The organism is Microcoleus sp. FACHB-672, assembly GCF_014695725.1.
In the GTDB taxonomy this organism is placed as follows: Bacteria; Cyanobacteriota; Cyanobacteriia; order Cyanobacteriales; family Oscillatoriaceae; genus FACHB-68.
Window position 1 is genome coordinate 1 of the sequence record NZ_JACJOU010000012.1, and the last position, 115,343, is coordinate 115,343.

At 45.4% G+C, this 115,343-nt stretch carries 97 protein-coding genes and 4 pseudogenes (1 of these 101 running past the window's edge); 49 read left to right on the forward strand and 52 right to left on the reverse strand.

Translation table 11 applies throughout. The features are described from left to right. Positions 1-113: 113 nt before the first annotated feature. A pseudogene (locus H6F56_RS06660) lies at positions 114-848 on the reverse strand (IS630 family transposase); the annotation flags it as partial. Between the two features lie 279 nt (positions 849-1,127). Between H6F56_RS06660 and H6F56_RS06665 the strand changes: the two are divergent. Both H6F56_RS06665 and H6F56_RS06670 read left to right on the forward strand, forming a co-directional pair. Continuing rightward, positions 1,128-1,664 carry a type IV pilin-like G/H family protein gene (locus tag H6F56_RS06665; RefSeq protein ID WP_190666103.1) on the forward strand — a complete coding sequence of 179 codons (537 nt, stop codon included), beginning with the start codon at positions 1,128-1,130 and terminating at the stop codon, positions 1,662-1,664. Positions 1,665-1,798: 134 nt separating this feature from the next. Continuing rightward, a complete protein-coding gene (locus tag H6F56_RS06670; protein WP_190666105.1) occupies positions 1,799-4,036 on the forward strand; it encodes an O-linked N-acetylglucosamine transferase, SPINDLY family protein in 2,238 nt (745 codons plus the stop codon). A 161-nt stretch (positions 4,037-4,197) separates the two neighbouring features. Here the strand turns inward: H6F56_RS06670 and H6F56_RS06675 are convergent, their stop codons facing one another. From H6F56_RS06675 to H6F56_RS06720, 10 genes are all read right to left on the reverse strand, one after another. Then, positions 4,198-6,942 (reverse strand): glycosyltransferase, encoded by a 2,745-nt coding sequence (locus H6F56_RS06675; RefSeq protein WP_242031894.1) that lies wholly within the window; start codon positions 6,940-6,942, stop codon positions 4,198-4,200. 36 nt (positions 6,943-6,978) lie between these two features. Beyond that, positions 6,979-7,746, reverse strand: coding sequence for a cephalosporin hydroxylase family protein (locus H6F56_RS06680; protein WP_190666107.1), 768 nt, complete (start codon positions 7,744-7,746; stop codon positions 6,979-6,981). Continuing rightward, the gene (locus H6F56_RS06685; RefSeq protein WP_190666109.1) at positions 7,743-8,930 is read right to left on the reverse strand and encodes a class I SAM-dependent methyltransferase; all 1,188 of its coding nucleotides are present in this window, start codon (positions 8,928-8,930) and stop codon (positions 7,743-7,745) included. Before H6F56_RS06685 ends, H6F56_RS06680 begins: the two co-directional genes overlap by 4 nt. Then, a complete protein-coding gene (locus H6F56_RS06690) occupies positions 8,899-9,828 on the reverse strand; it encodes an NAD-dependent epimerase/dehydratase family protein (protein WP_190666111.1) in 930 nt (309 codons plus the stop codon). Before H6F56_RS06690 ends, H6F56_RS06685 begins: the two co-directional genes overlap by 32 nt. Continuing rightward, entirely contained in the window at positions 9,825-10,355 is a 531-nt protein-coding gene (gene rfbC, locus H6F56_RS06695; RefSeq protein ID WP_190666113.1) for a dTDP-4-dehydrorhamnose 3,5-epimerase, read from the reverse strand. Before rfbC ends, H6F56_RS06690 begins: the two co-directional genes overlap by 4 nt. A 24-nt stretch (positions 10,356-10,379) precedes the next feature. Further along, positions 10,380-11,600, reverse strand: a complete 1,221-nt coding sequence (locus H6F56_RS06700; RefSeq protein WP_190666115.1) for a class I SAM-dependent methyltransferase — start codon at positions 11,598-11,600, stop codon at positions 10,380-10,382. After that, positions 11,597-12,583: a GDP-mannose 4,6-dehydratase gene (locus H6F56_RS06705; protein WP_190666117.1), complete on the reverse strand. Its 987-nt coding sequence runs from the start codon at positions 12,581-12,583 to the stop codon at positions 11,597-11,599. Before H6F56_RS06705 ends, H6F56_RS06700 begins: the two co-directional genes overlap by 4 nt. A gap of 5 nt (positions 12,584-12,588) precedes the next feature. Next, a complete protein-coding gene (gene rfbF / locus H6F56_RS06710) occupies positions 12,589-13,359 on the reverse strand; it encodes a glucose-1-phosphate cytidylyltransferase (protein WP_190666119.1) in 771 nt (256 codons plus the stop codon). A 16-nt stretch (positions 13,360-13,375) separates the two neighbouring features. Next, positions 13,376-13,774: a tetratricopeptide repeat protein gene (locus H6F56_RS06715; RefSeq protein ID WP_190666121.1), complete on the reverse strand. Its 399-nt coding sequence runs from the start codon at positions 13,772-13,774 to the stop codon at positions 13,376-13,378. 532 nt (positions 13,775-14,306) lie between these two features. Then, on the reverse strand, positions 14,307-15,464 hold the full coding sequence (locus H6F56_RS06720; RefSeq protein ID WP_190666123.1) for a glycosyltransferase: 1,158 nt from the start codon (positions 15,462-15,464) through the stop codon (positions 14,307-14,309). Positions 15,465-15,547: 83 nt separating this feature from the next. Here H6F56_RS06720 and H6F56_RS06725 point away from each other — a divergent pair, with 83 nt between their 5' ends. Next, positions 15,548-16,342 carry an aminotransferase class IV gene (locus H6F56_RS06725; protein ID WP_190666124.1) on the forward strand — a complete coding sequence of 265 codons (795 nt, stop codon included), beginning with the start codon at positions 15,548-15,550 and terminating at the stop codon, positions 16,340-16,342. Positions 16,343-16,529: 187 nt separating this feature from the next. Beyond that, positions 16,530-16,793: a hypothetical protein gene (locus tag H6F56_RS06730; protein WP_190666126.1), complete on the forward strand. Its 264-nt coding sequence runs from the start codon at positions 16,530-16,532 to the stop codon at positions 16,791-16,793. A 376-nt stretch (positions 16,794-17,169) separates the two neighbouring features. On the opposite strand, the gene H6F56_RS06735 is transcribed toward H6F56_RS06730, so the two are convergent. Continuing rightward, entirely contained in the window at positions 17,170-18,927 is a 1,758-nt protein-coding gene (locus tag H6F56_RS06735; protein WP_190666128.1) for an Rqc2 family fibronectin-binding protein, read from the reverse strand. 205 nt (positions 18,928-19,132) lie between these two features. Here H6F56_RS06735 and remA point away from each other — a divergent pair, with 205 nt between their 5' ends. Next, positions 19,133-19,396, forward strand: coding sequence for an extracellular matrix/biofilm regulator RemA (gene remA, locus H6F56_RS06740; protein ID WP_190666130.1), 264 nt, complete (start codon positions 19,133-19,135; stop codon positions 19,394-19,396). Positions 19,397-19,570: 174 nt separating this feature from the next. Then, positions 19,571-20,128 carry a guanylate kinase gene (gene gmk / locus H6F56_RS06745; RefSeq protein WP_190666132.1) on the forward strand — a complete coding sequence of 186 codons (558 nt, stop codon included), beginning with the start codon at positions 19,571-19,573 and terminating at the stop codon, positions 20,126-20,128. A gap of 694 nt (positions 20,129-20,822) precedes the next feature. On the opposite strand, the gene H6F56_RS06750 is transcribed toward gmk, so the two are convergent. Then, positions 20,823-23,792, reverse strand: coding sequence for a pre-peptidase C-terminal domain-containing protein (locus H6F56_RS06750; RefSeq protein WP_190666134.1), 2,970 nt, complete (start codon positions 23,790-23,792; stop codon positions 20,823-20,825). A 588-nt stretch (positions 23,793-24,380) separates the two neighbouring features. Between H6F56_RS06750 and H6F56_RS25755 the strand changes: the two genes are divergently transcribed. Together H6F56_RS25755 and H6F56_RS06760 are read left to right on the forward strand one after the other, a co-directional pair. Then, positions 24,381-24,587: a transposase gene (locus tag H6F56_RS25755; RefSeq protein ID WP_199312623.1), complete on the forward strand. Its 207-nt coding sequence runs from the start codon at positions 24,381-24,383 to the stop codon at positions 24,585-24,587. Between the two features lie 69 nt (positions 24,588-24,656). Then, positions 24,657-25,469: pseudogene (locus H6F56_RS06760) on the forward strand (IS5 family transposase); the annotation flags it as partial. A gap of 712 nt (positions 25,470-26,181) precedes the next feature. Here H6F56_RS06760 and H6F56_RS06765 read toward each other — a convergent pair. Then, on the reverse strand, positions 26,182-26,397 hold the full coding sequence (locus H6F56_RS06765; RefSeq protein ID WP_190666136.1) for a hypothetical protein: 216 nt from the start codon (positions 26,395-26,397) through the stop codon (positions 26,182-26,184). Between the two features lie 113 nt (positions 26,398-26,510). Beyond that, positions 26,511-26,741, reverse strand: coding sequence for a hypothetical protein (locus H6F56_RS06770; RefSeq protein ID WP_309236461.1), 231 nt, complete (start codon positions 26,739-26,741; stop codon positions 26,511-26,513). 786 nt (positions 26,742-27,527) lie between these two features. Here H6F56_RS06770 and H6F56_RS06775 point away from each other — a divergent pair. After that, positions 27,528-29,150, forward strand: coding sequence for a hypothetical protein (locus tag H6F56_RS06775; protein WP_190666140.1), 1,623 nt, complete (start codon positions 27,528-27,530; stop codon positions 29,148-29,150). Between the two features lie 207 nt (positions 29,151-29,357). Here H6F56_RS06775 and H6F56_RS06780 read toward each other — a convergent pair whose 3' ends face one another. The 4 genes from H6F56_RS06780 to H6F56_RS26775 all read right to left on the reverse strand — a co-directional run bounded on the left by H6F56_RS06780 (position 29,358) and on the right by H6F56_RS26775 (position 33,680). After that, positions 29,358-30,215, reverse strand: a complete 858-nt coding sequence (locus H6F56_RS06780) for a cytochrome c biogenesis CcdA family protein (protein WP_190666142.1) — start codon at positions 30,213-30,215, stop codon at positions 29,358-29,360. 130 nt (positions 30,216-30,345) lie between these two features. Continuing rightward, complete coding sequence (locus H6F56_RS06785; protein WP_190666144.1) at positions 30,346-31,098, reverse strand: hypothetical protein; 753 nt, start codon at positions 31,096-31,098, stop codon at positions 30,346-30,348. A gap of 171 nt (positions 31,099-31,269) precedes the next feature. Continuing rightward, positions 31,270-33,222 carry a tetratricopeptide repeat protein gene (locus tag H6F56_RS06790; protein ID WP_190666147.1) on the reverse strand — a complete coding sequence of 651 codons (1,953 nt, stop codon included), beginning with the start codon at positions 33,220-33,222 and terminating at the stop codon, positions 31,270-31,272. 257 nt (positions 33,223-33,479) lie between these two features. After that, entirely contained in the window at positions 33,480-33,680 is a 201-nt protein-coding gene (locus tag H6F56_RS26775; RefSeq protein ID WP_199312624.1) for an XRE family transcriptional regulator, read from the reverse strand. A gap of 31 nt (positions 33,681-33,711) precedes the next feature. Here H6F56_RS26775 and bchH point away from each other — a divergent pair, with 31 nt between their 5' ends. From bchH to H6F56_RS06820, 5 genes are all read left to right on the forward strand, one after another. After that, positions 33,712-37,494, forward strand: a complete 3,783-nt coding sequence (gene bchH, locus H6F56_RS06800) for a magnesium chelatase subunit H (protein WP_190666148.1) — start codon at positions 33,712-33,714, stop codon at positions 37,492-37,494. Positions 37,495-37,722: 228 nt separating this feature from the next. Continuing rightward, positions 37,723-38,085: a rhodanese-like domain-containing protein gene (locus H6F56_RS06805; protein ID WP_190666150.1), complete on the forward strand. Its 363-nt coding sequence runs from the start codon at positions 37,723-37,725 to the stop codon at positions 38,083-38,085. A gap of 297 nt (positions 38,086-38,382) precedes the next feature. After that, positions 38,383-39,465, forward strand: coding sequence for a heat-inducible transcriptional repressor HrcA (gene hrcA / locus H6F56_RS06810; RefSeq protein WP_309236467.1), 1,083 nt, complete (start codon positions 38,383-38,385; stop codon positions 39,463-39,465). Positions 39,466-39,639: 174 nt separating this feature from the next. Next, on the forward strand, positions 39,640-40,320 hold the full coding sequence (locus H6F56_RS06815; RefSeq protein ID WP_190666154.1) for a DUF2834 domain-containing protein: 681 nt from the start codon (positions 39,640-39,642) through the stop codon (positions 40,318-40,320). A 106-nt stretch (positions 40,321-40,426) separates the two neighbouring features. After that, positions 40,427-41,116 carry a DUF2834 domain-containing protein gene (locus H6F56_RS06820; protein ID WP_309236462.1) on the forward strand — a complete coding sequence of 230 codons (690 nt, stop codon included), beginning with the start codon at positions 40,427-40,429 and terminating at the stop codon, positions 41,114-41,116. Here H6F56_RS06820 and H6F56_RS06825 read toward each other — a convergent pair. Continuing rightward, the gene (locus tag H6F56_RS06825) at positions 41,106-43,475 is read right to left on the reverse strand and encodes a VIT domain-containing protein (RefSeq protein WP_190666156.1); all 2,370 of its coding nucleotides are present in this window, start codon (positions 43,473-43,475) and stop codon (positions 41,106-41,108) included. The genes H6F56_RS06820 and H6F56_RS06825 overlap by 11 nt on opposite strands. A gap of 273 nt (positions 43,476-43,748) precedes the next feature. Between H6F56_RS06825 and H6F56_RS06830 the strand changes: the two genes are divergently transcribed. From H6F56_RS06830 to H6F56_RS06845, 4 genes are all read left to right on the forward strand, one after another. Then, on the forward strand, positions 43,749-44,309 hold the full coding sequence (locus H6F56_RS06830) for a sugar O-acetyltransferase (RefSeq protein WP_190666158.1): 561 nt from the start codon (positions 43,749-43,751) through the stop codon (positions 44,307-44,309). Positions 44,310-45,338: 1,029 nt separating this feature from the next. Continuing rightward, positions 45,339-49,268, forward strand: coding sequence for a DUF4347 domain-containing protein (locus tag H6F56_RS06835; protein WP_190666160.1), 3,930 nt, complete (start codon positions 45,339-45,341; stop codon positions 49,266-49,268). Positions 49,269-49,426: 158 nt separating this feature from the next. Continuing rightward, the gene (locus H6F56_RS06840) at positions 49,427-50,788 is read left to right on the forward strand and encodes a histidine phosphatase family protein (protein WP_190666599.1); all 1,362 of its coding nucleotides are present in this window, start codon (positions 49,427-49,429) and stop codon (positions 50,786-50,788) included. Between the two features lie 61 nt (positions 50,789-50,849). After that, a complete protein-coding gene (locus H6F56_RS06845) occupies positions 50,850-52,118 on the forward strand; it encodes a dihydroorotase (RefSeq protein ID WP_190666162.1) in 1,269 nt (422 codons plus the stop codon). Positions 52,119-52,154: 36 nt separating this feature from the next. On the opposite strand, the gene lepB is transcribed toward H6F56_RS06845, so the two are convergent. Continuing rightward, positions 52,155-52,793 (reverse strand): signal peptidase I, encoded by a 639-nt coding sequence (lepB, locus tag H6F56_RS06850; protein WP_190666164.1) that lies wholly within the window; start codon positions 52,791-52,793, stop codon positions 52,155-52,157. A 312-nt stretch (positions 52,794-53,105) separates the two neighbouring features. Between lepB and H6F56_RS06855 the strand changes: the two are divergent. Beyond that, positions 53,106-54,440 (forward strand): annotated as a pseudogene (locus H6F56_RS06855) (dihydroorotase). 87 nt (positions 54,441-54,527) lie between these two features. Here the strand turns inward: H6F56_RS06855 and tsaE are convergent. Continuing rightward, positions 54,528-55,007, reverse strand: a complete 480-nt coding sequence (gene tsaE, locus H6F56_RS06860) for a tRNA (adenosine(37)-N6)-threonylcarbamoyltransferase complex ATPase subunit type 1 TsaE (protein ID WP_190666601.1) — start codon at positions 55,005-55,007, stop codon at positions 54,528-54,530. Between the two features lie 209 nt (positions 55,008-55,216). Further along, complete coding sequence (locus tag H6F56_RS06865; RefSeq protein WP_190666166.1) at positions 55,217-56,584, reverse strand: gluconeogenesis factor YvcK family protein; 1,368 nt, start codon at positions 56,582-56,584, stop codon at positions 55,217-55,219. A 253-nt stretch (positions 56,585-56,837) separates the two neighbouring features. On the opposite strand from H6F56_RS06865, the gene H6F56_RS06870 reads away from it, so the two are divergent. After that, complete coding sequence (locus H6F56_RS06870) at positions 56,838-57,626, forward strand: ABC transporter ATP-binding protein (protein ID WP_190666168.1); 789 nt, start codon at positions 56,838-56,840, stop codon at positions 57,624-57,626. Between the two features lie 133 nt (positions 57,627-57,759). After that, a complete protein-coding gene (locus H6F56_RS06875) occupies positions 57,760-59,244 on the forward strand; it encodes an MlaD family protein (RefSeq protein WP_190666170.1) in 1,485 nt (494 codons plus the stop codon). Between the two features lie 23 nt (positions 59,245-59,267). Here the strand turns inward: H6F56_RS06875 and H6F56_RS06880 are convergent, their stop codons facing one another. After that, complete coding sequence (locus H6F56_RS06880) at positions 59,268-59,567, reverse strand: DUF3288 family protein (protein ID WP_190666173.1); 300 nt, start codon at positions 59,565-59,567, stop codon at positions 59,268-59,270. Positions 59,568-59,743: 176 nt separating this feature from the next. Here H6F56_RS06880 and rpiA point away from each other — a divergent pair, with 176 nt between their 5' ends. The 5 genes from rpiA (at position 59,744) to H6F56_RS06905 (ending at position 64,386) form a co-directional block, all read left to right on the forward strand. Next, the gene (rpiA, locus tag H6F56_RS06885; RefSeq protein WP_190666175.1) at positions 59,744-60,454 is read left to right on the forward strand and encodes a ribose-5-phosphate isomerase RpiA; all 711 of its coding nucleotides are present in this window, start codon (positions 59,744-59,746) and stop codon (positions 60,452-60,454) included. 158 nt (positions 60,455-60,612) lie between these two features. Next, positions 60,613-61,794 (forward strand): aldo/keto reductase, encoded by a 1,182-nt coding sequence (locus H6F56_RS06890; protein WP_190666603.1) that lies wholly within the window; start codon positions 60,613-60,615, stop codon positions 61,792-61,794. Positions 61,795-61,796: 2 nt separating this feature from the next. Then, positions 61,797-62,753 carry a sialate O-acetylesterase gene (locus tag H6F56_RS06895; protein ID WP_190666177.1) on the forward strand — a complete coding sequence of 319 codons (957 nt, stop codon included), beginning with the start codon at positions 61,797-61,799 and terminating at the stop codon, positions 62,751-62,753. Then, the gene (locus tag H6F56_RS06900) at positions 62,750-63,385 is read left to right on the forward strand and encodes a hypothetical protein (protein WP_190666180.1); all 636 of its coding nucleotides are present in this window, start codon (positions 62,750-62,752) and stop codon (positions 63,383-63,385) included. The genes H6F56_RS06895 and H6F56_RS06900 overlap by 4 nt, the downstream gene beginning before the upstream one ends. Positions 63,386-63,603: 218 nt before the next feature. Continuing rightward, positions 63,604-64,386 (forward strand): superoxide dismutase, encoded by a 783-nt coding sequence (locus H6F56_RS06905; RefSeq protein WP_190666182.1) that lies wholly within the window; start codon positions 63,604-63,606, stop codon positions 64,384-64,386. 124 nt (positions 64,387-64,510) lie between these two features. Here the strand turns inward: H6F56_RS06905 and rsmG are convergent, their stop codons facing one another. Beyond that, complete coding sequence (gene rsmG, locus H6F56_RS06910; RefSeq protein WP_242031898.1) at positions 64,511-65,248, reverse strand: 16S rRNA (guanine(527)-N(7))-methyltransferase RsmG; 738 nt, start codon at positions 65,246-65,248, stop codon at positions 64,511-64,513. Between the two features lie 102 nt (positions 65,249-65,350). Continuing rightward, positions 65,351-66,043 carry an ABC transporter ATP-binding protein gene (locus H6F56_RS06915; RefSeq protein ID WP_190666184.1) on the reverse strand — a complete coding sequence of 231 codons (693 nt, stop codon included), beginning with the start codon at positions 66,041-66,043 and terminating at the stop codon, positions 65,351-65,353. A gap of 420 nt (positions 66,044-66,463) precedes the next feature. Between H6F56_RS06915 and H6F56_RS06920 the strand changes: the two genes are divergently transcribed. The 6 genes from H6F56_RS06920 (at position 66,464) to H6F56_RS06945 (ending at position 74,819) form a co-directional block, all read left to right on the forward strand. Continuing rightward, positions 66,464-67,459: a Sll0314/Alr1548 family TPR repeat-containing protein gene (locus tag H6F56_RS06920; protein WP_190666186.1), complete on the forward strand. Its 996-nt coding sequence runs from the start codon at positions 66,464-66,466 to the stop codon at positions 67,457-67,459. A gap of 13 nt (positions 67,460-67,472) precedes the next feature. Next, positions 67,473-67,925, forward strand: a complete 453-nt coding sequence (locus H6F56_RS06925; RefSeq protein WP_190666187.1) for a DUF3531 family protein — start codon at positions 67,473-67,475, stop codon at positions 67,923-67,925. Between the two features lie 177 nt (positions 67,926-68,102). Next, positions 68,103-68,666, forward strand: a complete 564-nt coding sequence (locus tag H6F56_RS06930) for a Uma2 family endonuclease (RefSeq protein WP_190666189.1) — start codon at positions 68,103-68,105, stop codon at positions 68,664-68,666. A gap of 301 nt (positions 68,667-68,967) precedes the next feature. Next, on the forward strand, positions 68,968-69,408 hold the full coding sequence (locus H6F56_RS06935; protein ID WP_190666191.1) for an NUDIX hydrolase: 441 nt from the start codon (positions 68,968-68,970) through the stop codon (positions 69,406-69,408). A gap of 146 nt (positions 69,409-69,554) precedes the next feature. Beyond that, positions 69,555-71,897 carry a tetratricopeptide repeat protein gene (locus tag H6F56_RS06940; protein WP_309236463.1) on the forward strand — a complete coding sequence of 781 codons (2,343 nt, stop codon included), beginning with the start codon at positions 69,555-69,557 and terminating at the stop codon, positions 71,895-71,897. 237 nt (positions 71,898-72,134) lie between these two features. After that, entirely contained in the window at positions 72,135-74,819 is a 2,685-nt protein-coding gene (locus H6F56_RS06945) for a DEAD/DEAH box helicase (RefSeq protein WP_323797779.1), read from the forward strand. A gap of 97 nt (positions 74,820-74,916) precedes the next feature. Here the strand turns inward: H6F56_RS06945 and cysE are convergent, their stop codons facing one another. The 3 genes from cysE to H6F56_RS06960 form a co-directional block, all read right to left on the reverse strand. Next, complete coding sequence (cysE, locus tag H6F56_RS06950) at positions 74,917-75,708, reverse strand: serine O-acetyltransferase (protein ID WP_190666193.1); 792 nt, start codon at positions 75,706-75,708, stop codon at positions 74,917-74,919. 34 nt (positions 75,709-75,742) lie between these two features. Continuing rightward, positions 75,743-75,895 carry a hypothetical protein gene (locus H6F56_RS06955; RefSeq protein WP_190666195.1) on the reverse strand — a complete coding sequence of 51 codons (153 nt, stop codon included), beginning with the start codon at positions 75,893-75,895 and terminating at the stop codon, positions 75,743-75,745. 127 nt (positions 75,896-76,022) lie between these two features. Then, positions 76,023-76,508 carry a hypothetical protein gene (locus H6F56_RS06960; RefSeq protein WP_190666197.1) on the reverse strand — a complete coding sequence of 162 codons (486 nt, stop codon included), beginning with the start codon at positions 76,506-76,508 and terminating at the stop codon, positions 76,023-76,025. Between the two features lie 181 nt (positions 76,509-76,689). On the opposite strand from H6F56_RS06960, the gene H6F56_RS06965 reads away from it, so the two are divergent. Further along, positions 76,690-76,848: a hypothetical protein gene (locus tag H6F56_RS06965; protein WP_190666199.1), complete on the forward strand. Its 159-nt coding sequence runs from the start codon at positions 76,690-76,692 to the stop codon at positions 76,846-76,848. 124 nt (positions 76,849-76,972) lie between these two features. Here H6F56_RS06965 and H6F56_RS26780 read toward each other — a convergent pair whose 3' ends face one another. Then, positions 76,973-77,101, reverse strand: coding sequence for a hypothetical protein (locus H6F56_RS26780; protein WP_255513691.1), 129 nt, complete (start codon positions 77,099-77,101; stop codon positions 76,973-76,975). A gap of 190 nt (positions 77,102-77,291) precedes the next feature. Then, positions 77,292-77,744: an ATP-binding protein gene (locus H6F56_RS06970; RefSeq protein ID WP_190666201.1), complete on the reverse strand. Its 453-nt coding sequence runs from the start codon at positions 77,742-77,744 to the stop codon at positions 77,292-77,294. A 472-nt stretch (positions 77,745-78,216) separates the two neighbouring features. Between H6F56_RS06970 and H6F56_RS06975 the strand changes: the two genes are divergently transcribed. Then, complete coding sequence (locus H6F56_RS06975; protein WP_190666203.1) at positions 78,217-79,368, forward strand: PP2C family protein-serine/threonine phosphatase; 1,152 nt, start codon at positions 78,217-78,219, stop codon at positions 79,366-79,368. A 60-nt stretch (positions 79,369-79,428) separates the two neighbouring features. On the opposite strand, the gene H6F56_RS06980 is transcribed toward H6F56_RS06975, so the two are convergent. Both H6F56_RS06980 and H6F56_RS06985 read right to left on the reverse strand, forming a co-directional pair. Further along, the gene (locus H6F56_RS06980; protein ID WP_190666205.1) at positions 79,429-79,755 is read right to left on the reverse strand and encodes an STAS domain-containing protein; all 327 of its coding nucleotides are present in this window, start codon (positions 79,753-79,755) and stop codon (positions 79,429-79,431) included. A gap of 80 nt (positions 79,756-79,835) precedes the next feature. Further along, positions 79,836-80,111 (reverse strand): hypothetical protein, encoded by a 276-nt coding sequence (locus H6F56_RS06985; RefSeq protein ID WP_190666207.1) that lies wholly within the window; start codon positions 80,109-80,111, stop codon positions 79,836-79,838. A 595-nt stretch (positions 80,112-80,706) separates the two neighbouring features. On the opposite strand from H6F56_RS06985, the gene H6F56_RS06990 reads away from it, so the two are divergent. The 7 genes from H6F56_RS06990 (at position 80,707) to H6F56_RS07020 (ending at position 85,885) form a co-directional block, all read left to right on the forward strand. Continuing rightward, positions 80,707-80,961 (forward strand): SemiSWEET transporter, encoded by a 255-nt coding sequence (locus H6F56_RS06990; RefSeq protein ID WP_190666209.1) that lies wholly within the window; start codon positions 80,707-80,709, stop codon positions 80,959-80,961. Positions 80,962-80,991: 30 nt separating this feature from the next. Beyond that, complete coding sequence (locus H6F56_RS06995; RefSeq protein WP_190666211.1) at positions 80,992-82,623, forward strand: B12-binding domain-containing radical SAM protein; 1,632 nt, start codon at positions 80,992-80,994, stop codon at positions 82,621-82,623. Positions 82,624-82,782: 159 nt separating this feature from the next. Then, on the forward strand, positions 82,783-83,289 hold the full coding sequence (locus H6F56_RS07000) for a hypothetical protein (RefSeq protein ID WP_190666213.1): 507 nt from the start codon (positions 82,783-82,785) through the stop codon (positions 83,287-83,289). Between the two features lie 132 nt (positions 83,290-83,421). After that, a complete protein-coding gene (locus tag H6F56_RS07005) occupies positions 83,422-83,610 on the forward strand; it encodes a CPXCG motif-containing cysteine-rich protein (protein WP_190666215.1) in 189 nt (62 codons plus the stop codon). Between the two features lie 65 nt (positions 83,611-83,675). Then, positions 83,676-84,128, forward strand: coding sequence for an SRPBCC family protein (locus H6F56_RS07010; RefSeq protein ID WP_190666217.1), 453 nt, complete (start codon positions 83,676-83,678; stop codon positions 84,126-84,128). An 802-nt stretch (positions 84,129-84,930) separates the two neighbouring features. Continuing rightward, complete coding sequence (locus tag H6F56_RS07015) at positions 84,931-85,212, forward strand: antibiotic biosynthesis monooxygenase (RefSeq protein ID WP_190666219.1); 282 nt, start codon at positions 84,931-84,933, stop codon at positions 85,210-85,212. 127 nt (positions 85,213-85,339) lie between these two features. Next, the gene (locus H6F56_RS07020) at positions 85,340-85,885 is read left to right on the forward strand and encodes a GNAT family N-acetyltransferase (protein WP_190666221.1); all 546 of its coding nucleotides are present in this window, start codon (positions 85,340-85,342) and stop codon (positions 85,883-85,885) included. Positions 85,886-85,916: 31 nt separating this feature from the next. Here the strand turns inward: H6F56_RS07020 and H6F56_RS07025 are convergent, their stop codons facing one another. Next, positions 85,917-86,966, reverse strand: a complete 1,050-nt coding sequence (locus H6F56_RS07025; RefSeq protein ID WP_190666611.1) for an isochorismatase — start codon at positions 86,964-86,966, stop codon at positions 85,917-85,919. Between the two features lie 147 nt (positions 86,967-87,113). Between H6F56_RS07025 and H6F56_RS07030 the strand changes: the two genes are divergently transcribed. Together H6F56_RS07030 and H6F56_RS07035 are read left to right on the forward strand one after the other, a co-directional pair. After that, on the forward strand, positions 87,114-87,806 hold the full coding sequence (locus H6F56_RS07030; protein ID WP_190666223.1) for an NUDIX hydrolase: 693 nt from the start codon (positions 87,114-87,116) through the stop codon (positions 87,804-87,806). 317 nt (positions 87,807-88,123) lie between these two features. Next, positions 88,124-89,062, forward strand: a complete 939-nt coding sequence (locus tag H6F56_RS07035) for an exopolyphosphatase (RefSeq protein WP_190666225.1) — start codon at positions 88,124-88,126, stop codon at positions 89,060-89,062. A 60-nt stretch (positions 89,063-89,122) separates the two neighbouring features. On the opposite strand, the gene H6F56_RS07040 is transcribed toward H6F56_RS07035, so the two are convergent. From H6F56_RS07040 to H6F56_RS07075, 8 genes are all read right to left on the reverse strand, one after another. Then, positions 89,123-89,335 carry a hypothetical protein gene (locus tag H6F56_RS07040; RefSeq protein WP_190666227.1) on the reverse strand — a complete coding sequence of 71 codons (213 nt, stop codon included), beginning with the start codon at positions 89,333-89,335 and terminating at the stop codon, positions 89,123-89,125. 223 nt (positions 89,336-89,558) lie between these two features. Beyond that, positions 89,559-90,347 carry a glutathione S-transferase family protein gene (locus H6F56_RS07045; protein WP_190666229.1) on the reverse strand — a complete coding sequence of 263 codons (789 nt, stop codon included), beginning with the start codon at positions 90,345-90,347 and terminating at the stop codon, positions 89,559-89,561. A gap of 311 nt (positions 90,348-90,658) precedes the next feature. Beyond that, complete coding sequence (locus tag H6F56_RS07050) at positions 90,659-91,033, reverse strand: aspartyl protease (RefSeq protein WP_190666231.1); 375 nt, start codon at positions 91,031-91,033, stop codon at positions 90,659-90,661. Further along, positions 91,030-91,347: a hypothetical protein gene (locus tag H6F56_RS07055; RefSeq protein WP_190666233.1), complete on the reverse strand. Its 318-nt coding sequence runs from the start codon at positions 91,345-91,347 to the stop codon at positions 91,030-91,032. The genes H6F56_RS07050 and H6F56_RS07055 overlap by 4 nt, the downstream gene beginning before the upstream one ends. A 265-nt stretch (positions 91,348-91,612) precedes the next feature. Beyond that, positions 91,613-93,520: a 1-deoxy-D-xylulose-5-phosphate synthase gene (dxs, locus tag H6F56_RS07060; protein ID WP_190666235.1), complete on the reverse strand. Its 1,908-nt coding sequence runs from the start codon at positions 93,518-93,520 to the stop codon at positions 91,613-91,615. Between the two features lie 279 nt (positions 93,521-93,799). Continuing rightward, on the reverse strand, positions 93,800-94,744 hold the full coding sequence (locus H6F56_RS07065) for an ABC transporter permease (RefSeq protein WP_190666237.1): 945 nt from the start codon (positions 94,742-94,744) through the stop codon (positions 93,800-93,802). Positions 94,745-94,870: 126 nt separating this feature from the next. Further along, positions 94,871-95,929 (reverse strand): ABC transporter permease, encoded by a 1,059-nt coding sequence (locus tag H6F56_RS07070; protein WP_190666239.1) that lies wholly within the window; start codon positions 95,927-95,929, stop codon positions 94,871-94,873. A 148-nt stretch (positions 95,930-96,077) separates the two neighbouring features. Next, positions 96,078-96,281 (reverse strand): hypothetical protein, encoded by a 204-nt coding sequence (locus tag H6F56_RS07075; protein WP_190666639.1) that lies wholly within the window; start codon positions 96,279-96,281, stop codon positions 96,078-96,080. A 288-nt stretch (positions 96,282-96,569) separates the two neighbouring features. Between H6F56_RS07075 and H6F56_RS07080 the strand changes: the two genes are divergently transcribed. Next, a complete protein-coding gene (locus tag H6F56_RS07080) occupies positions 96,570-96,776 on the forward strand; it encodes a hypothetical protein (protein WP_190666240.1) in 207 nt (68 codons plus the stop codon). Positions 96,777-97,034: 258 nt separating this feature from the next. On the opposite strand, the gene H6F56_RS07085 is transcribed toward H6F56_RS07080, so the two are convergent. The 8 genes and pseudogenes from H6F56_RS07085 to H6F56_RS07120 form a co-directional block, all read right to left on the reverse strand. Then, the gene (locus H6F56_RS07085) at positions 97,035-98,549 is read right to left on the reverse strand and encodes an ABC transporter ATP-binding protein (RefSeq protein ID WP_190666242.1); all 1,515 of its coding nucleotides are present in this window, start codon (positions 98,547-98,549) and stop codon (positions 97,035-97,037) included. Between the two features lie 40 nt (positions 98,550-98,589). Continuing rightward, positions 98,590-99,081: a hypothetical protein gene (locus tag H6F56_RS07090; protein ID WP_190666244.1), complete on the reverse strand. Its 492-nt coding sequence runs from the start codon at positions 99,079-99,081 to the stop codon at positions 98,590-98,592. Positions 99,082-99,097: 16 nt separating this feature from the next. Then, on the reverse strand, positions 99,098-100,147 hold the full coding sequence (locus tag H6F56_RS07095) for a BMP family protein (protein WP_190666246.1): 1,050 nt from the start codon (positions 100,145-100,147) through the stop codon (positions 99,098-99,100). Positions 100,148-100,212: 65 nt separating this feature from the next. Beyond that, complete coding sequence (locus H6F56_RS07100; protein WP_242031900.1) at positions 100,213-101,253, reverse strand: adenosine deaminase family protein; 1,041 nt, start codon at positions 101,251-101,253, stop codon at positions 100,213-100,215. Between the two features lie 26 nt (positions 101,254-101,279). After that, the gene (locus tag H6F56_RS07105; RefSeq protein WP_190666248.1) at positions 101,280-102,413 is read right to left on the reverse strand and encodes a hypothetical protein; all 1,134 of its coding nucleotides are present in this window, start codon (positions 102,411-102,413) and stop codon (positions 101,280-101,282) included. Between the two features lie 91 nt (positions 102,414-102,504). Further along, a pseudogene (locus H6F56_RS07110) lies at positions 102,505-104,127 on the reverse strand (cyclic peptide export ABC transporter); the annotation flags it as partial. Between the two features lie 123 nt (positions 104,128-104,250). Beyond that, a complete protein-coding gene (locus H6F56_RS07115) occupies positions 104,251-105,537 on the reverse strand; it encodes an aminotransferase class I/II-fold pyridoxal phosphate-dependent enzyme (protein ID WP_190666252.1) in 1,287 nt (428 codons plus the stop codon). 63 nt (positions 105,538-105,600) lie between these two features. Then, positions 105,601-106,755 carry an aromatic ring-hydroxylating oxygenase subunit alpha gene (locus H6F56_RS07120; protein WP_190666254.1) on the reverse strand — a complete coding sequence of 385 codons (1,155 nt, stop codon included), beginning with the start codon at positions 106,753-106,755 and terminating at the stop codon, positions 105,601-105,603. Between the two features lie 146 nt (positions 106,756-106,901). Between H6F56_RS07120 and H6F56_RS07125 the strand changes: the two genes are divergently transcribed. Beyond that, positions 106,902-108,110 carry an MFS transporter gene (locus H6F56_RS07125; protein WP_309236464.1) on the forward strand — a complete coding sequence of 403 codons (1,209 nt, stop codon included), beginning with the start codon at positions 106,902-106,904 and terminating at the stop codon, positions 108,108-108,110. Positions 108,111-108,126: 16 nt separating this feature from the next. Here the strand turns inward: H6F56_RS07125 and H6F56_RS07130 are convergent, their stop codons facing one another. Both H6F56_RS07130 and H6F56_RS07135 read right to left on the reverse strand, forming a co-directional pair. Then, a complete protein-coding gene (locus H6F56_RS07130) occupies positions 108,127-109,809 on the reverse strand; it encodes a GH3 auxin-responsive promoter family protein (protein ID WP_190666256.1) in 1,683 nt (560 codons plus the stop codon). Positions 109,810-110,506: 697 nt separating this feature from the next. Continuing rightward, entirely contained in the window at positions 110,507-111,097 is a 591-nt protein-coding gene (locus H6F56_RS07135) for a hypothetical protein (RefSeq protein WP_190666258.1), read from the reverse strand. A 249-nt stretch (positions 111,098-111,346) separates the two neighbouring features. On the opposite strand from H6F56_RS07135, the gene H6F56_RS07140 reads away from it, so the two are divergent. The 4 genes from H6F56_RS07140 to H6F56_RS07155 all read left to right on the forward strand — a co-directional run. Beyond that, on the forward strand, positions 111,347-111,829 hold the full coding sequence (locus H6F56_RS07140; RefSeq protein ID WP_190666260.1) for a sterol desaturase family protein: 483 nt from the start codon (positions 111,347-111,349) through the stop codon (positions 111,827-111,829). Between the two features lie 211 nt (positions 111,830-112,040). After that, the gene (locus H6F56_RS07145; protein ID WP_190666262.1) at positions 112,041-112,361 is read left to right on the forward strand and encodes an Mpo1-like protein; all 321 of its coding nucleotides are present in this window, start codon (positions 112,041-112,043) and stop codon (positions 112,359-112,361) included. Between the two features lie 134 nt (positions 112,362-112,495). Continuing rightward, positions 112,496-113,878, forward strand: a complete 1,383-nt coding sequence (locus H6F56_RS07150) for an amidohydrolase family protein (RefSeq protein WP_190666263.1) — start codon at positions 112,496-112,498, stop codon at positions 113,876-113,878. A gap of 126 nt (positions 113,879-114,004) precedes the next feature. After that, a protein-coding gene (locus tag H6F56_RS07155; protein WP_190666265.1) for a B12-binding domain-containing radical SAM protein crosses the window boundary here: on the forward strand, positions 114,005-115,343 show its 5' portion. The gene runs 245 nt beyond the window's last position; only the first 1,339 of its 1,584 coding nucleotides appear in the window; the start codon lies at positions 114,005-114,007; the stop codon falls past the right edge of the window.

A 115,343-nucleotide genomic window follows, 5' to 3' on the forward strand; every position in this document is an offset into this window, starting at 1 on the left:
TGTACTCAATCGCATGATTCGTGTGGCTAAACCCGATAGCTACAAGGTTGAAGCTTAGTCTCCTGCTCTCAAAAGGTAACTTCTGTCTCTTTCTCTAGTTATGCAACAAAGCCCAACTGACAGCCAGCTTCCTGAATTAGTTGTTCAATGCGACCCCCTTTATGAAACGTGGCATTATCCATGAGCACTACCTGCCCTGGTTTGAGCAAAGGAATTAGGCAGCTTTCCACCAAATCTCAAAAACAACCCGATTACAGGAACCTTCGATGGGTATTGCGGAGCCATCAGTTTCTGCTGACAAAGAGCCGCAATCATATTCACTCGCCCCTGCCGTCGTCCTGACTTTAAGGCATGAAACCTTTGCCCTCTTAAGTTCCAGCCAAAACCGTAGTCTTCTCGGTTGTCCATGCCCGCTTCATCCACATAAACAATCGTTTCATCCGCCTCGTTAGCCAACTGCTCTATGAAAGTTTGCCGTTTCGATTCATCCCGTTCTCGGTAGCAGTAGGTTTTTTTTTTCGAGTCAACCCAATTTTCTTCAACGCTCTTGAGATTGTACGAGCGCTGATGTCGCCCTCCCACAGTTGAGCCATCTCCACCTGAGTTTTATCGCCATTAGCCGTGGCAAACGCCCGAAACTGCTCCCAGTCTGTAATTTTATGATTGTTACCGCCTTAGCGGTTGGGCAATGCCATTACATCTCCCGTTTTGGCTTTGCGCTGCAACCACAGGTTGAGCGTGTTGCGGCTGATGTTGAACAGTTTACTCGCTTCGCTTTTCTTAAGTGCATCTAACTCGACAGCTTGAATCAGTTTCTGACGCAAGTCGTAACTGTAGGGTTTAGCCATAGCAGAACACACCAGAGCCGCTCACGATAACATCTTTGGTCTACGTCCTAACTGCACTGGCTGTTGCTATATTTTGCAGAATAAAAAAATTAGCTGAGAGTGATATCAAAGTCAATGAAATTGGGTATCTTAATAAATTTATGAATACACTTGATAGAAATCTATCATCGGCTGTTAGAAAAAATTTTGATTGAGGGTGATATCAAACTGACGAAACGTGGGTAAGTTAATATCAGCAGATAAGAAACAAGCATCCCACCCCTCAAGGAGAAGCCTCTCATGAAGACAGAATTTAAAGCCAAGTTCCTGCAACACCTCAACCAAAAGAAACAGAACGAAGGTTTTACCCTAATTGAACTACTCGTTGTCGTTATCATCATCGGTATTCTAGCTGCTATCGCGTTGCCCTCACTGCTAAGCCAAACCAACAAAGCCAAGCAGGCTGAAGCAAGACAAAACATTGGTGCAATGAACCGCTCTCAGCAAGCCTTTTACCTGGAGAAACAGTTATTTGCCACAAATATGGCTGATCTGGGTGTTGGGATTAAGAGCCAAACCGAAAACTTTATCTACTCGATCCCGGCAGCCCAAGCTACATCTAGTTCTGTTCAAAATCAGGCCTATGCAGCAGGTAAGGCCAACCTAAAAGCCTATACAGGCGTTGTGTATACGACAATAACAGCTGCAGGCGGTGGCGGAACAACTGAGGCTCTGACGCAAGCGCTGCTGTGTGAGTCTAATGGACCACAAGTGGCTCCATACACCGCTCCAACTCCAGCGGGAGGTTGCGTCGGCGGCAAAGACTTAGGTAAGTAATTGTCGAATTTTCCTAATCAAGGTTGGTGCCATTACAAGCATAGCCTGTGGTTGCAAAGGGTAGCGTAAATTTACGCTACCCTTTATATTTATACCCTCAGACTCAGTGAAGTTAGTATATAAAGTTTTTATCTATGACCTTTGCCGCATCCTCCAATACAGAGCTGTTAACCCGGCAGCAGCAAATCCAGCAATGTCTCATTGAAGGAAATTACAATCAGGCTGCTAGCTTTTGCGAGCAGGCAATTGAGGCTGAACCTGAGGTCAAATCCCATTACTGGAATTTGGGGTTAATGTTGCTTTTGCAAGGCAAAGAAGATGAGGCTAGTACCACTTGGCTGTTGGGAATGGTAGAGGGTGACCCAAACCAAGTCGATCAGTGGACGGCGGAACTGATGCAGGTGCTGCAAGCGGAAGCAGAACGGCGGGAAAAACTAGAAGATTATTCCATAGCATGGCTGATGCGAGGACATATTCGAGAAATTCAGCCATCAGATATTAATAACTTATTGCATTTAATTCAGCTATCTATCCAGCAGGAAAAGTTTAGCGGCGAGGAGTTGAAAGAGTGGGGAGTCATTGAGCTACTACAGACAGAACCGCCTATAGCACTTGACCCTGATTTGTTGCTACAGGTGCTGAGGAGTGTTTTAAAGGCTGCTTTTTTGCACCCTTCATCGCTGGAATTAGTGGAAGCTGCGCTAAGCTACGTCCAAGAGTCCCAACGTTGGATGGATATATTAGTGCCAGCAGCGATGGAAATTGCTTACTCATGGCGGCGACCTGGCATTGCGGCCCGATTGGGAGAATTTTATCGACGGATCGATGGTGATAACGTAGAACTTTTGCGGCATTTAGCTGCGTTTTATCAAAATGCTGGTGAATATCAGCAAGGGATAGAGACAGCTAAATTGTGCTATTCCCTCTTAGAAGAATTGCCAGATAAGGTGTTTGCCAATAACTTAATTCTTAGGGGAACGATCACTCCGGGGGGATATTGGGAAGAAGCTTGTGCGCTCTCGCAGCATCAGGAATCATTGTTAGTATCGCTAGTAGAAGCCCAACCGAAATCGCTCTCTCAACTTCAAGTTTCAAGACTCTTCAATTCGGCCAACTTTTTTGCACCCTATATTAAAGATGAACCCCATAAAATCAGGACTCTTAGAAATCAAGTTCTTCAGCTTGGCCACGCTAACGTTGAAATTTATGCTCAGGAACGCATTGAACGATACCGACAACGGCATTTACAGCGACAATTAGAGCCTCTTACTAAACCTTTAAAAATTGGATACCTCTCTTCTTGTCTAAGAGAACATTCGGTTGGCTGGTTAGCTCGATGGGTTTTTCAGTATCATGATCGTGATCGCTTTCAAATTAATACTTATTTTGTTAACTACCAACGAAATTACGATCCCTTGCATGAATGGTATATCAGTAAGTCTGATAAAATTCATTACTCGATCAATAGTTGGGAAATAGCAGACCAAATTCATCACGATGGAATTGATATTTTGGTTGATCTTGACAGCTTGACTGTAGATATTAGCTGTGAAGTTATGATGCTAAAATCGGCACCCGTTCAGGTGACTTGGTTGGGCTGGGATGCTTCGGGAGTTCCAACGGTGGATTACTTTATTGCCGATCCCTATGTTTTACCGGAATCTGCCCAAAATTACTACACAGAAAAAATCTGGCGCTTGCCCGAAACTTATTTAGCAATCGATGGATTTGAGGTTGGAGTACCCACGATCCGGCGCGATCAGCTTAATATTCCTAGCGATGCGGTGGTCTACTACTGCGGTCAGAGAGGCTTCAAGCGACACCCTGATACGGCACGACTGCAAATGCAAATTCTCAAAGAGGTTCCGAATAGCTACTTGTTGATTAAAGGGATAGGGGATGAAGACTCGCTCAAAAGCTTTTTTACTCAACTGGCGGAAGAAGAAGGTGTGGATGGTGATAGACTGCGATTTCTGCCGATAGTGCCTTTAGAAGCCGTTCATCGAGCTAACCTAGGCATCGCTGATGTCGTGCTGGATACTTATCCCTATAATGGGGCTACCACAACGATGGAAACTCTGTGGATGGGAATTCCTATGGTTACACGAGTGGGCGAGCAATTTGCGGCTCGTAACAGCTATACGATGATGATCAATGCTGGGATTAAAGAAGGGATTGCTTGGACTAATGAAGAATATATTGAGTGGGGGATACTTTTAGGGAAAGATCAAGCTCTGAGGCAACAAATTTCTTGGAAACTTCGAGCATCAAGGCAAACTGCACCATTATGGAATGCTGAAAAATTTACTTACGAGATGGAACAGGCCTACGAACAGATGTGGAGAAATTATCTGCAAGGCAGTTCCAGTTAAGTCGAATCCTTAAGCAACTGAAACACTTTCCAACCTTGCGGGAGGCGATGGAGTATTTCCTGAGATTAGTGTTCTAACCAAACTGGTGATCATTATAAATATTCCTGATCGAATATAGGATGATAACTCTATATGATAACTAAATCAGGAAAGACATGATTTTAATCCTTGAAGCGTTGACTGGCAAAACTTTCTATTTGAACGGCTGGAAGATTCACAGATTCTACCTTTGCCGCAGTCTGTTTATTTTCGTTCTTTAAAATAATTCGAGAATGGAGGACAGGCAGGAGTGCTTGCCACTGAATTTCAGCTAGATTTTTAATTAGAGAAATTTGTGGCTCATCTGTACCATCTAAATCTTCTTGCATGAGTAAATTCATGGTAACACTAGATAAAATCATGATTGCTTCTTCTTCAGCAATACTGCTAATATCTATCAATAGGGTCATGCGATTTCTATCAGGGTGAGTCATGGCCGCCCTAATTGCTTCCTCTAATTCCATACCCAAAGATTCTTCTGCTTGAGACCAATCCGGAAAAAGGATGAGGTTGATATTTTTTAGATTTAAAGGAATGAGGGTCGCTTCAATCAAAGCTGAACTCACCGTTCTGCCCATTGTTGACCACGAAAACTTTTGTGCTTGCTCAAAGCCGGCAGCTATCATTAAGTTACGAATATCAGACTTTTGTACATCACATAGGGCATTAGCCATCGCATTAACATCTTCATCATTCACATATAAGGCTGCTTCACCTGCCACTTCTGGAATCGAAGCATTCGGACAAGTAATGACTGGGCATCCGCAGGACATTGCCTCAACCACCGGCAGCCCAAATCCTTCATACTTGGACGGATACACTAATGCTACGGCACCAGAATAAGCGGCTTTAAGTTCATCATCGCTAAGTTGCAGCATATGGACAACATTGCCCGAAGTATAAGTTCTGAACTCAGCTTCCAATTTAAATCCGCTGCCGGTTAAAACAATCTCAAAACCCTGCCGGCTGCAAAGGGTAGAAAGTGCTTTTAAGAAGAGAATAGTATTTTTATAACCCCCACCTCCGCCAACAGAAAGAAAATAGGGTTTTGAAATTCCATATTTAATTCTAAAATAATTAATTTCTTCGCTACTTGCTGGAGTATAAAAGCTTTTTACTCCACAGTGAGCCACAGTTATAGATTTTAGCTCAATATCTGGAAAAAACTTTGCTAAGTCACGAGCCGTGTTTTCCGAAATGGAAATATAGGCAGAAGCATGACGAATAGCATAATGCTTTTCTCTCCACATTGGCTCGTTAAAATCAGCCCCCAAAACTTCTGGAATCATGTCATAAGCCATGAACACAGACGGCGTTGATAGGGGCGTTGTATAGTAAGTAGAAATAAATATATCTGCTCCATGTTCATCGCAAATCTGCTGCAACATTTCGCGGTCTGTATCTGTATTGTTGTAATCGTATGGTTCTATAGTTAGATACCTTAAGCCTGGAATTTTTGGAGCGGTGCCAGCCCGATCTAAAATCAGCAGATGCTGGGAAAAATCTGTGCCAGCCCATTCTTCCAGCACTGAACGCCACACACGGGCAATGCCTGTGTTATACAGTTGAAAAAATACTCCATCAAGTAAAATTAACGGGTTAAGTATTTTGAAGTTTCTTTCTCTATTCTGCTGCTGTTCAAATTTTTGACTGACGCTATTTATTTTAATATTTTCTATTCGGGGTAAAATGCCTTGAGCTAGCTGAACAGCTTGAGCAACATTATCTATTCCAACTTGTTGACAGTTAATAATGAGTTGGTTGGTTAAACCATTAGAATTAAAAATAGGACCTTGGTAAGGTTCAGCTTCCTCTCGAGTAAGTTTAGCTGGAATTGTTAAGGTTGAAAAAGGAATATTATACTTTTGGGCTAGAGCGTATATATATTTCAGCGTGTTGTCATAACTTCCTGGATCTACACTGAGGCTAGATGTGAGAGAAACGATAACATTGTTAATATTAACTTCATAATTATTGTCTCCTGAAAAGAGTAATTCTTTTGCTAGGAGTTTTACATTAGCAATAGCTACTTCTGGTTTAATAGCTATTTCAGGAATTAAGGATGAAAGCTGACTAAATGAAGGGACTAAACTAGGATGTATTTCAGATGTAATATCCTTTTTTTCATCTTTTAGAAAATCATTTATAGGTTTTGCATTTAAACTGGGGCACAATGATGATGCTCCCGTACTATGTCCTGAACTGCCTGTTACTGATAGAGCGCGAAAAGAATATAAGTAGACTTCACTAAAATAACTATTAACAATTCCCGAATAAACATCAGGTATAGAAGTTTGGAAATATTTATTGTGGGCTGCTTTTATTTTCAAAATCAAACTTTTGTGAATAAAAGAATTATAGATTGTTGGAAGATTTTCATGAGAAATTTGTCCTTTATAAAATTGTTGTAACTTTTCTTTGGACTCCCATATCTCCGCTACTTGGACTAAATTCAGGTGCAATCTATTACGAATCCAAGGCGCAATTGCATTTGGCCAACCATAGGCATATCGCAGCCAAGATACAATATGAATATTGTATTCATTTATGAGATTGAAAGCTAGTTCTAGTCCATCTGGCATTAAAGCATCGTCATCTCCTAAAACAAATAAATAGTCTCCTGTAGCCTGCGATAAACCAAGTTCCCAATTATCTGACATTGAGAGCCTCTCAGGTGCCCGGAAGTATTTGATCCTAGGATCATTAAACAAGGCAACTGTTTCAGCAGTTTCTGGGCTGCTGAAATTATCCATAATTATTAGCTCAAAGTTATCTTTAGTTTGGTTTAAAACACTCTGAATAGAGTGTTTGAGAGTGTCATGTCTTTGGCGGGTAGGAATAATAATTGAAAAAAAATTGTTTGACATGAGTAACACGAAATAGAATGTTTTTTGTGGGGGGGGTTATGACTGTTTCTTTAACCAGGCTCCTGGCCAGTGAGTAATATTTTCGCTTAACTCACTTTCATTGAAAGGCCTACTGGGCTGCTCTAATATAAATTCTGGGTGTTGTTCTGCGAACTCATGTGCTGCTGCTGTTGGGTGATCCCACATCCATTCTGGATTTCCGCGTGGGACGTCGTGGAGTTCTTTCATAATCCCATCTGTTGCCACAATATAGGAACCGACTGTTACTAAATCGTGATAAGCATTCAACTCATCCAGAACGTGCTGCTTGTTGTGGCAGGAATCTAAAATTACCAAAACAGCTTCTCCCCGTTTAACGAGGGATTTCACATAGCTTATTATATTCGGTGCTGTTGAACTTCCTTCGACTAACGTAATGAAAGGAAACAATTCATGAGTTTGGATTGCTTGTCGGTTATGCGGTCGGATTTCAATATCAATTCCAATCACCCGGCCTTTTTGCATCGCTTTACACAAACTGGCATAGTAAATTAACGATCCGCCATGTGCAATGCCGGTTTCAATGATGACATCGGGTTTAACTCCATACATAACCTCCTGTAAGCGAATCATATCTTCAGGTAGCTGGATAATTGGTCTTCCCATCCAGCTAAACGTGTAAGCATATTTTTGATTCCAGCCAACTTTTATCCACTGCTGAGAGATCAATTCAAAAGCTTCTTTTGTATAAAGATCATAAATTATTTTTTCTCCTTTAATTTCCTGAATTAAAAGATTATTTTCTGTATCAATGAGCAATTTCATGATTCAAACTTCTCCTTGAAATCAATTAATTGAATATTTAAATTAGCTTGATTAATAAAAACAATATTTTCTTCTCGATAATTAGGATTCATCACAATAGCGAAGTCAATTTCGTGTTTTTTTAAATCTTGAATTCCGATAATTGGATGACCTGTTCCAGGTAGGTAATGCCCCTGTTTGCTTGGATTGATATCAATTATACAAGCAATCCATTTATTTTGAGGATCAACTAAATTAGCAAAGGTCACTCCTTTTGCACCAGCTCCCCAAAGTGCAACCTTTCCTTGAGCAGCCAAATTTTTAATTTTGCTTTCCCACAGAAGCTTTAGCTGGCTCTCATTTTTGGCAAACTGAGTTGCCAAATGCGGCGTTAGTCCCGAATTTTTAGTCACTATGAGTTTTTCATTTGAAAGGGTTGCTTCAATCCACAAATACTGACCTCCAAAAACGTGCTTGACTGTTTCAACACTAAATCCTGAAGCTTCAAATACAGTTGTTAACGACTCAGTGGTAAAATACGAACAATGCTCGTAGAAAAAATCGCAAATTACCTGATTTTGCAAAATCCATTGGACACAGGGGGTTTCAAAAAAAACCTTTGCTTTAGGGGAATTGACCAAGGCTTTTCTAACTGCTTCCAATAAATCTAGAGGTTCGGGAATGTGTTCAATCACATGACGACAAACAACCACATCAGCTGCAATTTCCGCACAGTCCGCTCCATAGTAGCGCTTGGCGAATTGAAGTCGGCCCTCTAAATCAATTTCCGAACCAATATAGCTGGGATCAAATCCATAACCACTATTCCCAAATTCTTCAGGTTCAACTAACTTTCTTAAGAATAAACCTTTACCACATCCTATTTCCACAACTCGGCAGTTTCGGACAGCTTTCTCTACAATTAAATAGGTAGCTAAATTGTCAAGATATTCATTAAAGGAGGGTGAGCAATCTTGCGTGTTATCGTAATCTTTTCCATAACTAAGATTTTTAACCTCGAAAGCTTTATTAAAAATAAACCCGCATTCCTGGCATATCATCAGGTTGAGTTCACCAGTAGCTATATCTATAGCTGCTTCCCGATTCGCTATTACCAAATTTTGATGAACAGGAACCTGTTCACGGTTTAAAAATTTGGTAGTCAAGCCAGATTTACATACTGGACATTGAGGTTTTTGTATCATAATTTTTTTTCCACCATTTAATCGTTTGTTCTAATCCTCTACTTGAATTGTATTTTAGTCGCCAATTAACCTCGTCCTTTAAACGCTCCACATTAGCAACTAGGAAAGGTGGATCGTTTGACGAAGAAGGAATAGCTCCTAACTGAATTAGCTCTGTACGATTGAATTGAGTTGCAACTTTATAAATTATATCCTTTAAAGCAACGGGTTCTCCTGACGCAATATTGAGGGCACCAGCAACATCACTTTCTAATAATGCAACAAACGCATCTGCCACGTCTTCAACGTACAAAAAATCTCGAATTTGATTGCCATGAGAGCAAAGCGCCGGCTCACCTTTGATTAAAGAATGGATAACCGAGGAAACTAATCTGCTAGGATGTTCATGTGGCCCGTAAACAAAGAAAATTCGCCCCCAAGCCGCACTGAGTCGAGTTTGTTGAACAAAAGCATCTAGCATCATTTGAAGAGAATGCTTGCAAGTGCCATAAACAGTTGCCGGGGAAAGTGGTGTCACTGCCTCAGAACAATATCCATAATTCCAATTATACTCCGCGCAGGTGCCGGCCATTACAACCCGCTTTCCTCCATGCTGAACAAATGCCGACAGTAAATCTAAACTTCCTTGAACCCAGCGAAAATTTTCTAAAGAAGTCCAATATTTTCCGGGTACAGCATACCAAGCGAAATGTAAGAGATGACTGGGCTGCACTTTAGCCATCAATTCATAAACTTGAGAGGATTTTAACAAATTGGCTTGGTGCCAATTTCCCTCTGATAGAATTTTGTCTACTTGTTTTGAAGAAACTGCGTGGACTTCATAACCCTTTTCTAAAAGCAAGGGCAGACAATGTCCGCCAATAAATCCTGTTGCGCCAGTCAGTAACACCTTTTTCATAAAGCAAAGTCCGCGTACTGGCAATCCTTTGTTGAAATTATTTTATCATCAGCCGGCCACTCAATTCTAAGCCTCGGATCATTCCACTTAATTCCTCTAGCACATTCTGGATGATAAAATTCAGACATTTGATAAAAAACTTCTGTATTATCTTCCAGTGTTTGAAACCCATGAGCAAAGCCTTCAGGAATATAGAGCATCTGATAATTGTCAGATATTAATTCTATCCCTAGCCATTGCTTAAAAGTGGAAGAATTAGGCCGTAAGTCTACAATCACATCATAAATAGCCCCTTTATGACAGCGCACTAACTTGGCTTCTTCATGGGGGGCTACTTGGTAGTGCATTCCCCGTAAAGTGCCTTTTTTTTTATTGAATGAGATATTACACTGAACTAAATTAGAATTTAGCCCACGCAAAGCAAATTCTTGTTGACAAAAACTTCTGGCAAAAAATCCCCGTTCATCTTCCAAACGCTCAGTTTCAATGATAAATGCACTCTTGAGTTTGGTCTCAGTAAAAATCATGAATTCAGAAAAAAGAAAATGTAGTTAAACAATTTTTAATTCAGGAATTGGAATAATAAAATGCCCTCCATGTGCTCGATACTCAGCTTGCTGGGTTAATATTTCCTCGGCAAAATTCCAGGTCAACAATAAGACGTAATCGGGTAGAGTTTCTAATAACTTGCTGGGGTCGTAAATAGATAAGTGAGTCCCAGGCGTGTAGTAGCCTTGTTTGATTGTACTGCGATCTACTACAAAATCTAGTGTTTCTTTGCCTAAACCGAAATAGTTAAGCAATGTACTACCTTTAGCCGAGGCACCGTAGACAGCAATTCGCTTATTTTTTGCTTTTAATTCCCGCAGCAAAGTCAGCAAGTTGCCGCGCAAGTGTTCAACTTTGGAACCAAAACTCTGGTAAAATAGTAAATCGTCTACACCCCATTCTGCTTCATATTGAAGCATTGTCTGAACTGTAGATGAACTATTTCCTGATTTTCCTGCGAAAATACGCAATGAACCGCCGTGAATCGGGAGGCGCTCAACTTCAGTAATGAGCAAACCGTGGCGTTGAAATAACCGATTTAGAGCTGTCAGAGAAAAGTAGCATAAATGCTCGTGGTAGATCGTGTCAAATTCTACTCCATCAATCAAATCTTTTACATAGGGCACCTCGATTACTGCTATCCCATCTTCTTTGAGCAGCAGGCTTATTCCTGCTACAAAGCCATTCAAATCAGCCACATGAGCTAGTACATTGTTGGCGTGGATGATATCAGCCGACTCACTGTCTTCTCGCAACTGCTCGGCTAATTTTTTACCAAAAAACTCGCTAATCGTGCGAATTCCCCGTTTTTCCTGAGCGACTTTGGCAATATTAACTGCGGGTTCTATACCCAAAACTGGAATGGCTCGTTGATGATAATATTGCAGTAAATAACCATCGTTGCTAGCAACTTCTACGACAAAACTGGTGTTATCAAGCTTGCGATTAACAATTAATCGATTAACAATTTCTTTGGCATTCTGCAAAACCGTATCCGAGAAAGAAGAAAAGTAAAGATACTCTCGAAACAGCTTTTCCGCAGGCACTGTTTCCGTAATTTGCACTAAACTGCAATTAGAACAAAATGCTAAATCTAAAGGATAAGTTCCTTCGGTTTCCTTTAGTTGCTCAGATGTCAGCAAAGCATTCGCTAAAGGTGTTTTGCCCAAGGAGAGAACTACTGTTAAATTATCACTATCACAGGCGCGACAGATTGCACTCATAAGGATGCTCCTAGAAACTTATTATACCAAGATATTGTTTCCTGTAAGCCCTCTTCGATAGAAAATAACGGATGCCACTTAAGCATCTGCCGCGCCTTAGCAGCACTCAGATATTGGCAGCGAATCTCGTTACTCGCCTCGTTTCGGATATCTGGCTCTAAATCAGAATTCATTAGTCTCAGAATTTGGTTAACTAACTCTAATACTGTTACTTGTCTTTCATTTGAAAAGTTGAAAGCATGACCTCGTAACTCGTGATTCTCAGCTAAACTTTCGGCTAGTAAAGTGTAAGCCGCTGCACCATCTTCAACGTAAAAATAGTCTCTCACATAGTTGCCATCAGAGCGAATAATCGGTCGCTGATTCCGCAAGACTGAGCGAATTGTTCCTGGCACTATGCGATTCCAATTTAGATCGCCGCCACCGTAAAAATTTCCACAACGGGTGATGGCAATCGGCAAGTCATAAGTTTTTGCGTAAGCTTGAGCGATCAAATCACCACATGACTTGCTCACATCATAGGGATGACGCCCCATCAATGGGGTTTCTTCGTCATAAGGCAGCTTATCGGGTTCACCATAGGCTTTATCTGATGAAGCCAACACAATTTGCTTAACAGTGGGGGTGTGTCGGCACGCTTCTAATAATACCCAAGTCCCCGCAATATTTGCCTCAAATGTTGAAATAGGATTGCGGTTTGCAATGCCTACAATAGTTTGTGCAGCAAGGTGAATAACTGTATCAATTTCATACTCCCCCAGCACTCGTTCTAGCAAAGCTTGATCAAGTAAATCACCCCGCACTACTTTTACTTGCTCTATTAATCGGCTGCGTACTAATTCACTCTGGGGCACCCAGTCTCTTACTAAGCATACGGCATCAGCGCCTAAATTGATTAGCCGGCGCACTAACCATCCCCCTACCAAGCCGGTAGCGCCGGTAATAAAGGTAGGGCGATCTTGCCAAAATTGATTTTTGCTCATTCAGTTTACTCCCACACCTTCCAGGGGGACTTTCCACTCTGCCAGAGGCTTTCTAATAGCCTCACATCCCGCAGCGTATCCATACACTGCCAAAAGTCATAATGCCGATAAGCCGCTAGCTGTCCATCTGCCGCTAAGTGTTCCAATACATCTGATTCTAAGCTGGAACTATCTCCTTTGAGGTATTTGAAAATTTCCGGTTCTAGTACCAGAAATCCACCGTTAATCCAGCCTTGACCGACTTGAGGTTTTTCTGTAAATTGAGCCACTAAATCGCCCTCAAAAATCAAACCACCAAATCGTGCCGGTGGGCGAACTGCGCTAACCGTTCCTAGTCGCCTATGAGAACGGTGAAACTTTAACAAATCTTGGAGATTAATATTACTAACGCCATCACCGTAAGTCACCATAAAGGTATCATCTTTTAGCCAGGATTCTAAACGCTTGAGCCGACCGCCGGTGAGTGCGTGCAGACCTGTATCCATTAAGTGCACTGTCCAATTTTCGCATTCTTTTTCACGCACATTAACCGAGCCATCAGACAGATTGATTGTCATACTGCCGTTGAGCGTGTAATAGTCCAAGAAGTAACGTTTAATCACTTCTCCTTTGTATCCCAAAGCTATGAGAAAATCCTTAAATCCATAGTGGGCATATTGTTTCATGATATGCCAAAGAATAGGCCGGCCACCAATCTCTACCATTGGCTTGGGTTTTACTTCGGTTTCTTCGGCTAGACGAGTACCTAAACCGCCGGCAAGAATCACAACTCGCATCAGTATTTTCCCTTCCTTAAGGCTGGTTTACCGGCTGCTTGACTTGAGCCAATAGTGCTTTATAATCTTGTCGGTCAGGATGCAGCTTGATAAGTTTTTCTAAAGGTGCTGTTGCCCCCTTAGTGTCCTTCATTTGCAGCCGAACATTTACCAGTCCTTCCAGTGCTGTTTGGTTCTCTGGTTCCCGCTGCAATACCATTTCATAGCCCCGCGCTTGCCAAGCGAGTGGTGATTCCGCCAGCGCTGCATCTGTTGTTTGCTGAGTTGGCTTGTCAAAAGCACTCCCAAATAGTTCAGCGCTGCCAAATATCATAGAACCGGCAAACCCTAGGATTCCGACAACTGCAAAAACCTGCTGAATCCGCTGAGTCCGCTTGCGGCGGGACATATCATACTCTTTTTCCAGATAACTCATTGGTAATCCTTTTTTCACCTTATTTTTTAAAGAGCAAGACTCAGCTCACTCTACATTAATGATGCCCATTTTTTCTAAAAAAGCGATCTTCTTAAAAATAGATTTAGCTAAGGTAGTTAGGGAGTCAACCAAGCGCCATGCTTTCGCTAGTAGCAAGAAATCGGCGAGACAACTATCTTGGACTCTACAAGATAGATGCCTCGAGAATTTTCTACGTTCCTTGCCGTATTTTCGAGGCAAAATTCTTGTAATCTTTCTTAACTGCCTTTTCTAACACCCGGATAGGGGACAGCCCTCCAGTGTCTTCTCAAAACGTAAATTTTACTTGTTACAAATATTTATAATTTTTCTCTTACCTGTTTAATTTTGCCCATAACTGTTGCATCATTAATCTTTAAAAATTAACCGTTTCTCACCGCTTTTTATCCTAACGCAAATGTCTCTGCTATCCAAGCACTACAATTCCCCTCATTCTTAAAAGTTAGGCAAAGTTCTGGACATTTGTTCAGCCCCGTTGTGCGATCTCTACAGCTTAAGCTGTTAACAAGTCTCTAATTTTTTCTAGGTTCTCTTTAGCTTCAAGACAACTCGGATTGAACGACAAGGCCTGTTCAAATGCAGCCGCCGCCTCAGTCCAACGCTTTAGATGAAGATAAGCAAGCCCTAAACCCACAGATGGATCTGTTGTGATGAAACTTTGCTCAAAAGGCTCTCCTTGATAATAGCTACCCTCACGCCCTACTTGAATGCATTTTTCCAGATAAACACAAGCTCCTAATGGAAATCCTAAAGTCATTAGAGTCATCCCGGCTAGATAGTTTAGAGGTGGATATTGCGGGCACCATTCCAGTCCTCGCTGAGAAATTAGCATCGCCGTTTCATAATCATTTTGATTGAGCGATTGTGCCCCTAAAGTATAAAGCAGTGAAGGAACCATGAGAAAATCTTCTGGTGGAGTCCCTTCTAATAAATTTGGAAACAGCCGGTCAAATGCTTCCGCACAACATTCTTGAGCTTTTTCTGGTTCCTGCATATCGTTATACATTCCAGAAAGGCAATAGAGGAGCATCAGGCTCAAACCTTCTTCCTGTCGAATGCGCTCTAAAATTGGGATATTTCGACTGAAATTTTTCTGCTCTAACTCCTCTTCTCCGTAGCCATAATGCAAAATATTAATACTTTCTAAGATAGAAACTTGGTGATGGTTAATGTATTTATTATTATACTTTAGTTGCTCGTGAAATCGTCCTTCAAAACTAACTTTTGGGAGATTGCGAAATAATCTCGGAGTAATTAAGGGAGTCATGCTAAGCCTATAATTTTTTTCAGTGCGTGTTAAAAAATAGGCAAGAATTTCTGAGCGAGAGGAGATTTGCTCTAAAAATTTTTTAGACTCAACAACTAGCTCTTCATCAGCATCAAGTACTAAAATCCAGTCTCCTGATGCTTGGGCAATCGAATAATTGCGAGCGGCAGCAAAATCATCGCACCACTGAAAGGAACTAACTTTTGCCCCGTATTGTTTCGCAATTTCAGGTGTGTTATCTTGAGAGCCGGTATCTACAACAATCATTTCATCAACATAGGGTTTAGCACTCGCTAAGCACCGAGGTAAGTTCTTGCTTTCATTCTTGACAATCATGCAAAGAGACAAAACAGGTTTTGCAGATGATTCAGAGTTCAAATTCATTTGATGAATGTAGTTTTTATGACACAATTTATTATCTAGTTTAACAAGTTGAATTGATTGAATAAACTCACCCAGTGATATAAATGTTTTGGTATACCGGCAGCCCCATTGAATCAGGCACCTTGGAACTGGCCATTGACGATCCGGGATTCATTTACGGGGCCACAGTCTTTACCACACTGCGAGTTTATCATGACTCGCTAGATCATCCTTTGACAAACTGGGCCGGCCACTGTGAACGCCTGAAATTCAGCCTGCAAACTTTTGGATGGCAACAACCAGACTGGCACCGGCTGCGTCAGGGTGCCGAACTGATGAAGGAAAACTGGCCGGTATTGAGAATGGTTATTTTCCCAGATGGGCGAGAACTGATTACAGGACGTATTTTACCGGCAGACTTGGCTAACCGGCAACAGAACGGCATCCGCGCTTGGCTGGCAGACTCCCCCGACTACGCCAGAGCCCTACCGGCTCACAAAACTGGCAACTACCTGCCGGCTTGGCTGGCCCTGCAAACTGCCCTAAAACAGGGGACTCAGGAAGCAATTTTAGTAGACTCAGCCGGCAACTGGCTAGAAAGCAGCACCGGCAACCTCTGGGGATGGCGAGATCAGCAATGGTGGACACCGCCGATAGATACAGGAATTCTAGCCGGCCTGATGCGCTCACAGATTGTTAACTGGCTAAAACAACATCAAGTGTCGGTGACAGAAGAACCTTGGTCAACTGAATTCGTAAAAGAATTTGAAGCCCTCGCCTATACCAACAGCATCATGGAAATCATTCCCATCCATACGGTTTTAGCCGGCAGCACTCAACTTACCTATAACCTAAACCACCTCGCCTTCCAGCAAATCCGCTCACTCTGGCATACCTGAACTGCGTATTTTCTCTGATTCAGCACTTAATATTAATCGTTGCCACCACACAATTCTTCAAAATTAGAAACAAAAGTTCTCGTGTTCTGTTCAAAAGATGGACAATTAAGCAAGGCTGGCCAATTCCTGGACAAGATGAAACCAGATCGTAAAAATAAAAACGTACTTTTGAAAGCAGCACAGAGTCATGGCAGATTCTTCAGAGTTTTTCTACCCTCGCAGTCGCTACTACGGCAAAGTCAAGCCAGAGAACTTGATATTTAATGCGAATTTACAGGAATTTGCTCAACGAGTGAGCTACATTAGCAATTTAGAAACAGGGGGGAAACTGCCGCCTGAAGTCGCCTACCAGGAAATAAAAGTGCTCTGGAAGCAGCTCAAGCACACGAAAAAACAGCTGGGAATTGGCAAAAATCCCTTTCAGGATGAAGAAAACAACGCGGCCTCCTAGGGGAGCGAAGCACTGGGCTTCAGGAACCCACAATCAAATCTACCTTGAGGAGGATTTAGCCGAGAAGCCCGGTTCATTACATTAAGCTTATCCGCTCAGGGAAAGTGTCTCTAGGCTGAGAAACAGCTCACAGCCTATTACTCAATTTCTTTCCGGGTTTTAACATCAGGACGCTTCTCAATCGGGAAGGGCTAATAAAAAAAACGACCAGCTTCATCCAAAAGCTGGCCAATTAAAAATTTTTGAATTTTGTTGTCGTACTAACAGGAGGCTTACCGAGCTGCGCGTTCCCAGGCGTGCGGCGGGTATTTGTCTGTTAATTCTTTACTTAAAAACATTGTAACAGACGACACTAAACTTTTGTTACAAAAGTTTATTACGAAAAGTTATCACCGGCCTGTGTAAGATACCGGCTGCCTTCTTGGGGACGGCCCCAGAGGATGCGCTCGTGCTTGTAAACCACCATACCAGGTTTGGCTCCCTTGGGCTTGTAGACGTGCTTGGGTTCGGTATAAACAACCGGCACCTGTTCGCTTTGCCGAGCGCGGCTGTAATAGGCGCTTAGATCCGCAGCAAACTGCAAATCCGCCTCCTCGGCGACAGATCCAGGCGGTAAACGCAGCAAGACGTGGCTGCCGGCAATCTCTTGAGTATGAAACCATACATCGTAATCACCGGCCAGACGAAAACTCAACTGGTCATTTTGCCGGTTGTTGCGCCCAATCAATAATTCAAACCCACTAGGACTTTGGTAGCGGTAAAAATTCGTTGCCGGTGTTTCGCTCTGAGTGCGGTGTTCTGGATCTTCTAGATATCCCTGGCTAATTAGCTCATCCCGAATTTCTTCCAAAGCTTGAAGATCCGCCGGTTCCCGGTAAGCATCCAGCCCGGAAAGCGCAGATTCCACTTGTTCGAGATAGTCAATTTCAGCCTGCACCTCAGCTAATAAGGGTTCAACAGCCGCACGGGCGCGTTTAAGCTTTTGATTGCGGCGGTAGAGAGCCTGAGCATTTTGCACAGCATTTTTTTCCGGTTCCAGAGGAATCGAAGTCGGGTTGCCGGTTTCAAAGTCGGCAAGGATAATTTCCTTCATCCCCGGTTGCCACGCGTGTAGGTTGGCCATCATCAAGTCGGCTTGCTGCCGGTACTTGTCGGCTTCATCTGACTGTTGCAAGCGTTCCGAGAAAGTATTGGCTTTGAGCTGCAATTTAGCCAGCAAGTTACTAAGTTTTTGACTCAGTTGATGGCGTAGCTGCTTGAATTCTTGTTGATTTAGTTTGCCGGTGTAATAGGTGTTGAGCAACTCACTGACAGACGCAGGATCGCTCTTTCTCTCACTATCCACCCACCCCAATACCGAGTATCCCTCTCGTGTCCAGCACGGTTGAAACCGCTCTTGCTCCAAAGCTTGCAGCCATTCTTGCCACCTGTAGAACAATTGCTGCCAGTTGGACTCACTCAGACTGTCGGTAAGTTGAGCCGGTTCAAGACCGGCAGCTTCGACCATTTCCCGCACGAAGGCCGAACTCAACCCCCGGTAGCTTTTCAGCATCTGACGCCCTAGTTGGCCGGGGATCAGCGTGATTCGTTCCTGCCAACGTTCTTGGGGTTCATTCTTGCTAGGTGCCGGATCAGTAAGCGCTGGCGGCATTTCGTAAGGCTGGCCCGTTTGGATGGGACGCACACTTGATTGGCGATCACTAACTTGATGGGCAGCAGTAACAATCAAGTTGTCCTGATTAGCTAAAATCACATTGCTGCGTTTGCCCATAATTTCGACATACAGGTGCCAGAGAATGGGATCACCAGGCCGGCGGGCAAATTGCAAGTCTAAAACGCGTTCCCAAGGTGCTACCTCAGTAATGGCCACCAGTGCTAAACCACCCAGTTGGTGCCGTAGCTGCTGACTGAAAGTAAATGTATCGGGAGTGCGGGGAGGCGGATCGCCGGCACACAGGCGGGCGGCTTGGGGATGCCAAGAGATATCCACCCAGCCTCGCCGGTCAATCGTTCGCAGCGACAGCGCCACCGTATGCCGGTCACGTTGATAAACCTGTTCCAGACGCGCCGGCAGCCAGCCGTGACGCAGTTCAGAACAAGCAGCCGTTAAAGTCGTAAAGTCAGCCGGTTGCACAGCGAAAAGTCTTTCCAGTTAAAACATCGACAGATACTTCCATGCTGGCAGATTGATGTCAAAAGTTGATAAAAACCTGAAAAAAAGAGAAAAAAATCTAAAAACCCTGATTTTCCTTTGTTTTAGCCTTGTTAGTCAAGATTGTAATGGATACCATTAGAAATAAGGTTTTTGTAGGCTCATACGGCTAAGCCGTTAGTGCGTCATGGACATTCAACTTATCAATATCGGTTTTGGTAACATCGTGTCTGCCAACCGAGTCGTTGCCATTGTCAGTCCTGAGTCTGCCCCGATTAAGCGGATCATTAGTGATGCGCGCGATAGGGGCCAGTTGATTGACGCTACTTACGGTCGTCGAACGCGGGCCGTGATTATTACTGATTCCAGCCACGTTATCCTTTCGGCAATTCAGCCGGAAACCGTCGCCCATCGCTTTGTCATCAGTAAAGACGGTCAGAGCGTCAGTTAATTTTTTTCCACGATCTCTATTCCCGCTTGGATCGCCGGGTTTATTTGTGTCTAACCAGTGCACATCCTACCGCACATCTGGGAACCTTGTAACAATTCTATACAGAATTGGGTTCAGAACCTTTATAATCCCAGAGAAGATGTGGATAAGGATGTTTAAAGGGATAGCGGGTGTATGCAAAGCGGGAAACTGATTGTGCTGACTGGGCCGAGTGGCGTGGGCAAAGGAACTTTGTTGCGCTCATTGCTAAAGCGTCATCCTGAACTGTATCTGTCGGTATCTGTGACCACTCGCGCCCCTCGCAAGGGCGAGATTAATGGCAAACATTATTATTTCATTGACCGGCACCAATTTGAGCAACTGGTCGCGGCGGGCGACTTGCTGGAGTGGGCTGAGTTTGCGGGTAATTATTACGGAACCTTGCGCCGGCAAGTAGAAACTCATCTGCAGCACGGTGAATGGGTGGTACTCGAAATTGAGCTAGAAGGGGCAAGACAAATCAGGCAGACATTTCCTCAAGCGCTGCAATTGTTTATTCTGCCGCCCTCAGTCGATACCTTAGAAACTCGCATTCGCCAGCGGGGACAAGATTCGGAAGAAGCGATTGCAAGGCGTCTTAACCGCGCAGTTGACGAAATTGCCGCTGCCGATGAATTTGATATCAAGATTGTCAATGACGAGTTAGAAAAAACCTTAGAAAACATTGAGGCAGCTTTGTTTGCAACCGTGTAAGTATTTGGACATAAAAGTTGTCCTCATCAACCCCCACCTGTTGCCGTCCCCCAAGCTTGGGGGACTACAGGGGGTTTATTTAATTACGGTTATCTACTTATAACTTCGGGCTAATGTTTTCCCTAAAAGAGGATGAAATGAGTTAAGAAAAGTATGTTTAGGCAATTAAAATATTGCTTAACTTTTTTGTCGCATGATGATATTTGCATCAAAGATTTATGCTATTAATGGCAAATTTTTAGTTTCTCATAGCAAAACAATGACCTGAGCTGTCTTTATATGAATTACAAAATAAAGCATTACGGGGCACTATGCACGCACTTTTTTTTTGATGTACGGTATGCCCGCCGTCACATTATGTATCGCAGAAACTCGAAATTAAAGAATATTAGTTTAGCTAAGGAAATTGTATAAATAAGCCATATTTCTTTTGTAAATTAGGTAGCACATTTGGCTGTCTACATTCAGCTACTGACGATCAGCTATCGCTCAAAATAGCTAAAATGGAAGAAATTGGTGCAGCCCTTGCCTTGCCGCTAAGCTTAAGAATGGATGCAACCATTTTTTAACTTAAGCATTTTCAAATAGGTTATATGGTCAATTATAGTAATGTTAAAAGGATGTAAAGACACCGCACTGTATTGTCTTTACATCCTTTTGTACGCAACTGAAAATCACTGTAGATACATTTGCCCTAGGTTCGGCCAAACGCAATGAAGTTTGGGTATCCCTGATGATATTGATAAAAAACAGCAAGTTGGTTCTTCGTCATGGCGAAGGCCCCGCCCTCATGCATCGGATCTGCAACAATGTAGTTTCCATCCGATGTTTTGCCTAGAATTGCATTCCAGTGATTGGTAGAGCCACTACCCACTCTGTTCGGAAACTGTTGACGCCACGCATCAGTTAGCTGTCCATAAGATATAACAGGCTTCCCTGTAGCGAGGCTCCGATCAAGATTATCCCATCCAGTTAATTGTTCAGGAATACCCCCTGAGTTTCGGATGCCGTTTTTAATGTGATCAAAAGAACTGACTACTTGATCTTGATCCAGCACGTTCACGCCTTCTCTGACACCGTTAGAGTAGCCAAACATCAGAGAGCGTGCATGGTCAATACTGGTTTCAATGCTGATATTAGCCTGCTCAAAACCGAACATTTTGCGGATCATAGCTAAGCTAGCAGGGCCACAATTTGCACTGCCACCTGGCCCATTAGGATTATACGTTGGGTTCCAGTATTGAAGTTTAAAGAAGTTGTTCGCTTGTTGTGCGCTACTTGGCAAGCTGTTGGTCTTCTCCCAAGAGAGGTCTAAGTAAGCATCACCGGCTCCTTCATACTGGTGGAAATGCAAATCGTATCGACCGGCTGGCAACCGGGCTGTGATTTCCTGGTGTGCCCCGTAAGCTTGTGTCCACTGATTGGCTGATGTAACGTTAAACCACTGGCCTGTTCCTTGATTCTTTGCAAGAATTTCGAACCCATCATCGCCTCTGACTCGGAACTTATAGGGACTGCCATCAAAATCTGCCCAGGTGTAAGCTCGCATCGCAAAGAAGTCGTGCGGTAAGCGATTGCCATCATTATTAGGGGCATTAGAACCCCAGTTGACATTAATTCCTTTCTTGCCATCACTACGAGTATTAGAACCGAGATTAATTGTGCCAATTGCATTGGGATTATTTATATCTCCTTGCCAGAAATTCGTAGGAGGTGCACTTCCTTGACTGGTATTCCAAGAGTAGACTGTTGCCTTCCACTGACTCGATTCGCTGACTATATCTTGGAACTTAGTTGCAGGGATAATGTTGAAGTTTAAAGCTGCTGCGCCACCACGCTCGTGGTATTCAACTGTAATTGGTAAAGTCTCCCCATTTGAGCGGAAATAGCCTGAATTAGTAGCAAAGGGCTGATCGACCCATTTATCAATGACGCTTTGATTGCCGATCCGCACTCGGATACCATCATCAGCTTGAGTTTTAATTTGATACAGACCAGGCGCTAAATAACGCTGAGTTGTGATTCGAGCGGAAAAGTTGTCGGCAGGAGTATTGCTAGGAGCGCCACTGCCCCAGTTGCGAGCAAAACTTTGACTGCCATCCCCCAAGTTCTCCCTAAAAACAGGGCTACCACTTAAGCTGAGGTTATTGAAATATTCAGCCTTCCAGTGATTTGTAGGGATCTGCAATGACACGTTCAGATTGTAGTTGGTAACGGCACTACCATTAGGCAAAACTCGAAGATAGTAAGTGCCTGCATTTAAATTGGTGATGATAGATTCAGCAGTGATGCCGGTGTTGGTAGAACTCCGAATCAGGCTGCCACTGCTGTTGAGTAGCTGCACATTTGCATCTGCCTGCAAGCCATTTAAGGACAAGTTGACTTGGCGGGTATCATTTAAAGAGATTCGGTAGTAATCGTTAAGGTCAGTACCCCCGATAGACGCCCCCGATATTCCTGTCGAGAAGACCCCATTCATGTCAACACCACCAGAAAAGTTCTGAGCTGTATTCAGAGTGTCATTCCCATCACTCGGTGGTGTCGCTCTCAAACTCAAGTTATAATTAGTGTTGGCACTGCCATAGGGAAAAACCCGCACATAGTAGGTGCCGGCATTTAAGCTACTACTAATTGACTCGGTGGTAGTTCCACCGGCGGCTGACGCCTGTATTACATTGCCATAGATGTTAAGTAAGTGCACATCCGCATCGGCGCTTAACCCATTAACCGTAAGGTTAAAATTGCTGGTGTTATTGATGTTGAATTTGTAGTAATCGTTGGTGTCTGTTGTGCCTACCCAATCACTATAGGTTTGAGTGCTGCTGAGAGTGCCAATGTTACGAGCGAGGCTAAGGCTATTGTCCTGCTCTATCTGAATTTCTGTCCCATCTAAGGTGATAATTGCCGTATCATCTTCAGCCTTTAACGCTAAAAGTCCCGACGCATCTAACTTCTCGCCTTGAACAACTGCTGCAAAAATCTCACCCTCATCACCGGCAGCATCTTTGGCATTGATCCGTGAATCGATGTAATGCCCAATCTCTTCAAGTACCACACTTGTAACTGCTTCTGGATTGACAGCGTTTTGGGCGATAAACTCACTCGATAAATAAATTGTGTTCGTCACACTGGCAAATGCCCCATTCGCCCCATTAATCTCGCTACTGGAGAGAATAACGGTTGCCGTGATTGCATTACCTTGAGCCAGCTCTTGAAATAATTCTTTTGCTTCTTCGGCATCCCAATTTGTACCAAAAGCAAGATTCATTTTGGTATTGAAATCTGGGTCACTTGCTAAAGCCTGGATGTGGTTAGAAGCGCTGGTAAAAGCTTGCTCTAGGGCCGGAGAAAGAGCTTTCCCTGTCAATGAATCAACTGATAATGTTTCAGGTTTACTGATAGAGTTGCTGTCTAACGACGTGAGAAATGCACTGTCATTAGGTAGTAACTTGTCAGACGGAAAAAAGCATTCATCTGAACCTAGCCACGGAGTTTCCCAATCAATTTTCTTAGAAGATGCTCCCCCACTCAGAAAATTTTGAATGGCTGATTCGGGCGTGATTAGATCGCTAGACTGGGCGTTGTTACTCCCGACATTGAAGGAAGCGTTAGCAGATACTTCCTCTCGATTGCTCGCGTACGGATTCAAGTAATCTTCAAACATGGCGATGTATTTATTTGTCTCAAGAACTTAACTACTGAAACGATTTAAATGCTGATTTCGGTAGATGTTATTTTTCAAGTCGTTTGATAATAAATTAAGAGATGGTGAGTAAAATATACTTCCGTACATTTACTGAATACTTTGTATAGTCGCAAAATCTTTATAAAAGCGTTTAAATAATTAAAGATATTGTAAAGGTGAGGAAAAAAGCTCCTTTTGTGGTTTGTAAAGCCTTTTATGCTATGTAGCAACTTGGTATATTTTCGAGATCGCTTTCACCGACGCCAGAAGTTCAATCGGCTAATACCGGCATCTAATAGCTTCCAAATCGCAAAAACAGTTGCTAGCTTTGAAAAATATATGATTGAGAGAATCTGAGAGCTGATTTATAAAGGAAAGCTAAAGGACTGCTAGAGTAAGTTTGAGAAAATTTTAGGCTAGATACAGTTAAACAGTGGCATTGCTAATGAATCGATTACCTGAAATCGCTAATCGTCTACGAAAACCATATCAAGCGTGACCTCAGTGATGGGGAGTGGGAAATATTGAAGCCGCTGTTGCCTAAACCGAAAGGCTTTGGACATCAGCGTGGAAGTTGATTTCAGAGAAATTCTCAATGGCATATTCTACGTGCACCGAACGGGATGCCAATGGGAAATGATGCCCCACGATTTGCCTCCGTACAGCACAGTGTACAACTACTTCCAGAAGTGGCAGCGCAAAGGGAGCTGGCAAGTTATTCACGACCAAGTTCGCCAGCAAATGCGAACAGAATTAGGTAGAGACGAACAATAGACCTCTTGCGGAATTCAAAGAAATGAGTTAAATCAGAAAAGTAATTGAGTCATAACTAGACAGCGCTCAATGAGATATAAACAAGCTTTGCAAGCTTCACCATCTGACTTTAAACGGATGTATGGGGTAAGGAGAGAAACATTCTGGCATATAGTCCAAGTCGTACAGGCTGCTAAGCAAGAAAGTCGCGGTCGTTATGCCAAACTCTCAATACCCGACCAAATATTGTTGACATTACAGTAAGGCGCGAAAGTACAGAACCCTATTTCATATTGGCGGGGATTGGGGAATTCACGAATCAACAGCACAACGCACAGTTAAGAGAATTGAAGAGATGTTAATTAAATCCCAGAAATTTAGCCTGCCGAGTCAAAGAGAACTCGGCAAGCCAACAACCGAGATGGAAGTCGTGGTGATGGATGTATCCGAAACAGAGATTGAGCGTCCTAAAAAAACAGAAACAGTATTACAGTGGCAAGCAACAGTGTCATAGGCTGAAGATGCAACTGCTAATTAATCAAATCACTCAAGAAATAATTTGTGTAGCCATAGACAAAGGAAGAAAGCATGACTTCCGAATATATAAATAAAGAAAGTCAAATTCAAATTTCCCAAGAGATAGAGATAATCGCTGACAAAGGATATCAAGGACTTAATCGCTATCACGCTAAAAGTCGAATGACCTATAAAAAGCCTAAAAAAGGTCAGTCAACTGAAGAACAAAAGCAAGAGAATAGAAATCATGCTAGGGTCAGAATAAAAGTTGAGCATGTGATTCGATTTTAAAAAATCTTTAGGATATTGTCTAGTCGATATCGGAATCGCCGTCAACGGTTTGGGCTGCGAGCCAACCTGATTGCTGGAGTTTACAACTATGAACTCAAAATGGCTAGACAGTCTTCATTCCGCAAGAGGTCTATTGTTAAGCCCGCTAAGTCCAAGAATCTTTGTAACTTTCTGCGCCGGCCTTCACAAGTTATTCACAGTGGAAAGACTCTCGCTATCGTTTCTAATCTGACTTCTTTTTCGGCTTGAATGATGTTGATTAGTATTAACAACATCAGGAACTGGGCGCGGCCCAGTTGCTTCTCGAGATGCTCGTGATAAAATTGCATTAGTATTTTTTTGATTTTTGGGTTTGCTTGTCACTATAGCTGACCCATCTTTTTTTTGTTGACCTAGCTCTTATCCTTTCTCTGCCAAGGTTTCAGCTTTCTTGTTACCCCCCCCAAAATTCAGAGATCAGCGAAGCGATGATTTATGGTTCTTTAATTCGTCTGATGCTCAGGCAATTAGCTGCTTAAGATTTACTTTATAAATCAGCTCTTAGCTGCTAATTCGACCTCAGGAATCAACCCATCAATTAGAAAACGACTTTTCAGGGGAAAATTTCAGTTTGCTAGATGTTGAGGTGACTTAGCAAACTCAAAAAAATTATTAAAAATAGAAATATTCTTGGCAATGTTTCCTGGCTCTGAGCTAAATAATTAGCAAGCAAGCTGTACCTTACTTATAGCACAGCTTGCTTGCCAATTATTTATGCTCAAATTAAATGCAGTGCTGTTAAAACGTAACCCTCAATTTTGCGACTAGCTTAAGCCACTTCCGCTACTTTGATCTCTGCCAATTCTTTCTTGGCAGGAGTCGCGCTACAGATCAAGCGCTCTAGTTGCTGTACTCGCTGATTCCGCTGGGCAACCATTGAAGAGAGATCCGGCATTTCTTGCCAGCAGTGAGAGCAAAACCAGTAAACGCCATTATTACGAGCGTGGCGGAGTAGTTGGTTAGAGCAGCAAGGACAAGCGTTCATAATATTTTAAACCAGTTTAGAAATCGAGCAATGATTGAGTCAAAAATTAACTGAGTGCTGTACTTAACCCTAAAAGCTCTGAAAAGTGACATCTGTTTTAGGGAAAGTCTTTTTCAACCGAGACGGCCTTCTTTGGGGATGTAGAATCGCTCTAGACGCAGTAGGAACAGGACGATGAATAACTGAACGATCCAAGGGGATGAGGCAAAACCCCAAAAGAAACACACAACGGCAGTTAAGGCAGCGAGAGTAAAAGAAAGGTCTTTAGAGGTTCGCAGATAAACCCAGCCGGCGAAGAAGGCGATGGTCAGTAAAAGTAAATAAGAATATGGCAACCTCTTCACCTCCATGTATGCTAGCCAGTGGTTAGAACTGAACTGCTTTAATAAAAAGATTAGAACTTAACTGTGAAGAACTTGTGAAGGCTAAGATTTTTTTTTACCGGCACTTCAACTTCACTAACTAACGGCAAAGCTTGCCCCAACGGTGTTTTCTCAATCAAGGTAAACGCTAAGCCGTTTTTTGTAACAAAAACATTACTGAGAGATAAGCGTGTGCTACCAATGTGTCCTCTGATACCAATATAGGGTGATAATCGGCGATCCCAAAGCCGAAGTCATACCGTTACCGTAAGCAAGTTAAGCAGTTTAGGGGGATACGCCGGCACTCAAATTCTCGATTCGTTCGGTTTGCTTTGACTTCAAAACCGGCTTGTTACGAGCTAACCAACCCCTTTAACACTTCTTCACAAACTGCGGAATATACGGATATCCTTAACAATTAATTCGGAATTTGCGGCTTGTGGTTGTTCTGAGTGTTCCCGTAATTGCTGTAGCTTTTTTGGTTAAAGAGAAACCCGACAAGCCGCAGAATCATCACCCATAAGATCAGCAACAAAACCTTAATTAAGCAGGCTAAACAATTTAGCGCGATGTGTCGGCAGTCATCGCCACAATTGATTCAAATCACTTTGACTTAAACTTCATTAGCTACCAGCTAAGACACGGGTCTTAACACTTCTTTACAAAATGCGGAAAATACTGAGATCACTTAATCTAAAATTCCGGATTGACAGCCGCAGTTTTTGTCAATTGTGGCGTAACTACTTTTGCCATTTTGGGTGAGACTCCATGCCAAACAGAATCATGACCGATGAGATGCGCGACGACAAAACGCCTGACGAGGTAGTTGTCCGCGCACAGCCGCGCCAGCCTGTTACAGATCCCACCCTGGGCATTTCCGTTTCAGTCAATCGAGAAGGCACCCCCCAACACCGGCTTGTGACAATTGGCGACTCCCTAACACATGGCTTTCAAAGTGGGGCCATATTTAATACAAACCTCTCCTACCCCGCCATCATTGCCTGGGAAATGGACTGGGACGAGCAATTCCGTCACCCATTGCCCTATAGCGGCTGGGGGGGATTGCCTTTTAACATGGAAGCGCTGATTCGCCGGTTAGAACAACAGTTTGGCGACAAGCTGGACTGGTGGGAATTAGCCGGTGCTGTGTTTTCAGTACATCAATATATGGCTGATGTCGAAGAGTGGTGGGAACGCGGTCCCGGTTCTCGCATTCCTAACCAAAAAGGAATTAACCACAACTTGGCAGTTTACGGCTGGGATTTGCGCGATACTCTTTCGCGCAACGCAGATATCTGCCGGCAACTCCTCCAAGAACCCAAAGATAATTTGTTTCGCCAGATTGTCGAGAATGCCAACGAACGCGCCGCCTTGTACGTTTTGGACTCAGCACGAGACCCTCAAGGCAAGGCACTCACGCCCCTAGAAGCGGCAGCAGAACTGGGCAAAGACGGAACCCACGAAACCGGCACCGGCGACGGCATCGAAACGCTGATTATCTTCCTGGGCGCTAACAATGCTTTGAGCAGTGTTATTCAACTGAAGGTGGCGTGGAGCCAGGATGGTTATGACGATTTGGATCGCAAACAACAGTTTACTGTCTGGAATCCGATTCACTTTAAAAAAGAGCTAGACGAAGTTGTTGCCCAAGTCAAAAAGATCAAGGCTCGGCACGTTATTCTGACAACCGTTCCCCATGTCACGATTATCCCCCTTGCCCGTGGTGTGGGCGAGAAGGTGGCACCGGGTTCTCGATATTTCCCTCACTACACTCGCCCCTGGATTAGTGATCGAGATTTCAATCCCAAAGATCACCCGTGCATTACTGAACTGGAGGCGAGGGCAGTTGATAGCGCGATTGATCAATATAATGAAGCGATTACGGAAGCGGTACGTGGTGCCCGCAAGGACGGCTTAGATTGGTATCTTTTTGATGCTGCCGGCATCATGGATCGCTTAGCTTACCGGCGCTATATTGATGACCCCTTAGCCAGACCTGAGTGGTGGACTCCCTATGAGCTGCCTGCTGAGCTGCAAGCGCTTTCACCTGTGCCGAATTCTCGCTTTTTTACTTCAGAGGTGGTTGCCGGCCAAGCGGTTCGCACTAATGGCGGCTTATTCTCGCTTGATGGTATTCACCCAACAACGATTGGCTATGGAATATTAGCCCAAGAATTTATTAACATCATGCAGCAAGCCGGTGTGAAATTTTATCTGGGGGATGGCCGTACTGAGCGAAATGGGCCGGTTCGGGTAGACTTCAAGCGGTTAATTGCCCTGGATACACTTATTTCTGACCCACCGCGATCACTTTCCAATCAATTGGATTTAATAGGTTGGCTTGACCAACGATTGAAAATATTTAGTCGTTTGTTAAGGCGGGGTGCTTGACTTGGGGGTTGTGGGCTAAGGGTGATCGGGAATTCTGAAGAAAAACAGAATTCTTGCAAAAACCGGCATTGGGGGAGAGTGCATTCAATTCAGGCAAAACCGGCTTTGAAATTAATTCGTTTACTTCACAATTCTCTATTCTCTCTTCCCCATGCCTCAGTTGTGGTGAATTCCCCCGACACAAGCCCGATTTTCTATTTCCAAGCCTTATGTCATCGCTGAAATTCCCCAGCGCACTCCCTCAAATAAATAGTAGCCGCCAATTAGAATCAGCACTACGCTGGCAAAACGAATGATGGTTTGAGAGTGGTTGAGTAAAAAGCGGGTTTGTTTGACAAAACCTGTGAAGAGACTGGCAAAGAAAATAATTGCTGTATAACCCAGTGAATAACTGATCATCATCAGTGTGCTTAAAACTTGGGAACCTGTTGCGCCGCCGGCACTGAGAACGGCAAACATAACCGGACTGGTGCAGGGAGAACTTAACAGTGCGAAGGTTAACCCGACACCATAAGGGCCGGCAATTGGTAATTTAAAATCAATTTGGGGTAAAGGCAGAGGCACAATGCCGGCTAAATTTAGCCCCATCAGCACAATAATTGCACCCACTGCAATTTGGATATAACCCCGAAAGTAAATCATCACCGCCCCAGCAAAGGAAGAAAATAACCCAAATAAGCTGAGAATGGTGACGACGCCTAAAACAAATGAGCCGGCTTTAATAAAGGCATCCCAACGAGAGGTAATTTCGCGGGTGCCGATGTAGCTGAGATTAACCGGCAGTAAGGATAAAATGCAGGGCGAGATACTCGCAATCAGTCCGCCGGCAAAGGCTAAGGGGATTAAAACGAATGGGTTATTTGTTACCTGAGACTCAAACCATCCCTGATAACTTTCGGCTACGCCGAAAACGAAATTCTCAAAAGGTTCGGATAAAAACCGCAAGTTGAGCCGACTGAGAATCAGAACCAGTAAAACTGTTCCCCCAAACAGTAACCCTAACATTATGATTTTTGAATGATTGCTTTTAGGGAAGTTTTGGGTAAACCATTTGGTGCGATTCATTTTTATTTTAGAGTTTAAATTGCAGATAAAGTTAAATTTGGTAAAATCAATAAATCAGTTGATTTTGAGTGAACTCAATCAATGATAAATCACCAAAATTTAACCTAAAAAATTGCAGTAGATTATAAAGTCAATTGGTAAAGTTGCGTGGCCCTTTATAGCCGGAATAATCTGCAAGTGCCTCCAAACGAAGTCCGCCGGGAGGGTATAAATAACCGTTGATTTCCCAAGTGGGGAAAGCTCTAATATTCGCTTGCCGGCACACGTCAGTTTGAGGGTTTTTGCCGGCAGGATCGCACTCAATATAATTGATTTGGCTGGCTGCTTCTGATCCAAAGCGATAAAGCTGCCTCTCACAGGTTGAACACCAGTAAGTGCCATACATTTTAGCGCCTGTTTGTTTGAGATGTAGGGCTAAAGCCAGTTTCCCGGGAATAGCACTGGTTTTTGTTTTTTGTTTAGCCGTGTTCAAGTTGCGTTGATATTCTGCTACCTTTTTCTGCGCCTGGGCTTTTTTGGGATGGGTTGCCGGTACAGCTTTCATCTGCGTGATTGCTGCTTGCCACTTGCTAGAAACCAACTTCCAATCATCCGGAGATTGAGCAGTTTGCGAGAGGGTTGCCGCGCTCAAGGCTGTATCTTGCGCCCATTCAAATGGATCGGCACCGTTTGGTAAGGCAGTTTGAGCAGTTTGAGTCTTCGGTGCCGGTTTCGCCGGCGCAGATGATTTAGGTGGGGGTGCGGCTTGTGGGGGTGGGGCTGCCGGTGGAGTTGGAGGCGGTGCCGGTTCGCCACATCCAGCCACCAGTAACAGCAGCGCGATCGCTGTCGTACGGATGGTGATGGCACGTAGGCTGAGTAATTGGGCTTGCAGGGTTCTCATAGAGGAAGATGCTTGGCTTTTCCGAAAGGCTCGTCTTCAGTTTTAGCCTGAGAACTCCCTTAAGCGTGAGAATATCAATACTTTTTTATAATTGCGCCCTCAATCTACTATTTTTGCAATGCGCCGGCTCACTTCAGCCTGTAAAAATGGCCGGCACTTCCCCTTCTTCAATTATTCAATTGCATTTACCACTACCAAGGCTTGATTTAAAACCTCAGAAGCTTGGGCTGCTTGTTGATTTTCAGTTAAAGACTTAGCCATGTAAACTAAAATTCTTCCTTTGTCTAAGGTATTTGGGATTTTTTGGGCAACTTGTAACGCGCGTTCGACTTGTCCGGATGCAGCTAGCGACGAAGATATACTGCCAAATAATCCGTGTCTAGTCGCATCATTCTTCTGGGAATTTGCTATCTGCAAAGCCCGTTCGACTTGCCCCAATGAAGTTAATTTAGAAACGAGGAAACTTAACAACCGAGATTGAGCAAAAGAATCAATCTCAAGCGTTTTTATCACTTGTGAAACTTTTTCAGCTTGGGCAGATGACGTTAAGTTGAAAATGATTTGACTGAACAATTCAGTTTTCAGGGAAGCAATGGAAGAATCGACCTTGATGGTTTGCACCACCTCCAACGCCTGTTCAACTTTTCCGGCTTTTAGCAAGTTCCTAGCGATGCTAGACAGTACCCAAGGTTGACGAAATTCAGTAAGTGTTTTTACCAATTGCAAGGCGCGGTCAGTCTGTCCTAAGTCTGCCCTTTTTTCAACGATCATACGCAGCAGATCGAATTTGCGATCTTCATTATGAATGGTTTGTACGAGTTGTAAAGATTGGGAGAAAAACGCCTCGCTTTGCTTTTCGTCACCGGCTTTGGCGTGCAAGCCGGCTAATTGAATCAATACCTGAGCTTTTGCATCGTTATCTGGTATCGTTTGCGCGACTTGTAAAGCATGGCTAAGGTGTCCTAATGATGCCATTGAACTTGCAATGCCATGCAACACAGGGCTTTTTCCATAAGGAGTTGTGATCATTCCTGCGATCTGCAAGGCGCTATTAATTTGTGCAGCTTCAACAAATTTAACAGCAATATCTCTCAACACCCCAGAGTTGCCGGTTTCATTATTATAGGTTTTGGCTAGTTGAAAAGCCTGCTCAAAGTTTTGCGTTTCAACTAACTTAGCACCAATTTTACTCACCGCATGAGCTTGCCAAGATTCAACAGAACTGCTTTGTGCAAGCTGTAAGGCTTTATCAAAGTTTCCCATTGCAGCTAATATTACAGCAATGTCGCTTAATACACGGGCTTTCTCCATTTCGTCTGAAATGGATTGTGCTGCTTGAATTGCGCGATCAGTTTGTCCTGCTTTTGCTAGCTGGATAACAACCAGCTCCAAGGCATTGCTTTTTAGAGAGTTATGTTTGATGCTTTGTGTGACTTCCAAGGCTTGATCGAGTTTTTTATCCTCTGCTAAGTTAGTGGCGATTGAATGTAATGCTGAGGCTGTGTCAATGTTACTTCTAATCATTTGTGCAACTTGCAAGGCTTGCTCAAATTTTCTGGCTTTTGCCAATTCGGAGGCAAGCTGACTCAGCATCCGGGGTTTGATGGTAATATGCGAGACGGATTGTGCGAAGTTTAAAGCCCGCTCATATTTTCCCGTTTTAACTAAGTGAGCGGCGATTTCTGAAAAGCTGTGAACCATTGGACCGGCAACCATTTTTCTGAGAAATTTATCTTGGATATTTGGTTGATGTTGCAAAGATTGAGCGAGAAGTTGCAATGCTTGCTCTGTTCTTCCCACTGCTACTAGCTTGGAAGCAATGTAACTCAATACCGCAGCTTTCTGATAGGGATCTGAGATGGTTTCTATGATCTGCAAAGATTGAGAAAACAGTTTTTCAGCTTGCTGTGTTTGTTGGAGAGAGATAAACAGGATGCCGGTTTCAGCCAAGAGGGCGGCTTTTGAGGCAAGCTTATTAAAGACGAGTAACTTCTCTTGTTCAGGACTAGGACTGAATGATAAGGCAGGGAGATTTGATGAGATGCCGAGAGTTGTGAGAAAAGGGTGAGGGATGAAGGTCGCAAAAAGGGTGATCAGGACGAGGAGGGTTTTTTGAATTCGCATAGTTTCCAGGGGAATAAATGGTTGATTTTGTGCCGGCACACACCGACGATTAACTATTCACCCCTGCCGGTTTCATTTCCATAAAAAATCAGACAGCCGGTTTCATCATTCAATCGGATTTACTACGCAATTTCGGCAAACGCCTTCATGGCATAAGCTAGGCAACTCATTAAAGTAGCGATACGTTTACATCTACATCAAGCAATTACTTTTGTTTTTCCTGATGCACCTCATTTTGACTTGCGCTTCACTACAATTTACAAATCACAATCCAGCGCATTGAGAAGCCAAAAGCACCTTTCCGTTGGAAAACCTGTCAGCTTTCCTCTCATCAAAGCAGAAACTTTTAGCTGGTCAATTCTAAGCAATTCCGCCGCTTTAGTTTGAGTGAGGTGGCGTTCAAGTAAAAATGAATGTTGAATACTTCTGCACTCGCCTGAAACACCCCTTAAGATCAAAGGTGAAGAAATACTTCGGGGTTGGAGCTATATGAAACGCATCGTTTTGATTGCTGGGTTTGAATCGTTCAACACCGGCTTATACCGGCAAGCGGCGAAACTGGCAACTGCTCGCTGTCCAGATTTGGATATTCGGGTATTTAGTGATCGTGACATCTCCAGCCAACCAGAGGTGATCGCAACGGCTTTGCAAGAGGCGGATGTATTCTTTGGTAGCCTGCTATTTGATTACGATCAGGTGCTTTGGCTGCGTGATCGCACGCAACATATCCCCATTCGCTTAGTATTTGAGTCGGCGCTGGAATTGATGAGCTTGACGCAGATCGGGGCGTTCAAAATTGGGGATAAACCCAAGGGAATGCCGAAGCCGGTTAAGTTTATTTTGGACAAATTTAGCAATGGCAAAGAGGAAGATAAACTTGCGGGATATATTAGCTTTTTAAAGACAGGGCCAAAACTTTTAAAATATGTGCCGGTGCAAAAAGTTCAAGACTTACGCAACTGGTTGATTATTTATGGTTATTGGAATGCCGGCGGTTCTGAAAATGTGGCCTCTATGTTTTGGACGTTGGCAGAGAAATATTTGGGGTTAAAGGTTGGGGAAATTCCGCTGCCGGTGGAAACTCCAAACATGGGATTATTGCATCCAAATTATCCCGGTTATTTTGAATCACCCCGTCACTATTTAGAGTGGTATCAGCAGAGAGCCAAAGAGCAAGAATCTACCCAATGCCCAATCCCCGATGCCCGATGCCCCATTGTTGGTATTTTATTATATCGCAAACACGTTATTACAAAACAGCCTTATATTCCCCAAATGATCCGTCATTTTGAAGCAGCAGGATTAATTCCTTTGCCAATATTTATTAATGGTGTTGAAGGTCATGTTGCGGTTAGAGATTGGATCACAACCGCTTATGAAACGGAACAGCGCCGGCAGGGTAATAATGAGACGTTATCTTTATCTAAGGATGCCGTAGAAGTCGATGCAATTGTTTCTACAATTGGCTTTCCTTTAGTTGGGGGTCCTGCCGGTTCAATGGAAGCGGGCCGGCAAGTGGAAGTTGCGAAGCGTATTCTGTCTGCTAAAAATGTACCCTACATTGTTGCGGCACCTTTATTAATTCAAGATATTCACTCTTGGACTCGCAAAGGAGTTGGAGGATTGCAAAGTGTTGTTTTATATGCTCTACCCGAATTAGATGGGGCAATTGATACGGTTCCGCTTGGGGGTTTAGTCGGAGAAGATATTTATTTGGTTCCGGAACGGTTGGAACGTTTAACCGGCAGATTAAAATGCTGGATTGAATTAAGAAAAACAAAGCCAGAAAATCGGCGAATTGCCATCATTTTATATGGGTTCCCGCCTGGATATGGTGCAACCGGCACTGCAGCTTTATTAAATGTGCCGAAATCGCTTCTGAAGTTCCTTCACGCACTCAAAGAACAAGGTTACAGCGTTGGAGAATTACCCGAAAATGGGGAAGAATTAATCCGTTGGGTGAAAGAGGCGGATGAAGGAACCACTGATGCACAAAGATTAACACAGATGGAAAGTCAAGATATTGGCGTTGAGCAGCGTCTATCTGCGGTTAATACTGTTAATGTTAAAACTTTAGAGGAATGGTTAGGGTATCTGCTTAAAACCCGCATTGAGAAGCAGTGGCAATCTCTGACAGGTGCCGGCATCAAAACTGATGGAGATGAATTTCAGATTGGGGGTGTGCAGTTGGGGAATGTTTGGATTGGGGTGCAGCCTCCTTTAGGGGTTGCCGGTGATCCCATGCGGTTAATGTTTGAGCGGGATTTAACGCCACACCCTCAATATGCTGCGTTCTATAAATGGCTGCAAAACGATTTTAATGCCCATGCAGTTGTTCACTTCGGAATGCACGGCACAGTTGAATGGTTGCCCGGATCTCCTCTGGGAAACACCGGCTATTCTTGGTCAGATATTCTCTTAGGAAACTTACCGAATCTCTATATTTATGCAGCGAATAACCCCTCGGAATCAATTTTAGCAAAACGTCGCGGTTACGGGGTCTTAATTTCGCATAACGTCCCGCCATACGGACGTGCCGGCTTGTATAAAGAATTAATGACTCTCAGAGATTTAATTTCCGAATACCGAGAAGATCCGCAGAAAAACTCTGCATTGCAAGAAGCAATTTGCAAGAAAATTATAGATGCCGGCGTTGAAGCAGATTGTCCCTTTGAAGATGCCAAAAAATTTGGGATTGCTTTCACACCAGAAAATGCAAGGATGTTCAGTAAAGAAGCACTTTCACAGTATTTTGTCAAGATTTATGAATACCTACAAATTGTAGAACAACGGCTGTTTTCCTCTGGTTTGCACACCTTTGGAGAACCGCCGAATGAAGAAGCCTTAAAATCCTATCTTAATGCTTACTTTGGAGAAGATAACTCAGGAGATGCTATAAAGACTGCCGGCTCCAAAAATGGCAATTCGTCAACAAATGGGGGTGCAATTGAAAAACTAGAAGCCGCTTTCAAAATTCAAACTTTACTCGCACAAACGACAGATGAATTAACCAATCTTTTACGGGGATTAAATGGTGAATATATCCCCCCGGCACCGGGCGGTGATTTGTTACGAGATGGCCCTGGTGTGCTACCAACAGGGCGCAATATTCATGCTTTAGATCCTTATCGGATGCCCTCGCCGGCAGCTTATGAGCGCGGTCGAGAAATTGCCCAAAAAATTATTGCCCAGCATTTGCAAGAAAATGGCAAATATCCCGAAACAGTTGCCGTCATGCTATGGGGATTGGATGCGATTAAAACCAAGGGAGAATCCCTGGGAATTTTGCTAGAATTAGTTGGAGCGGAACCTGTGAAAGAAGGCACAGGGCGAATTGTTTGCTATCAGTTAAAGCCCTTATTAGAAGTGGGTCATCCCCGCATTGACGTTTTAGCAAATCTGTCGGGAATTTTCCGAGATAGCTTTGTCAATATTATTGAATTGCTGGATGATTTATTTCAACGTGCTGCTGATGCAGATGAACCGGAAGAACAGAATTTTATCCGCAAACACGCTTTATCTTTAAAAGCGCAAGGCGTAGAAAATGCCTCAGCGCGATTGTTTTCTAATCCTGCCGGTGATTTTGGTTCGCTTGTCAATGAGCGCGTTACAGATGGGAATTGGGAATCTGGGGAAGAATTGGGAAATACTTGGCAAGATCGCAATGTTTTCAGTTACGGGCGTAAAGATAAAGGTGAAGCGCGGCGAGAAGTGCTGAATGAACTGTTAAAAACCAGTGATCGGATTGTTCAAGAAATTGATTCCGTTGAATACGGTTTAACCGACATTCAAGAATATTATGCAAATACCGGCGCGTTAAAACGGGCAGCCGAAAAACAAAGTGGGAAAAAAGTAACCGCTAGTTTTGTCGAAAGCTTTTCTAAAGACACCACCCCGCGCAATTTAGACGATTTGTTACGTTTGGAATATCGCACTAAATTGCTCAATCCAAAATGGGCGGAAGCAATGGCAAATCAAGGCAGTGGCGGCGCTTATGAAATCTCTCAACGAATGACCGCATTAATTGGATGGGCCGGCACCGCAGATTTTACCGATTCATGGGTTTATAATCAGGCAGCAGATACCTACGCTTTTGATCCAGAAATGGCGAATAAATTGCGAGAAGCAAATCCAGAAGCATTCCGCAATATTGTAGGACGAATGTTAGAAGCAAATGGGCGAGGTTTCTGGCAGCCAGAAGCCGAAAAATTACAAAAGCTGCGCGAATTATATGAGCAATCCGATGCAGAAATTGAAGGAGTGCCGGTGTAAAGAATACGATAAACCTGAAAGTTGACGTATCAAAATAAGCAATAGCAGATTTCTACCAAAAATAGCTGATTGTAGAATTTGCCCTCTTTGGTTCGATCCTGCAAGATAACTTTCGCCTAGATAGTGCTGTTGAGCTTGGTTGAAGAAAAGCCGGCGCAGAAAATAGCAGACACAACAAAATAAACTTTAGACTGGTGTTCGTAGTCTTGAATTGACCGCCCTCACCAGATGTCCGCTCAATTTTACCGTTCATCCATTCCCCAGATTACCGTTAAAGAACTTGCCCACCGGCTGTTGTCAGACACCACCGACAACCTGCAACTGTTAGATGTGCGCGAACCGTCCGAAGTTGCAATCGCTCACCTAGAAGGTTTTCACAACCTCCCTTTGAGTGAATTTGCCGAATGGTCAGGCGAAATCCCCACCCGCCTTGATCCCCATGCCGAAACCCTCGTACTCTGCCACCACGGGGTTCGCTCCGCTCAAATGTGCCAGTGGTTGATGTCGCAGGGTTTCACCAATGTCAAAAACGTGGTGGGGGGAATTGATGCCTACTCACTTGAGGTCGATCCGGCCATTCCCGCGTACTAATTGACGCAGTTGGGAGGCTGGCACTTGGCTGCATTTGCTATCTCTTTAGCAACCAGCTGAGTGCAACCCTCTAATATCTGTTATCTTAAATCCACTCACGCTGATTCACTCACCCCTGCTGAGCTGAATAAGTCCATTGGGTTAAAGGTAGCAAATGCGGGTAAACGAACCCAGCCGCCAATCGCCCTACCGGGAAAGATATCTGGCTGATTGCAGGCTTCCTTAAGTATCATTTAAATCGATCATTGCAAATTTTTTTTTAAACCCTAATTAAATTCGCCATCTGCGGAAATGTGTGTGCAAGTGAATCTGACAGATCGACAACAACATATACTTTGGGCGACAGTACGGCATTACATTGCAACTGCAGAGCCGGTTGGTTCAAAAGCATTGGTTGATGAGTATAATCTCAGCGTCAGCCCAGCAACGATTCGCTCTTGCTTAGGCTACTTAGAAAAAGCCGGTTTACTTTATCAACCGCACACCTCTGCCGGTCGGGTGCCCTCTGACTCTGGCTACCGCATTTATGTTGACCAGCTAATCAAGCCTTCCGAGGCGCTGACACGCAATGTGGAACATTTACTCAGCGTGCGGCTGAACGGGGAAGATAGAAGTTTGGAAGCCTTGCTGCGCGGGGCAGCACAACTGCTATCGACCCTCACCGGATACATTACCCTCGTCACCATGCCCCAGACGAGTACCAGCCGGCTGCGACATCTCCAGCTGGTGATGGTCGATCCAAAACGGGTAATGCTGATTGTAGTGACGGATGCTTACGAAACGCACTCAGCGTTAATGGAACTCCCGATGCCGGCAGACGACGAACCACTCGATCCCGAACCGATCGAACGCGAACTTCAAATTCTGTCAAACTTTTTAAACAGTCAGTTGCGGGAACGTCCCCTAACCGAACTCTCACAACTTGATTTGAGTGAATTAGACCGGCAATTCCAACGCTATGCCGATTTCTTAACCTCCTTGCTGGCAGATTTAACTCGCCGCCGACAGACTCCAACCTTCACCCGAATTCTAATTAGCGGTGTGGCGGAAGTGTTGCGTCAGCCAGAGTTTTCCGAGTTAAACCAAATCCAGACATTGATGCAACTGCTGGAAGAAGAACAGGAACAATTGTGGCCGCTGATTTTTGAATCATCCGCCTCTGAAACCACCGGCAAGCGGGTAAATGTGCGGATTGGCGCAGAAAATCCCTTAGAATCGATTCGCGGCTGCACTCTGATTTCCTCCACTTATCGCCGGGGTTCAGTGCCGGTGGGCAGTGTCGGCGTCTTAGGGCCAACCCGAATGGTGTATGAGAATGCGATCGCAATGGTAGAAGCCGCCGCTGATTATCTCTCAGATGCCTTAACTCAGCCGGCTTAAATCGAAATCACTTCCACCGTGCCGGTTGTAAAATAGCCGGCAACCCCTTTATCTAGCAAAAATCATAATCACCCAGCGATTAACCCTCAAATTCATCTGTGTTAATCTGTGTGCATCTGTGGTTAAAAAATCTTATTAAAATATTCAAATCGGCATTAATTAAAAGGTCAAGTCATGATCAGAAAATTTGGATTTGGATTGCTGTGGATTGGGATGATAACTTATGCGTCTTTCCTTGCACCACCTAACCAACCAGACACATTTGAACTGATTAAAAATCTTTCTCTGGGCAATCTTGAAGGCATCAACCCGCTGATTGTGGCGCTGTTTTACATCATGGGTGTTTGGCCGATGATTTATAGCTGCTTGCTGTTTTTTGACGGCAGAGGTCAAAAAGTGCCGGCTTGGCCGTTCGCTGCGGTATCTTTCGGTGTAGGTGCTTTTAGTTTGTTGCCTTATTTAGCCTTACGCGAAACCAACCCCAACTTTTCAGGAGAAAAAAACGCATTTCTCAAGCTTTTAGACTCCCGAATTACCGGCATTTTCTTAACCTTAGCAGCTGCCGGCCTTGTTGGTTATGGGGTGTTCACCGGCAATTGGGGCGATTTTATCCAACAGTGGCAAACTAGCAAATTTATTCATGTCATGAGTTTAGATTTCTGCCTGTTATGTCTTTTATTTCCTGCCTTGCTAGGAGATGATATGGCAAGAAGAAATCTCAAAAACCCCTTGTTTTTTTTGGCGGTGGCGCTGATTCCCTTATTTGGCCCCCTCGTTTATTTGTGTCTGCGAATACCGTTGCCGGTAACAAATCCGCAATCCCACCAAGCAACAATAACCAGCACCACTCACTAAGCAATTATTTCAGCGTTTCTCAGATAAAACTTGACCCAAGATAGATGCTGCTAACTTTGTCTTTTCTTTAAAATAAACAGACAATAGCAGCAATTTTTGGGTCAAGATGATGGCTAGAAAAATTGTTTTATTCTCAATCTGGATAGCATTTACTAGCTATACCATAAGTCTGGCTCCGCTCGATCAGCCCGATACCTGGCCTCTCGTTCAAAAACTGCTAACGCTTCAGTGGGCAGATATTAACGCAATTATTGTATCTATATTTTGGTTCATGGGCATCTGGCCGATGATTTTTGCTTGCCTAATGTTTGCTGATGGCAAAATGCAAAAAAAACGGGCTTGGCCTTCTTGGGTCGCTTCAAACGGAATGGGTATCATTGGCATGACGCCTTATTTACTTTTGCGAGAATCGAATCAAGAATTCGATGGAAAAAAAGATAAATTACTGAGAAGTTTAGATCAACGTTCCACCGGCATCGCGCTGCTTTTTACGACACTTGGCTTATTTGCCTACGCGTTTATTGCCGGCAATTGGGGCGATTACGTTCAACAATTCCAAACGCGGGCTTTTGTTCACCTGATCAGCCTCGATTTTTGCCTGATGTGCCTCATATTTCCCATCACCTCATTATTTGATGATGACATGGCACGTCGAGGTCTTAAAGATGCCCGAATTTTTTGGGCAGTGGCGCTAGTTCCTCTATTTGGCCCACTAATTTATCTGTGCTTGCGTCCGCCTTTGCCCGAAGTAGAAATAGGGCGACAGCAAGAGTCGCCCCTACCGGCTATGAGTTAATCCGTAAGGTTATACGAACAATGCCGACAACCCCAAGGGGCACTTTCCAAATCAGCAATGATCGCTTAATCGGATCGACAACAGTTGCCTCGTCCAATGTTGAGGCTTGATCATCCAAAATAATTCGCCCTACGCGACCATTTTGTACTGGAAATTCCAACACTATTTCGCCGCTGAAGCCGACAGGTATTTTAACCGTTTTCAGTTGTTCTTTTAGCGCATTTGTGGCAGCTTCATCCAAGCCGGCAACGTTGACAATTTCTAAGCGAAAATTGAGTTCAAGGGTTGCAGAAGCTTGACCGCTTGTGCTGCGAACTTGTGGTGTGGTTCTGTCAGAGAAACCTTGAACCCCAGCAGGCTTAGCTTTTGCCCGTGGCACTTGTAGGGATGGTGCTGGGGGCGGAAAAAACCCTTCAAGACATCCAAATTCAGATGCTTCGGGTGCTTGTGGTGAACTACTCCCTCTAAGCGCCCAAGCGTTGTTAAGCAATTGATTTGCTGCAAAATGAGCATTGCCGGCACCCACCGTTGTTTCATAGCTAACACCCTCTGGCATTTCCACCGGCACTTGCATTGAAATTCGGTTGCCTTCCGGATCGACGCGCACCTCTTCGCTAACCGCAACAAACGCCGTATATTGCGAGAGTAACTGATAACTCAAAGCAGTATCTGTCACCGAATCTACTAAAGATTTCTTCTCACCGGCAAGCATTTGATTCATCAAATCTTTAATTCGCTGCCGGCCCCAAAGTTGAGCAATTGCCGGATTGCCGGCACCCTCAAAATTGAGGCTGAAACGCTTTTCATAGCGCTTTCCACCCGCTGTCATGCCGGTGATGTGTAATTGCTCAGCCGTGCGATTTTCCTGCCGGCCAAACAAAACTAATGGCTGTTCTGCAAACAAATCTGGGGCAATTGAGGGATAAATTTCAGGCTGTCCGTTGCCTTCCCAATGAATTTGAATATTCGTCAGCACTGGATTATTAATCTGGCGGAAAAACTTCTCAGCAGCTTCATCAGGGGGTTCATTTTGTCGGACAACTTGACACGTTCCTCGCCCAATTTCTGCAATGCGATTGAGTAAGAATCGGTTTACAGAACTGCCAACCCCGAAACTATAAAGTCGATGACCTTGTTTGAGATGGCGCTGCACTTCAGCCAGGATTTCATGATCGTTGCCAATGTAGCCATCTGTTAGCAGCACGATACTCCGCAAACGTCCTGCCGGCACAGCGGGGAAATTCATCACCGCTTTAATGCCATTGAGCAATTCAGTCCCGCCATTTGCCCGCAACTGGTTGATATAGTTAATTGCCTGTTGCCGGTTTAGGGCAGTATTAGGCAATGGGTTAGCAGAAAGCTGCCGCGTGGTATTAGAAAAATCAATAATGCTGAAAGTATCGTCAGGATTTAACCCATTAATAAATCGGCGCATCAATTCCTGACATTGCAAAATTGGAGCGCCGGCTTGAGAACCCGATGTATCCACTAGAAACACAACATCTTTGGCGACAATCTCTTCAGGTTTGTATGCCAAAGCCGGGATAAAATAAAGCGCAAAATGAGCGCCTCGTTCATCGGCTTGCGTTAAAATTGTCGCTTCAGTTTTATGGCCGGCAACCCGATAACGCAGAATAAAATCTTTATTGGGAATCGTATCTTCGCCGCCCAACTTCACCCGCACAATTTGACCTTCATGTTCAATTTGTAATGGGTGAGAAGTCGAACGCACATCAAAAACAGGCAAGCCGGTGTCAATTTCAACCCTTACCCCAATATCATGACGAGAGCGCATTTCTGGCGGAATAAATGGTGGATTAATCCGCGAGGCATCGGGCACTTGATCGGTATCTCCACTGCCATCTATTGGCGTACCAGGAATATAACGAGGCCCCACCACCATTGGGAAGACAAATTCGTAATCGCCACCCTCAAATTTAAGGCTATCTGTGTAGCGAATTGTGACATCAATTTGCTCACCCGGTTTAATATTAGCCAAAGATTGGGTGAAAATATTATCTCGCTCTTGTTCTAAAAGGCCGGCAGTACGTCCTTGCCGCTTTGCTGCTTCGTAAATTTGTTTGGCTTCTTCTCGTTTTTTAATGTTGCCTTTAATAATTCGTTCACCAATTTTAATTTCCATGTCATCCACTGCCGCTTCATCCGGTAATGGAAAAACATAAATTGCTTCTAACGGCTCGGTAAAGGGATTTTCAAAGCTTTGTGTGACTTCAACGCGTGATAAATTGCCGGCAATTTTTGCCAGCACTTCTGTATGCTTTAAAGGAAAAACCAGCTTCTCGCCAGCCGGGGATTCGACGTATAAGCCACCTAAACGATCTTTTACAGTAGTGGGCATCAGGTTTAACCTCTTAGCTTTAGCAAGTGTCAAATGGGCGTTGGGTATTGCCGGCAAGCCTTATGCTAGCTTCAACAACCAATACCCTTCAAAAGACTTAACGAAGACTTAAGATAATTTGCTTTCTACCATCGCATCTATGAAACCTAATTTATGCATCGTTACTGTTTTTGTAACAAGCATTTCATATTAGAGTGATGTTTAACCCGACAGCAGTTAGTCCTGTTGGCTTTAATCAAATAAAAAGGTCTGGGAAGAAGAGGATTCAAAACTATGGAAAAAACAGAAAAACAAAAAATGCTAGCTGGTGAGCTTTATGTGGCTTCCGATGCTGAGTTAGTTGCTGAACGTAAACGAGCGCGTTGCTTGCTGCGGATGTATAACACTACAACAGAACAAGAACCGGAAAATCGAGGGCAAATTTTACAAGAATTATTTGCTAAAGTCGGGCCTGATGTTGAAATTGAGCCGCCTTTTTATTGCGACTATGGCAGCAACATTTATGCCGGCAACAAATTTTACATGAACTTCGGATGCGTGATTCTCGACTGCAATCGGGTTGAGATTGGCGATAACGTTTTGTGTGGCCCTTACGTTCAAATTTACGCAGCTTCTCACCCAACAAAACCTGAAACTCGTCTATCTGGTAAAGAATTAAGCGCTCCTGTCAAAATTGGCAGTAATGTTTGGATTGGGGGCGGTGTTATTATTTGTCCCGGAGTAACGATTGGGGATAATACTACCATTGGTGCCGGCAGCGTTGTTGTTAAAGATATTCCTGAAAACGTGATTGCTGCCGGCAACCCCTGCAAAATAATTCGACATTTACCTTAAATGGGGTACTTAAGAACACGAGGATGTGGTCAGTTCTTAAAGTGGAACCCCCCTTTTTTTTAGGTAAATTTTCCCTAAGACTGGGAGAAAAGGGTTAAATCTCGCAAGTTTACAGAAAGATTTCTAGCAAATTGTTAGAAATTTCAGTAATATTGCGGATGCCCGATTCTCCCGAAATCAGGTCTTATAAAGGTAATATCATAAGGTAGCTGAAATTTCTGTTTAGCTAATCTTTCACAGGCTTCGCATCTACCCAGGCGCATACTCTGCCTGCATCTACTCTACAAATATATGCAAGGCATCTACTCTACGGATTGCGGGAATCTACTTAGATGAATGGGTTAGAAAGCCATTAAGGGTTTTAGGGAAAATAGTTGAGCTTGCCGATTTAAAAATTCTTCGGGACAGAGTTCGGCAATTGCTATAGGGGAGTTACGAAAGCGCTTTCAGCTTAGCAGCGAAGCGTAAAACTTCCGGGTGACAAGGAACTTTCCTTGGTCATGTTCTTTAGGGTTTTTGTACTTTTCATTTCCGCACAACAACCTTAAACCGGCTGTTAGTGGGGTGGCAAAAAAGCAGGATGATTTCACACTCTGCCAGCTTTGCTTTGGCGTCCCATTCCATTGTTAGCTCAAGGAATTAAATTGCCCAAACTTAGCTGAATTCATGCTGAAAATATACGACTCAATCAAGAAAATATTTAAATCGCAACTGTCCTGATGTAGCGATTAAACTCTGAAAGGTTAAATATGAACTTTTTTAAAGCAGATTAGATTTGATATCTAGAATCTTCCTTTAAAAAGCCATGTAGGGGTTGACTTAGAAAACCTATTTCTAGAGTTTTACCCCTGAGTTAAACGCATCGAGAGTCCTAAGAAATAAGGATTTTAAACTGTAGTTGCGTTTTGGTGTAGGTGTAAAAGCCGGCGAGTCATAGAAGTTTTAAACAACTTAACTTGTCCAGCCAGAAACCGCACGCAGTATGTCTGGGTTTTATCTACCAGCCAACATTATTCTGGAAGACTCAAAATGACCGCTCAGATCGCTTCAATCAATCCAAATTTTGACGCTCAAAATTCCCAGCCGCGTTCGCTAGTCTTCATTGATGAAAGCGTGAGTGACAGCCAATTATTAGCAGCTGGCGTATCCGATGGGATGAAGGTAATTACCCTCAAACAGGATAGTGATGGAATCGAGCAAATCACTGCCGAACTTCAAAAATATGCGGATATTTACGGTTCAATCGACGCGATTCATATCTTTTCTCATGGAAGTTCGGGAAATGTCTACCTGGGAAATAGCAGCCTTAATTCAAATACCTTAGAAAGCTATCAAAGCCAGCTGGGGCAGTGGAAAGACGCACTCAGCGAAAATGCAGATATCAAATTTTACGGGTGTGATGTTGCCGCCGGCACAGGTTCAGCGTTAATTTCCCAACTCAGCCAAATCACCGGCGCAGATATTGCTGCCTCCACAGATTTAACCGGCAATGATGCCAAAGGCGGCAACTGGAACTTAGAATTTGCCACCGGCAGCATAGAATCTGTTAACCCATTGCAGGCAGAAACCTTAACGGCTTACAGTGGTGTTTTAGCCACGATAACTGTTACCAATAATGCAGACAGTGGCGCAGGTTCCTTAAGAAACGCCATCGCCACTGCCCAAGCCGGCGATATGATTGTATTTGATCCCAGCCTTGCCGGTCAAACGATTACCTTAAGCAGTCAATTAAACATCAATAAAAACCTGATTATTGATGGCGCGAGTGCTGCCGGAGTTACCGTTAGTGGTAATAATGCCACCCGCGTTTTTGAGTTACAAACCGCCCCTGACAATACTGCCATTAATGTCACGATGCGGAATCTAGTGATTGCCAATGGCAAAGTTAGCGGCATCGATGAAGCTGGTGCCGGCGCAGGCATTAAAACTGCCTCTAGCACCATTTTAACGGTTGAAAATTGCCAAGTTAATAATAACTTTGCTCAGTTTGGCGGCGGGATTTTTGCCGGCTTTCGTGGCAACACAACGGTTATTAACAGTACATTCGATGGCAATGATGGCACAGCCGGCAACCAAGAACGAGGCGGCGGTGCAATTGCTACCAAAAGTGAAGGCAGCCTCACCGTACAAGGTAGCCAATTTACGAATAACAAAGGCATTAACGGCGGCGCGATTAATAGCCTTTTAGGTGCATTAACCGTTGAAAATTCAACCTTCCTCAATAACGACTCAACACCCGGCGGTTCGGGAACCGTTACCAGCGGATTTGGTGGGGCAATTTATACCGATGGTGCGAGTGCTTTAATTGATGACGCAGTTGGTGGGACCATTGCGATTCGCAATAGCCGATTTGAAGGCAATAAAGGAGCCGGTCAAGGTGGGGCAATGTTTTTGTTTGGTTATGCCCCAGACAAAATTATTGTTGACGGCAGCACGATCATCAATAATCAGGTGATTAAAAATGGCACCGGCAACGCTCTCGGCGGTGGCATCCGCATGGGCAATGCCGAATATACTATCAGCAACAGCACCATTGCTAACAACTGGGCATTGACTCAGGGTGGGGGTTTGTGGACGGGTGAAGCATCACCAGGGCAAATCATTAACACCACCTTTTCTGGTAATAAAGCCCACGAACTTGATGGCACTAGCGGCTTGGGCGGTGCCCTGATGATCAATAACTCCAGTGGCACCACTAATATTATCAACAGCACGGTTGCTAATAATTATGCCGGCTTCCAAGGTGGGGCATTTTGGGGAAAAAGTCTAACCACCACCGTCAAAAATTCAATTTTTGATAAAAACACCGCCGGCAATCCTTGGGGTGTGAAACAACACGTTGGTGAGCCATTAGTGGATGCCGGCGGGAATATTCAATTTCCCCCCAAAAATCCTAATGATGCTAGTGATGTCAATGTCACGACCAGCATTAAGATTATCGATCCCTTACTTGGCCCTCTGCAAGATAATGGCGGCGGCATTTTAACCCATGCTTTGCTAGCGGGAAGTCCGGCAATTGATGCCGGCACCAGCACAGGCGCACCGGCAACCGACGGACGAGGTCAAATGCGCCCCCAAGATGGAGATAGCAACGGCACCGCACTTGTTGATGTTGGGGCTTTTGAATTTTCCGGGAATGCCCCAGAAATTGCAGTTTTAGAAGCAACAACTAACATTGTTGATGGCACCACAACAGCCCTTGACTTTGGCACCACAACCGTTGGGACTGCCATCAGCAAAACCTTCACCATTAACAACACCGGCACCTCTGATCTGGTTCTCAGCAGCCTGCAATTGCCCACCGGCTTTACCGTTGTAGGACCTCTTCCCGCAACCGTCGCAGCCGCAGGACAAGCAACTTTCTCGGTTCAACTCGATGCCAGTGTGGCCGGCACTTCTACGGGTGAAATCTCCTTTACCACCAATGACAGCGACGAAAACCTCTTTAATTTCGCAATTGCCGGCACGGTTAATGCCCTAACCCCAAATACCCCAGAAATTACAGTTTTAGAGGCAACAACTAACATTGCTGATGGCAGCACAACGGCCCTTAATTTTGGCACCACAACCGTTGGCACTGCCATCAATAAAACCTTCACGATTAACAACACCGGCACCTCTGATCTGATCCTCAGCAACCTGCTATTGCCCACCGGCTTTACCGTTGTAGGACCTCTTCCCGCAACCGTCGCAGCCGCAGGACAAGCAACTTTCTCGGTTCAACTCGATGCCAGTGTGGCCGGTACTTCTGCCGGTGAAATCTCCTTTACCACCAATGACAGCGACGAAAACCTCTTTAATTTCGCAATTGCTGGCACTGCTACTGACCTAACACCAACCCCAACGCCGGTTCCTGCGCCGGTTCCTACGCCCGTTCCTGCCCCAATTCCTACCCCAACGCCAACCCCTGAAGACGCAAGTTGTCTTTGCGATCAATTTCCCACTCCCAATCTCGACGTTAGCCCCAACGTCGCAGCTAGTACACTTTCAGGCGAGGAGGGCAACGATACCTTAATCGCGAGCACCGCTAATGAAGCCCTTCTAGGCATGGGTGGTAGTGATCTTTTAGTTGGCTACATCGGCAACGACATCCTGCTGGGTGCGGATGGCAACGACTTGATGTACGGAAATCAAGGCGATGACTACCTTGATGGCGGCTTAGGTGCTGATACCCTCTACGGCGGCAAAGAAAATGACTCGCTTGTCGGCAATTTTGGTCAAGACATTTTGATCGGAGATATCGGTAACGACATTCTGCTAGGCGGTGACGACAACGATCTGATATTTGGTAACACCGGCGATGACTTGCTAGATGGCGGCATTGGCAACGATAGCCTTTACGGTGGCAAAGAAAACGACATCGTCAAAGGGGCAGCCGGCGATGATCTCCTCCTCGGCGACATCGGGAATGACACCCTTTGTGGCGGAGAAGGTAACGATTTAATAAATGGCAACGTTGGCAGTGACCTCATGGATGGTTGCGAGGGCGATGATACCCTCTACGGTGGCCAAGAAAATGACACCTTGATTGGCAACACCGGCAACGACTGGCTGAGTGGCGACTTCGGCGATGACTCGATATTTGGCAACATCGGCGCGGATACCCTCAATGGCGGAGATGGCAATGACAGCCTCTATGGTGGTAAAGACATTGACATCCTCACCGGCGGCATCGGCAATGACATCCTCACTGGAGATTTTGGCAGCGACATTCTCACGGGGGGTGCCGGCAGTGATCAATTTATCTTGGGTGCCGGTTTTGGTGCGGACACCATCACCGACTTTGAAGATGGTCAAGATATCCTCCTGCTAGGCGGTGGGTTAACATTCGACCAACTCACCTTTGCTGCCGGCAGCAATGCCACTCTAATCCAAATCACCAGCACGAATGAACTTTTAGCCTCCCTCAATGGCACCTCATCCACTCTGTTCAGTGCAGCAGATTTTGCCGTAATCTAAATTTCTTGCAGGGTGCATCTACTCCAACTTGACTCCACAAACAGCTTCCCCGGACTCTTTAGAAGAGTAACCTCCAGAAAGGGTAAAATGCTTCTGAGCTAGCACCCCTCAACCTCAATCGTGAGGGAGAGTGCCCTAATCTTGAGGAGGATGGAACCCTGACCACTCGCGTTATATTACTTCGTCACGGCCAAAGCAGCTTTAACAAAGAGCGCCGAATTCAAGGCCGGCTTGATAAATCGATTTTGACAGAACAAGGCCGTGCTACAGCCCGTCAAGTGGGTGAAGCCCTTAGTGGCCTTACTTTTGACGCTATCTACTCCAGTCCCTTGCAACGGGCGAAAGAAACCGCCACCGTCCTCCTTTCTGCTTTGGAAACCGAGGCCAATCATCCCTCCCTACAGGTATCACAGAACCTGATGGAAATCGATCTGCCGGCGTGGGAAGGGATGCTGCGGCAAGAGGCGATAGAAAAATTCCCCCAAGACTACGACTGCTGGCAAAATCGCCCCGATACGCTGCGAATGGTCGTTTCAGATGCAGCCGGCGAACGAGAGCATTTTCCCGTGTTGGCGATTTATGAACAGGCGCGGCAGTTTTGGCAGGAAGTCCTCTCAAATCATGCTAATGGCACAATTCTCGTCGTCGGCCATAATGGCATCAATCGCGCCTTAATCAGCACTGCGCTAGGCATTCCCCCCTCTTCTTACCATTCCGTCCAGCAGTCGAATTGTGGCATTAGCGTCCTTAATTTCGGCACGATTGTCGGGCCGGCCACTGAGCTACAATCGGTGCAGATGGAATCGATGAATCTCACCTCTCATGTGGGAGAAATTTTTCCCAAACCCAGAGAGGGCCATCAGGGATGCCGGCTGTTATTGGTGCGCCACGGAGAAACCGAGTGGAACCGCCAAAGCCGGTTTCAAGGGCAAATTGATGTACCACTCAACGATAACGGCAGAGTGCAAGCCCAAAAAGCCAGCGAGTTTCTTAAAGATATCCCCATCGATTTTGCCGTCACCAGCCCCATGCTGCGCCCCAAGGAAACTGCTGAAATTATTCTCAAAGCTCACCCAGATGTGAAACTGCAACTTCACGATGGGATGAAAGAAATCAGTCACGGACTTTGGGAAGGGAAATTTGAATCAGAAATCGAGGGAGAATTCCCCGGTTTGTTGCAGCAGTGGAAGGACACCCCAGAAATTGTGCAAATGCCAGAAGGGGAAAACTTACAGCAGGTGTGGGATCGGGCAATTGAGGCTTGGAGTTCTATCGTAAAATCCGCCCATGCCGGCACCACAGGTTTGGTAGTGGGCCACGATGCCATCAATAAAGCCATCCTCTGCCATCTGTTTAATTTAGGCCCAGAACACTTCTGGAACTTCAAACAAGGCAACGGGGCGGTTACCGTCATCGATTATCCCAAAGGTGCAGACGGCCCGCCGGTGCTGCAAGCCATGAATATCACCACTCACTTGTCGGGCGGTGTACTTGACAAGACAGCAGCAGGAGCGTTGTAGTGGTCATCGGTCATCGGTCATTGATCAGTTGTCATTTGCAAAGGACAAAAGACAAAGGGCAATGAATAGCGAATTACTGCAACAAGTCCGGGTGCTCGATCCACTTACCAATACCGATCAGATTGCGGATGTTCTGATCGCAGATGGTGTCATTCAACAAATTGCACCCCAAATTCTCGACCTTCCGGAAACTACCCAAGTGCGAAATTGTCAAGGTCTGGTGGTCGGGCCAGGACTGGTAGACCTTTACAGCCATAGTGGTGAACCGGGATTTGAAGAACGGGAAACCCTGGAATCTTTAATGAAGGCGGCATCTGTCGGCGGATTTACCAGGGTCGCCATTTTGCCCGATACCAAGCCGCCGGTGGATAATCCTGCCGGCTTGGCTTTCTTGCAGCGGAACACAAAAGTCAGAGAAAACCCTCAATTCCCTACTCTCTATTTCTGGGGTGCCCTCACCACCGGCATCCAAGGTCAGCAGATGACAGAATTGGCGGAATTAGCCGCAGCTGGGGTTGTGGGCTTTGCTGATGGCCATCCGATTCAAAATCTGGCCCTACTGCGTCGGCTGTTGGAATACCTACAACCGCTCGGCAAGCCGGTTGCCATCTGGCCCTGCGACCGGCATCTGGCCGGCTCCGGCGTGATGCGAGAAGGGCCGGATTCCATCCGCTTTGGGTTGGCAGGCAATCCCGCCATCTCTGAAACCGCAGCCCTCGCTGCTTTGTTAGAACTGGTAGAAGCCATCGGCACTGCGGTTCATATCATGCGAGTGTCCACCGCACGCAGCGTCCAGCTAATTCAAGATGCTAAAACCCGTGGGTTGCCGGTGACGGCGAGTACCCCTTGGACGCATTCAATCCTTGACACAAGCTCACTGAGCAGCTACAACCCTAGCCTTCATATCGATCCTCCCTTAGGCAACCCAGCGGATCGAACTGCACTAGAGCAGGCTGCGCGGGAGGGCGTCATCGATGCGATCGCCGTTGACCACACCCCCTATAGCTACGAAGAAAAAACGGTTGCCTTTGGGGAATCTCCTGCCGGCACCATTGGTCTAGAACTCGCCTTGCCGCTACTGTGGCACACGCTAGTAGCCAACGGCACCTGGACAGCCCTAGAACTATGGCGGGCTTTAAGTACGCAGCCGGCACTGTGTTTACAGCAAAAACCGGCAACCCTTGCTGCCGGTCAACCTGCGGAAATCATCCTTTTCGATCCGCAACAAACTTGGACGCTTGACGTTCACACCCTCCATTCCCGCTCCACTAATACCCCTTGGTTGGGCCGGCAGTTAAGCGGTCGTGTTTTGCAAACCTGGAACAATTAATTTTGCAACCAGTAGTTAAGGAGAGTCAGTAAGATTTTATTTCGCCTCTGCCGGCTGCAATTCCTGTTTTGCCGGTTCTTCCTGAGTCGCAGGATAAACCGGCTGCTGAGACAGTTCCCCTAAGCGGTTGGGTGGCCAGAAGCGAACAACTGCGCGGCCAATGACTTTGTCACGGGGGACAAAGCCCCAATAGTGGCTGTCATAGCTATTATTGCGGTTATCTCCCAAAACTAAATACTGGCTCTCTGGCACATTCACCGGGCCGTATTGGTAGTTAGGTTCATCCGCGATATATTTCTCACGTAAAGGTTTATCGTTGATGTAGACTCGTCCCCCTTTGACCTCCACTTTGTCCCCCGGCAGACCGATCACCCGCTTAATGAACGCATCGTGGAAATTTTGCTTCTGTAGCGCTTCAGTCGGGTCAAACACCACAATGTCTCCCCGCTGCGGACTTTGGAACTTATAACTCAACTTGTCCACAATCAAGCGATCATTAATGAGAAGAGTCGGTTCCATCGAACCGGAGGGAATATAACGAGCTTCAGCGACGAAGGCCCGAATTCCAAAGGCCAAAACGACACTTAAGCCAATCGTTTTAACTGCCTCTACCCACGGATTTTCAATATTTTGTGGGGAATTCGGTTCGGTTGCAGAATTTTGCACACGGGTCATAGGCGTTCAAGCACAAGATAATAGTAAGTTTAGAAGAGGGAAGACACAAATACCAACCTGCCGACCGAGAAACCTTAAACTTCTCAGCTATATACAACTGTACAAAGTTTGTCAGAGTTTGAGAGACTCACAGACTGGAATCGGCTGAATGGTATTGTACCTAAAACACTAGCCGGCTTCGATTTTCGGGTAACAATTGCATCATTTTCTGTATTTTGACCCAAGTATTTCATTTTAGAGTTCGCTTAAGTCTCATCCCAAAAGAAATTTAACGGTAATTCTTCACAATTTTTCTATCAACTCTCAACTACCATGCTTTCTGATTCTTCTGTGTCTTTGTTGATCCGCCGCGCCCGCATCCTTTTGCCCAGTGGGGAATTTTTGGTTGGAGATGTGTAAACAAGGGGACGAGAAATTGTCCAAGCGGCACCAGAACTCCCAGACGCCGGTGGTGATGCTGTCACCGAGATAGACGCCGAGGGGTTAACTTTGTTGCCTGGGGTGATCGATCCGCAAGTACATTTCCGCGAACCCGGACTGGAACATAAAGAAGATTTGTTTACAGCCAGTTGTGCTTGCGCGAAAGGTGGGGTGACATCCTTCCTGGAAATGCCCAACACCCGCCCCCTGACGACCACCCAGGCAGCGCTAGAGGACAAATTGCAACGGGCCGGCCAGAAATGCTTGGTTAATTATGGCTTTTTTATCGGAGCCACAGCAGACAATCAGCCAGATTTGCTAGAGTCTCGCCCGACCTGTGGCATTAAAATTTTTATGGGATCGATGCACGGTCAGCTATTGGTGGATCAAGATGAAGCTCTAGAAGCCATCTTTGCCACCGGCAGCCGATTAATTGCCGTTCACGCCGAAGATCAAAATCGCATTAACGAACGCAGACAGTTATTTGCCGGCCAGACAGATCCGGCTGTACACTCGCAAATTCAAGATAATCAAGCCGCTTTATTAGCGACCTAGCAAGCCTTAGCACTGTCTAAGAAATACCAGCGGCGTCTTCACATTCTGCATCTGTCTACGGGCGAAGAAGCCGAACTGCTGCGCCAAGATAAACCCAGTTGGGTGACAGCCGAAGTCACACCCCAACATTTGCTGCTGAATACCAGCGCTTATGAAAAAATCGGCACGCTGGCGCAAATGAACCCGCCTTTACGCTCACCCCATGATAATGAAGTCCTGTGGCAAGCTTTACTCGATGGCGTCATTGACTTTATCGCCACCGATCATGCACCCCACACATTAGAAGAAAAAGCGCAAGGCTATCCCAACACCCCTTCTGGAATGCCTGGGGTTGAAACATCCCTCCCCTTAATGCTCACGCAAGCGATGCAAGGGCGTTGTACAGTTGCTCAAGTTGCTAACTGGATGTCTACAGCCGTGGCGAAAGCGTATAAAATTCCTCAAAAAGGCATGATTGCTGCCGGCTATGATGCGGATTTGGTGCTGGTTGATTTAAACAATTATCGCCCGGTTGTCCGAGAAGAACTTGCGACTAAATGCGGCTGGAGTCCGTTTGAAGGGTGGGATTTAACAGGATGGCCGGTGGTTACAATTGTTGGCGGGAAAATTGTTTATGAAAAAGGAAAGTTAAACACCGAAGTTCGCGGAGAAGCTTTGACTTTTGATGCTTAAACGCTTCAAAGTTGTAAAAACAAAGTGCCGAACTTGCGAAAAATCAGAGAGTTTGCAGACCCTTCTCAATCAACCCGAAAGTGCCGGTCAGTTCTGTTGAAATTGATGCAACATCTCAGGGATATCAAACCCACCTGCCGACATCAGCTCAACTTGACGGCCACTTTCAGCTTGATAGTTTAGACGAATTTGCAAGTAGGTAGGGGGTAAATAGGGTAGCCGTTCCGCCCATTCAATGGCAACAATGCCGGCAGGCATTTCTATTCCTTCCCAATAAGTTTCAAGATAAAGCGTTGTGACTTCTGCCGGCTCCAAACGGTACAAATCTAAATGATATAAAGGCAAACGCCCTTCATGATATTCATTAATCAAGGTGAAAGTAGGACTGACCACGGCATCAGTAATTCCTAAACCTTCAGCCAGTCCTTGCACTAACGTGGTTTTACCGGCACCTAAATCGCCTTCTAATAAGATGACACTGCCTGCCGGTAGCGCTTGCCCTAACACCTTACCGAAAGAATGAGTCGCCGCCGCATTTGCCAGAGAAACTGTAATTGGTTCTACCATCATTTGTTGAATATGTTATTGATATCACAATTTTTAAAAATGCTTAAATTTTACTTTTTGTCAATCTTTATAATGAATGAAATTTAGATAATAAAATTTGACGCAATATCGCTGACAAAAAGAAACGAATTCTTTTAGGCAATTCAGCTCAACTTTAATGGTTAGTAGCTTGATTAAGGCAAAGAACGTTTTACCTTTCTCCCTAGAGGTTACAAACCTTGAACGCGGCTGTACCATCGGAGCAACACTCGTGCCAATTCGTGCGGATCATGGCGCACATAACCTGTTTCCTTATCTTGCTCCATCACATTCGCCACGACAATGCGCCGGCCTAATAGTCCCACAGCTTCTCGATCCAGAAAAACCGGATAAGATTTTTCTTGGGCATAGCGGATCAAAGCTTGGGCCGTCGGAACTTTTCGCTGAACTAAAACCGCGCTAAACAGCGCCCGACCACAAGCTTTATCAATTGCTTGGATATGGTCAGAAACCGTATAGCCTTCTGTTTCACCGGCTTGAGTCATGATATTGCAAACATAGATACGAGGGACTTTCCGGCTGGCAATCGCTTCTGCAATTTCCGGTACTAAAAGATTGGGAATCACACTGGTGTAAAGGCTACCCGGCCCAATAATAATAAAATCAGCTTCGCGAATGGCTCGTACCACTCTCGGCAAAGCCGGAGGATTAGCCGGCGTACAGCCAATTTTGACAATACTGCCCCCAGCTTCAGTGATACTAGATTCCCCTTCAATGCGACGACCATCTGATAATTCAGCCCAGAGGTTAACATCGGTTAGGGTAGCCGGTAAAACCTCCCCCCGCACCGCAAGAACTTTTGAACTCGCTGCGATCGCCTGTTCAAGATCGCCGGCAATATCACTCATCGCCGTCAGGAACAAATTGCCGAAACTATGGCCAATCAGACCCTTGCCGGCGCGAAAGCGATATTGAAACAGTTCGGTTAACAGCTTTTCCTCGTCTGCCAGCGCTGCCAAACAATTGCGAATATCACCAGGCGGCAGTACCCCAATTTCGCGACGCAGCCGGCCAGAAGACCCGCCATCATCTGCAACAGTGACAACTGCAGTAATGTTAGCGCTATACTTTTTTAGTCCCCTAAGCAAACTGGAAAGGCCGGTGCCTCCGCCAATGGCCACAATTTTTGGCCCCCGGTGCAACTTGCGGTGCGTCAATAGCAGATCGACCAGTTCTTCATCCCCCGCCGGCATCAGCGCCTTCGTAATTGAACCAACTGTCCGGGTTTGCCCCCAAAAAATCAACAGCAGGCCACATCCCAAAACAAGTGGGCCGCTAATATAGTTAGGGACAATGGCTGCGAGGTACTCCAGCACACTCTGAGTCAGTTGAATCAGATAAAAAATGGGAGTTAGCTTGATCCAAATCGCCAAACCGAGACTGGTGAGCAAAACGCCCCCAGCGCTTAACAGCAGCCAGCGTTTGACAAACAATCCGGGGGACAACCACTTAAACCACTGGCCAACTCGAGTTTGAGTGCGACCTCGTGATTCCAGGTTCAGGGCGTGTAGAGCTTGTTTAAATAGACCGATTGACATAACTGATGGAAGGGTGAGGGATAACAGGCTTTGACAGACAAATTTACATTAGAGGATGTTAAGGCCGGCAGTAAAATCATTACGCCTCTGAGGCAAGGTTGACCTGGCTTTTTTGACTAAAGTTGTAGCCGGCCTTGTATCAGGACACGTTAACCCCCCATCAAGAAGATATACTGCGTGAAAGCAGACGATCCGCTAAGGGGTAGCCGCTAAGTGCGCGGTTCCATAGTCTAACAACTTGATTTCACATCCTATGCATGAGCGTGAGCCGTTGATCGAACTCAAGGGCGTTTGTAAGTCATTTGGCAGCAGTGTGGTCTTAGATCAAGCAGACCTACAGATTTATCGAGGAGAGGCACTGGTTATCATTGGGCCATCCGGTACAGGTAAATCGACAATCCTGCGAATTATAGCTGGGTTGCTGGCTCCCGATGAGGGTGAGGTCTATATTCAAGGAGCGAAACGAGAGGGATTAATCGGGGATGTTGAAGAAGTCATGCGGATTAGTATGGTCTTTCAGCAGGCAGCTTTATTTGACTCGCTAACCGTGGACGAAAACGTGGGATTTCTCCTGTACCAGCGCTCAAATCTATCGCGCCCAAAAATTCGATCCCTGGTGAATGAAAGTTTAGAAATGGTAGGGCTGTCTGGGATTGGGGATCGCTATCCGGCTGAACTCTCAGGGGGTATGCGAAAGCGAGTGAGTTTTGCCCGGGCGATTATGGGCAACCCAGATAATCCGCGAGATACCCCTGAAATTGTGCTCTACGACGAACCTACTGCCGGTTTAGACCCCATCGCCTCGACAGTCATTGAAGATTTAATCCGCCAGCTACAACAAGCTCAAGGGGGCTGTAGCACTTATGTCATGGTTTCTCACCAAGACAGCACAATTCGCCGCACCGCTGATCGGATATTATTTCTCTACCAAGGCAAGGTGCAGTGGCAGGGCACGGTGAATGACATCGACACCACAGATGAACCTTTGGTTCGACAGTTCTTTAGTGGCAGTATTACCGGACCCATCCAGATGATTGGTTAAGATAACTGTCAGCAGCCGAATTTTGGACTGTTATTAGATGATTTGTCCTTGCTCATTTGCCTACAGCAAGGGACAGGTAAGTGGGGACAAGGGACGATCAAATCTCACTCCAAAACATTACCGAGGAAGGAATATGCGCTCGCGAACAATTAGAGAAGGCTCAGTTGGTTTGTTGCTCCTGCTTGGAATAGGAGGCTTTGGCGTTCTCCTTCTCTGGTTGGCAGGACTAACGCTGGGTGAAAAAACTTATCAGTTTGTCGTTGATTTCATTGATGCCGGCGGCATGGAAGCAGGGGCACAGGTTCGGTATCGCGGCGTAGCTGTTGGCCAAATCACTGAGATTAACGCCGGCCCGAAAGGAGTGGCTGTCACGATTGAAATTGCATCGGCTGATTTAGTGATGCCGCGTGATGTTGTGATTGAAACTAATCAGTCGAGTTTTATCGGAGAAACCTCCATTGATATCACTCCCAAGCCGCCGGTAACCGTTGGGGCGAATGTCGCCAAGCCTCTCGAACGCAATTGCAACCCAAACCTGATTATTTGTCACAAATCGCGTTTACAAGGTGCGGTTGGTGTCAGCTTTAATGAACTGATCCGCTCTACTGTCGATTTCACTAACCGCTTTAGCAATCCAATTTTCATGGAAAACCTTAACTCAGTGGTTAAAAATACGGCGGCTGCGACACAGGGGGTGACTCAGTTAACTCAAGAGCTTTCAACTTTGAGTCAATCAGTTCGCCAAGAACTCAAAACTGTATCGGGCACGACGGATACATTTCGTCAAACAGCGAATCAAATCGGATCTTCAGTAGATCGGATGGCGAATCAAGTTGGTGTTTTGACGAATCAAGTTGGTGCAACGGCTAATCAATTTAGCGGGACGGCGAACCAAGTGAGCGCCAGTGCAAATCAGCTGAACCAGCTGGCGACAAACCTTAATGATCTTGTCGTGAACAACCGCTCTACTTTACTTTCATCTTTAGAAAATATCAGCAACGCCAGTACAGAACTTCGAGGCAGTGTAACAAGCCTCGGCCCTTTGGTCAATCAGGCTCAGCGGGGGCAATTTCTCAGCAATTTAGAAACTCTGTCGGCGAATGCGCTGCAAGCTTCGGTGAGATTGCGAAGTTTGTCTGAGGGGCAATTTATTAGCAATTTGGAGACTGCCTCTGCAAATGCGGCTCAGGCTTCAGCAAGTCTACGGGAGCTTTCCGATCCAACCAATATAGTTTTGCTTCAACAAACACTGGATTCGGCGCGTTCGACTTTTCAAAACGCTCAAAAAATTACGGCGGATTTAGATGAATTAACCGGCGATCCGTCTTTTCGCACGAATGTTAAAAGGCTGGTGAATGGGTTAAGTGGTTTGGTGTCTTCAACGGAGCAGTTGCAGGAGCAAACTCAGATAGCCCAAAATTTAGTACCCCTAGCTGTTGCAGCGGAAATGTCTGTATCGGCAACAGCAAATATGGCCTTGAAGAAGCAAATGGAAAGATTTAGCCCAACGACTGCTAAAGACACGCCTGTGCCTCAAAAGCAGTTTGGTGCCTGGGGCCGGCCTTCTGTCAATGGAAGTGTGGCAACAGAGCCGGTGGAACGCGAAGCTATCCCTTAATGCACTTAAGACTCAAGAGGTTGTTAACTCCAATCGTCTTGATCTCCTTTTTTGCCCCGACCTTTGTAAACTTCACCGGCATCATGAATTTGCCTAGTTTTTTCATAAAGTTGCTGTTCTGTCAACTGCCACTTTTGAAGAACTTTTTCTAAATCTGCCTGAATATCTTTTGCACCGGGAAATCCCCGATATCGAATTAATAGCCGCGCTAGTTCAGCGAAGTTGTAATCAGTTTGCTCTTCAGTGAGAAGGCTGTTAACAATTTCGCGATCTCCTCGCGCTTGGGGGTGTAGCTGTTCTTGATTTGCGGGTGTTGAAGCCATATTCGTTTTTGCTGCCGAAACTCAAGTCGCGGGATGCTGAGTTGGATGGGGCGCTGCCGGCATTCCCCTGAGGTAGTCATTCCAGTAGGATTAACTAAGCGCGTGACGCATAGGACACTCGCTCACTACTGTTTTTACCATTTCCGCTGCCATCATTGTTGAGAGGAGTTTTTGTTATGAGTACAGCAGACGCCGCCAAGATCATGAAACAGCAAGTCGGCAAAGCCGCTGCAGACCGCGTGCAATCTGGCACAATTGTGGGGCTGGGCACCGGCTCAACGACGGCGTATGCCCTTCAATATCTGGGGGAACGGCTGAAATCTGGCGATTTAAAGGACATTAAGGGCGTCCCAACCTCTTTTCAAGCAGAAGTGCTGGCGAAGCAATACGGGATTCCTTTGACAACTTTAGATGATGTTGATCACATTGATGTTGCGATAGATGGGGCCGACGAAGTCGATCCGAATAAAAATTTAATTAAAGGGGGCGGTGCGGCGCACACTCGCGAGAAAATTGTAGACGCGCTGGCTGAGCAATTTATCGTGGTAGTGGATAGCACGAAATTGGTAGATCGGCTGGGTTCAACGTTTTTGCTGCCGGTGGAAGTGATTCCAATGGCAATCTCGCCGGTGATGCGGGCAATTGAAAAGTTGGGCGGCAAACCAGAGTTGCGGATGGGAGTCAAAAAAGCTGGGCCGGTGATCACGGATCAAGGCAATATGGTGATTGATGTCAAGTTTGACTCGATTGATGACCCAGCCGGCTTGGAAAAGACACTGAATAACATTCCCGGTGTGTTGGAAAATGGCTTGTTTGTGGGTGTTGCCAATTTAATCCTGGTTGGGGAAATTAAAGATGGTGAGCCGGTTGTTCGGGAGATTTCGTAAGAGCCAACAAGATTAATTATTTACAAATAAAAGGCAAAGGTTTTTTTAATTTTTGCCTTTTATTCTATTTAATTGGGTTGATATGACGTTTTACTGATGTTAGTAGGCTAATACGCATTTAATTTGAGCTGTAAGCAAGAGTTGTGATAAATCAGATAATGCAATACCGACGATTTGGACGCACAGAATTGCAGATGCCAGTGTTTTCCTGCGGGGGAATGAGATATCAGTACAAGTGGCAAGATGTGCCGGCAGACGAAATTCCATCTGACAATCAGAAAAATTTAGAAGCCACGATTCGTCGTGCTTTAGATGTGGGGATAACTCACATTGAAACAGCACGAGGCTACGGCAGTTCGGAGATTCAATTGGGACAAATGTTGCCGGCACTACAGCGTGACCGCTTAATTATACAGACAAAAGTTTTCCCATCTGCCGATCCAAAAGAATTTCGGAAAACTGTTGAGCAATCACTGGCTAATTTGCGGCTAGATTATATTGATTTACTGGGGTTGCATGGCATCAATACTTTAGAATTACTGGACTACAGCAGTCGCGCTGGCGGCTGTTTGGATGTGGCACAGGAACTGCAAAAGGAAGGCAAAGTGCGGTTTATTGGCTTTTCAACTCATGGTCCAACGGATATTATTACTAAGGTAATTGAAACTGATCGATTTGATTACGTTAATCTGCACTGGTATTACATTAATCAAATAAATTTACCGGCAATTGAAGCGGCTAGCCGGCACGATATGGGCGTGTTTATTATCAGCCCTTCAGATAAAGGAGGAATGCTCTACAACCCGCCAAAAAAATTAGTAGAATTGTGTGCGCCTCTCAGCCCAATGGTGTTTAACAATTTGTTTTGTTTGAATCATCCCCAAGTGCATACCCTCAGTTTGGGTGCTGCACGCCCAACAGATTTTGATGAACATTTGAAAACCTTGCCACTATTGGATAAAGCTGCTGAAATTTTACCACCGATTTTAGAACGCTTGGAAAAAGCAGCGATTGCCAGTTTTGGGGAAGATTGGGTACACAGTTGGCATATTGGGCTGCCGGCACCTGAAGAAACGCCTGAAGGAATGAATATTCCGGTAATTTTATGGCTGAGGAATTTAGCACTCGCCTATGACATGATCGATTACGCTAAGATGCGTTATAACCTGCTCGGTAATGCTAGTCATTGGTTTCCCGGAAACAAGGCAGATCAGGTGCAGCAGCTAGATTTGCGCCGGTGTTTGTCAAGCAGTCCCCACGCTGATAAAATTCCTGAATTATTGGCAGATGCTCATCGCCTGTTGGGGGGAGAACCCGTGGGGCGATTATCTCAGCAGTAAGCATGAAAAAATTCTCTATTTTCACTGCCAAACTCTTGATTCTCTTGGCTGCCGGCTTATGTCTCAGCTTCCTGTTACACAGATATGAGCCAGAGCAAAAGGTGGCGCTATCAATTAGCAGCAATATCCCCCAAAGTCCAGCCCTTATTGAAAGTATAATTCCTCCAGAATTTCAAGGCAAACTATATTTATTTATTTTAGCCGGCCAATCTAATATGTCAGGCAGAGGTACGCTTTTACCTACCACTTTATCTGAGAATCCTAGAATTTTTCTCTTTGGCAACGATTACGAATGGCATCTTGCTGCTGAACCTATTGATAATGCTAGAGGACAAGTTGATAGAGTGTCTCAGGATTTGGATGCCGGTTTTAGCCCCGGAATGTCATTTGCTACAACATTATTAAAACACAATCCCAATTTAATTATTGGGTTGATTCCCTGCGCCAAAGGGGGAAGTGCGATTGCAGAATGGGAAAGAAACTTGAGCAATAAAACCCTCTACGGTTCCTGTTTAAAACGCTCAGTTGCTGCCTCTAGCAAAGGAGAAATTGCCGGAATGCTTTTCTTTCAGGGAGAAGCCGATGCACTCAAACCCAAAGAACGTTCAAAAAGGCTTCTTTTTCCTCATCAATGGGCAAATAAATTCTCTGCTTTTGCCAATAATTTTCGTCAAGATTTAGGGCGGCCAAATTTGCCAGTTGTCTTTGCCCAAATTGGCAGCAATAAAGCCCCTAGCGTATTTGTAAATTGGAAGCCGGTGCAAGAACAGCAAAAAGCTGTAAAATTACCCTCAGCCGCCATGATTGTTACGGACGATTTACCCTTAAAGGATTCTGTTCACTACACCACGAAAAGCTATGAAATTATTGGTAAAAGATTCGCTGACGCATTTTGGCAATTAACCAAAAATGATCGCTTCAATCAATCCCTCTCTGCTCCACAAGCGATTAAACTATGAAATCATACTTTCGGCTGGTTCTATGGATTAACATTTTATTTTTTTTAGTTATTTTTATTTCAATTGCTTTAGCTCAAATTTTGGGGTTTTCAGTTGGCTCTTTATTTTCTACCCCTTTCTCTCCAGTAGATTTTCAGATGGGGATATTAACCCATATATTTCAACTGCTGTGTACTGTTCCCCCCATTGTTTGCGCCTTTACTTTTACAATCCTTAACTTAATTGCATCACGGCGAAAAGAAAATTCATTTATTCTTGTTTCAGCGATTATAACCGCCGGCTTTCTTTTTAATACAATTTTTAGAGTTCACATTTTTCTTTTTCGATTAGGTATTCCTAAACTTTTAACCGTTTTAGTTTACGTCCTGCTTGCCGGCATCTATGGATTCACATTTAAAGAAAAAATTCAATCAACCCCCTACAGACTGCTCCTCATCGGCATCGGTTTATTATTCACCGGCATCCTAGTAGATTCACTACATTTGAGCAATTATGAAGTTTTTGTCCTACTAGAAGGAGTCCTTAAATTATTCAGTGAACTTAATATCGCTCTATATTTTTGGGCGGTTTGTTATCGAGAGATTATGCAAGCTTTCAATGCTCGCTACACAGAGATTGAATTGATAGAATGAGTGAATGGGGGTGTAAGAGGGGATTGTGCTTGTTAACTTTTGCCAAAGGTTTGAAGAAAAAATCTAGAAATTCGTTAAGTGAGTTATTCAAGCCCTCAATTATAGACGATTGAGCAAATTAATTACAATTATCCCCTTGATAGATGCCGGCATTACACGCTTTACGCTAATAACAGGATCGAATCTAATTTACCAATTTGTAGTAAGTGGTACATCTTATGAGCTTGAAGCGTCGGAATTTTTTGTTTTTAGTGGGAGCGAGTATTGGCGCAATCACAGCCGGTGCTTGCGGTGCGTCTGGGCAAAATGCCGCCACCTCATCACAGAATGTTACTGCCGGCACACAAACCCAGCCAAAGAGCGCTGCAACCATTGCTCAGAACACAACGGTGATCGAACTGCCGCCTTTACCTTACGACTACAAAGCATTAGAGCCACATATTGACGCAAAAACAATGGAGTTCCATCACGATAAACATCATGCTGCTTACGTTAAAAACCTCAACACCGCGCTTGATAAACACCCTGAATTAAAAAGTAAAAGCGTTGAAGAAATGGTGCGTGATCTTAATAGCGTTCCAGAAGATATTCGCACAATCATTCGTAATAATGGCGGCGGTCATTTAAACCACAGTATGTTTTGGAAAATCATGAAACCCAATGGTGGCGGCGAACCTACCGGCGCAATCGCAAATGCTATTAAACAGAACTTCGGCAGCTTTGAAGCGTTTAAAAAACAATTCAACGAAGCCGGGAGTAAACAATTCGGCAGTGGTTGGGCGTGGCTTGTCCGCTCGGGTGATGGCAAACTTCAAGTCATTAATACACCTAACCAAGATAGCCCTTTAATGCAAGGTTTGTACCCGATTATGGGTAACGATGTTTGGGAACACGCCTATTATCTAAAATACCAAAACCGTCGCGCCGATTATCTCGATGCGTGGTGGAATGTGATCAACTGGGACGAAATCAACCAACGCTTAGCAAAAGCAACTGCTTAAAAAGCAAAGGGGAAATTATTTTGAATTTTGACTTGAAATTTTAATGAAGAATTAATTGTTCAAAATTCAGAATTTCCCTAATTTATAATCTGCTAATTCTAACTTGTATCTTCTCCAGGGATGGCTAAACCGGCACCCCAGTAGGACGGGGAATTTCTACCGATGTTGCTGATACTTTCCGCAAGTAAATGCAGTGACGCACCCCCTGAGTCAGGGGCGTTGTAAAACCCTCAATCGACTCAATCGCGCCGCCTAACATCTCGACAGCCGCTGTTAAAGCTTCTGTCTCCTCATCTGTCCAGTGACCCCGATAGAGGATTGCTTGACCTTGAGTTTTCAGCAACGGCAGGGCATATTCAGCACAAGCGGAGGCTGAACCAACGGCTCTAATTAAAGCAAGATCGTATTGCTGCCGGTGCTGCTTTTGTTTGCGAATTTCTTCGGCTCTGCCGATTAAAGCAGTGGTGTTTTGTAGCTTTAAATCATCAATGAGGGTATTGAGAAAGGCGATTTTTTTGCTGGTGCCATCGAGCAATGTTACCGTCCAGTCAGGCTTAGTAATTGCCACCGGCAGCCCCGGAAAACCTGCGCCGCTGCCAATATCAATAACTTTAAAAGATGAATTAACGTTTCCGTCTTCTTTTAAGGCCGGCAGCACTCCCCGCAAAGAATCCCATAGGTGCTTTTCCCAAAAATCTTCTGGTTCCGTAATGCGCGTTAAATTGAACTGACGGTTTCCCTCCAAAATCAATTCGTAAAGGCGCTGAAACTGCATTTGCTGGTCGCTATCTGGCTGCCAAAAAAGTGTTTCCTGCCACAATGAGGTCATTTCTGGCAGCACTGCCGGCGTCATTTCACCCATAATTAACTGTTACTTTTTACCTATTAGTTATCAGGAGGATTAATCCGCCACTTCCGACTCTCTCCTCTCTTCACCTAAGTGCTGAGTGCTGATTCTGTGTTCCTATTCCCTAGCGCCCAGCCCCTCAGCACTCACAGCAGACAATTCCTGCTTGACAAGTTTACCAGGTTCCACCGCTTGCACTTCGCCGTGGTTGAGTGTCCAGCAGCGATCTGCGATGCTCAACAAATCACCGGCATCGTGAGTCACAACCAGCAAACTCCAGTGAGTTTTAAGTTTTGCCAGCAAATTTACCAACTGCCGGCGCATCGACCAATCTAAGCCGGCTGTGGGTTCATCTAACATCAGCAAATGAGGTTGACGAATCAGCTGCACGGCCAAAGCAAGGCGGCGCTGCTGTCCTCCGCTTAAAGAATTGGGCGAAGTGTTTAGCGGCAAATGCCCCAAACCCACCTCTGCCAAAGCTTCTTTAACCTGTTCTGACCCTAACTCTGGGTGTCCCAGGCGTAATTCCTGTAAAATTGTGCTGCCACAAAAATGCCGTTCTGGAAACTGAAAAACCAGCCCTCCCAATTGTTGCAGGTTCTCGGCATTGAGTTCCCGCTCGCGCCAGCACACCTTGCCACTGGTCGGTTCAGCAAGACCGGCCAAAATTTCCAGTAATGTACTTTTGCCAGAACCACTCGGCCCAATCACCAGCCCCAACTGTTGGGGTGCAAGTTCTAAATTAACGGATTTGAGGATGGCAGTGGGACTGGCCGGTGGATGATAAACCAAGTTTCTCAGATAGAGCATTCAGACTTTACCGTAACAGGGTGAGCGGTTAATACCTTTTTAAATTTTAGATTTTAGATTTTAGATTGACACAACCAAAGTATTTATTCATTTTCAGCGTTATTAAAAGATGCACAATTATAGCAAAATGAAAGCGAGGGTGAAAAATACAATTGGCCTGATAATTCCAGTGTGCCCTTTTTTACGCGATCACACACACTGGATGCCGATAGATCCAGCAGAGAGCGTCACACGGCTATTCTTTTCGGCCAACTCAGCACAGCCGGTGAAAAAAAACCCCACGCCGTACTTCGACGACAACTGGAACATGAAAGTGGTCACTGCGTCAACACCTCCCGGCATTTTGGATTTTTAATTTTAGTTTCAATCTAAAATGTAACCTCTAAAATCTACAACTCCTGCTTTCAAAAGAAGTCAAACATGATCAGACAATTTCTCCCACCCGTGCGGATAATGAACGCCCTAACAGCTCAAAGTTTTTGGAAGATTGCCGGCAGCACTGCCCTTGCATTTAGTTTATGTGCGAACGCACTTCTCGCTCAAGATCCTTTCCGAACGACAAATTCTCAAGCAATCGGAGAGAAGACAGAAGCCGCTTTCAAATCTCTGTTTGAGGAAGGTAACTATAAAACAGCAAGCAGTCAACTCGAACAAGCGCTATCGAGTGAGCCAAATGAGCCACTGCTTTATGCGATGAAAGCATCCTTAGCTTATACAGAAGGAGATTTAAACGGTTTAAATTCTTATGGAAGCAAAACTCGTGAAGTTGCCGAAAGTTTGAAGGTAAGTAATCCATTGCGGGGCAATCTTTATATAGCAGTCGGGCATTTTTTGGAAGGCGCTTATATCCTCAGTAAAGAAGGGACGGTTAAAGGTAGTCCCCAAGCCTTAGCAAAATTGCGGCAAGTCTTTCAACATCTGGATGCTGCGGAAAAAATTGCCCCTCAAGATCCAGAAGTCAACTTGCTTAAAGGATATATGGATCTGATGCTAGCGACAACGCTACCTTTTTCCAATCCGGATGACGCCATTTCTCGTTTAGAAAACTATGCAGGCCCGCGCTATTTAGCTGATCGCGGTATTGCAGTTGGACGCCGGAATATGAAACAATATGATAAGGCATTAGAATCGGTTAATCGTTCCGTTGCTGAGACACCCAACAATCCCGAAGCTCACTATCTAAAAGCTCAAATCTTGGTCAATTTGAAGAATAACAAAGAAGCAAAACAACATTTTCAGACCGCTTTAGCAAAACCCGAGCAGCTTCCAAAAAGTCTGGTTCAGCAAATATTTTACGAACATTGCAAAAATGAAAAGCGCCTAGAAAATAAAACTTGGAATTGTGACGCAGTGCGAGATAAAATAAGAGAAGCCAAGGGTAATTGGGGTCCAAGCGAATTACCGCGACTCGAATAAATCGTTAATAACAATGGAAGTACAGTTTCGAGAATTTGACCCATTTGATTTGTGGATTTGGTTGGAATTCACTACAGTTCCAAGCAATGTAGAAAAGCAGTATGTCGAAGAAGTGTTCAGTTCCTGGTTTTTTATAGGAAAACTAGGAGGCTTCAACGCTGAAAATCTTCAGGTGCAGGAAGCCGGCATCGATCTCAGCTATATGGACTATGACACTGACACAGCGGATAACAGCATGATGGCACTCATGCACAATATGGCAGAAGTTGACTATCAAGGAACTTGGGCGCGTTGCTGGTTTGATTTGGGCACCAGTGACGCACTCGCCCTGGATGTACTGATCAGCACCTTCAATCAATTTAGCAAAGAGTATGTCACGATTGAAAAATTGATTATTGGCGGCGAAAATCCTGACTGGCCGGTTGATAGAAGTCGCAGCCAAGCTGACTTTGCCGGCGATAATTGATGAAAGATTGCAAGGAATGTAATCGATAGACTGGAACGGTGAAATTTTGCAAAAGTAGGGGCGACACATCACGTCCCTATTTTTAATTTGGTTTAAGCTTTGAATAGTGAGAATTTGCGGGTGAGGGTGGCTAACTGAGCTGCTGGCCCAAAAAGCACAACAAGGAGGCTATCTGGAATGGTAATTGCAGCAGTTCAATCATCCAATATTCAAGCCGGCGAATCTAACAAAATTTCGCTAGAGGAATGGATGCAAAACCCACCTGAAAACATGGAATGGGTGAATGGGGAATTAGTGGAAAAAGCCGGCATGACACTCAAACACAGTCGAATTCAAGCAAAATTAGCTGCTTACTGGAGAAATTATAAAGAATCCAGTGGACAAGGAGGAGAAGTTTATACAGAAGCACCCTGCCGAACCAACCGACAAGGTAGAAAACCTGATGTTGCTTATCTCACTTCAGAATTGCTGGCTCAATTTGGTGAAGCGGCTGCTTTACCTCAGAGTTTTCCGTTATGTGCTGAAATTGTTTCTTCAACAGACTTTGCTGAAGAAATTATTGCTAAATCTCAAGAGTATTTACAATCTGGGGGTGAAGAAGTCTGGCTTATTTTTCCTGAGAATAAATGGATTATTGTCGTGACACAAAATCGGCAGATTGTTTTTACTTCTGGGACAACCGTTAGCACTCAAACGGTTTTGCAAGGTTTTAGTATTGCCGTAGATGAGCTGCTAGCCTGAAATTGGAGGTGAGACTAGCACATATAATCGCTTATATGTTAGCTAACCCTAATTCTCATAAACTGACGTAAGGAATTCTGACAAATGGCAGAAATTTCCTGTTTATTAAACTGACTAAACAAAATACGCCCCTCTACTAAATCTTTCGATATTCGCAATTCAGGCAATGAGCTGTATACTGTTCTCAGTATTTTGAATCGGCAGGCTCAACAGTTGTTAGAAATCGGCTACCAACTTACTCTCAGAAACTGTCGAGCTTTGCCACAATTTCTTAAATTCTCTCTAAAAACCACTGACAACGATGTACAGACAAGGTGAAATTCGGGTGCTAGCCCTAGGGCTAATTCGAGATGGTGATCGCATCTTCTTATCAGAAGGTTACGATCCGGTTAAACAACAAACGTTTTATCGGGCAATGGGGGGAGGCGTTGACTTTGGCGAAACCAGCCGGCAAGCCTTAGAACGGGAATTTCAAGAGGAAATTCAAGCGGAATTAACGAATATTCATTATTTAGGTTGTCTAGAAAACCTCTTTGTATTCAACGGAAACCCCGGACACGAATTGATTCAGCTTTATCAGTGTGACTTTGTTGATCGCAAATTTTATGAGCTAGAGCAATTCACCTTTGCCGAAGGTGAACGGCAAAAAACAGCGCTTTGGGTAGATATTGAACGCTGTAAATCTGGAGAGTTACGGCTAGTTCCTAAAGCGTTTTTTGACTATTTATCAGCGCAGCTTTGAAAAAATTGGGTTATTTTATAAATAACCCTTAAATCTCCTCAATTCTTTTTAACTCATAGCCGGCAACCCGCATATCCTGAACTTAGCCCCTATTTGCTGTAAAGCTAGACACAGCGAATGGATTTCCCTATTCAAGGCGATCATAGGTGCAACTTCCTAACCGCCCTCTCCTCAATAGCAAACCTGTGACAAAAATTGCTGCCCCAAAAATTTCAGGCTTAAACCGGCAAACTTATCAACGCATGAAACTCGCGTTGAGTCTGGATCTGCGCCGGCAAATTTTTGTGGGAGTATGTGACGATCTGCCTCTGCGCGATCTCCTCGCAGCTCATTTACAGGCGGAACTCGGCTATCCACTGCCAGAGGAACAAACTGAAGAAACCCCAGAACCCCTACTAGAAAAATCGAACCTTCCGGGAATAGTTAGCTTGCGGCTGAACTTGCGCCACCCTAATCCTATCGCTCAAATCGTTCAGTGGTTCGCCCAGCATCCAGCCCTTCACAACACCGGCACCTCACCAGGCTTTCAAGTTCTAGGCGTAGAACGCTTAACACGCCAGCAGCCGGCATTACAGTGGTCATTTCTTAGCTATCTGCGCGATATTGAGCGCACCCTGCCCACCTTAGAGTCTAACCTGTTGCTTTGGGTGCCCCGCCCTTGGTTGCGTTCCATCCAAGAGTCTGCACCAGAATTTTGGAGTTGGCGCACCGGCGTCTTTGAATTTGAAGGCGATCCCAAGCCGGCAACCCCCTCCGACAACCACCAAGGCACACCTCAGAATCGCGCAGCCTCGAAGAAAAAAGCCACTCTGTCGGCTAACCTAAAGGCACAACCCCCTAGCCAACCTGATCGGCAACGACCCCCCCGCAGACAACCACAGCCGCAAGAGAGCAGTCAAACGGCGCAGACTCCGATTGATCACTCACACTTCATCCTCGATCCGGCTGATTTTGGCAACACCCACCTTGAAGATGAGTTAGAACTCAATCATTCAGTCGGGGCGATAGATTCCGCCAATCCAAAGATACACGAACCACTGTTATCTCCTCCCCCTCCCCACTCACCCGACAAAAAACAACTAATAACCCAAAGTTTAGGCTTTAAACTTCAACCTTCAGACTTCAGCCGGCTTAAACAAGAATCGAAAACAGTTGCTGAATTGGTGGATTTAGTCTTAGCTAGTGCCACCCAAGAAGCCGGTTGGGATGGGGAACTGAAGCATTCCCCGCCGATCCAAAGCTTGCAAACAATCGAGCAATTACACCGCCAACCCCAGGCACAAGCCGCCCTTGCAAGCGCCTATCAATCCCTCGGAGACATTTACCGCACGCGCATCGAACAGGGAGACGCCACACAGCAAAACCTGACGATTGCCATTCGCGCTTATGAGCAAATGCTGGAATTTCAGGATGCCGCCTCTCCTCAAGTTCCGGATATTTTAAATGATTTGGGCAACCTCTACTGGATGCTATCGCGCTATGTGATGCCGGCAGAGCAAAAATTGCCTTATTTAGAGTTGGGAATTCACGCGTATCACGCAGCGCTGATGAATATCAACCCGCAAACCCAGCCCCAATCTTATGCGATGATTCAGAATAATTTGGGAGCCGTTTACGGAGATTTGGCGCGTTATCGAGAGCCGGCAGAAAACCTGCATCAATCGGTTTTAGCCTATCAAGAAGCCCTGAGATATCGCCGATGGGAAGTGGACAACCCCAATACGGGAACGCCGGCACAGTATGCCTCAACCCTAAATAACTTGGGCACCGCCTACTGGAATTTAGCGCAACACCAACAGCCAATTCCCAACCTCAAGCAAGCAATTTCAGCCTATAACGAAGCCCTGCGTTACTACAGCCCAGACCGGCAGCCCCTCGACTATGCCATGATTCAAAATAACTTGGGCACAGCGTATTGGAATTTGGCACAGTACGAACAACCGGAAGACTATCTCTTACTCGCCATCAGCGCCTACCAAATTGCCTTGGGTTATCGTACCGCAGACGCAATGCCCGCCGCCTGCGCCGCCACGCAAAATAACTTAGGCACTGCCTACTGGCATTTAGCAAATCAAGCCAAAAACAAGCCGGTAGAGCGTTTTGAGTTCTTGCAGCACGCCATCTCTGCCTACGAAGCCGCCTTAAATGTGGCACAACAACTGGCTGCCGGCACTAAACCCCTAAAAACGTTGAGTTTCGATATTTTTTCCACCCATAACAATCTGGGTTTAGCTCACTATCAAATTGCCACAGATCAGCAAGTGCCAATGGATAAAGCCAGCCGATCTGCTCATTTAGACACCGCACTGCACCACCATTTGCAAGCCTTGCAGGGATGGCAGCAGCAACCAGATTTTTATCAAACCGCCATGAGTTTCGTGGTGCAAACCATTCGCGCTTTCTACGCAGAAGGCGGATTTCAAGCACAAAACACAGTCCTATCAAAGATTCCGGGTCAATTGTTACCCGAAATCATGCGCCGGTTGTAAGAGGGGGAGTGCTGAGTGCTAAGTCGCAGAGAAATTCGATGATTTATAAGGGGTTCCCATAAGATGAGCATTCGCTAAGGGAACCTTGTGAAGCCACCGGCAGCCAGAGTCAAAATAAAATAGCGGCGCAGCAGACGGGGGGATTGTTGTCCACAGTCTACAATCAAAGAAAGTAGATTTAAGTGTTTATCGCAACAACATTTTAGACAGTCCCAGCAGAAACTTTAATTTATAGTTGTGCCTACCGTGCCCCAAAACCTCAAAGAGCAAGAACTAGACTTAAGAACGCTGTTTCCATTTGACCTAGATCAGTTTCAGATGGATGCGATCGCCGCCCTGAATGCCGATCGATCCGTGGTTGTGTGCGCCCCCACCGGCTCCGGGAAAACTTTAATTGGAGAATATGCCATCTACCGCGCTCTGGCTAGCGGACGCCGGGTCTTCTATACCACACCATTAAAGGCTCTGTCAAACCAAAAACTACGAGATTTCCGCGAACAATTTGGTGCGGATCGAGTTGGGCTAGTCACCGGCGATGTCTCCGTCAATCGAGATGCCCCGATCTTGGTGATGACCACGGAAATTTTCCGCAATATGCTCTACGGCACCCGCATTGGAGAAGTCGGAACTTCTTTAATCGGTGTAGAAACGGTGGTGCTTGATGAGTGTCACTACATGAACGACCGGCAACGCGGCACGGTCTGGGAAGAGTCTATCATCTACTGCCCCCGCGAAATCCAGCTGGTCGCCCTCTCTGCAACCGTGGCCAACAGCAGTCAACTTACCGATTGGATCGCGCAAGTACATGGCCCGACGGATCTCATTTACTCGGACTTTCGCCCCGTTCCCCTAGATTTTCACTACTGTATGCCGAAAGGGCTATTTCCCCTGCTGGATAACACCGGCAAGAAAATTAGTCCCCGCCTCAAACCCAAAGGTGGCAAACCGAAAGGAGGTCGGCCCGAAGCGCCGAGTATGCCGTTTCTGCTGTCGATTCTACAGCAGCGGGATATGTTGCCGGCGATTTACTTTATCTTCAGTCGTCGGGGATGCGATAAAGCAGTTGCCGACTGTGCGGAACTCAGCCTTGTGAGCAAACGAGAAACCCAACAGCTAAAACTGCGAATTGATGACTTTTTGGCCCGTAACCCAGATGCCGGTCGTGCCGGCCAAGTGGAACCCTTGTATCGCGGAATTGCCGCCCACCACGCCGGAATTTTACCGGCTTGGAAAGGTTTAGTTGAAGAACTATTTCAAGAAGGTCTGATTAAAGTTGTATTCGCAACAGAAACCCTGGCGGCTGGGATTAATATGCCGGCTCGCACAACCGTGATTTCCAGCCTTTCCAAGCGCACAGACGACGGCCACAGATTACTGAAAGCCTCGGAATTTCTACAAATGGCAGGGCGTGCCGGTCGTCGGGGCATGGATGAATTGGGCCACGTCGTCACCGTGCAGACGCCGTTTGAAGGGGCGAAGGAAGCAGCTTATCTCGCCACTGCCGGTGCGGATCCCTTGGTGAGTCAGTTTGCCCCCAGCTATGGCATGGTGTTGAATTTGCTGCAAACCCATTCCCTAGAGGAAGCGAAGGAATTGGTGGAACGCAGTTTCGGCCAATATCTGGCAAATCTGTCTCTGCGACCTCAACAGGAAGAAATCGCAGTTTTGCAGAAAGAATTAGATCAAGTGCAATCCCAGCTGGAATCGATTGACCCGAATGTGCTATCTCGGTATGAAAAATTGCACGAACGGCTCAAAGTCGAGCGGCAACTGTTCAAAACGTTGCAAGAACAAGCAACGCAAGTCTCAGCGAGTGAGATATTTGTGGCCTTGCCCTATACAATGCCAGGGACGATTCTCAGGCTGAAAGGCAAACACGTGCGCTATAGTGAGCCGCTCAGCGCGGTATTAGTCACGCGAGTGGCCGGTTCTGGCCAAGTTCCGTACTTAGTTTGCCTGGGGCGGGATAATCGCTGGTATGTGGTGACGATGAGCGATGTGGTGGGTTTGCATCCAGAGTTGCCCAGAGTGCAAGGGGTAGATCGGCTGGAAGGGCCGCCGGTGGAACTATCTCTCAAACCCGGTGCTTCCCGCCAAGGCACAGAAGCCACTGCGATTGTCGCACAGCAGATTCCAGAACCGTCGGTGGCGGAGGAAGCCCCAGAAGTTGTGGAACAGATGCAACGGGTCATCGCGGTGCAAGAGCAAATAGCATCTCACCCGATCCATCAGTGGGGTGAACCGGCAGCCTTACTGAAGCGTCAGCGGCGGGCAACAAACCTGGCAGCAGAAATTGAAAAATACAAAGGCCATCTCCATAAACAATCCCAGCGTCACTGGGAAGAGTTTCTCGACCTGATCGACATTTTGGTGCATTTTGGCGGCTTGGAAGGAGAACCGCCGGCTCAGCCCTACAAACCAACCTTCTTAGGGGAAGCCGCTGCAGCCATTCGCGGCGATAACGAACTCTGGCTGGGGCTGGTTCTGATGTCTGGGGAATTGGATGAACTTGACCCCCATCACCTCGCGGCTGCCTGTGCTGCCTTAGTAACGGAGGTTTCTCGACCGGGCACCTGGGCAAATTACGATCTCTCGACTGAGGTGGAGGAAGCTTTAGGCGGCTTGCGAAGCATCCGGCGAGCGCTGTTCCAATTGCAGCGTCGCTATCGTGTAGCGCTGCCTATCTGGTTAGAACTTGATTTAATTGCCTTGGTGGAGCAGTGGGCGATGGAGGTAGAATGGCCAGAACTGTGCGAGAACACCAGTTTAGATGAAGGGGATGTTGTACGGATTCTCCGCCGCACCCTGGATTTTCTCTCTCAGGTGCCTCATGTCCCCCACATCTCAGAAACGCTGAAGCGCAATGCTTATCGCGCCATGCGGTTAATTGATCGCTTCCCGGTCAATGAAGCGCTTGATTAATTGGGGAAATGGTGTTTATTGCTAAGCTGAATTTCCATTCAAGGCGTAATCTTAGACTTTACGCCTTGAATGGATGGAAAAGATGTGGCATAGATTGCTAAATTCCTGCACCGTCGAGGAACTGCTGAATTTCCTTATCCCTAAGCCGGCAATTTGGAGCAGCATCAGGTGCGTGTCCCCTAGTGGAAGCGCCGACTAAAACCGGCGTTCTGACGGCAGAACTGTCTGCCGGCAAATTAGCATTCGCTGTAGATTTTTGGCTGTGTAGGTTTTGAACTTGTTCTTCGAGTGCTTCAATTCTATTGAGCAAGGCACGAATCACGTTTGCCTCAGAATCCGGTAGCTGGCCATGTTCCAGCGGATTAACCCGAACCCCAGAGCGGTAAACGATTCTACCGGGAATGCCCACCACGGTGCAATCGGAAGGGACATCTCGCAGTACGACAGAACCGGCACCGATGCGGACATTATTCCCAATCTGGAGATTGCCCAGAACTTTGGCACCCGCACCCACAACCACACATTCCCCTAAGGTGGGGTGACGCTTGCCACTTTCTTTGCCGGTGCCTCCGAGGGTTACACCCTGGTAGATGAGGGCGTAATCTCCGACAATGGCAGTTTCCCCGATCACAACTCCCATGCCGTGGTCAATAAAAATCCCCTTGCCGATCTTTGCGCCGGGATGAATTTCGATGCCGGTGAAAAACCGCGCCAAGTGAGAAATCAGGCGAGGGATGAAGGGAATTTTCAGGATGTGCAACCAGTGAGCCAGCCGGTAAAACACCAACGCTTGCAAACCAGGGTAGCAAAACAAAACTTCTAACCAGTTACGTGCAGCTGGGTCACGCTCAAAAATGATGCGGAAGTCGGCAGCAAGAGTATTTAGCACGAGATGTTATCCACTTTTGGCAAAACATACCACCTTATATATTATCGCCGTTGTTGCCGGTGCCCCTCTGCCAAAGTTTAGATGCCGGTGCTGGCGCGTCTTGATTTTCAGTTAAATTTTCTGACTTAAATATCAGGACTTGCGGACAATCAGCAAAAATCTGGGCTGTAGGGACAGGGGTACACATCGAGGAATCTATAAAATGCGGAATTTAACGGAGCAAGCCGACTAGCCCCCAGAATTGGATGTTCAAGTATCCAATATACGGTTGCCTTTTGACCCCTTTGCCGGCATTGCAATGCATCTGTCTTGAGTTACTGCTGCACCGTAAGCTTATAGTTCCATCGGGAACCCGCTTCTATCGAACCCACCCAAACTTCATATTCGCCGGCTTTCCAATCCGCATCTTGAATACTGGCATCCTTATTCTTGCCCGTATCATCAGCACAGCGAATAGTCCCGTCTCGCCCCTTGATAGCTAAGGTTGTATCTTTACCCCCACTGTCAACTTGAATGGCCAACTGAGGAAAGTCTTTTTCCAACACCATTTTATAATCGGGCGCATTGTCAGCAAACCCCAAACATTTGTTACCTCGACGATCTTGGTTAGCCACAATGGCCGGCAAAGAGGTTGAGCCACTGGTATAACCTGATACAACTCCCTCTGAGGGTTTAAAGCCGGGGGAAAGGGTCAAAGTCCCAAAAACCGCCGTCTCCGCTAAAGCCGGTAAGGCGCTTAGTGCTGTCATTCCAGCCAGTAAACAACCGTATTTGAACCGCAGTTTGGTGCGTCTTAACATCGCAACTATCCTCCTACACATTCGGGGCGTTTACTTTCTATATTCACGAAGCGCAAAATACAGATGAAGCTACTCTAGTTGTAACTGTGGAGGACGAGTTTAATAGAGACAGGAGTGACAATTTTGTTTCTGCCACATCCACTCCATCCAGTTTCAACAACGCCTTGGTCAGGGAGAGACGATGCCTGCAGTAATCTTGGTTTTTCTGGTAATTGTCGGTTGGGTTGGGGTTGAAGCTTTGGTGGCTTTGCCTCTAGGAGCCATAGAATTGGTTAAGGTGCCACTATGGCTGTTTCTCACCGTGAGTTTGATCGTGTTTTCCTGGTATTTTGGTGAGTGAAACAATTGTACAAATTTCTGGAAGCCCTCGCCGGCTGCTTGCGGCAGCAGGTTCTGTTAAGAACAGTACATACTTGTCTTAATTAAACGGTTTGATGCGATCGCAAAGCTGATTTAATCATGCTTTAACAGGAAGCCGTTAATTTTTGATTGTCCGGGTTGGAGTCTGAGTCTGTTTTGCTGTCGTTGCTGCCGGCCAGAACCGCCATCATTTTTACCAAAGCCGTTCCTAATCTGCAATCAGCTAAATTCATTCCCTGACGTATTTAATTAAACTAATAAGCGCAACTTTTTCGCTTATTTTAAAATTCTTTTTTTCGACTTAATTAATAACAATTTTACCCAAAATACAGACAAGAATCGGCTTTTAAAAATAAAAACCTCACGACCTTAAGCTAATTTTTCCTTTCTTCTCTTAACCTGCTTTCTCCAGCGTTTCAATTTTCAAGCTTGAGGGTAATATTTCACAATTAATAAACAGTTGCGCCGATCATCAGTTTGTGTATAGCTCAGACCATCGGCTATTCGATCTAAAAGTTTCAAGCCCCGACCGCCCACAGCCTCCTCATCTACTTGCGCCGGCATATCTGTGACGCTTCCTTTGAGATCGAAAGGCTGTCCCCGATCCCATATCCGAATTTCTAAGCGTTCTGGGAAAATGGCGACCTCAATTTCTATCGGAGTTTCTGGCGGTTTATCTCTGTGGGCGTGACGAACAGCGTTTGTAAATCCCTCAGCTATTGCTAACTGGCACTGCATCCAAATATATTTAGGAACTGGGGGATGGTTAAATTGGTCGAACCATGATAAAACTTGGGAGAGGTCGCCCAGATCGGAACTCACCTGAATTTCCGCTTTGTGAATGGCTTGCCAGTCGCTCAAATCATTTAAGTTCATAACATTGCTGCCACATCTTCATGTCACAATTTAACGCATATCTCTATAGATTTACCATAAAAATTAGAGGTTAATCTGCTGTTTTGTTTAACTAAAAATCGCGTTCTCAAATAATTTAGTTTTATAACTTATATAAACAAAAAAGTGAATTAATCAAAATTAAATTTGAGGGGGTCAGACATGATTTTATATGCAAGAAGCAATGATTATTTCCCAAGACAATCACCGGCATGGCGACTGGCCGCAGACTGGATAATTGAGGGATCAAGCGATGTCGGCAGTTTTCGTGATAAAATTTAACACTTCTAGCAGCCAAGGTTAAGCTGGAGAGGAAGTTAAATGACTGTTGTCCCACTGCTTTTTTCAGTTTAGAGACTTTTGGTTAACTATATCAACTAAACGTCCTTTTGATTTCTGATATCTTAGCTCTCTCATCGACTTCTAAGCAGCTCGTCGTAGGTGCTTTATACTTATGACTCAAATTCTAGTGATTGATGACGATCCTACGATTCGGCTGGTACTGACAAAAGCCCTGCAAAAGCAGGGTTATCAAGTCACAGTCGCCAAGGATGGCAAAGAAGGAATTGAGCAGGCGCAGCGGTTGCGTCCTGCATTAATTATCAGTGACTGGATGATGCCCCACATGGATGGGTTGCAAGTCTGCCAGTGGGTTAAAGCCAATCCAGATTTGTCAACAACATTTTTCTTACTGCTGACGGCGCGTGGAGACATAGAGGATCGGGTGATTGGGCTGGACACCGGCGCAGATGAATTTCTCTCTAAACCCATTGAGATCGATGAGCTAAATGCCAGAGTGCGAGCCGGTTTGAGAATACATCAGCTCAATCAGGAATTGCACTCCTCAAAACAGATTTTGGAGGCAGAATTAGCTGATGCGGCTGAGTATGTACGCTCACTCGTCCCGTCTCCCGTAACCAGTAAACCCGCGACGATTGAGTGGCGGTTTATTCCCTCCAAACAATTGGGAGGCGATTGTTTTGACTACTATTGGCTCGATGCAGATCATTTAGCGATTTATTTGCTAGATGTATCCGGGCATGGGGTGGGGGCAGCACTGCTATCAGTTTCGATGCTGAATTTGTTGCGTTCGCGTTCCTTGCCCAACACCAATTTTCATCAACCTAAGGAAGTCTTGAAAGCTTTAAATCAGTCTTTCCAGATGAATTATCAGCGGCAACACTACGTTGATAAATACTTTACAATCTGGTATGGCGTTTATCACCGAGTCAAGCGCCGGCTGGTTTATGCAAGCGCCGGCCACCCGCCGGCAGTGTTGGTATCGGGTACAAATGCCGGCAACACTTTGGTTAAAAAGTTAAAGACGCCGGGATTGCCTATCGGGATGTTTCCTGAAGCTGAATATGCTGACGATTCATGTGAGATCAAGGCATTGAGTTCCCTCTATGTTTTTAGTGATGGCATTTACGAAATTAATCTGCCTGATGGAACACTTTGGGGACTAGACGATTTTATCAAGCGCGTCATCTATTACCGGCAGAAACAAACGGCTAATTTAGACCATCTGCTAGACGACATTCGCACATTAAATGGAAAAGACAGCTTTGAAGATGATTTGTCTTTGTTGCAAATCATCTTCGGGTGATTGTCGGATACCATTCAAGTTGGCTCTTTTAGTTAAGTGAGCCGCACAAAAACTCTGTTATTAATTGGCAGAACTCACTGATTTATTGAACTCATCTCGATTAGAAAATATCTGAAAAACTCGATCCATGCTTGTTAGCTCAAATAACATTCTGACTTGAGCGTTGATCGAGCAGATAAACAGCTTACCGCCGGCGGCACGCACAGCTTTGAGTGCTGATACCAAAGCACCCAAACCCGAACTATCAATAAACGTTACATCTTGCAGATCGATTAACACAACATCTGCGCCATTGGCGACAATTTCATCAATTTCTTGCCGCACGAGAGAAGCCTTCGTACCGTCTAAAAGGCCAGAGGGTTGCACAACTTTAACAACAGGACTCATAGATTTGGGCTGAGTGAGTAGGTCTGCAAAAGTGAATGGGGTTAGTCTGTCCCAGGCTGCCGCTAAATAGACTGCCTGCTTCAGGATAATCGGGTTTCGGCTACCGTGCTGAATGATAGCAACCCACTGCTTCCTAGGTATAGCCTACAGCGAGGCTGTGTCAAAGGATCGCCGGCTAAGAACCAGTAACCCTCACTCGGCTTTCCAGATCGGGCTAAACGCCGCCCAGTCTTGAGGATAGGGTTTTGTTGCTTTGCCGCCGGCATCACGATTGGAGTCGAATTTTTCAGCTGCCAACCCCCATTCCAGCAACCGCAGTCTTTGTTTTGAGGGATAGCCCGGAAAAACTTGGTCACTGTTTATCCCGTCCAACTGTAAGTGACACACCCGTAAACAGGCCATGACATCCCGGAAATCAGCCGTTATGGCTAATTTGCTCCTGAATTGCCAAACCTTACCCTAGAGGCCGCAAACACCTAGTTAGCTGCCCTTGAGAGCTTCCCTCGTTGATGTGGCTATCTCAGCGCCGGCAACGCCAGATGGATATTAACTTTCGAGCCATCATGTGCGCCAGATGATCAGCGTCACTGGGAAAGCCGGCCGGCTCGGCGTTTAAATGATCCCCTTCTCTTATTTCTGCCTCCAAGTCTTCTTTTAATAGATAAAGTTATGATAACCTGTGAGCAATTTAGGGCGGGATCGGCATAAGCTGATGAGCCGGTTGTTGAGCGCAACTTGCGCTTCCTGACTGTTTATCTAGGGGAAACTAGAAATTTTAAAAAGAAGTAAATATTTTTTTGTTATTAAAATTATTCTGTGCTAAAACTATCAATTTTTTTGACATTATTTCATTTATTGATTTAGTTGTTTTATCTTATGAAAATTGTTCTTTTTTTATTTTCATTTATAATAAAAATTTAAAACTTAAAGTCAATTCATAAAAAATAACTCATGAATTTTATTGAAATTTTAGGATTTGCCGCAGCGACATTAACAACCGTTGCTTTTTTGCCTCAGCTTATTAAAACTTGGCAATCAAAATCAGCCAAAGATGTTTCTTTAGAAATGCTCATCACTTTTTGTATAGGCGTATTTTTGTGGCTGGTGTACGGCATTTATATTCAGTCCGGGCCGGTGATTATTGCCAACCTGCTGACTTTGGTTTTTAACCTGATAATTCTATCGCTTAAAATTAAATATGAATAAGATCCTTTTTTGCTGACGCTAACCCTGCCTGTGACTGCCTCTGTATTTTCTGCTGAACGGCTTTTATTTACGCCTGCAACCCCTGATACTGGGGCGATACCCACGATTTTTGCCTTCCCAAACGAGTACAGCGTTGGCATCACCAGCCTCGGCTATCAAATCGTGTGGGCAAATCTGGCCATGCGATCAGATGTGTGGGTGAGCCGGCTGTTTACCGATACCCATGAACCGCTGCCGGCATCCCCAGAATTATTGGGATTTTCGATTTCATGGGAACTGGACTATGTGAATATTTTAAGCTTGTTAGAATCGCTAGAGATTCCCATTCGTGCTGCTGATCGCACGGATGCTCATCCCTTGGTGTTTGGTGGGGGTCCGGTTTTAACCGCTAACCCAGAACCCTTCGCCGGCTTCTTCGATGTAATTTTGCTGGGGGATGGGGAAAACTTGCTGGGGGATTTTATTGATGCTTACAAACAAGTCCGTAATGCCGGCAGGCAAACTCAACTGCGGCATTTAGCGCAAGTACCGGGGGTTTATGTACCCAGCCTCTATGAGGTGAAATATATCAGCCCAGATGGCCCGATTCAGTCAATTGAGCCGGCATTTCCTGACATTCCCGCCACCGTGGCTAAGCAGACGTACCGGGGTAATGTTCTGTCTGCATCGCCGGTGGTGACGGAAAAGGCCGCGTGGGAAAATATTTACATGGTGGAAGTGGTTCGTAGCTGTCCGGAAATGTGCCGGTTTTGTTTAGCAAGTTATCTAACTTTGCCGTTTAGAACAGCCAGTATGGAAGCTTCTTTGATTCCCGCAATTGAGCGAGGTTTGGAAGTAACAAATCGACTGGGTTTGCTGGGCGCATCTGTTACCCAACATCCAGAATTTGACAGCTTGCTCGATTATTTGAGTCAGCCCAAGTTTGATGATGTGCGTCTCAGCATTGCTTCAGTGCGGACAAATACAGTTACAGAAAACTTAGCAAAAATTCTGGGAAATCGCGGCACAAAGTCCCTGACAATTGCCATTGAAAGTGGGTCTGAGAGACTTCGCAAAATTATTAACAAGAAGCTGAATAATGAGGAGATTATTCAAGCTGCGGTAAATGCCAAAGCCGGCGGATTGACGGGATTAAAACTTTACGGCATGGTTGGCCTTCCCGGTGAGGAACCAGAGGATTTAGAAGAGACTGTGGCAATGATGCGCTCTCTAAAAAAAGCCGCTCCGGGTTTGCGTTTAACCTTGGGATGCAGTACGTTTGTACCCAAAGCTCACACTCCGTTTCAATGGTTTGGGGTCAATTCTCAAGCAGAAAAGCGGCTGAAGTCGCTGGAAAAGCAGTTGCGATCCCACGGTCTTGATTTTAGACCTGAAAGTTACAATTGGTCAGTCATTCAAGCACTAATATCAAGAGGGGATCGCCGACTCTCTGATTTATTAGAATTGGTGCGACACTATGGCGATTCTTTAGGCAGTTACCGACGAGCATTTAAGGAGTTGCGGGGCAAGTTGCCTGAAATGGATTTTTACGTTCATACTAACTGGGAATTAGAGCGAGTTTTACCCTGGAGTCACTTGCAAGGGCCGCTGCCGGTGGCAACCCTGCAAAAGCATTTAGCTGATGCAACTGCTTATTTTAAGGAGGTTGAGCAAGCAAGTTGAAGTTGCGTAAAATTCCTGAGAATTTGGGCAACTTTAAAATAATCATGAGGAATCTGGAAAACTAGAAATGTCAAGGTTAGAGTGGATGCTATCAAACGGCTGATGGATTTAAACCATCAGTGGCACTCCACACCAAGACTTCTAGCTGGAAGGACTCTTATGGCATTTGTTAAAGCTGTATTGAATGTCAAACCAAGCTTAAATATTGCTCTGTTAGGAATCGGCACGTTTTTGTTATTGACTTCCTCGGTCGAGGCTACTGAGTTAACGAGCAGTGCCGGTGTTAATCAGCTGCTTGACAGCGCGGGAGAAATCACCCATTTTGAACCGGCAGTCTCAGAAATTTCACCCAGTGTCAAACCCATTTTAGTGGCTCAAGACCGTGCAATTTGTGGACTTGAAGGCAGAATTTTCCGCCGCTTTGAGACAACTTATTACCGGGTATTTATTTGCGAAGATCAGAATTCTGACAGTTTGACTTACGTGGGTATGGAAAAAGGTGCGGAGCAGAGTAGTAATATTATTCTGCCGCTGGTAAGTTCTGAGAATGACACTTATGTTGCGGTTAATGGGGAGGTCACCTATACAATCGATTCGCAAGAGTTAATTATTACTGAAAATAGCCGGATTATTGGCAGAGAAAAAGTGCTGAGTTCGGGAATTTAACAAATTCTAATGGTTTAAATGATACAGTAGAGCCGCCGGTAACCTAGCGGGTCGGCGGTAAAAACAACGCTATATAATTACGGCACCGACTCTATCTAACCGATTTCACAACGAATTCCAGCCTTAATTAAAATGCAAAACACAGCGGAATATATCTGTTCCTGTTGCGGAGAACCCAATTTAACGTTCATCGATCTCAGTGCCGGCAACCAGCAGTCCTATGTTGAGGATTGTCAAGTCTGCTGCCGGCCTAATATTCTGTATGTGCGGGTGGATGAAGAAACCTTAGATATTGAAATTGATACTGAATTTGAAGGCTAAATGAGAGAAATAAACAAAATTTAATCACTCCTTTTCTTTGAGCAACTACCCATCAGCGATTAGAGATGCTACACTTCAAACATTCCTCACTGATTGATGCGCCGGTAGAAGTGGTTTGGAGCTTTCACGAAAGACCCGATATTCTCCAACTTCTCACTCCCCCCTGGCAGCCGGTTCAAATAATCCGTCGCGAAGGCGGTTTAGATGTGGGTGCTATTTCTGAATTCCGTCTTTGGTTAGGGCCAATTCCCGTCCGCTGGGTTGCTCGTCATACGGAATGCGATAAAAACCGGCTTTTCACCGACCGGCAAATTGAAGGGCCAATGGAAAGTTGGACTCATCGGCATCATTTTATCGAGGAAAATGGAAAAACCAGATTAACGGATGCCATCGACTTCGAGTTACCAGGAGGAATGCTTGCTGAACTCGTTCTCGGATGGTGGGTGGATCTGCGACTCAAGGATATGTTTTCCTACCGGCACAAAGTCATAAAACGAGAGTGCGAAAAACAAACTTGAGTTTTCTATTCAGAGTAAAAGCATCTATTATAAGAAGTAACAAAAAAAATCCCCTGACGGTTAGGCCAAGGGATGAACAGAAAACATCAATCAGGGTGCATCTTTTGATTGTATTCCCCTAGGATCAAGGCGCATCCGGAAGATTATCAAGCAAAAAAAAAGCCCCTGGCAAGGTTGCCAGAGAGCTATCAATCAGGGTGCATCTATTATTGGTATTCCTTTCGTAGCGGGTGTATCAGGAAGATTATCAAGCAAAAAAAAGCCCCTGGCAAGGTTGCCAGAGAGCCATCAATCAGGGTGCATCTATTATTGGTATTCCTTTAGTAACAGGGTGTATCCGGAAGATTATCAAGCAAAAAAAAAGCCCCTGGCGAAGTTGCCAGAGAGCTATCAATCAGGGTGCATCTATTATTGCTATTCTTAATAGCGGTTTGAGATCCGGAAAATTCCCAGAGAAATGGCTGAAGTTGCCGGCAGTCGTGATGAGTAGAACCCTGCTGCAAATTTTAGCAAGTAATTATCGTCAAGCGAAAAAAATCGTTTCCGACAAAATAAAAGCCGGCTGTGTAAAATAAAGCTCTCTACCGCTCTCAACAATTTCCTAATCTTTGAGCGAGGTTCCATGAACCCTTCTATCAACACTCTGTCTGTGAAGAGACTGTAGCGCTCATCATAGATAACAAGCTTGGGTTGCTGTCAAAAATATACAGAAAATTTTTGTATAGTTCCCTTAAAAAAGGTATTTTACAAAAAAAATCAGTATAATTAAAAGTTATGTTTTTCGCTCAATAAGGCAGCCGAAATGGAATACGTATTAATAATTCATGAAGTTAAAGATTACGAGGCGTGGAAAAAAATCTTTGATGATGCTGCATCAATTAGAAAAGATGCAGGAGAGCAGAGTTATCATGTTTTAAAATACGAAAACAACTCCAATAAGATTGTCCACTTTTCTAAATGGATATCACTTGCTAACGCTAAAGCATTCTTTGAGTCTCCTAAATTAGTTGAAATCAGAAAGCAGGCTGGTGTTAAGGCTCCAGAATTTATTTATTTAGAGCAGTTAGAAGAAGGTGTGCTTTAAAACGAACAATTCGCTCAACTCTGGCGTGGCGTAGCCATGCCGGTGAGCTTTGTCGTTAGCCGGCTGTATAGAGTTGTCTCCATATACAACTTCCAGATGAAGTTAGTTGTTGTTTTGCAATTCACTCATGCTTTTTCAAACGGATCGTCTGCTGCTGCGCGAATTTACCGAAGCTGATTGGCCGGCTGTTTTAGCCTACCAATCCACACCGGCATATCAACGCTTTTATCCAGAAGTTGGGGGCACGGAGGCAGACGCTCGTGCCTTCGTCAATCGCTTCCTTCTGTGGCAGCAGGAAAAGCCTCAATGGAGGTATCAGTGGGCTGTTACTCTCCGGAGACAGGATACGCTGATTGGAAACTGCGGCATCCGCAAGAGCGATCCTGATGCCCTAGAAGCAGAAATTGGCTGTGAATTGGCTCCTGAACATTGGGGCCGAAATTATCCGGTTGAGATGGGTCGCTTGCTATTGCGCTTTGGCTTTACAGAACTTGGCTTGCATCGTATTTACGCACAGTGTATCGCTGAAAATAGAGGGGCGGTGTCATTGGCACAGACGCTGGGCATGAGTCAAGAAGGCCGGCTGCGAGAGAATGTGAATATCCGGGGACGGTGGCATGACACGCTGATATACAGCATTTTGGAGCAGGAATGGAAAGCGAAGGTTGAATAACTGCCGGCAGCCAACCGCAATGAGCCGGTAACTACAAATGAATGTCTGGCCAGGTATCGATGGGATCGCTAGATTTAACCAGATGCATACCGGCACTCGCAAACCGGCGAAAGGCTTCATCCGCTTGATCCGTGCAGTCAATCACGCCAGGAACAACGACTGGTGAGGTGCAATCTTCCAACAAATACACCTTTTTTGCCAAGTTGGGATCTTTCGCTTGAATTTCACCGAGCAAATCGTAAATGGTCCAAGCGACGCAGTGACTTTTCGCTTGACCGGCAATAATAACTGCATCAAATTCCAGCAGTTTTTGAATCAAGCCGGTATTCTTTCTAGCAATGGGTTGTCCGTCTGATCCCGCTAAAACTTCAGCCTGCAACACTGAATAATTCTCAGTTAAAGGATTGTCCCCTTTAATTTCAAAACGAGTTTGACTGTATCGAGCAAGATTGTGAAAAAATATCGCTTCCTCAAGTGCTGAAACTAGGGCATGACCAATACCGCCCAGCATGGAATGATAGGGCCAAATTGTCAACGGATACTTGCCGGCATCACTAAGCTGTTGGACATAGTGCAGGGCGTGTTTTTGTAGTGTTTGGTAGTTGCCGCCGACAATGCTATCTGCAACGGCTGGGTTAACTTTCCAAACACCTTTTTCAACATCTTCTAGGGTTAAAATTGTTGCCGCTGGGAGGGGGTGTTCACCGGCATGATTAATCCAAAATACGGGATGGAAAATCTGCATCGCCGTGTGCGTGTCCATCGTTGGCGCGATGGCAGTAATCACGCCTAAATTACGGTAGATAAACTCGCACAGCCGCACATTGTCATCAATCGCCCCCGTGCCAGATTTGCCGGCAACGAACAATTCAAATTCTGGAATGCAGAATGTGTTCTGCACATCGATTGCCATTAAACAAAAGCGGATTTTATCTTTGGCAGCCGGTTGAATATCGTGCAACTTTGCCCATGCTCTCGCCTGTGATGCTCGTTCTTGGTAGGGAACTCGCCACACTTGTTCCACTTTTTCATTGTCAAAGTGAGGCGGCATGGGCAATTGCGTGACGGTCTGTGTGTTCATCATTAACCTGCCACTTCAAACAGCGAATGACTGCTAGGCGTACGTTCTTTCTTTATGTTAGTGTAATTTTTACACAATGTCAATTTGTCGTTGCTTGCAGCCGTTGGCAACGGAAGGTTTAAATTTTGATGCTCGATTGAAAATTCTATGCCTTACACCTATGAATTTGCCCGGCCTAATCTCACAGTTGATTGCGTCGTTTTTGGTTTAGATGGGCAAGACTTGCTGAAAGTGATGTTAATTCAAAGACTCTTGCCTCCTTTTAAAGGGCAGTGGGCGTTGCCGGGAGGATTTGTTCGCATTGATGAATCGACAGAAGAAGCCGCCCGTCGAGAATTGCGAGAAGAAACGGGAATAGAAAAAGTATTTTTAGAGCAGTTATACACGTTTGGGGAAGTGAATCGAGACCCTCGCGAACGGGTAGTGACGGTGGCTTATTACGCGTTGGTTAATCTGGAAGAACATCGGCTTTATGCCGCAACAGATGCCGTTGATGCGGCTTGGTTTCCGTTAGCACAAATACCGGCACTGGCATTCGATCACGACAAAATTGTGCGAGTGGCGCTGGCAAGATTGAAAGCTAAAGTTCGATATGAACCGATAGGGTTTGAACTGCTACCGACAAAATTCACGCTTTCTCAATTGCAAAGGTTATATGAAACCGTTTTAGAGCAAAGTTTGGATAAGCGAAATTTTCGTAAAAAGTTTATGAATATGAATCTTTTAATAGAGCTAGATGAAACTCAAAAAGATGTTTCTCATCGCGCTGCGAAACTTTATCAGTTTGACAAAGAGAAGTATTTACAGTTAAAAAGTAAGGGATTTAATTTTGAGATTTGACGCTATTTAAAGGAGGAGTGATGCACCGGCGCGACTCATTCAATACGATCAAGCGGATGCAGTATCGGTAGGAAAAAATGCCAATTTTATCGTCAATGAAAACGTAAAGACTTTAACAATCAGTAACAAATTTGATGTTACAAAACGTTGCGCCCAGAGTCGGCAGTCTTTGACGGTTAGATTCGCTAACGAACTGTCTCAGCAGTGCCATCCCCAGTTATGCCGACAGGAGGGCTAAAACCGTAGCAACCAAGAGTGCAATAAGGTATAGTTGTCCCTGTAGCTTATTCGCCGCCGGCTCATTCACAGGAGGTTATATGCAAGCCAACGATAAAAAGTATAGATTAGTTACCCGCAGTGATTTTGATGGTCTTGTCTGTGCGGTTCTTTTAAAAGAACTCGATATGATCGATGAAATTAAATTTGTTCATCCTAAAGATATGCAGGATGGAAAAATTGAAATTACGAGTAGTGATATTACCACCAACTTGCCTTATGTAGAAGGTGCGTATTTGTCTTTCGATCACCATCTCAGCGAAACTATCAGAAATCAAGACAAAAAAGAAAACTATATTATTGATGCCCAAGCCCCTTCAGCCGCACGGGTTGTGTATAACTATTTTGGAGGTAAAGAAAAATTTCCCCAAATTGCAGAAGATATGATGGATGCGGTGGATAAATCTGATTCAGCGCAATTTTTTAGGAATGAAGTTTTAAATCCGAAAGGTTGGGTACTTTTAAGCTTTTTGATGGATGCCCGAACAGGTTTAGGAAGATTTAAAGATTTTAGAATATCCAACTATCAATTGATGATGGAATTGATTGATTATTGCAAAAATCACCCCATTGATGAAATTTTAGAACTGCCGGATGTACAAGATCGATTCAGTTTGTATTTTGAACAAGAAGAAAAGTTTAAAGATCAAATTGAAAAATGCTCAAAAGTTTACGGAAACTTAGTGGTTTTAGATTTGAGAGATGAGGAAATCATTTACGCCGGCAACCGATTTATGATTTATGCCCTGTTCCCAGATTGCAACATATCAACACACGTTCTCTGGGGACTGAAAAAGCAAAATACTGTGTTTGCCGTTGGCAAATCAATTTTTAAACGAACTTCAAACACGAACGTCGGAGAATTAATGTTGAAATACGGGGGCGGAGGCCATGAAAATGCCGGCACCTGCCAGATTGATAATGATAAAGCTGAAAAAGTTTTAAAAGAGTTAATTGCTCAAATTAATTCAGATGGTTAATTTGAAGCAGGAAGGGTAGGGTTTCACGCCTTCTAATGATGTGGCCTAACCCTTCCTCTCTTACTCGCAAATTGCATTGATCCGGCTTTGCTGAACTGGGGTAAGCCGGTTGTAGACCTGCTTGATCTCCACATCCGTGTAATCTACAATGAGCGCGTGGAGTTCTGTGATGGTCTTAGCAGCGAGCATCCTGGCTTTTAAAGTCTCTAAACTGGTGAGTGCCGGCAGTTGATGGAGAGGCTGGGGAACAAGGGAAATAGACTGTTGAATCATGCTGGCACTCGAAGAAATAGCGTTGAACAAATAACAGAAGCTTACGCTAACCAATAAGTCGGCGCAGAAAAGCTATTGTAGCAAATCATGAAGAATGGTGGGTATGGCTTGGGCCGGCACAGCCTTTTTCAGGGTGCAGTTTTATGAGATAGAGCTGATTGGTAAAGAAAATCTCAACAGCATCCGATCTCGCTAGCATCGGGTTTAAGGTTTCAAATTGCTCTCAAGAAAAATCGTAACCGAATCGGATGTTGTCTTTCTCGATGCCGTCGAGTACAACTTGGAGTCCACCCATCCGAATCATCCATTCAAGACGATGATCGCGGTACTCGCGTTTAAGTAGACCCTGCTCTAAAAAGCTCGAAAATTGCTCCAAGCCGGCAATAGACTCATTTGCTTCTTGAAGCGTTTCAGCAACGCTGGGACGTACCTTGACGCGCTCAAACCAATTGGCGAGTGGGGACCCGGCTGCCGGTGCTATCCCGAATGCGACGAATGACGTGTTGATAGAGGGAACAACACAAAGGTCACTCCAGCCAAAACCGTCGCCGTTGAACCATTCGCGATCGCCAAGCTGCTTGGTTAGCCATTGCCAGCACCTTTCGGCCTGTTGTTTGGCATTCCCAACAATTGTTTCAGCCAGTTCACCCTTTGCGCGACCGAAAAAGTTAATTTCAACCAGTCCCCAGTTAATCGGCTCGTAATAAGTGTCCATAACTTCTTCAATCATACGGACGCGAGCGCGATCTGTGGGATTGCTGGGTAGCAGTGGGGGTGAAGACCATTTATCTTCAATGTACTCAAGAATGATTGTCGAGTCGAAAATTTTGGCATCGCCGTCAATGAAGGCCGGCATCTCCCTACGAGGATTGGCTTCTACGAACTCGCTGCCTCCAAATCCACCTCCACTCAAGTCAGGTGTCTTGGACTCAAACTCAATCCCCTTTTCGCGTAAGGCAATTTTGATTTTCTGTGCATAGGGGGATAGCGGGTGTTCATAGAGGATCGTCATTGAGCAAATACTCCTTGAAATTATTTTTAACAGTGTATGATAGACGTTAAGGCAAAGGATAAATCGTCGTTGTAAGAGAAAGTAGCGATGGGTGAATTTACAGCAGTTGATGTGGTGCCCTTAGGGCTGACTCTGTTAGCTACAATTGGGTTTTTAATACTCGGATGGCAAGCTTTGCAAGCTTTGAAAAAATAAATTAACAATGCCGGCTCCTCCAACAAGAAATCAAAAGTAAGGCTGAGTTTGTCAACAGGCGCAAACTAAAGTGTTTGTCTTTAATGCCGGCAGCTATTTTTTCAATTAATAAAATTTCACGAATTAACAGATTCTAATGTCAGCACCCCAGCCGGCATATCTGCGACTAAGCGGCGAGTTTTTAACCACTGACGACCGATTAAAAATTCTGGAATGCCGGCACCCACATTGACAGGAATATCAAACTCCTGTCCATCTATTCGCACTTTTCCTAAATAGATATCAAAATCTACATCTCCCTGTGCTGTTCGCATCGTTTGCGGCGCAATATAAATCCAACCAAGCTCCTCTAAATCCTGCTCGTTCATCGCTAACCAGCCTGAAAAACCTGTATCTAACAACGCATCAACTGACACTTCCAAGCCATTAGCAGCAATCAACTCAATTTCAAAAAATAGCTCATCATCATCGGTAAACCTGCCCTCGATCATATCGTGCCACACACCCCTGTCTGATTAATATGGAAAACGTGTATTTTAGCATTCGGGTGCTTTTGATGCGCTATTTGTACGACCGCTAATTCATCCTGATCAATGAAATAATCCCCACTATTTGGTTCAACTGCCATATACCAGTTGTAGTGAGTTTTAATTAACTCAGGCTGAACTCGATCAAAAATTACTTTGCAGCGCTGGCGAAATGCTGCTCTTTCTGCGTACCACTGATCGATCTCTTCTTGAGACTTAGTAGATTCTGTAGATAATCTTCCCCGCCGGACTGTGCGAATCTGCTCTGTTTCAGTCATGGGTAGTTCTCCTTCTTCCCTCAAAGTCTCTGTTTTCTTATTATCGCTGATCTCTGATAAATTCAGCAAAAGGGCTTTCTTAAGCGTTGAAAAAAAATGAAATTTAACCATTTTGCCGGCGCTCTCGTGCAAGGTTGAATAACATTAAAGTCTCGCTATTTACAAGCAGTTGAAACTACATCAGAAATGACTGGAAAAATTGAAGGGTGGGCAGTTCCCACCCTAGGTTTTTAACGCTTGCGTTATCTTGCGTTAAAAGATTTTCTTAACTGCTAACCGCAGAAAGCTGAGGGCTGAGAGACATCCGTACTCGTTCGGCAATTTGAGGAGGTGTTAAACCCAACTCCGCCATTGATTGTTCAGCAGTTGCGTGCTCGACTAAAATATCGGGAACACCAATTCGCATCACCGGCACCACGACATTCAGATCCATCAGCGCTTCCATCACTGCTGAACCAAAACCGCTCATGGTGCAGCCTTCTTCTAAGGTGACAACCCGCCCAATTCGCTTCGCCAACGGTGCAATTAATTCTGTATCCAAAGGCTTGACAAAACGCGCATTAATCACCGTTGCTTCAATGCCATGCTCGCTGAGAATTTCAGCCACCTGCATCGCCGGCTGTACCATTGAGCCATAGCCGATTAGTAGCACATCGTCGCCATGACGCAGCAGTTCCCCCTTACCGATGGGCAAATCCTCCCAACCTTCTTCCAACAGCGGCACACCGTAGCCATTGCCACGGGGGTAGCGCATGGTAATCGGGCCGGCAGTGTAATTAATGCCGGTGGCCACCATTCGCTGCAATTCCGCCTCATCCTTGGGTGCCATTAGCACCATATTAGGAAGGCAGCGCAGAGAGGCAATATCGTACATTCCTTGGTGAGTTGGGCCATCTGCACCCACAATGCCGGCCCGATCCAAGCAGAAGAACACCGGCAGGTTTTGAATACAAATATCGTGGACGACTTGGTCGTAAGCGCGTTGCGCGAAGGTAGAATAAATCGCCACAACCGGACGCATTCCCTCACACGCCATACCGGCAGCCAGGGTAACGGCGTGCTGTTCGGCAATGCCTACATCAATATATTGCTTCGGCAACTTCGCTTGTAGCTTATCTAAGCCGGTGCCGGTGGCCATTGCTGCGGTGATGCCAACGACTTTAGGATTGTCTTCGGCGATTTTAATCAGGGTGTGGGCGAAGACTTTGGAGTAGCTGGGGGGTTTGGGCTTGCTAGAGGGAACTGCCTTGCCGGTTGCCAGATTAAAGGGATTTTGGGCGTGATACCCAACTTGGTCTTTTTCTGCGATCGCATACCCTTTCCCTTTCGTCGTCGCCACATGAAGCAAAACCGGCCCTGGTATCTTGTGCGCCTGCTTGAAGGTAGCGATCAGTTCCTCCAGGTTATGGCCATCCACGGGACCCATATAGGTAAAGCCGAGTTCCTCAAACACAGCGCCTACTTTGGGCACAGCTAAGCGCTTCATCCCTTCCTTCAGCCGTTCCATTTCGGGGGAGAATGTCTCACCGACAAAAGGAATATGTTTGAACTGTTCCTCTAGGTTATCCGTGAGGAACTGCATCGGCGGCGAAAGGCGCATCTTGTTGAGGTAGCGGGGAATTGCACCAACGTTGGGCGAGATGGACATCTCGTTGTCGTTGAGGACAACCAGCAGGTTTGTTTTCGGCAAATGACCGGCATGATTGATCGCTTCGAGTGCCATGCCGCCAGTTAGTGCACCATCCCCAATCACTGAAACCACTTTGAAGTTTTCGCCCTTGAGGTCCCGCGCTAAAGCCATGCCTAAGCCGGCTGAAATGCTCGTGGAAGCGTGGCCGGCACCAAAATGGTCAAATTTGCTCTCACAGCGCTTGAGATAGCCGGCAATCCCATCTTTTTGCCGCAGTGTGTGGAAGTGGTTATAACGACCTGTTATCAATTTGTGTGGATAGGCTTGGTGGCCAACATCCCAAATGACTTTATCGCGATCAAGGTCTAATGTTTGGTAAAGCGCTAAAGTTAGTTCCACGACGCCCAAACCAGGGCCAAGGTGTCCCCCACTGGCGGCAACGGTTTGCAGATGCTTTTCCCTAATTTGACGAGCAATTTGCTCAAGTTGAAGGATTGATAAACCGTGCAACTGGTTCGGGTGAGTCAGTTCGCTTAGATGCATATTATCTATTACTCGCTAGGTGATCATGCTTACTGCCAGTCGAAAAAGTAGGAGCGACTTTAATCAGTTCGCCCCACACTTGTATCCCGTACCAATGCCGGCAGCGGTTGAGGTCGGGTTGGTGGCTCCGAAATCTAGATTAAATCAGTCCCACTCGATCTATCAGGATAGTATAGGAGCTTGGTGGACATCTTCATCAATCGATCCCTGGAGAGTGCTGAGAAGAAGAGGGAGAGCGGAAAAAATTAAGAAATTTGTGTTAAGAAAATGAGACAATTATTAGTCGCGACTTTCTTTAATATAAGGCGTGCCGAGTGCGGCGGGGGGTGTTGATTTCCCCGCTAATCCGATTAAGGCTAAAAGTGCGACACAATAAGGCAGCATTACCAAGAATTGATAAGGAATGTTGAGATTAAAAGCTTGAATTCGCAATTGCAACGCTTCTGTTGCACCGAATAACAAGCAAGCAAAGAGAGTGCTAACGGGATGCCATCTGCCAAAAATCAGTGCAGCTAGTGCGATAAAACCTTTGCCGGCACTCATATCTTCCGCAAAAAATCTGACATGAACCAACGTTAAATAAGCGCCTCCTAAACCCGACAGACAGCCACTAATGATCACACTGAGATAACGGATCAGCGTGACAGGAACCCCGGCTGTATCAGCAGCACGGGGATACTCTCCAACTGCTCTCAGGGATAAACCAAGGCTGGTGTGAAATAAAATATAGGTGCTGATAGGAACCAGAAAAAATAAAAAGTAGACAAGCGGATCTTGATTAAAGAATAAGGCACCAAAGATGGGTAAGTTTTTTAAACCGGCAATCCCGATTAATTCAAGTCCGGGGAGTTGCTGATTGCTGCCACCGCTAAACACAATTCTCGCTAAGAAAGCAGTTAAGCCGGCAGCCGCTAAATTAATCGCTAATCCCGATACTAATTGATTGACTCGGAGTGTGACACAGAGATAGGCATGGAGTAAACCAATCATTCCTGCGGCAACAAATGCTGCGAGAATTCCTGCCCAGACATTACCTGTATAAAAAGCTGCCGCTGCACTAGCAAAAGCGCCGGTTAACAGCATTCCTTCTAGCGCAATATTGATCACCCCAGAACGTTCTGAGAAAAGTCCTCCCAATGCGGCGAAAGCTAAGGGGATAGATAGGCGCAAGCTTGCGACTAAGTAATCGGAAAAAAAGATTAAGTTGGCGTTGGGTTGGTTCATTATTTTTAACCGCAGATAAACGCAGATGTGCGCGGATGATTATTTGCGTTAAATTTGGGATTTTTTCGGATTTTTTAACCACAGATGCACACAGATAAACACAGATGGATGGAGTTATTATCTACGTTAATCTGCGTTAATCTGCGGTTGTTTTATTCCAATCTTTAACTCTAGGGCGAAACCGATGGCAATGAACAGAATCGTTAATCCCTGAATCGCATAAACCACCGTCACCGGCACCCCAGCGCTGCGCTGCATGACATTTGCGCCACTGCGAAGCGCCGCAAAAAATAGGGAGGCAAGCACAACACCGGCTATATTTCCGCGACTCAAAAAGGCGATCGCAATCGCGTCGAAGCCGTAACCACCGGAAAATTGGGCGAAAAGCCGGTATTTCACCCCCATCACTTCTCCCGCGCCGGCTAACCCGGCTAAACCCCCTGCTAACGCCATGACGAGGGTGATTGTGCGTTTAACAGAAATGCCGGCATATTGTGCGGCAATGGGGTTCAATCCCACGGCTGTAATTTGATAACCGAGGGGGGATCTTTGCAAAATCAACCATAAAATTACCGCTGCAATTAGCCCAATTAAGATGCCGGCATGGGCTAAACTCCCAGGCAAAATAACCGGCAGTTGGGCAGATTTTGCAATGGGGGCGGTGTAAGGGCTGGGTGCGCCTTTTTCCATCAGCGGCCCTTGTACAAGATATCCAATAAAGTTTAATGCAATATAATTGAGCAGCAGTGTTGTAATCACTTCATTCACGCCGCGCACTGCTTTGAGATAGCCGGGAATAAAACCCCAAAATCCCCCTAGCAAAAATCCGGCTAGCAGCGCTAAAGGGATATGAATAAAAGCCGGCAATCCTGGCAAGTACAACCCTGCGATCGCACTTCCCAAACCGCCCAGATAAATCTGTCCTTCGCCGCCAATATTGAGCTGTCCTCCCCGCAATGCTAGCAACACGCCTAAACTGGTTAAGAGTAGCGGTGCCCATTTGGTGAGAGTGTTGCCAAATCCAAAGTAAGTTGTTAGAGATTCTTGAAATAGGGCGCTATAGGCATTGAGTGGATTTGCGCCGGCTAAAACGATCAAGCCGGCACCCACTAGCAGCGCTGCGATGATCGCCACAACCGGCGATAGAAGTGGCAATAAAATAGGCGGAATACGAGCGAATCTCATAATTTTGCCCTGAAATCAGGTTCGCTCATATTACCTTTATCTGTATGGACAGCAAAAGCTTTAGATGCCGGCACCAACAAAATTAGAAGTGTTTGTTAGTTTAGACTTCAATTGCCCTTAACCTTCAATTCAGTTTCCGCAATAGTTTCTAAGCCGGCATTTCTTCGTGACAGTAGCTGCAAAACCAGTAAAGTCCTGCGGATCGTATCTGACGCACTAAAGTGTTTGAGCAGCAAGGGCAAATACGCGTCATTGTCATAGACTGATCAAGGGTTTTCGCTTCATCCCCTTCGCCCGCCTCGGTTTCCGGGTTAGTCAGCCCTTCAATTTGATTGATGAATAGAGCTGTCATGGTACAAACCCGATAGGTAAATCGTATTTTCAGTATAAACCACCTTGACTATAAAATAGGGACTTTGTTATAATCCCGCCTTTTCGTGTTATGTTATGGAAATACTCTCTAGCGGTCGGGTAAGTAAGGTGCAGGACTGGATTTTGCCGGCCCCAGCGCAAAGAGTTATCAAAGTGACAGCGAATCACGGCAGCATCGGCAATAATAGTGGCTCAATCGCACTGTGCGGAGCAACAGCATCCGCGCTGAAGACAGCTAGCCGATCCAAAACAATAAGGGTAAATAAAAATGAAAATTCAAGCAATGGATGTTCAGATCGGAGATCGCATCTTCGCCTATTGCCACCAGAGGAGGCAGACTTGCACGGTGCAAGAGGTACTACAGTCAACCCAGAATAATATTACCTTGACCGTTTCCACTGCGATGCGTTATCGACGAGCCACCTCATGCGTTGTTCAATTCCGTCGTGATGCTTTTGTTGAATTAGCTGTTTAAAATTTATATTCAACAACAGCAATGATTCGCGATAGCTGTTGTTCATTGTTAGCTAGCTAGCTTAAAAAACTTACTTTGCAAATCAATATCGCTCAATTTTAACAGGTTGTGTTCGCGTAGCGTGTTGCAAAGTAACCTATCGCTTTTATCGCTTATTAGACTTCTGGCAAAGGATGTGCGGACTTTTTAGATTTTTACCAGAGGTCTACTCAGCCGGCTCTGCAAAGGCAATTTTCGTCAGGGTAAAATAGCATTTTCTTAAGTTGGCACGCTTGTTGAAAGTTGACCCCCTGCCATCAAAAATCCCACCTGTTCAACGGTTGCAGTTGCTGCATCTAAAATTTCGACAAACGCGCCTTCATAGATTACCGCAAGGCGATCGCTCATTGCCATCACTTCTTCTAACTCTGTAGAAATATAAAGAATTGCCGCACCGCGATCGCGTTCAGCTAATAACCGTTGCTGTACCGCTTCAGTTGCGCCAACATCTAATCCTCGCGTCGGTTGCATCGCCACAATTAAAACCGGCTCTCCGGCAAGTTCTCGCGCCAGCACGATTTTTTGCTGATTTCCTCCCGATAACTGGCCGGCTTTCACATCAGGATGAGACACTCGAATATCAAAGTTTTGAATACTCGCCGTTGCATAATTTTGGATCGCATCTTGTTGCAAGAAAAAGTTGCGGCAAAAAGGCAAACGGTTAAAACTTTTTAAAATTAAATTTTTGGCAATACTAAATCCCAAAACCAAACCCATTTTCTGCCGATCTTCGGGAATATAACCGATTTTAAATTTTTTGCGCCATCGTTGCACCGGCATCTGCGTGACATCTTCGCCGCACAGTTGAATTTTGCCGGCTGTAACCGTTTTTAGTCCTGCAACTGCGTCTGCCAACTCTCGCTGTCCGTTACCATCCACGCCGGCAACGCCTAAAATTTCCCCGGCACACAGTTGAAATGACAAATTTTGAACAGCCGTAAAACCTCTGTCATCTTTAACCTTTAAACTCTCAACATTTAACACCACCTTTCCGGCTGCCGGTTGAGATTTATTCAACTGCAACGCAACCGATCTGCCGACCATTAATTCGGCTAATTTTTGAGCGGTGATCCCCTGCGTTGCAGTTGTAGAAATTACCTGTCCCCGGCGTAATACGGTTACAGTGTCGCACAAACTCATCACCTCGTCTAATTTGTGCGTGATAAAAATAATTGTGTGTCCTTCTACCGTAAGTTGCCGCAGAATTTTAAATAAAGACTTGATTTCCGGAGGTGTCAGTACCGCCGTCGGTTCATCCAAAATCAGCAATTGCGCTTTGCGGTAAAGAACCTTAAGAATTTCCACTCGTTGCTGAGTTCCCACCGGCAAATCCCCTACCTTGGCACTGGGGTCAACTTCTAAGCCATAAGCTTGCGATAGTGCGGCGATTTCTTGTTGTTTGCAACGCAAATTCAGACGAAAACTAAAGTCGGTTCCTAGGATAATATTTTCCGTCACCGACAGTTGCGGCACCAGCATAAAATGTTGGTGAATCATGCCAATTCCCAACTCAATTGCGGCACTGGGAGACGCAATTTCTACCGGCTTACCTTGTAAGGAAATCTTGCCTGAATCTGGTTTGTATAAACCGCACAGGATATTCATCAACGTTGTCTTTCCGGCCCCATTTTCTCCTAAAAGAGCGTGAATCGAGCCGGCTGCCACACTGAGGCTAATGTTGTCGTTTGCAACGAATGTGCCAAAGCGCTTAGTGATTGCCTCCAGATGCAACATTTTATTTTACATAAAGTTAAAAATATCCAACCGAATTTTATTAACTTGTGCCGGAGTTTTCTGGCTTAAAAACTTTTATTTGTTGAATAAATTCATCCGAAGAGTTTTTAAATGTTGAAAATCTATGGCTGAGTTGTCTAATTTGCTTTCTTAATCGGCTTCGCTCACTTTCTATTTTGAGCATTAATTCTTTTGTATTCTCCTTTTTGTTTACTCGCTTTCCTTCAAGACCATGTAAATTGAAGGGCCAATCTAACGGACTGCTGCTTAGCTCTTGCTCTTTTAAGCTGGGATCAATTTTTACAGCCTGTGCTTCTTGTAACATTTCTAAATTTGTAAAATTTAATAATTCCCGGTCAAGTTCCTCCAGTTCAAGCTGCGTGTAAGTTAATTCTTCAAGGTAATCATCTGCACGCTGACGTTCTTCCAGTAGCTCTTGTTTGAGGCTTTCGAGTTGCTCTTGCAAGATTTCTACTTCATGTTCTAAAGATACAATTCTTCTATCTTTAGATTGCTCGGCTTCTAAGTCCATAAATTCTTAAAGAGTTTTAGGTAGGCGGTTGCTTGAGACACCAAGTATCCTTACCTTTATTCTGGCACGATTCAAACTGGATTTTGTTGCCGGCAATCGCTGTTTTTGCCGTCATCGCCTTTGTCTGTATAGCTTCTGGCACAATTTCGCCAAAGCGTCCTAAACTGACAATTTCCGGTTTCTCCAGTCCTATTAAGTATTTTTGCCCAGTTAATTGCCCTGTTTTTGCCTGTTCTGCCAAATAAGCAATGGCTAAATCAAGCCGTTTTAACGCACTGGTTAAAACCGCTTTTGGGGCGATCCCCAGCTGATCGGTGGTATTACCGAAGGCATAAACCCCTTTTTCCGCCGCCGTTTGCAACACTGCCGGTGAGGCAACATCGAACCACTGATACAGCACATCCGCACCGGATGCAATTAAAGCCAGCGCCGCTTCTTTCGCCTTCGCTACGTCATTCCAGTCGCCGGTAAAGCTAGAACTGATTTTGATATTCGGTTTCACCGACTGCGCGCCTAATTCAAAACCGCGCAATTCCTGAGTGGTGGCTTCAAAGGATTGGCCGGCAAGATAAGCGAGCTGATTAGATTTGGTCATAGAAGCGCCGATGATGCCGCACAGATAGCTCACCTGCATATGATTAATTCTCAAGGCAGCAATATTTTTGCCGGTTGCTGCACCATTAACAGCGACAAAAAAAGTGTTCGGAAATTGGCCGGCAACCTGTTGCACCGCCGCATCAAATTGTCCCCCATGCGCGAAGACCAAATTGTAACCGCGACGCGCAAAATCTGACAGCGCCTCTGCTTGATCCGGTTGTCCTACTTTTTCCACATAAGACGTTTCTGCACCTAGCTTTTGTTTAGTTAGGGTGATTCCTTCATATCCCGACTGGTTCCAAGCGCGATCTGTAATATTCCCTGGTAAAACAATTGCGACTTTAAAATTATTTGTGCCGGTTGATGTGGTTTTGGAAGTGGGATTGTCGCAAGCTTTCAGAAACAAGCTACTGCCCAATGCAGCGGAACTGAAGCCGATAAATTGACGCCGAGAGTATTTCCTATCCATGCGACCTCCAAAACAGTATCCGTGTTAACGCAATCATCAGCCAAAGACTCTAGCTTGCTGGTGGTTCAGACTTCACAGGTTTGCAGCCACGCCTCTAACTCTGCCAGTAACCCAGCGCGGGTAGGCTCATCTACAATTGCGTGATTAAAAGCATTTCGAGTCCATCGCGCCAAGTCAGTTGCTGTGACATCCCGTTCTGATATTAACCGGCTCATTTCATCTGTCAAATTTACACCGAAAAAACTGGGATCATCAGAATTGACTGTTACAGCGACACCTGCAGCATCTAAAGCTAAGATGGGGTGCTTGTCATAGGCGGAAACATTCTGAAGACGCTCATTAGAAGTTGGACACATTTCTACCAAGACTTTGTGCTTAATAAGCAACTCAACAACGTTTGGGTCTTTGATTGCAGACGTGCCATGGCCAATTTGCGTAACACCGAGTCCTTCCACTGCCGCTCGAATATTTTCTGGCCCTACCATTTCCCCAGAATGAACTTTTATTTTTTTCCCCGCTTCTCGCACGGGTGCGAAAGCTTCACGAAATAAATCTGCCGGCCATCCCACTTCATCTCCATGCAGGTCAAATCCAGAAATTATAGGAAATGGCAGCATTTTTTGCACCCAATAAATTGCGTTTTCGACTCCTTGGTTGCGCCCAATTCCCACAATCATTCTAATAATGGTTCCTTGCTCGCGTGCGCGTTCAACTTCTGCTTCTAAAAGATGCAGAACTTCTTCAAGATTCCCCCCCACTCGCTCAACAACCGATGCATCAAAGTTCAGTTCTGCATAACGAATTTTTTGCTGAATCAGGGAGTCCATGACATCGCGAATCACTTCAGCATATCCCGATGGAGTTGTTAACCAAGGGTGGATGTAACGCCGAAAGCAATCTTGAAATTCTGCAAACTGAGTAAATCGGAAGCCGGGAGCGTAAAAGGGAGGGAAAGCCGGCAAATTCAAATCTGTATGCCGGTGTAGTGCCTCTCGGATGCTACTCCAGCGTGGTGCGCCTTCCAGATGAATGTGAAGTTCAGCTTTGGGCATTTCAGAAAGGTTTGAGATATTTTTTGTCTTGCCGGTTTGTGACAGCTCAACCATTTACCCATTCCTATTTTTGTGTTTGTTTATAAACTCTTTTCGTAAATTCGGTATTTTTTATAAAGCTGTCCCCCCGCAGCTTCAATTAGTTTACGAGAAGGAAAATTATCTTCCCAAACCCAAGAGAGTTCAGCTTGTTTATAAGGTTTTCCTTTTTGAATGCCCCCGCTCATGCCTAAATAAATTAATGCCAAAGGAACCATTTTGCGACGGTATTCTGGCAGTGAGCAAATGGCAATCACTCGTCCTTGATCAATTTGCCGGCGATACCAGAGAAATTTGAGGATACCCAGCCAGTTCAATTTGCCGGCAACGTGTTTTAAAGGAATATTATAATCCGGTAATCCCATAAAAAAGCCAATCATTTCACCGTTGTATTCAGCAATCGGGAAGACATCTGGATCAACCAGTTGCTGTAGCGATTTTGCTTCTTCTAAAAATTCTGCTTCTGTTCTCGGTGTGGAACTCCAATTATTCGCAAATGCTTTGTTAAATAAATGATAAAGGCTGATACAATCTCGCTCAAATTCTTCGCCTTTTGTTTTGAGTGGACGAAAAATAATGCCTGATTTACAAGCAATTCGATAAGCTTTTTCAAATTCTGCCGGCAGCGGTTTATCTAAAGGAAAATTATAAGCGCAGGCATCTTTGGCTTTTTGCCAGCCATTACGCTCGATAAATTCTGGATAATAAGAGGGATTATAAGGCATCATCACCATTGGCGGTGATTCAAAACCTTCGACTAAAAACAGACAGTTGTTATGAGTTGATAAATCAATCGGCCCTCGTGCTTCACTCATGCCTTGCTCTCGCAACCAGTGGCAGGCAGATTCTAATAGCGATTGGGCGATTTCAAAGTCATTAATGCACTCAAAAAATCCAAATAACCCAAGATTTTTACCTTCGCGTTCAATCAGCCGGTTGTTAATAGAAGCAACAATCCGTCCCACCGGCTTATTTTCTACAAGGGCAATAAATGCTTGCAGCCGGCCATACTGAAAAAAGGGATTACTCGGTGCAAATTGCTTCGCAATATCGCTGCGTAATGGCGGCACCCAGTTGGGATCGTTGGCATATACCCGTGCCGGCACATCAAGAAACATTTCCATCTCTGCCGGCGTTGTGACAGCTTTAATTTCAATTGTTTTCGTTAAATTCATTTCCCTTATCACTTATATTTTCAGAAAATAATTTATTTGTTTGCTTTTATATTTTATCAGTTAGCAATTTACTTTTTTGTTTTAAAAATTATTAAATTTTATTGTCATATTCCACTTTTCCGTATTCAAGTTTAACCAACCTGTCTGCTATGGAAAAATATCGGTCGTCGTGACTGATTACCAGCACGGTTTTGCCTTTTCTTTTAAGTTCTGGCAAAAGTTGCGTATAAAAAATTTCCTTAAAAACCGGATCTTGATCTGACGCCCATTCATCGAATAGATAAATAGGCCGGTCTTCCAAATAAGCAGTCAGTAAAGCAAGACGCTTGCGCTGTCCTTGAGATAAAGCTGTTGTTGAAAGCACCCCATCCTTAATCTCAACTTTATGTTCGAGTTGGAGTTGACTCAGATAGTTTTTTGCTTGAGTTTCTAAATTGGGGTTACCTAACCCTAAAAGTTTATCGAATAGATAAAAATCAGAAAATATCGCAGAAAACTGTTGGCGATACCATTCACGGTTCTGATTATTTATCGGGGTATTATCAACACAAATTTCGCCGTCTTCAGGGATATAAAGCCCAGTAATCAATTTAGCGAGGGTGGACTTACCGCTGCCATTTCCCCCTACAATAAAAATAAGTTCTCCGGAATGGAAAGTCAGATTGATGGGGCCAAGAACAAAGCTGTCTTCCTCGCGCTCTCCCCGGTAAGCGTGAGTTACACCTACCAATTCCAGACGCTGCCAATTTGAGCCGGCAGTAAGGGAAATTGCCGATTCTTCTTCAGCATGAGTGGATAGTAACAATCCCAAAGAATCAATTTTGTTGAGGGCAACTGAGGCTCTACTAAAGTTAGGAAGAATCCCCAGAATTTCTTCTAAAGGTTGCGCCAAATAAAGTGTCGTGAGGGCGAAACCAGACAAAATTGGCGTCTCAATTTTTTGTAAGTTGGGCAGGATGAACACAAGCACGCCAATGGCAATAAAGAATAAAACTCGGCCCCAACTGGCGAGAATAGCATAGACAGTCAGACCTTCAACATTGTGGTGTTGAGAAGATAGGGCGGTATCTTGAAGATCCTCAGCTAAAAATGCTTGCCGGCGTTCACGGTGCAGTTTGAGTTCTTTTGCCCCTTCAGTCATAGTGCGGAAGTGCTTAAATAAACTATCCTGCCGGTCGCGGGCTAGCTTAAGATAATGTACAGCTTTTGCATCTAGCAGTTGGTAGCTGAATATTCCCAACAAGAGAAAACCAACAATGAAAAGGAACACACTCCAAGAGAGCCAGCACAGATAAGCCAAGCAGCTAATTACGATGGCAATATCAATACAGATGAAAGGAATATTGAAAACAACGTTAGCGACTGATTGGATATCGTCAGTGAGGGTGGCTAGGAGGCGAGGCGCACCAATTTGCTCTAATTGATGTAAGGGAGTGGCAAGAATCCGCCGGCTCAAAAGCATTCGCAGGTTAAAAATGGCATTTTGAGAAAGACGAATTAACAGAACTTGAGAGGCGAAACTGGTGGTAAGCCGTAAAAGACAAACACCGGCAAAACTCCAAATTAGTGTTGCCGGTAGCTGAGTTTGAGTGATTGCTATGTTGATCAGGGCAATGAGAGCTGCCGCACTCGCTCCACTGATAATGCCGGCGAGGGCAGCAAGGGCAACGATCGGCCAAGACGTTTGCAGGAGAAGGCGGATCAGGTTCATGCAAAGAGAGCGCTTGTGCTTTCAGTCTAGAACTGTATTCTCGATTTTAGAAATAAAAATTGATTGTCCAGACTTTGATTGGGTGGGCAAGTTAGGGTGAAATCCCACAGCTTGCCCACCCAATTTTTAGGCGCTAATCGTTGCTTTGGGTTGGTATAGCAAATCCCGCGTTGCCACCATGCCGTCAACCAGACGATCCATGTCCTCTTTGGTATGGAGAGCGTTGGCAGTAATTCGGATACGGGGTTTGGCGATAAACCAGATGGGAGAAACCCAAATCCCGTGTTGCTCTATAAGTTGTCTGGCGAATTCCTTGGGATTGATTTCTGCCGGCAACAGCACTGGGACAACATTCGTTTCGCCAATATTTATAAAATCATTCTCGGCTAAGCGCGAACGCAAATACTGTGTATTTTCCTGAAGGGTTTTCACCAATTCTGGATGTTGGCGAACTTGACGAATGCTTTCCAAAGCTGCAGCCGTTGTCGGCGGTGGCAAGGAAATTGTGCCAATGGATGTGGGAGAGACATTCAACAGCGGGATGAGTTCAGCGACATGGCTGCTAATCGCAGCACCGGCAGAGGCGGCAAACTTAGAGAATGTCGTCATAATCAGCGGTACAATGCCCCGCTCAATCGCGTGTTGAGGAAAAATATCAAAATGTTCGTAAATCCCCCTGCCGGTGGCACCGATGGCACCGCTGGCATGAGCTTCATCCATCACCAGCACACTGCCATCGTAATGCTGTAGCACATCGATCATATCTGGCAGGGGTGCAATGTCCCCATCCATTGAGAACACGGCATCGGAGACTACCAGAATTCTGTCGTCTGCGTGAGCATACCGGCGCAGCTTGCGAGCCAAATCTTCCATATCGCAGTGCCGGTAAGGCTTGACGCGGACGCGGGGGCTATTGCCAAACACCTTGCCAGAACGAGTGCCGGCATTGACAACCGCCGCAACAATGCAACCGTGATTTAGAACGTCCGTGAGAATCAACGTCTCGCGGGTATTCTGAAATCCGGGAACTGGAATTGCCAAATGACAGAACGCATCCATTAAGGCTTGCATCGCCATCCAGGCATTTAAAAATAGCTGAGTGTGAGGCAGATGTTTAAACGCCGAAATTTCAGCTTCCAGCTGCCGGTGTAGATCGATGCGCCCGCTCAAAACTGAGCAGGAACTGTTCGACGTTCCATATTGAAGAATGCTATCAATTGCCGCTTGGCGTACAGCCGGGTTTTGAACTAAACCTAAGACATCATTCGTGCAGAAAGTCAGAACTGTCTGACGCTTGCCGGTTGTCGCTTCTTCGATCTCAACTAAATTTCCCTGCTTTTGATGACAAATATACTCATCAGGATCTAGCCCACTGTCATACCAGCGCTGAACATACTCTTTGACGACTTGCACTTTAAACTCCCCTCACCTTAGCCAACTGGCAACTGTATTCGAGAAATGCGAAAACGGCTGCTTTCATCCAATTGAAGTTTCTTTTGTTAACTCAGCTTGGCCTGAGGCCATGCCCTTAGACAGTGGAACAGATTCTTTGGAGTTTCCGTTCGCATTGTTTTTCGGTTGACTAGATTTTTGCACAAATTGCTCATACTGCCGAATAATCAACCGTTGAACGGCAATAATCGCTGGGTTGATTTCCACATATCGCCGGTGCGGGTTGGCCAGATAGCTTTGCTGTTCGCTCTCAACCATCTCAATATCTTGGACGAGAAATTTCGTCAGAAAAAAGCGCCCAAGCAGGATACTTAGTATTGGTTTGAGCGGTTTGAGAAGCCATTTCGGCAGGGGAATTTTGAAAAAGAATAGGGCGCAGGATCGGCTTTCAGTTGGACTCACCGGCAGCCGCATCAGATACAGTGAGGAGACCCCTTCCAAAGAACTGTAAAAATTGGGATAGCGGTAATCGGTTAAGACGACGCGGGTGGTCACTTCATTCCCCTTGTCGGTCAAGCCTAAAAACTTGGCCATGCGACTTTTATAGGAGACTTTGTACTCAGTGCAAACGGTTGCTTCCGTCTCCCGCAAACTCAGCAAAACCGGGTCGAACCAACCCTGTAAGTTGCGGTGCAAATAACCGTGAAAAACATCCATCGAATTTTCACTGCACATGGAAAAATGGGCTTTGAAGCAAGCATTAACCTGCACCATCAACCATTCAGGATCACCAAATTCTGGCATATCGAGCAGTGGACGGTTAGCCGCTTCCTCCGGATCTCCAGGGAAGATCCAAATCACATTGTATTTTTCTACAATGGCAAAGCTGCGGGCTTTAGCGCAGGGAAGTTTTTGTTCTGGAGGGAGGTAGGGAATGCTGACGCACTGGCCACTGCCGTCAAATTCCCAGCCATGATACCCACAAGCGAGGTAGCGACCTTGGACTTGACCTTTGTGCAGGGCAATGCCTTTGTGAGGGCAGACATCCTCTAGGGCATGGAGTTCGCCGGTTTCATCACGGTAAACCGCAATTGGTTGCTGCCAAATCACCACCGGCATGATTTCACCGGCCCGCAGCCGATCTGCCCAACCAACGCCATACCAATGATTTGGGTTGATTCCGACTTCCCTGACCTGGTTCTGAACTGTCTGGCTTTTTAAGGTTGTAGCCAGTTCCATTAATTGTGCCTCTGTGTTTAGGTATGGGAAAATATTTAGCTTTTGTGTGCCGTGTTCGTCAATCGGTAGCCTTTAAACTTTAAAGTTTAGGCTTGAGACTGTCCGGAGTCTAGCAGAACAAACCCGTGAAAAGTGAAATGTGAAACGTGAAAAGCTTGAAGATTTTACTCCCCAAATCCCAACCAACTAACCCTAACCCACAACCCTCAATGTTGCGAGATCGCCGGCTGCTGTTATTGCTGGCGGCGGGTTCTCTCACCACGATGGCCGGGGGAGTTGTTGCGCCGGTGCTGCCGGAGGTGGTGCAGCAACTTCAACTCAATCCAGTGCTAGCCGGCAATTTGGTCAGTATGCACTGCTTGACAATTGCCTTGTTTAGCCCATTCTTAGGAATTTTAGCGGATCGGTTCAGCCGGCTGAAAGTGCTAGTTCCCTCCCTGATTCTCTACGCGATATTTGGCGTTGCCGGCGCTCTGATGTCCAATTTTTGGCCACTCCTAGCGACACGGGCGCTGTTGGGGGCAGCCAGTGGCGGCATTGCGGCGGCAAGTCTGGGCTTGCTGGGCAGTCTGTATGAAGAACCGGAACGTTCGCAAGCGATTGGCTACGCCACCAGCACTTTAACGCTTACCGGCATTTTATTCCCACTGCTAGGCGGCTGGGTGGGCGCATCTCACTGGCAATTTGCCTTCTATCTTTACGCAGTTGGGCTGCCTCTGGCGCTGCTCGCCTTGTTTTTTCTGCCAGAAAAGCAGCAGCAGCCAGGCAAGGGGTTGGCGTTGGACGGCAAGCAGTTGAGCGCTTTGCTGAAACGCAGCCAGACTTTGCGGTTGCTGTTGACTCTCAGCCTTGCCTCGGGAATCATGTACGCTTTCTTGATCTATGTCCCCCAATATCTCAAACAAACTTTAGCCGCCGGCACCGTTGTCAATGGCATTGTCCTGGCATCCACCGCGATTGGTGCGGCGCTTATTTCTGCTTTGGGAAGCAGCCGAATTTCCCAGAAATGGGGACTTGATCGGGCCATCGCCCTAGGATTTGGGCTGATGGCTGCGATGTTGGTGGCCATCGCTCAGCTGGACACGCTCAGTGCGATTGTGCCGGCGGCGGTGTTTTTTGGGGTAGGGTTTGGTTTGGCCCTGCCGAGTCTCTATGCGGCTTTAGCAAATTTGGCCCCTTCGACGATGCGTTCTAGTTTGCTGGCTGCCGGCACGGGGGCAGGATTTTTGGGCCAGTTTCTTTCGCCAGTGTTTTTAGGGCCGGTGTTGGGTGCCGGTGGCATAACGGCTGTATTTTATGCGGCGGCGATTGTTGCAATGGTGGCTGGACTGCTACTGGTGGCTCCAAGCCGGTAAGCGTTGGTTAGGTTTTTTAATTGTCTTCGCTCATTTGGATTTCTCGTTCTATGACTAAGCCGGCAAGAAATTGCCGGTCTTCACTAATATGAGGAAATTTGAGTTGGGAATCGGGAATGCCTTTTTCTATCTGACGCTGGCGCACGATCCCAAAGCTTCCGGGTGCTAAAATTCTCAATCTTGGCGGCGGAATCGGATCTTTGCGAGAAATTTCATAGTGAGTATTGACTTCTTGAAGTTTGCGGTCGCAAGTTTGTAAAAAGGCTTGAGGATTATCCAATTGATAACCGGCAGCGAGTTCGATATTAATTAAATATCGCGCTGGGAAGTCGTTGTCAGATAATGTAATGCAGAAATCTTCTAGGGGAATCCTAAATTCTTGCTGCAAGGCTTTCATCACTTGCGTGGCGTGAGCTTCTGTTGTTTTTTCGGTTGTGGAGGAAATTTGCCCTGCTCGTCGATAGCGAAAGACAATTAAGGGAGTCGTTTCATAAAATCCCACCACTTCGATGACGTCGCCAATATCGTATCGGTAGAAGCCGCCATAGTTCGTTGTGAGTATGCGATAGCGCTGGCCGGCTTTGACTTCTGTGGCAAGTAAAGTTTTTGGATGTTCTTCGTCCCACTGATCTTCGGGAATAAATTCAAAAAAGCCGCTTTCAAGCGCTAAAACGCTGCCATCTGTGTTGACATCTGGGTAGATGCTAAACATTCCTTCTGCTGATGAGAAAACAGCTCCAAAAATGGGAGTGTTTTCAAAATAAGTAGGGAACCTCTCAAAATAAAAATCTGAGGTTCCGCCTCGTGCGTTAGCAACAAAAGAAATATCTGGCCAAGCAAGTTTGGGAGTGAGCCGGCCTTCAGATTTTAAGATTTCTCGCAGCTGACGTGCCCGATTTGGATTGGCTGACCATTGCTGTTCTAATTGCACTCTAATTTCGGGTTCAAGTTCTAGCCGGCTGGATATCGTTCCTTTTTCAATATCTTGGATAAGTTCTTCTGCAAACTTCTCTAAATAATTGCAAGTTCGCAAGATTAGCATGGGAAAATTAGCAATCATTCCCCGCATTAAAGGATCGCGCAAGGCAAATAGCAAACAGATATAATGGCGTGCAGGACTGTCAGCAACTTGCAAGGCTTCGTAAGGGTGGGCAAAAAATTGTTTGTAAAGCCGGTTATCCATTCGCAGAACGCCGGCACTTGCAGGGCCAAAATCAATGCCGCCTTCGGTACGTCCCCAGCGTTGTACGGAGTTGGTGACTAATAGTTTACCAAAGCGAAGTTTTTGTGACTCTAGCGCCTCAATTAAAAACCCCATGCTGGTTAAAGTTGCCTGCCGGACAATGTTTTGTGATTGGCGGGTTGTTGGGATGAGTTTTTTCTTGCCGGTGGAACCGCTAGTCAGTGTTAAATAAACGACGGGTTCAACGGTCAAAATATTTTGCTCACCTTTAGCAATCCGCTCCATTAGTGGTTCATAGCTGCTATAAGGTAAAATTGGGATGCGCTCTCGAAATTGCTCGATAGTTTTGATCTCTCCCAATTGATATTTTCGACCCAGTTCTGTATCTCGATGCGCTAATAGCACAGATCGTAAGCATTTCTCCTGCACGGCATCCGTCTTGCCGGTTTTGCAAACAAAATTTGCTTTGGCACGTTTAGCCACAGCACTGAGAATGGGCAACATAAAGTTTGGCATTAGACTCTCACACCGCGATCAAATTTTGGATTTTAGAAACGATTTATCAAGCCGGATCTTCTCTCTGCCCTTGCTAGGATTTGAGGATGCACAGTTCTGCAATCATTGCTTGATAAACACTCTTTTATACCATGTTTTTAAAATTTTGCAAAATTAAGTTTTTCCGTAATAGTTGGGGAAAATATTTGCTGTTGTTAATACATTAATTTTGTTAAATTAAAAATTTATAAAGGGTGCATCCCAGCTTTGGAAAAATATTGTTTGGCGGATTAATATGCTTCCATAAATGACGGCAAGCGGACAAGATGCCGGCTCGAAAATTACAAGAATTAGAGGCTTCCGAACTGCTATATCTCTTTTACGATTAAATTAGTATTAAGCAGCTTCTAAAAAATGCACAACTCTTGTAAAGTGACTGTCCATTTCTCATTAAATTTTATCAGAAAAAATGAATGAGAACACTGGATAAACTCTACCAAATTCACTACGGGGATTAAATCATTCAGAACTGGCTTGAGCTGCTTTCTATACATCTTATCAATCCGTGCTGTGCCAGACGCTCATGCTTGCGCCGGCACCGGCACTTAGTTAAGGTTCTCAAAACTTAGCCCGTCCAGCTTAGCTTTCATCCCCAGCCACTATCAACGTTTTTGGGTACAGTACACCTGTTGTGATAAATCTCGGAATACCTCAAGGCTTACCAGTGATATCGCCTTAACACATCTTGAGGATTTGAATTGGCTTCTGGTACTTGTTGAGAGGCAATTCTAATCGCATCTTGCTCTGGGACGGCATGGATATCATGCAGCCGCACAGGAGTAGCTACAGACGCCTCGCCAGACTGCCTCTGAGACTGAATGCCGCCTGGTTGGGTTAACTCTTCTAACTGAACGCTCATCACCTCAAGAGATTGCTCTAGTGCAACGATCTGCTTTTGCAATTTCAGCATTGCCGCCCCCAAGTTTTCCACTTCTTGGCCGGCTTGAATCTTTTGCGCCTCCTGATTCAGCTGAGCGATGTCCATTTTTAAGTCGTCAACGCGCCGCTCAACTAAAGCTTTGATACTAAATAACTTTTGGTCTAGTTGAGTAATTGCAGTCGTTAGCCTCGCCCTCGTCAGTTCCTCCCAACGATGCCGGTTAAACAAGTTTAATAACAGCGATAAAGACACCGGCACAGCCGCATACAAAATTTGCTGTGAAGCCACAGCGACAATTGAACCAATCACAGCACCGGAAAGCGCTAAATATTCAGCAATCTCTGGCCAATCAAGGTTATTTACTTTCATGGGGCGATCTTTCATCCAAAGAATTATTTTTGAGCCTTCTGTCCAACTAATCTAGGATGAGGCTACTTGGTCTGTGAGATTGCACCCTGCCGGTGGACGCAGATAAGCGGCATTTTACAGCTTCGCACACGCCGGCGGTAGAGAACTCTAACTTAACTTTTAGGCGAATCCTACCCCCACCGGCAGCCAGAAAATGGCAAAATATCCCTGGTGGTTTCAGCACAGAAACATCCCGCGTGAGGAGGCAATATGATCGCAATCGCCTGTTTTATCATTGCCTTTATTTTGGCAAGTTTAGTTGAATACTGGATGCACCGCTTAATGCACGCCTCGCCCAAAATTGGCGAACGTCACCGAGATCACCACCGGCGCAACGAAGGCCAAGGGGTGTTCTGGGAATTTCGGGACTATGTTAAGGGTAGTGGCCTAGTGATGGCCCTGATGTTTTTTTACTCCATAGAAGCCGGTATTGGTTGGTGTCTGGGCGGATTGGCCTATGCAGCCTTTTCAGCTTATGCCCACCAACTACAGCACGAAAACCCAAAAGCGTGCTTTTGGATGAAGATGCCGGTTCACTATGTCCACCACAAATACAATATGTGGCACCACAACTTCGGTCTAGCAGTTGACTGGTGGGATCATGTCTTTGGCACCTACAAGCCGGTGGAATGGCTGACGGAAGAGGAACTCACCCAACCACCGCGAAATTACCTACAGATGCGCTGGTGGTAGCCAGAGAGGGGCTAGAGGAAGACGGGAGACTGGGAGAAATTTCCCTGCCCGTCCTGTTCTTGTTGGCGCAGCCATCCCTTATGCCCTACCTTTAGGTTGGTGGATTTAGCCCTAAATGCCGGCAAATCCTAGAAATTTTGTGATCGCTCTCGCCAGAATGAGAGCGTAAGTGATATTGTTCCCAAAAGCGTGACTCGACAGGAGAATCACCGTGAGTTACTTCCAAGAAGCCAAAGCCCACTTTGTGGCCAGCCATCAAAATCCCATTAACCAATTCCTGCATCATTTAACCAACATCCTGGCAATTGCAGCGGTGATTTTGCTGTTTTATGACTGGCGTCTCACCCTTCTTTGCTTGATTTTCACCCAAGTGTTTGCCTTGGGGGGTCATGCCTTTTTTGAAAAAAACGAACCTGCTTTTAGAAAATATCCCGGCATCACCATCCTCGCTTCGCTATCGTGGTCGTTTGAACACTGGTTTGGTTTACGCCAGTTGTGGACGTACTTTAACCGTAAGCCGGCTTCCCGCTAGGTTCACTTAAAATAACCTAAGCAATCGGCGCAAGACTGAGACGCGGAAAACGATTCTGCTCGTCCAGTTCCCTCAAACGTCTCTAGCCCCTAAAATCTGACAACTGACAAGTAACAAATAACAGAGGAAAGTTAATGTACGACGGCTTACTGGTAATTGATGCTGATGCTCATAAGATAGAAAATCCCCTAATTATGCGGGATTATTTAGAACCACAGTATCGTGACCGGCTCGGTTTAGTGGTGGATAGCCTCGGTGATCAACGGGCAAGAGTCGTAGACTTTAACCCAGCCACCGGCAAAAATGACTTCTTGCGGATGTTCCCCCAACCGCAGGGTTTAGGCAAAGGCGGCTTTCGCACCCTCCATCCAGAAACAACCCTAGGCGCTGTGTTCAATCAGCGCCGGATTGAACACATGGATCAAGAAGGTGTTGATGTCCAAGTAATCTACGGCACCCTGAATCTAATCTTCTCCAGCATTCTGGATAAAGATTTTGCAATTGCGCTGTGCAAAGCTTACAACAACTATATGGCCGATGATTGCCGCAAGTACGGCGACCGGCTCAAACCGATTGGTGTTTTACCGCTTCAAGATGTCAATGAAGCAGTCGCAGAAATGCACCGTTGTATCAATGAATTGGGCATGATTGGCGTTGCCGTTGCCCCCAATATGCCGATCCCCCATCCTAAAGCACCCGATGCTTTCCCAGATATCCGCTCTTGCAAAACCATTAGCCATCCTGACTTCCGCCCCATTTTACAAGCCGCAGTAGATTTGGATATTGCCCTTGGCATACACGGTGGACCCGGTTCCTATATGGTGGGCGGGATTTCTGACTACACTGAAACGTTCGTCCTCACGCACATTTTTGTACAGCGAAATCAGCAACAATTAGCCCTAGCGCGGATGGTGTTTGATGGGGCTTTTGAGCAATTCCCCACCCTGCGAGTTGGCTTCTTAGAAGGCGGTTGTGGTTGGCTGCCAGATTTAGCCCATGCTTTCCACGAACACTGGGAAAAACGCATTCGCGACTTTGATCCCAAGAATCCCTATCGCCCATCGTTGATGGAGTTTACCAAGCTGCTCATTCAGGAACGCGGCAGCAATAATGTCAACATTATTTCTCAGGCGAAAAACCTATTCGATTTAATGTGGAACGCTCAAAATGATCCCACAAAAATCGATGATGCCAGCTTGTACGAACACTACGATTTGCGTCACCGTGATCCCCTGGAATATTTTGAACGGGGTCAAATCTTTACCTCCTTTGAATCTGACGATCCAGGCCCAGCTTATTTGCCGGTGGCGATGGGTGAAATTGGCAAGCACTTGGCTTGTTTCTCAGGCGATTATGGTCACTGGGATGGTGTTCTGAAAAATTGCGTCAAAGATGCGGCTGAGGTGACAAATTACGACCGGCAGCATCTCGAATTGCTGTTAGGTGGCAATGCCTTAGCGCTGTATGGCGAACGTTTGCGTCAATCTCTGCCGGCAAACCAAATGGTTCACGCCTAAAAGTTAAGTTAGTAAGTCGCACTCAACACCCAGTAGAATAGTCAGCAATCACTGAAAAAACACTGGGTGTTGAGTGCTAACAATTTCTAACTGACCGCTTCCCTTTTTTATGAGGCTTGAGTTTCAATGCGAGTTTTACTCCTCTATCCCCTATTTCCAAAAAGTTTCTGGTCATTTGAAAAAACCTTAGAACTGGTGGGACGAAAGGCAATGCTGCCGCCATTGGGATTGGCGACAGTCGCGGCACTTTTGCCTCAAGAATGGGAGTTTAAGTTAGTTGATCGTAATGTTCGGGCAGTAACAGAGGCTGAATGGGAATGGACTGAAATTGTGATTATTTCAGCCATGATTGTTCAAAAGCCAGATTTTATTGCTCAAATTGAGGAAGCAAAACGACGGGGCAAATTAGTCGCAGTGGGTGGCCCTTATCCAACGGCATTGCCCAAAGAAGCGAATGCTGCCGGTGCAGATTTTCTGATTTTGGATGAAGGCGAACTCACCCTACCGATGTTTGTTGAGGCGATTCAAAAAGGTGAGGTTTCAGGAACTTTCCGCGCCACAGAAAAGCCTGATGTAACTTCAACGCCAATCCCGCGCTTTGAGTTGCTGGATTTTGAAGCCTACGACAATATGTCAATCCAGTTCTCTCGCGGCTGCCCGTTTCAGTGTGAATTTTGTGACATTATTGTTCTCTACGGTCGCAAACCTCGGACAAAATCTCCAGAACAACTTTTAGCTGAACTTGACCGGCTTTATGAATTAGGCTGGCGACGCAGCGTTTTCATGGTAGATGACAACTTTATTGGCAACAAACGCAATGTCAGATTGTTGCTAAATGAGTTGAAAACCTGGATGATAGAACGTAACTATCCATTCCACTTAAATACCGAAGCATCTATTGATTTAGCACAAGATCCAGAACTGATGCAATTGATGGTTGAGTGCAACTTCAATGCTGTCTTTTTAGGGATTGAAACGCCTGATGAAGAAAGTTTAGCGTTTACCAAAAAGTTTCAAAATACAAGAGATCCGCTTTCAGAATCTGTAGAGGCGATTACGAGAACCGGCTTGCGGGTAATGGCCGGCTTTATTATTGGTTTTGATGGCGAAAAACCGGGTGCCGGTGAACGAATTGTCCGGTTTGTTGAGCAAACAGCAATCCCCACCGCATTGTTCAGTATGTTACAGGCACTCCCTGATACCGGACTGTGGCACCGGCTAGAAAAAGAAGGCCGGTTGCATGGCAAAACCACGGCTATCAACCAAACCAACTTAATGAACTTTGTGCCGACGCGTCCCATAGAGACAATTGCCCGTGAATATGTCGATGCGTTTTGGCAACTATACGACCCTATGACATTTTTAAATCGCACCTACCGTCATTTTCTAATGTTGGGCGTTCCCAAGCATCACGCCCCTACAAGACCGCCGAGTTGGGTTAATGTTAAAGCACTGCTAACTGTCT

Coding starts and splice junctions, on each gene's coding strand:
- H6F56_RS06665 (WP_190666103.1), top strand. CDS start 1,128: ATGAAGACAGAATTTAAAGCCAAGTTCCTGCAACACCTCAACCAAAAG.
- H6F56_RS06670 (WP_190666105.1), top strand. CDS start 1,799: ATGACCTTTGCCGCATCCTCCAATACAGAGCTGTTAACCCGGCAGCAG.
- H6F56_RS06675 (WP_242031894.1), bottom strand. CDS start 6,942: ATGTCAAACAATTTTTTTTCAATTATTATTCCTACCCGCCAAAGACAT.
- H6F56_RS06680 (WP_190666107.1), bottom strand. CDS start 7,746: ATGAAATTGCTCATTGATACAGAAAATAATCTTTTAATTCAGGAAATT.
- H6F56_RS06685 (WP_190666109.1), bottom strand. CDS start 8,930: ATGATACAAAAACCTCAATGTCCAGTATGTAAATCTGGCTTGACTACC.
- H6F56_RS06690 (WP_190666111.1), bottom strand. CDS start 9,828: ATGAAAAAGGTGTTACTGACTGGCGCAACAGGATTTATTGGCGGACAT.
- rfbC (WP_190666113.1), bottom strand. CDS start 10,355: ATGATTTTTACTGAGACCAAACTCAAGAGTGCATTTATCATTGAAACT.
- H6F56_RS06700 (WP_190666115.1), bottom strand. CDS start 11,600: ATGAGTGCAATCTGTCGCGCCTGTGATAGTGATAATTTAACAGTAGTT.
- H6F56_RS06705 (WP_190666117.1), bottom strand. CDS start 12,583: ATGAGCAAAAATCAATTTTGGCAAGATCGCCCTACCTTTATTACCGGC.
- rfbF (WP_190666119.1), bottom strand. CDS start 13,359: ATGCGAGTTGTGATTCTTGCCGGCGGTTTAGGTACTCGTCTAGCCGAA.
- H6F56_RS06715 (WP_190666121.1), bottom strand. CDS start 13,774: ATGAGTTATCTGGAAAAAGAGTATGATATGTCCCGCCGCAAGCGGACT.
- H6F56_RS06720 (WP_190666123.1), bottom strand. CDS start 15,464: ATGAATTTGAACTCTGAATCATCTGCAAAACCTGTTTTGTCTCTTTGC.
- H6F56_RS06725 (WP_190666124.1), top strand. CDS start 15,548: ATGTTTTGGTATACCGGCAGCCCCATTGAATCAGGCACCTTGGAACTG.
- H6F56_RS06730 (WP_190666126.1), top strand. CDS start 16,530: ATGGCAGATTCTTCAGAGTTTTTCTACCCTCGCAGTCGCTACTACGGC.
- remA (WP_190666130.1), top strand. CDS start 19,133: ATGGACATTCAACTTATCAATATCGGTTTTGGTAACATCGTGTCTGCC.
- gmk (WP_190666132.1), top strand. CDS start 19,571: ATGCAAAGCGGGAAACTGATTGTGCTGACTGGGCCGAGTGGCGTGGGC.
- H6F56_RS06750 (WP_190666134.1), bottom strand. CDS start 23,792: ATGTTTGAAGATTACTTGAATCCGTACGCGAGCAATCGAGAGGAAGTA.
- H6F56_RS06765 (WP_190666136.1), bottom strand. CDS start 26,397: ATGAACGCTTGTCCTTGCTGCTCTAACCAACTACTCCGCCACGCTCGT.
- H6F56_RS06775 (WP_190666140.1), top strand. CDS start 27,528: ATGCCAAACAGAATCATGACCGATGAGATGCGCGACGACAAAACGCCT.
- H6F56_RS06780 (WP_190666142.1), bottom strand. CDS start 30,215: ATGAATCGCACCAAATGGTTTACCCAAAACTTCCCTAAAAGCAATCAT.
- H6F56_RS06785 (WP_190666144.1), bottom strand. CDS start 31,098: ATGAGAACCCTGCAAGCCCAATTACTCAGCCTACGTGCCATCACCATC.
- H6F56_RS06790 (WP_190666147.1), bottom strand. CDS start 33,222: ATGCGAATTCAAAAAACCCTCCTCGTCCTGATCACCCTTTTTGCGACC.
- bchH (WP_190666148.1), top strand. CDS start 33,712: ATGAAACGCATCGTTTTGATTGCTGGGTTTGAATCGTTCAACACCGGC.
- H6F56_RS06805 (WP_190666150.1), top strand. CDS start 37,723: ATGTCCGCTCAATTTTACCGTTCATCCATTCCCCAGATTACCGTTAAA.
- H6F56_RS06815 (WP_190666154.1), top strand. CDS start 39,640: ATGATCAGAAAATTTGGATTTGGATTGCTGTGGATTGGGATGATAACT.
- H6F56_RS06820 (WP_309236462.1), top strand. CDS start 40,427: ATGATGGCTAGAAAAATTGTTTTATTCTCAATCTGGATAGCATTTACT.
- H6F56_RS06825 (WP_190666156.1), bottom strand. CDS start 43,475: ATGCCCACTACTGTAAAAGATCGTTTAGGTGGCTTATACGTCGAATCC.
- H6F56_RS06830 (WP_190666158.1), top strand. CDS start 43,749: ATGGAAAAAACAGAAAAACAAAAAATGCTAGCTGGTGAGCTTTATGTG.
- H6F56_RS06835 (WP_190666160.1), top strand. CDS start 45,339: ATGACCGCTCAGATCGCTTCAATCAATCCAAATTTTGACGCTCAAAAT.
- H6F56_RS06845 (WP_190666162.1), top strand. CDS start 50,850: ATGAATAGCGAATTACTGCAACAAGTCCGGGTGCTCGATCCACTTACC.
- lepB (WP_190666164.1), bottom strand. CDS start 52,793: ATGACCCGTGTGCAAAATTCTGCAACCGAACCGAATTCCCCACAAAAT.
- tsaE (WP_190666601.1), bottom strand. CDS start 55,007: ATGGTAGAACCAATTACAGTTTCTCTGGCAAATGCGGCGGCGACTCAT.
- H6F56_RS06865 (WP_190666166.1), bottom strand. CDS start 56,584: ATGTCAATCGGTCTATTTAAACAAGCTCTACACGCCCTGAACCTGGAA.
- H6F56_RS06870 (WP_190666168.1), top strand. CDS start 56,838: ATGCATGAGCGTGAGCCGTTGATCGAACTCAAGGGCGTTTGTAAGTCA.
- H6F56_RS06875 (WP_190666170.1), top strand. CDS start 57,760: ATGCGCTCGCGAACAATTAGAGAAGGCTCAGTTGGTTTGTTGCTCCTG.
- H6F56_RS06880 (WP_190666173.1), bottom strand. CDS start 59,567: ATGGCTTCAACACCCGCAAATCAAGAACAGCTACACCCCCAAGCGCGA.
- rpiA (WP_190666175.1), top strand. CDS start 59,744: ATGAGTACAGCAGACGCCGCCAAGATCATGAAACAGCAAGTCGGCAAA.
- H6F56_RS06890 (WP_190666603.1), top strand. CDS start 60,613: ATGCAATACCGACGATTTGGACGCACAGAATTGCAGATGCCAGTGTTT.
- H6F56_RS06895 (WP_190666177.1), top strand. CDS start 61,797: ATGAAAAAATTCTCTATTTTCACTGCCAAACTCTTGATTCTCTTGGCT.
- H6F56_RS06900 (WP_190666180.1), top strand. CDS start 62,750: ATGAAATCATACTTTCGGCTGGTTCTATGGATTAACATTTTATTTTTT.
- H6F56_RS06905 (WP_190666182.1), top strand. CDS start 63,604: ATGAGCTTGAAGCGTCGGAATTTTTTGTTTTTAGTGGGAGCGAGTATT.
- rsmG (WP_242031898.1), bottom strand. CDS start 65,248: ATGGGTGAAATGACGCCGGCAGTGCTGCCAGAAATGACCTCATTGTGG.
- H6F56_RS06915 (WP_190666184.1), bottom strand. CDS start 66,043: ATGCTCTATCTGAGAAACTTGGTTTATCATCCACCGGCCAGTCCCACT.
- H6F56_RS06920 (WP_190666186.1), top strand. CDS start 66,464: ATGATCAGACAATTTCTCCCACCCGTGCGGATAATGAACGCCCTAACA.
- H6F56_RS06925 (WP_190666187.1), top strand. CDS start 67,473: ATGGAAGTACAGTTTCGAGAATTTGACCCATTTGATTTGTGGATTTGG.
- H6F56_RS06930 (WP_190666189.1), top strand. CDS start 68,103: ATGGTAATTGCAGCAGTTCAATCATCCAATATTCAAGCCGGCGAATCT.
- H6F56_RS06935 (WP_190666191.1), top strand. CDS start 68,968: ATGTACAGACAAGGTGAAATTCGGGTGCTAGCCCTAGGGCTAATTCGA.
- H6F56_RS06955 (WP_190666195.1), bottom strand. CDS start 75,895: ATGTGTACCCCTGTCCCTACAGCCCAGATTTTTGCTGATTGTCCGCAA.
- H6F56_RS06960 (WP_190666197.1), bottom strand. CDS start 76,508: ATGTTAAGACGCACCAAACTGCGGTTCAAATACGGTTGTTTACTGGCT.
- H6F56_RS06965 (WP_190666199.1), top strand. CDS start 76,690: ATGCCTGCAGTAATCTTGGTTTTTCTGGTAATTGTCGGTTGGGTTGGG.
- H6F56_RS26780 (WP_255513691.1), bottom strand. CDS start 77,101: ATGAATTTAGCTGATTGCAGATTAGGAACGGCTTTGGTAAAAATGATG.
- H6F56_RS06970 (WP_190666201.1), bottom strand. CDS start 77,744: ATGAACTTAAATGATTTGAGCGACTGGCAAGCCATTCACAAAGCGGAA.
- H6F56_RS06975 (WP_190666203.1), top strand. CDS start 78,217: ATGACTCAAATTCTAGTGATTGATGACGATCCTACGATTCGGCTGGTA.
- H6F56_RS06980 (WP_190666205.1), bottom strand. CDS start 79,755: ATGAGTCCTGTTGTTAAAGTTGTGCAACCCTCTGGCCTTTTAGACGGT.
- H6F56_RS06990 (WP_190666209.1), top strand. CDS start 80,707: ATGAATTTTATTGAAATTTTAGGATTTGCCGCAGCGACATTAACAACC.
- H6F56_RS07000 (WP_190666213.1), top strand. CDS start 82,783: ATGGCATTTGTTAAAGCTGTATTGAATGTCAAACCAAGCTTAAATATT.
- H6F56_RS07005 (WP_190666215.1), top strand. CDS start 83,422: ATGCAAAACACAGCGGAATATATCTGTTCCTGTTGCGGAGAACCCAAT.
- H6F56_RS07010 (WP_190666217.1), top strand. CDS start 83,676: ATGCTACACTTCAAACATTCCTCACTGATTGATGCGCCGGTAGAAGTG.
- H6F56_RS07015 (WP_190666219.1), top strand. CDS start 84,931: ATGGAATACGTATTAATAATTCATGAAGTTAAAGATTACGAGGCGTGG.
- H6F56_RS07020 (WP_190666221.1), top strand. CDS start 85,340: ATGCTTTTTCAAACGGATCGTCTGCTGCTGCGCGAATTTACCGAAGCT.
- H6F56_RS07025 (WP_190666611.1), bottom strand. CDS start 86,966: ATGAACACACAGACCGTCACGCAATTGCCCATGCCGCCTCACTTTGAC.
- H6F56_RS07030 (WP_190666223.1), top strand. CDS start 87,114: ATGCCTTACACCTATGAATTTGCCCGGCCTAATCTCACAGTTGATTGC.
- H6F56_RS07035 (WP_190666225.1), top strand. CDS start 88,124: ATGCAAGCCAACGATAAAAAGTATAGATTAGTTACCCGCAGTGATTTT.
- H6F56_RS07040 (WP_190666227.1), bottom strand. CDS start 89,335: ATGATTCAACAGTCTATTTCCCTTGTTCCCCAGCCTCTCCATCAACTG.
- H6F56_RS07045 (WP_190666229.1), bottom strand. CDS start 90,347: ATGACGATCCTCTATGAACACCCGCTATCCCCCTATGCACAGAAAATC.
- H6F56_RS07050 (WP_190666231.1), bottom strand. CDS start 91,033: ATGATCGAGGGCAGGTTTACCGATGATGATGAGCTATTTTTTGAAATT.
- H6F56_RS07055 (WP_190666233.1), bottom strand. CDS start 91,347: ATGACTGAAACAGAGCAGATTCGCACAGTCCGGCGGGGAAGATTATCT.
- dxs (WP_190666235.1), bottom strand. CDS start 93,520: ATGCATCTAAGCGAACTGACTCACCCGAACCAGTTGCACGGTTTATCA.
- H6F56_RS07065 (WP_190666237.1), bottom strand. CDS start 94,744: ATGAACCAACCCAACGCCAACTTAATCTTTTTTTCCGATTACTTAGTC.
- H6F56_RS07070 (WP_190666239.1), bottom strand. CDS start 95,929: ATGAGATTCGCTCGTATTCCGCCTATTTTATTGCCACTTCTATCGCCG.
- H6F56_RS07075 (WP_190666639.1), bottom strand. CDS start 96,281: ATGACAGCTCTATTCATCAATCAAATTGAAGGGCTGACTAACCCGGAA.
- H6F56_RS07080 (WP_190666240.1), top strand. CDS start 96,570: ATGAAAATTCAAGCAATGGATGTTCAGATCGGAGATCGCATCTTCGCC.
- H6F56_RS07085 (WP_190666242.1), bottom strand. CDS start 98,549: ATGTTGCATCTGGAGGCAATCACTAAGCGCTTTGGCACATTCGTTGCA.
- H6F56_RS07090 (WP_190666244.1), bottom strand. CDS start 99,081: ATGGACTTAGAAGCCGAGCAATCTAAAGATAGAAGAATTGTATCTTTA.
- H6F56_RS07095 (WP_190666246.1), bottom strand. CDS start 100,147: ATGGATAGGAAATACTCTCGGCGTCAATTTATCGGCTTCAGTTCCGCT.
- H6F56_RS07100 (WP_242031900.1), bottom strand. CDS start 101,253: ATGGTTGAGCTGTCACAAACCGGCAAGACAAAAAATATCTCAAACCTT.
- H6F56_RS07105 (WP_190666248.1), bottom strand. CDS start 102,413: ATGAATTTAACGAAAACAATTGAAATTAAAGCTGTCACAACGCCGGCA.
- H6F56_RS07120 (WP_190666254.1), bottom strand. CDS start 106,755: ATGGAACTGGCTACAACCTTAAAAAGCCAGACAGTTCAGAACCAGGTC.
- H6F56_RS07130 (WP_190666256.1), bottom strand. CDS start 109,809: ATGCCAAACTTTATGTTGCCCATTCTCAGTGCTGTGGCTAAACGTGCC.
- H6F56_RS07135 (WP_190666258.1), bottom strand. CDS start 111,097: ATGAAAGTAAATAACCTTGATTGGCCAGAGATTGCTGAATATTTAGCG.
- H6F56_RS07140 (WP_190666260.1), top strand. CDS start 111,347: ATGATCGCAATCGCCTGTTTTATCATTGCCTTTATTTTGGCAAGTTTA.
- H6F56_RS07150 (WP_190666263.1), top strand. CDS start 112,496: ATGTACGACGGCTTACTGGTAATTGATGCTGATGCTCATAAGATAGAA.